The organism is Novosphingobium terrae (assembly GCF_017163935.1).
Lineage (GTDB): Bacteria > Pseudomonadota > Alphaproteobacteria > Sphingomonadales > Sphingomonadaceae > Novosphingobium > Novosphingobium terrae.
Genome location: NZ_JABVZR010000001.1, coordinates 1 through 113,771 on the forward strand (window position 1 = coordinate 1; position 113,771 = coordinate 113,771).

The 113,771-nt window shown below is 64.8% G+C and carries 104 protein-coding genes and 4 tRNA genes (1 of these 108 running past the window's edge); 48 read left to right on the forward strand and 60 right to left on the reverse strand.

Features of this window, described 5'->3' with window-relative positions; all coding sequences use genetic code 11:
- Positions 1–129: 129 nt before the first annotated feature.
- Positions 130–816, forward strand: a complete 687-nt coding sequence (gene ung / locus HGK27_RS00005; protein WP_206237733.1) for a uracil-DNA glycosylase — start codon at positions 130–132, stop codon at positions 814–816.
- A 43-nt stretch (positions 817–859) separates the two neighbouring features.
- Positions 860–1,966 (forward strand): acyltransferase family protein, encoded by a 1,107-nt coding sequence (locus HGK27_RS00010; RefSeq protein ID WP_206237736.1) that lies wholly within the window; start codon positions 860–862, stop codon positions 1,964–1,966.
- Between the two features lie 67 nt (positions 1,967–2,033).
- On the opposite strand, the gene HGK27_RS00015 is transcribed toward HGK27_RS00010, so the two are convergent.
- Positions 2,034–2,107: transfer RNA gene (locus HGK27_RS00015), tRNA-Gln, on the reverse strand.
- 80 nt (positions 2,108–2,187) lie between these two features.
- Positions 2,188–2,793 carry a thiamine phosphate synthase gene (locus HGK27_RS00020; RefSeq protein WP_206237738.1) on the reverse strand — a complete coding sequence of 202 codons (606 nt, stop codon included), beginning with the start codon at positions 2,791–2,793 and terminating at the stop codon, positions 2,188–2,190.
- Between HGK27_RS00020 and HGK27_RS00025 the strand changes: the two genes are divergently transcribed.
- Genes HGK27_RS00025 through HGK27_RS00040 form a run of 4 tightly spaced genes read left to right on the forward strand, consistent with a single transcriptional unit; the run spans position 2,792 to position 6,547 of the window.
- A complete protein-coding gene (locus tag HGK27_RS00025; protein ID WP_206237740.1) occupies positions 2,792–3,475 on the forward strand; it encodes a YggS family pyridoxal phosphate-dependent enzyme in 684 nt (227 codons plus the stop codon). The two genes, HGK27_RS00020 and HGK27_RS00025, sit on opposite strands and share 2 nt — an antisense overlap.
- Positions 3,472–4,638: an 8-amino-7-oxononanoate synthase gene (locus HGK27_RS00030; RefSeq protein WP_206237742.1), complete on the forward strand. Its 1,167-nt coding sequence runs from the start codon at positions 3,472–3,474 to the stop codon at positions 4,636–4,638. The genes HGK27_RS00025 and HGK27_RS00030 overlap by 4 nt, the downstream gene beginning before the upstream one ends.
- The gene (gene bioD, locus HGK27_RS00035; RefSeq protein ID WP_206237743.1) at positions 4,635–5,279 is read left to right on the forward strand and encodes a dethiobiotin synthase; all 645 of its coding nucleotides are present in this window, start codon (positions 4,635–4,637) and stop codon (positions 5,277–5,279) included. Before HGK27_RS00030 ends, bioD begins: the two co-directional genes overlap by 4 nt.
- Complete coding sequence (locus tag HGK27_RS00040) at positions 5,276–6,547, forward strand: adenosylmethionine--8-amino-7-oxononanoate transaminase (RefSeq protein WP_206237746.1); 1,272 nt, start codon at positions 5,276–5,278, stop codon at positions 6,545–6,547. Before bioD ends, HGK27_RS00040 begins: the two co-directional genes overlap by 4 nt.
- A 252-nt stretch (positions 6,548–6,799) precedes the next feature.
- On the opposite strand, the gene HGK27_RS00045 is transcribed toward HGK27_RS00040, so the two are convergent.
- On the reverse strand, positions 6,800–7,474 hold the full coding sequence (locus HGK27_RS00045; RefSeq protein ID WP_206237748.1) for a hypothetical protein: 675 nt from the start codon (positions 7,472–7,474) through the stop codon (positions 6,800–6,802).
- A gap of 176 nt (positions 7,475–7,650) precedes the next feature.
- Positions 7,651–9,120, reverse strand: coding sequence for a pyruvate kinase (gene pyk, locus HGK27_RS00050; RefSeq protein ID WP_241126707.1), 1,470 nt, complete (start codon positions 9,118–9,120; stop codon positions 7,651–7,653).
- Positions 9,121–9,231: 111 nt separating this feature from the next.
- Between pyk and HGK27_RS00055 the strand changes: the two genes are divergently transcribed.
- The 12 genes from HGK27_RS00055 (at position 9,232) to HGK27_RS00110 (ending at position 17,663) form a co-directional block, all read left to right on the forward strand.
- Positions 9,232–9,552, forward strand: coding sequence for a DUF1244 domain-containing protein (locus HGK27_RS00055; protein ID WP_206242591.1), 321 nt, complete (start codon positions 9,232–9,234; stop codon positions 9,550–9,552).
- A 120-nt stretch (positions 9,553–9,672) separates the two neighbouring features.
- Positions 9,673–9,912 carry a DUF2312 domain-containing protein gene (locus HGK27_RS00060; protein WP_206237752.1) on the forward strand — a complete coding sequence of 80 codons (240 nt, stop codon included), beginning with the start codon at positions 9,673–9,675 and terminating at the stop codon, positions 9,910–9,912.
- A gap of 233 nt (positions 9,913–10,145) precedes the next feature.
- Positions 10,146–10,910 carry a YebC/PmpR family DNA-binding transcriptional regulator gene (locus tag HGK27_RS00065; protein ID WP_206237755.1) on the forward strand — a complete coding sequence of 255 codons (765 nt, stop codon included), beginning with the start codon at positions 10,146–10,148 and terminating at the stop codon, positions 10,908–10,910.
- Between the two features lie 18 nt (positions 10,911–10,928).
- Positions 10,929–11,279 (forward strand): DUF3147 family protein, encoded by a 351-nt coding sequence (locus tag HGK27_RS00070; protein WP_206242593.1) that lies wholly within the window; start codon positions 10,929–10,931, stop codon positions 11,277–11,279.
- The gene (ruvC, locus tag HGK27_RS00075) at positions 11,276–11,752 is read left to right on the forward strand and encodes a crossover junction endodeoxyribonuclease RuvC (protein WP_206237757.1); all 477 of its coding nucleotides are present in this window, start codon (positions 11,276–11,278) and stop codon (positions 11,750–11,752) included. Before HGK27_RS00070 ends, ruvC begins: the two co-directional genes overlap by 4 nt.
- A 311-nt stretch (positions 11,753–12,063) precedes the next feature.
- Entirely contained in the window at positions 12,064–12,675 is a 612-nt protein-coding gene (gene ruvA, locus HGK27_RS00080) for a Holliday junction branch migration protein RuvA (RefSeq protein WP_206237759.1), read from the forward strand.
- Positions 12,675–12,917: a hypothetical protein gene (locus HGK27_RS00085; protein ID WP_206237761.1), complete on the forward strand. Its 243-nt coding sequence runs from the start codon at positions 12,675–12,677 to the stop codon at positions 12,915–12,917. The genes ruvA and HGK27_RS00085 overlap by 1 nt, the downstream gene beginning before the upstream one ends.
- 35 nt (positions 12,918–12,952) lie before the next feature.
- Entirely contained in the window at positions 12,953–13,489 is a 537-nt protein-coding gene (locus HGK27_RS00090) for a DsrE family protein (protein WP_206237763.1), read from the forward strand.
- A 10-nt stretch (positions 13,490–13,499) separates the two neighbouring features.
- Entirely contained in the window at positions 13,500–14,528 is a 1,029-nt protein-coding gene (gene ruvB / locus HGK27_RS00095; protein WP_206237765.1) for a Holliday junction branch migration DNA helicase RuvB, read from the forward strand.
- Positions 14,529–14,824: 296 nt separating this feature from the next.
- Positions 14,825–15,634, forward strand: coding sequence for a PEP-CTERM sorting domain-containing protein (locus HGK27_RS00100; protein WP_206237766.1), 810 nt, complete (start codon positions 14,825–14,827; stop codon positions 15,632–15,634).
- 124 nt (positions 15,635–15,758) lie between these two features.
- Positions 15,759–16,595, forward strand: coding sequence for a cupin domain-containing protein (locus HGK27_RS00105; protein WP_206237768.1), 837 nt, complete (start codon positions 15,759–15,761; stop codon positions 16,593–16,595).
- Between the two features lie 183 nt (positions 16,596–16,778).
- Complete coding sequence (locus HGK27_RS00110) at positions 16,779–17,663, forward strand: LOG family protein (RefSeq protein WP_206237770.1); 885 nt, start codon at positions 16,779–16,781, stop codon at positions 17,661–17,663.
- Between the two features lie 262 nt (positions 17,664–17,925).
- Here the strand turns inward: HGK27_RS00110 and thiD are convergent, their stop codons facing one another.
- The 3 genes from thiD to glmM form a co-directional block, all read right to left on the reverse strand.
- Positions 17,926–18,675 (reverse strand): bifunctional hydroxymethylpyrimidine kinase/phosphomethylpyrimidine kinase, encoded by a 750-nt coding sequence (gene thiD / locus HGK27_RS00115; protein WP_206237771.1) that lies wholly within the window; start codon positions 18,673–18,675, stop codon positions 17,926–17,928.
- Entirely contained in the window at positions 18,672–18,896 is a 225-nt protein-coding gene (locus HGK27_RS00120; RefSeq protein ID WP_206237773.1) for a DUF1272 domain-containing protein, read from the reverse strand. The genes thiD and HGK27_RS00120 overlap by 4 nt, the downstream gene beginning before the upstream one ends.
- Before the next feature lie 319 nt (positions 18,897–19,215).
- Positions 19,216–20,556 carry a phosphoglucosamine mutase gene (glmM, locus tag HGK27_RS00125; RefSeq protein ID WP_206237775.1) on the reverse strand — a complete coding sequence of 447 codons (1,341 nt, stop codon included), beginning with the start codon at positions 20,554–20,556 and terminating at the stop codon, positions 19,216–19,218.
- 100 nt (positions 20,557–20,656) lie between these two features.
- On the opposite strand from glmM, the gene HGK27_RS00130 reads away from it, so the two are divergent.
- Positions 20,657–21,952, forward strand: coding sequence for a dicarboxylate/amino acid:cation symporter (locus HGK27_RS00130; protein WP_241126709.1), 1,296 nt, complete (start codon positions 20,657–20,659; stop codon positions 21,950–21,952).
- Here the strand turns inward: HGK27_RS00130 and HGK27_RS00135 are convergent.
- Both HGK27_RS00135 and HGK27_RS30985 read right to left on the reverse strand, forming a co-directional pair.
- A complete protein-coding gene (locus HGK27_RS00135; protein WP_241126711.1) occupies positions 21,931–22,545 on the reverse strand; it encodes a sigma-70 family RNA polymerase sigma factor in 615 nt (204 codons plus the stop codon). The genes HGK27_RS00130 and HGK27_RS00135 overlap by 22 nt on opposite strands.
- A 40-nt stretch (positions 22,546–22,585) precedes the next feature.
- Positions 22,586–22,777 carry a NepR family anti-sigma factor gene (locus tag HGK27_RS30985; protein WP_241126713.1) on the reverse strand — a complete coding sequence of 64 codons (192 nt, stop codon included), beginning with the start codon at positions 22,775–22,777 and terminating at the stop codon, positions 22,586–22,588.
- Positions 22,778–23,083: 306 nt separating this feature from the next.
- On the opposite strand from HGK27_RS30985, the gene HGK27_RS00145 reads away from it, so the two are divergent.
- Positions 23,084–24,697: a CHASE domain-containing protein gene (locus tag HGK27_RS00145; protein ID WP_241126715.1), complete on the forward strand. Its 1,614-nt coding sequence runs from the start codon at positions 23,084–23,086 to the stop codon at positions 24,695–24,697.
- Positions 24,698–24,954: 257 nt separating this feature from the next.
- Here the strand turns inward: HGK27_RS00145 and HGK27_RS00150 are convergent, their stop codons facing one another.
- From HGK27_RS00150 to HGK27_RS00185, 8 genes are all read right to left on the reverse strand, one after another.
- A complete protein-coding gene (locus HGK27_RS00150; protein ID WP_206237779.1) occupies positions 24,955–25,758 on the reverse strand; it encodes a response regulator in 804 nt (267 codons plus the stop codon).
- Between the two features lie 355 nt (positions 25,759–26,113).
- Entirely contained in the window at positions 26,114–27,265 is a 1,152-nt protein-coding gene (locus HGK27_RS00155) for a GNAT family protein (protein ID WP_206237781.1), read from the reverse strand.
- 315 nt (positions 27,266–27,580) lie between these two features.
- Entirely contained in the window at positions 27,581–28,309 is a 729-nt protein-coding gene (locus HGK27_RS00160; protein ID WP_206242601.1) for a sterol desaturase family protein, read from the reverse strand.
- Between the two features lie 277 nt (positions 28,310–28,586).
- On the reverse strand, positions 28,587–29,687 hold the full coding sequence (gene lptG / locus HGK27_RS00165) for an LPS export ABC transporter permease LptG (RefSeq protein ID WP_206242603.1): 1,101 nt from the start codon (positions 29,685–29,687) through the stop codon (positions 28,587–28,589).
- Positions 29,687–30,946, reverse strand: a complete 1,260-nt coding sequence (lptF, locus tag HGK27_RS00170) for an LPS export ABC transporter permease LptF (RefSeq protein ID WP_206237783.1) — start codon at positions 30,944–30,946, stop codon at positions 29,687–29,689. The genes lptG and lptF overlap by 1 nt, the downstream gene beginning before the upstream one ends.
- A gap of 171 nt (positions 30,947–31,117) precedes the next feature.
- Positions 31,118–31,462: an ATP-dependent Clp protease adapter ClpS gene (clpS, locus tag HGK27_RS00175; RefSeq protein WP_206242605.1), complete on the reverse strand. Its 345-nt coding sequence runs from the start codon at positions 31,460–31,462 to the stop codon at positions 31,118–31,120.
- Between the two features lie 447 nt (positions 31,463–31,909).
- Positions 31,910–33,013 (reverse strand): phasin family protein, encoded by a 1,104-nt coding sequence (locus HGK27_RS00180; RefSeq protein ID WP_206237784.1) that lies wholly within the window; start codon positions 33,011–33,013, stop codon positions 31,910–31,912.
- A 328-nt stretch (positions 33,014–33,341) separates the two neighbouring features.
- The gene (locus HGK27_RS00185) at positions 33,342–35,174 is read right to left on the reverse strand and encodes a PHA/PHB synthase family protein (protein WP_241126719.1); all 1,833 of its coding nucleotides are present in this window, start codon (positions 35,172–35,174) and stop codon (positions 33,342–33,344) included.
- A 296-nt stretch (positions 35,175–35,470) separates the two neighbouring features.
- Here HGK27_RS00185 and HGK27_RS00190 point away from each other — a divergent pair, with 296 nt between their 5' ends.
- The gene (locus HGK27_RS00190) at positions 35,471–36,679 is read left to right on the forward strand and encodes an LL-diaminopimelate aminotransferase (RefSeq protein ID WP_206237786.1); all 1,209 of its coding nucleotides are present in this window, start codon (positions 35,471–35,473) and stop codon (positions 36,677–36,679) included.
- A gap of 59 nt (positions 36,680–36,738) precedes the next feature.
- Here the strand turns inward: HGK27_RS00190 and HGK27_RS00195 are convergent, their stop codons facing one another.
- Positions 36,739–37,188, reverse strand: a complete 450-nt coding sequence (locus HGK27_RS00195; protein WP_241126720.1) for a ketosteroid isomerase-related protein — start codon at positions 37,186–37,188, stop codon at positions 36,739–36,741.
- Between the two features lie 4 nt (positions 37,189–37,192).
- The gene (locus HGK27_RS00200) at positions 37,193–38,305 is read right to left on the reverse strand and encodes an S-(hydroxymethyl)glutathione dehydrogenase/class III alcohol dehydrogenase (RefSeq protein ID WP_206237788.1); all 1,113 of its coding nucleotides are present in this window, start codon (positions 38,303–38,305) and stop codon (positions 37,193–37,195) included.
- Positions 38,306–38,493: 188 nt separating this feature from the next.
- Between HGK27_RS00200 and HGK27_RS00205 the strand changes: the two genes are divergently transcribed.
- From HGK27_RS00205 to HGK27_RS00215, 3 genes are all read left to right on the forward strand, one after another.
- Positions 38,494–38,567, forward strand: a tRNA-Cys gene (locus tag HGK27_RS00205).
- Between the two features lie 92 nt (positions 38,568–38,659).
- Complete coding sequence (locus HGK27_RS00210; RefSeq protein ID WP_206237789.1) at positions 38,660–39,130, forward strand: Panacea domain-containing protein; 471 nt, start codon at positions 38,660–38,662, stop codon at positions 39,128–39,130.
- Entirely contained in the window at positions 39,114–39,539 is a 426-nt protein-coding gene (locus HGK27_RS00215) for a hypothetical protein (RefSeq protein ID WP_206237791.1), read from the forward strand. Before HGK27_RS00210 ends, HGK27_RS00215 begins: the two co-directional genes overlap by 17 nt.
- Before the next feature lie 4 nt (positions 39,540–39,543).
- Here HGK27_RS00215 and HGK27_RS00220 read toward each other — a convergent pair whose 3' ends face one another.
- Positions 39,544–40,452 carry a cytochrome-c peroxidase gene (locus HGK27_RS00220; RefSeq protein ID WP_241126721.1) on the reverse strand — a complete coding sequence of 303 codons (909 nt, stop codon included), beginning with the start codon at positions 40,450–40,452 and terminating at the stop codon, positions 39,544–39,546.
- 11 nt (positions 40,453–40,463) lie between these two features.
- Entirely contained in the window at positions 40,464–41,003 is a 540-nt protein-coding gene (locus HGK27_RS00225) for a hypothetical protein (protein WP_241126722.1), read from the reverse strand.
- Positions 41,004–41,236: 233 nt separating this feature from the next.
- On the opposite strand from HGK27_RS00225, the gene HGK27_RS00230 reads away from it, so the two are divergent.
- From HGK27_RS00230 to HGK27_RS00240, 3 genes are all read left to right on the forward strand, one after another.
- Positions 41,237–42,742 (forward strand): acetyl-CoA hydrolase/transferase family protein, encoded by a 1,506-nt coding sequence (locus tag HGK27_RS00230; protein ID WP_241126723.1) that lies wholly within the window; start codon positions 41,237–41,239, stop codon positions 42,740–42,742.
- Between the two features lie 278 nt (positions 42,743–43,020).
- On the forward strand, positions 43,021–43,767 hold the full coding sequence (locus HGK27_RS00235; protein WP_206237794.1) for a dienelactone hydrolase family protein: 747 nt from the start codon (positions 43,021–43,023) through the stop codon (positions 43,765–43,767).
- Between the two features lie 121 nt (positions 43,768–43,888).
- Positions 43,889–45,478 (forward strand): M28 family metallopeptidase, encoded by a 1,590-nt coding sequence (locus HGK27_RS00240; protein WP_206242615.1) that lies wholly within the window; start codon positions 43,889–43,891, stop codon positions 45,476–45,478.
- Between the two features lie 250 nt (positions 45,479–45,728).
- Here HGK27_RS00240 and HGK27_RS00245 read toward each other — a convergent pair whose 3' ends face one another.
- The 4 genes from HGK27_RS00245 to HGK27_RS00260 are packed head-to-tail and all read right to left on the reverse strand — an operon-like array spanning position 45,729 to position 50,700.
- Positions 45,729–48,068, reverse strand: coding sequence for a GH92 family glycosyl hydrolase (locus HGK27_RS00245; protein ID WP_206237796.1), 2,340 nt, complete (start codon positions 48,066–48,068; stop codon positions 45,729–45,731).
- Positions 48,069–48,118: 50 nt separating this feature from the next.
- The gene (locus HGK27_RS00250) at positions 48,119–49,450 is read right to left on the reverse strand and encodes a dicarboxylate/amino acid:cation symporter (protein ID WP_206237797.1); all 1,332 of its coding nucleotides are present in this window, start codon (positions 49,448–49,450) and stop codon (positions 48,119–48,121) included.
- Positions 49,451–49,493: 43 nt separating this feature from the next.
- On the reverse strand, positions 49,494–50,519 hold the full coding sequence (epsC, locus tag HGK27_RS00255) for a serine O-acetyltransferase EpsC (protein WP_206237799.1): 1,026 nt from the start codon (positions 50,517–50,519) through the stop codon (positions 49,494–49,496).
- Positions 50,520–50,544: 25 nt separating this feature from the next.
- Complete coding sequence (locus tag HGK27_RS00260; protein ID WP_206237801.1) at positions 50,545–50,700, reverse strand: hypothetical protein; 156 nt, start codon at positions 50,698–50,700, stop codon at positions 50,545–50,547.
- Positions 50,701–51,139: 439 nt separating this feature from the next.
- On the opposite strand from HGK27_RS00260, the gene HGK27_RS00265 reads away from it, so the two are divergent.
- Complete coding sequence (locus HGK27_RS00265) at positions 51,140–51,838, forward strand: glutamine amidotransferase (RefSeq protein WP_206237803.1); 699 nt, start codon at positions 51,140–51,142, stop codon at positions 51,836–51,838.
- A 22-nt stretch (positions 51,839–51,860) separates the two neighbouring features.
- On the opposite strand, the gene HGK27_RS00270 is transcribed toward HGK27_RS00265, so the two are convergent.
- From HGK27_RS00270 to HGK27_RS00280, 3 genes are all read right to left on the reverse strand, one after another.
- Positions 51,861–53,882 carry a M13 family metallopeptidase gene (locus tag HGK27_RS00270; RefSeq protein ID WP_241126725.1) on the reverse strand — a complete coding sequence of 674 codons (2,022 nt, stop codon included), beginning with the start codon at positions 53,880–53,882 and terminating at the stop codon, positions 51,861–51,863.
- 146 nt (positions 53,883–54,028) lie between these two features.
- Complete coding sequence (locus HGK27_RS00275) at positions 54,029–55,051, reverse strand: polysaccharide deacetylase family protein (protein ID WP_206237805.1); 1,023 nt, start codon at positions 55,049–55,051, stop codon at positions 54,029–54,031.
- Positions 55,052–55,187: 136 nt separating this feature from the next.
- Positions 55,188–55,697 (reverse strand): CHAP domain-containing protein, encoded by a 510-nt coding sequence (locus HGK27_RS00280; RefSeq protein WP_322099002.1) that lies wholly within the window; start codon positions 55,695–55,697, stop codon positions 55,188–55,190.
- 499 nt (positions 55,698–56,196) lie between these two features.
- Here HGK27_RS00280 and HGK27_RS00285 point away from each other — a divergent pair, with 499 nt between their 5' ends.
- The 3 genes from HGK27_RS00285 to HGK27_RS00295 all read left to right on the forward strand — a co-directional run bounded on the left by HGK27_RS00285 (position 56,197) and on the right by HGK27_RS00295 (position 61,327).
- A complete protein-coding gene (locus tag HGK27_RS00285) occupies positions 56,197–56,814 on the forward strand; it encodes a hypothetical protein (protein WP_206237806.1) in 618 nt (205 codons plus the stop codon).
- 127 nt (positions 56,815–56,941) lie between these two features.
- Entirely contained in the window at positions 56,942–58,948 is a 2,007-nt protein-coding gene (locus HGK27_RS00290) for an SPFH domain-containing protein (RefSeq protein WP_206237808.1), read from the forward strand.
- A gap of 222 nt (positions 58,949–59,170) precedes the next feature.
- Positions 59,171–61,327: a TonB-dependent receptor gene (locus tag HGK27_RS00295; RefSeq protein WP_322099003.1), complete on the forward strand. Its 2,157-nt coding sequence runs from the start codon at positions 59,171–59,173 to the stop codon at positions 61,325–61,327.
- Between the two features lie 8 nt (positions 61,328–61,335).
- On the opposite strand, the gene HGK27_RS00300 is transcribed toward HGK27_RS00295, so the two are convergent.
- Positions 61,336–62,502: a nucleotide sugar dehydrogenase gene (locus HGK27_RS00300; protein ID WP_206237809.1), complete on the reverse strand. Its 1,167-nt coding sequence runs from the start codon at positions 62,500–62,502 to the stop codon at positions 61,336–61,338.
- A 297-nt stretch (positions 62,503–62,799) separates the two neighbouring features.
- On the opposite strand from HGK27_RS00300, the gene HGK27_RS00305 reads away from it, so the two are divergent.
- The 5 genes from HGK27_RS00305 to HGK27_RS00325 all read left to right on the forward strand — a co-directional run bounded on the left by HGK27_RS00305 (position 62,800) and on the right by HGK27_RS00325 (position 67,485).
- A complete protein-coding gene (locus HGK27_RS00305; protein ID WP_206237811.1) occupies positions 62,800–63,000 on the forward strand; it encodes a hypothetical protein in 201 nt (66 codons plus the stop codon).
- 83 nt (positions 63,001–63,083) lie between these two features.
- Positions 63,084–64,211, forward strand: a complete 1,128-nt coding sequence (locus HGK27_RS00310; RefSeq protein WP_206237813.1) for a DUF459 domain-containing protein — start codon at positions 63,084–63,086, stop codon at positions 64,209–64,211.
- Positions 64,212–64,225: 14 nt separating this feature from the next.
- Positions 64,226–65,602 carry a GDSL-type esterase/lipase family protein gene (locus tag HGK27_RS00315; protein ID WP_206237815.1) on the forward strand — a complete coding sequence of 459 codons (1,377 nt, stop codon included), beginning with the start codon at positions 64,226–64,228 and terminating at the stop codon, positions 65,600–65,602.
- A 10-nt stretch (positions 65,603–65,612) separates the two neighbouring features.
- Entirely contained in the window at positions 65,613–67,016 is a 1,404-nt protein-coding gene (locus tag HGK27_RS00320; protein ID WP_206237817.1) for an MBOAT family O-acyltransferase, read from the forward strand.
- Positions 67,017–67,026: 10 nt separating this feature from the next.
- Positions 67,027–67,485, forward strand: a complete 459-nt coding sequence (locus tag HGK27_RS00325) for a hypothetical protein (protein WP_206237819.1) — start codon at positions 67,027–67,029, stop codon at positions 67,483–67,485.
- Position 67,486: 1 nt separating this feature from the next.
- On the opposite strand, the gene HGK27_RS00330 is transcribed toward HGK27_RS00325, so the two are convergent.
- On the reverse strand, positions 67,487–68,059 hold the full coding sequence (locus HGK27_RS00330) for a cell wall hydrolase (protein ID WP_206237821.1): 573 nt from the start codon (positions 68,057–68,059) through the stop codon (positions 67,487–67,489).
- A gap of 869 nt (positions 68,060–68,928) precedes the next feature.
- On the opposite strand from HGK27_RS00330, the gene HGK27_RS00335 reads away from it, so the two are divergent.
- Positions 68,929–69,960 carry an OmpA family protein gene (locus HGK27_RS00335; protein WP_206237822.1) on the forward strand — a complete coding sequence of 344 codons (1,032 nt, stop codon included), beginning with the start codon at positions 68,929–68,931 and terminating at the stop codon, positions 69,958–69,960.
- A gap of 72 nt (positions 69,961–70,032) precedes the next feature.
- On the opposite strand, the gene HGK27_RS00340 is transcribed toward HGK27_RS00335, so the two are convergent.
- The 20 genes from HGK27_RS00340 to HGK27_RS00435 form a co-directional block, all read right to left on the reverse strand.
- Positions 70,033–70,788 (reverse strand): energy transducer TonB, encoded by a 756-nt coding sequence (locus HGK27_RS00340; RefSeq protein WP_206237824.1) that lies wholly within the window; start codon positions 70,786–70,788, stop codon positions 70,033–70,035.
- Between the two features lie 36 nt (positions 70,789–70,824).
- On the reverse strand, positions 70,825–71,121 hold the full coding sequence (locus HGK27_RS00345; protein ID WP_068087455.1) for a hypothetical protein: 297 nt from the start codon (positions 71,119–71,121) through the stop codon (positions 70,825–70,827).
- Positions 71,122–71,431: 310 nt separating this feature from the next.
- Positions 71,432–71,518: transfer RNA gene (locus HGK27_RS00350), tRNA-Leu, on the reverse strand.
- A gap of 179 nt (positions 71,519–71,697) precedes the next feature.
- A tRNA-Leu gene (locus tag HGK27_RS00355) sits at positions 71,698–71,784 on the reverse strand.
- Between the two features lie 391 nt (positions 71,785–72,175).
- Positions 72,176–72,847, reverse strand: a complete 672-nt coding sequence (locus HGK27_RS00360) for a glutathione S-transferase family protein (RefSeq protein WP_206237826.1) — start codon at positions 72,845–72,847, stop codon at positions 72,176–72,178.
- Between the two features lie 112 nt (positions 72,848–72,959).
- Positions 72,960–73,949 carry a polysaccharide deacetylase family protein gene (locus tag HGK27_RS00365; protein ID WP_206237827.1) on the reverse strand — a complete coding sequence of 330 codons (990 nt, stop codon included), beginning with the start codon at positions 73,947–73,949 and terminating at the stop codon, positions 72,960–72,962.
- 125 nt (positions 73,950–74,074) lie between these two features.
- Complete coding sequence (gene ybaK / locus HGK27_RS00370) at positions 74,075–74,548, reverse strand: Cys-tRNA(Pro) deacylase (RefSeq protein ID WP_206237829.1); 474 nt, start codon at positions 74,546–74,548, stop codon at positions 74,075–74,077.
- 39 nt (positions 74,549–74,587) lie between these two features.
- Positions 74,588–75,922 carry a hypothetical protein gene (locus HGK27_RS00375; RefSeq protein ID WP_206237831.1) on the reverse strand — a complete coding sequence of 445 codons (1,335 nt, stop codon included), beginning with the start codon at positions 75,920–75,922 and terminating at the stop codon, positions 74,588–74,590.
- 8 nt (positions 75,923–75,930) lie between these two features.
- Positions 75,931–76,323, reverse strand: coding sequence for a GtrA family protein (locus tag HGK27_RS00380; RefSeq protein ID WP_206237833.1), 393 nt, complete (start codon positions 76,321–76,323; stop codon positions 75,931–75,933).
- Positions 76,320–77,276: a glycosyltransferase family 2 protein gene (locus HGK27_RS00385; protein WP_206237834.1), complete on the reverse strand. Its 957-nt coding sequence runs from the start codon at positions 77,274–77,276 to the stop codon at positions 76,320–76,322. Before HGK27_RS00385 ends, HGK27_RS00380 begins: the two co-directional genes overlap by 4 nt.
- Positions 77,273–78,385, reverse strand: a complete 1,113-nt coding sequence (locus tag HGK27_RS00390) for a GumC domain-containing protein (protein ID WP_206237836.1) — start codon at positions 78,383–78,385, stop codon at positions 77,273–77,275. The genes HGK27_RS00385 and HGK27_RS00390 overlap by 4 nt, the downstream gene beginning before the upstream one ends.
- 8 nt (positions 78,386–78,393) lie before the next feature.
- Positions 78,394–80,349 carry an SLBB domain-containing protein gene (locus tag HGK27_RS00395; RefSeq protein WP_206237837.1) on the reverse strand — a complete coding sequence of 652 codons (1,956 nt, stop codon included), beginning with the start codon at positions 80,347–80,349 and terminating at the stop codon, positions 78,394–78,396.
- Positions 80,350–80,411: 62 nt separating this feature from the next.
- On the reverse strand, positions 80,412–81,398 hold the full coding sequence (locus tag HGK27_RS00400) for an NAD-dependent epimerase/dehydratase family protein (RefSeq protein WP_206237840.1): 987 nt from the start codon (positions 81,396–81,398) through the stop codon (positions 80,412–80,414).
- On the reverse strand, positions 81,391–82,071 hold the full coding sequence (locus HGK27_RS00405; RefSeq protein WP_206237842.1) for an HAD family hydrolase: 681 nt from the start codon (positions 82,069–82,071) through the stop codon (positions 81,391–81,393). Before HGK27_RS00405 ends, HGK27_RS00400 begins: the two co-directional genes overlap by 8 nt.
- Positions 82,072–82,085: 14 nt before the next feature.
- Positions 82,086–83,966: a thiamine pyrophosphate-binding protein gene (locus tag HGK27_RS00410; RefSeq protein WP_206237844.1), complete on the reverse strand. Its 1,881-nt coding sequence runs from the start codon at positions 83,964–83,966 to the stop codon at positions 82,086–82,088.
- Between the two features lie 4 nt (positions 83,967–83,970).
- Positions 83,971–84,771 carry an aldolase/citrate lyase family protein gene (locus HGK27_RS00415; RefSeq protein ID WP_241126726.1) on the reverse strand — a complete coding sequence of 267 codons (801 nt, stop codon included), beginning with the start codon at positions 84,769–84,771 and terminating at the stop codon, positions 83,971–83,973.
- A 33-nt stretch (positions 84,772–84,804) separates the two neighbouring features.
- Complete coding sequence (gene rfbH / locus HGK27_RS00420; protein ID WP_241126728.1) at positions 84,805–86,166, reverse strand: lipopolysaccharide biosynthesis protein RfbH; 1,362 nt, start codon at positions 86,164–86,166, stop codon at positions 84,805–84,807.
- Complete coding sequence (rfbG, locus tag HGK27_RS00425; protein ID WP_241126730.1) at positions 86,166–87,323, reverse strand: CDP-glucose 4,6-dehydratase; 1,158 nt, start codon at positions 87,321–87,323, stop codon at positions 86,166–86,168. Before rfbG ends, rfbH begins: the two co-directional genes overlap by 1 nt.
- A gap of 5 nt (positions 87,324–87,328) precedes the next feature.
- Positions 87,329–88,099: a glucose-1-phosphate cytidylyltransferase gene (gene rfbF, locus HGK27_RS00430; RefSeq protein WP_206237846.1), complete on the reverse strand. Its 771-nt coding sequence runs from the start codon at positions 88,097–88,099 to the stop codon at positions 87,329–87,331.
- Between the two features lie 218 nt (positions 88,100–88,317).
- On the reverse strand, positions 88,318–89,934 hold the full coding sequence (locus HGK27_RS00435; RefSeq protein ID WP_206237848.1) for an ArnT family glycosyltransferase: 1,617 nt from the start codon (positions 89,932–89,934) through the stop codon (positions 88,318–88,320).
- A 386-nt stretch (positions 89,935–90,320) separates the two neighbouring features.
- Here HGK27_RS00435 and HGK27_RS00440 point away from each other — a divergent pair, with 386 nt between their 5' ends.
- The 5 genes from HGK27_RS00440 to HGK27_RS00460 all read left to right on the forward strand — a co-directional run bounded on the left by HGK27_RS00440 (position 90,321) and on the right by HGK27_RS00460 (position 94,011).
- Positions 90,321–90,776 (forward strand): c-type cytochrome, encoded by a 456-nt coding sequence (locus HGK27_RS00440; RefSeq protein ID WP_206237849.1) that lies wholly within the window; start codon positions 90,321–90,323, stop codon positions 90,774–90,776.
- A 42-nt stretch (positions 90,777–90,818) separates the two neighbouring features.
- Entirely contained in the window at positions 90,819–91,502 is a 684-nt protein-coding gene (locus HGK27_RS00445; RefSeq protein ID WP_206237851.1) for a cytochrome b/b6 domain-containing protein, read from the forward strand.
- A gap of 162 nt (positions 91,503–91,664) precedes the next feature.
- Entirely contained in the window at positions 91,665–92,372 is a 708-nt protein-coding gene (locus HGK27_RS00450) for an RBBP9/YdeN family alpha/beta hydrolase (protein WP_241126733.1), read from the forward strand.
- Positions 92,373–92,384: 12 nt separating this feature from the next.
- Positions 92,385–93,308, forward strand: a complete 924-nt coding sequence (cysK, locus tag HGK27_RS00455; protein ID WP_206237853.1) for a cysteine synthase A — start codon at positions 92,385–92,387, stop codon at positions 93,306–93,308.
- A gap of 106 nt (positions 93,309–93,414) precedes the next feature.
- Positions 93,415–94,011, forward strand: coding sequence for a PAS domain-containing protein (locus HGK27_RS00460; RefSeq protein WP_206237854.1), 597 nt, complete (start codon positions 93,415–93,417; stop codon positions 94,009–94,011).
- Here the strand turns inward: HGK27_RS00460 and HGK27_RS00465 are convergent.
- Positions 94,008–95,018, reverse strand: coding sequence for an acyltransferase family protein (locus HGK27_RS00465; RefSeq protein WP_206237856.1), 1,011 nt, complete (start codon positions 95,016–95,018; stop codon positions 94,008–94,010). The two genes, HGK27_RS00460 and HGK27_RS00465, sit on opposite strands and share 4 nt — an antisense overlap.
- Positions 95,015–96,175 carry a pyridoxal phosphate-dependent aminotransferase gene (locus HGK27_RS00470; protein ID WP_206237859.1) on the reverse strand — a complete coding sequence of 387 codons (1,161 nt, stop codon included), beginning with the start codon at positions 96,173–96,175 and terminating at the stop codon, positions 95,015–95,017. The genes HGK27_RS00465 and HGK27_RS00470 overlap by 4 nt, the downstream gene beginning before the upstream one ends.
- A gap of 155 nt (positions 96,176–96,330) precedes the next feature.
- Between HGK27_RS00470 and HGK27_RS00475 the strand changes: the two genes are divergently transcribed.
- Both HGK27_RS00475 and HGK27_RS00480 read left to right on the forward strand, forming a co-directional pair.
- On the forward strand, positions 96,331–97,302 hold the full coding sequence (locus tag HGK27_RS00475; protein ID WP_206237861.1) for a bile acid:sodium symporter family protein: 972 nt from the start codon (positions 96,331–96,333) through the stop codon (positions 97,300–97,302).
- A gap of 85 nt (positions 97,303–97,387) precedes the next feature.
- Positions 97,388–98,407, forward strand: coding sequence for a sugar kinase (locus HGK27_RS00480; RefSeq protein WP_206237863.1), 1,020 nt, complete (start codon positions 97,388–97,390; stop codon positions 98,405–98,407).
- A gap of 43 nt (positions 98,408–98,450) precedes the next feature.
- Here the strand turns inward: HGK27_RS00480 and HGK27_RS00485 are convergent, their stop codons facing one another.
- Both HGK27_RS00485 and HGK27_RS00490 read right to left on the reverse strand, forming a co-directional pair.
- On the reverse strand, positions 98,451–99,491 hold the full coding sequence (locus HGK27_RS00485; RefSeq protein ID WP_206237864.1) for an aldo/keto reductase: 1,041 nt from the start codon (positions 99,489–99,491) through the stop codon (positions 98,451–98,453).
- Between the two features lie 84 nt (positions 99,492–99,575).
- Complete coding sequence (locus HGK27_RS00490) at positions 99,576–100,535, reverse strand: phosphatase PAP2 family protein (protein ID WP_206237866.1); 960 nt, start codon at positions 100,533–100,535, stop codon at positions 99,576–99,578.
- A gap of 488 nt (positions 100,536–101,023) precedes the next feature.
- Here HGK27_RS00490 and HGK27_RS00495 point away from each other — a divergent pair, with 488 nt between their 5' ends.
- Positions 101,024–102,778 (forward strand): DEAD/DEAH box helicase, encoded by a 1,755-nt coding sequence (locus HGK27_RS00495; protein WP_206237868.1) that lies wholly within the window; start codon positions 101,024–101,026, stop codon positions 102,776–102,778.
- Positions 102,778–103,971, forward strand: a complete 1,194-nt coding sequence (locus HGK27_RS00500; RefSeq protein WP_206237870.1) for a BaiN/RdsA family NAD(P)/FAD-dependent oxidoreductase — start codon at positions 102,778–102,780, stop codon at positions 103,969–103,971. The genes HGK27_RS00495 and HGK27_RS00500 overlap by 1 nt, the downstream gene beginning before the upstream one ends.
- Positions 103,972–104,213: 242 nt before the next feature.
- Here HGK27_RS00500 and HGK27_RS00505 read toward each other — a convergent pair whose 3' ends face one another.
- Entirely contained in the window at positions 104,214–106,634 is a 2,421-nt protein-coding gene (locus HGK27_RS00505; protein ID WP_206237872.1) for a S8 family peptidase, read from the reverse strand.
- 265 nt (positions 106,635–106,899) lie between these two features.
- Here HGK27_RS00505 and dapD point away from each other — a divergent pair, with 265 nt between their 5' ends.
- Both dapD and HGK27_RS00515 read left to right on the forward strand, forming a co-directional pair.
- A complete protein-coding gene (dapD, locus tag HGK27_RS00510) occupies positions 106,900–107,745 on the forward strand; it encodes a 2,3,4,5-tetrahydropyridine-2,6-dicarboxylate N-succinyltransferase (RefSeq protein ID WP_206237874.1) in 846 nt (281 codons plus the stop codon).
- A gap of 5 nt (positions 107,746–107,750) precedes the next feature.
- On the forward strand, positions 107,751–108,557 hold the full coding sequence (locus HGK27_RS00515; protein ID WP_206237876.1) for a glutaminyl-peptide cyclotransferase: 807 nt from the start codon (positions 107,751–107,753) through the stop codon (positions 108,555–108,557).
- Between the two features lie 256 nt (positions 108,558–108,813).
- On the opposite strand, the gene HGK27_RS00520 is transcribed toward HGK27_RS00515, so the two are convergent.
- From HGK27_RS00520 to HGK27_RS00540, 5 genes are all read right to left on the reverse strand, one after another.
- Positions 108,814–110,118 carry a dipeptidase gene (locus HGK27_RS00520; protein ID WP_206237878.1) on the reverse strand — a complete coding sequence of 435 codons (1,305 nt, stop codon included), beginning with the start codon at positions 110,116–110,118 and terminating at the stop codon, positions 108,814–108,816.
- 92 nt (positions 110,119–110,210) lie between these two features.
- The gene (locus tag HGK27_RS00525) at positions 110,211–111,365 is read right to left on the reverse strand and encodes a glycosyltransferase (RefSeq protein ID WP_206237880.1); all 1,155 of its coding nucleotides are present in this window, start codon (positions 111,363–111,365) and stop codon (positions 110,211–110,213) included.
- Between the two features lie 105 nt (positions 111,366–111,470).
- The gene (locus tag HGK27_RS00530; RefSeq protein WP_206237882.1) at positions 111,471–112,055 is read right to left on the reverse strand and encodes a DUF2141 domain-containing protein; all 585 of its coding nucleotides are present in this window, start codon (positions 112,053–112,055) and stop codon (positions 111,471–111,473) included.
- The gene (locus tag HGK27_RS00535) at positions 112,052–113,005 is read right to left on the reverse strand and encodes a hypothetical protein (protein ID WP_241126735.1); all 954 of its coding nucleotides are present in this window, start codon (positions 113,003–113,005) and stop codon (positions 112,052–112,054) included. The genes HGK27_RS00530 and HGK27_RS00535 overlap by 4 nt, the downstream gene beginning before the upstream one ends.
- Before the next feature lie 178 nt (positions 113,006–113,183).
- A protein-coding gene (locus HGK27_RS00540) for a DUF2334 domain-containing protein (protein ID WP_206237884.1) crosses the window boundary here: on the reverse strand, positions 113,184–113,771 show its 3' portion. The gene runs 174 nt beyond the window's last position; only the last 588 of its 762 coding nucleotides appear in the window; its start codon lies beyond the right edge, outside the window — the gene reads right to left on this strand; its stop codon occupies positions 113,184–113,186.

Below are 113,771 nucleotides of genomic sequence, written 5' to 3' on the forward strand. Positions count from 1 at the left end.
ATTCGCCCCTCTGGAAGGGGCCTTTCCTTCATATGCCGATAAATCCCTCAATCCCCTGCCAAGGTGATTGATAAAGCTGTCATTATACGACATGCCATACCCATGGCACAGGTGACAGCGGAGGATAGAATGGCAGTCCATGAAGGAGTTCCTCCCTCCTGGCGCCCCATTCTGTCCGACGTGCTGGCCAGGCCGGAATCAAGGCGACTGGGCGGCTTTCTCAAAGCAGAGGAAGAGGCTGGAAAGCATATCTTCCCCCCTCGTGGTGAGCGCCTGACTGCTCTTGCCCTGACCCCTCCCGAACATGTGCGTGTCGTGATCCTGGGGCAAGACCCCTATCATGGCGCCGGTCAGGCTCATGGCCTGTCCTTCTCGGTTAAAGAAGGGGTGCGAATCCCACCTTCCTTGGTGAACATCTTCAAGGAACAGCAGAGGGATCTGGATTTGCCGATCCCCCGGAACGGCAATCTGACCCGTTGGGCGGAGCAGGGCGTTCTGCTGCTCAACAATGTGCTGACGGTGGAGGAAGGGCAGGCCGGCTCCCATCAGAATATGGGCTGGGAAGCCATTACAGACGCTGTGGTCGCCGCCGTGGCAGCGCAGCCTACCCCTTGCGTGTTCCTGCTCTGGGGCAGCCATGCGCAGAAGAAGGCGGCCCGGGTCGCTGATCTGCACAAGGAGCACCATCTGGTCCTCACAGCGCCTCATCCCAGCCCCCTGTCGGCGCATCGTGGCTTTCTGGGTTGCGGCCATTTCAGCAAGACCAATGCCTTCCTGGAACGCCACGGCAGCACGCCGATCGACTGGAAGCTCTAAAAAGGCAGCAGAAAGACAGCTCAGCATGCACGGACAGGCGCAGATGACGACGCGAGAGGGGGTAACCCATGCTCACAAGTCGGTCATCGTGCCGGTCCAGTGGCTCAGGGGCGTGGCCGCCTGCCTCGTGGTGGTTGTGCATCTGCTGGATCGCCTGATCAAGCGAGGCGCGTTCCCTCAGGTTCTGCCGGAGTGGATATGGTCCTTCGGCCAGATCGGCGTCGGCACCTTCTTCGCGATCAGCGGCTTCATCATGGTCTACACCACGGCGGATGAGTTCGCCCGTCCCGGCGCCGGGCAGCGTTTCCTGCTGCGCCGCTTTTTGCGCGTGGCGCCGATCTATTATCTCACCTCGCTGCTGATGATCGCCTTTTCCTATGCGACCTACCGCTTCAGCACCAATGCCACGGCGCCTGACATCATGCTTCCGGCAGTGGTGAAGTCGTTCCTGTTCATTCCCTATATCGATCAGCACGGCCTGACTCAGCCGGTCTATGGCTTGGGCTGGACGCTCGATTACGAGATGTTCTTTTACCTTCTCTTTGCGCTGGGGATCACCATGCGCCGGGGGATCGGGCTGACCAGCGCCATCCTTGCCCTGATCGCTCTGGTGCTGGTGGGCACTCAGATCGCGGCGCCGATGCCGATCACCGGGCAGCCTGTGCCGCTCTATTATTTCACCAGACCGGTGCTGCTCTATTTTATCGTCGGCATGGCCATCGGAGCGGTGCGCTTTGCTTTCGGAACGCTGCGGTTGCCGGTGACGGACGCGGTTCTATGTGCGGCAGCCTTGCTCCCGGTGGGTTTGGGCATCCGTTTCGGCGCTGCCGATGTCACCGCGATCGGTGTGGTGTTCGTGGCGCTGGCCTTGGCGCTGACGGCCTTGCTGGAGGGCCACGGCCACAAGCACAAGGGCTTTGCCCTGATCGCCCGAGCCTTCGGTGACGCCTCTTACAGCATGTATCTGACGCATAGCTTCCTGCTGGGGGCCATCGCTGTCGTCCTGACGCGGGTGGCAGGAGGGAGAGAGGCGCTGCTATGGTCGTTGATCGCTGTCAGTTGCCTGATGTGCGCTGGCACGGCGTGGCTGGCCTGGCGCTGGGTGGAGCGCCCGCTCACCCGTTTCCTGAACCGCATATTGCGTGCCTGACGCACGCAAACGACCAAGACATCAGCCTTTGGTGGCCAAGCTTTGTCAGCGATGTAGGGGAAGGAGATGGATGCCCTGCAAGGATTCGAACCTCGATTGACGGAATCAGAATCCGCAGTCTTACCATTAGACGACAGGGCAGTGTGTCTCGGTGGAGGCGGCCTCTAACCCCATGCTTTCCGGGCGTCAACAGGAAAAATGAAAAAGCTGTGCGACGGAATTCAAGTCGCACATGCGAGCTGAACGAGCCCATCGATGGCGGCCCAACGCGCCACAGCCAGACGCCGAGCATGACGCTCGGACATCCCCCCCAGCGCGATCACCGGCGCCGTGGCCCGCGCCGCCAGCATTCGCCAGCGCAGCACACCCAGAGCCGGAGCGCCGGGGTGGCTGCGTGTGGCAAAAGCGGGAGACAGCAGCAGCCCATCCGCGCGCGCCTGTCGCGCCAGCCCGATTTCGCCCAGATCATGCGCCGTCATCAGCCTCAGCCCGCGCCCTCCGGGGCGGATCAACCTTGCCGAACCATAGGCGCCATCCGCCCCCCAGCGTCGGGCCTGCGCCATCGATCCGGCCAGCACGGCCAGTCCGCCACGCGCCCGGATCATCCGCGCCAGGGCTGCAAAACGTGCGCGCCGCTGCGGCTCATCCAGATGGTAATGGCGAAAGATCAGCCCGCTGCCGCGAGGGAGCCGCGTGATGGCGCATTCCAGCATGGCATCGTTGCGGGCATCGCTCACCAGCCATAGCGAGGGCAAAGACCGGCGAGGCACGACGAAAGGCGCAAGGGGCTGGCATTGGCGCATCGCGGCGCTATAGCACGCGGCCATGACCGTGCCACAGACTCATCCCGCGCTGGACGACATCCGCGCCCGTATCGACGCCGCTGCCCATATCGCCCATCGCAAAGCCGCCGATGTGACGCTGATCGCCATTTCGAAGACTCATTCTGCCGAGGCGATTACTCCGCTGATCGCCGCTGGCCAGCGCGTCTTTGGCGAGAATCGCGTGCAGGAAGCCGCTGCCAAATGGCCCGCCCTGCGTGAGGCCACGCCCGATCTGGCGCTGCATCTGGTCGGCCAGTTGCAGTCGAACAAGGCCGAGGAAGCCGTGAGCCTGTTCGATGCCATCCATGCGCTGGACCGCATCAGCCTGGCCGATGCGCTGGCCAAGGCGATGGACAAGACCGGCCGCCGCATCCCCTGCTTCATTCAGGTCAACATCGGTGCCGAGGAGCAGAAGGGCGGCGTCGCCATCGCCGAACTGGGCGCTCTGCTGGAGCATGCAAACAAGCTCGATCTGCCGCTGGCGGGCCTGATGTGCGTGCCGCCCGCCGATATCGAGGCCGCGCCCTTCTTCGCCCTGCTGGCCAAGCTGGCGGATGACCATGGGCTGACAGGCACGCCTCAGGGCGGCCTCTCCATGGGCATGAGTGGCGATTTCGAAACCGCGATCCAGCTGGGCGCCAGCCATATCCGCGTCGGTTCGGCGCTGTTCGGGGCTCGGGGATGAGCGGCCCGGCGGGCGCCGCTCCAAAGAATGGGGGAGGGGGCGGCCTGCTGGGGGCTCAGGAACAGGATCTGGCGGCACTTGCCGCGCGTGACAGGCTGCGCAAGCTCAGCCCGCGTGCGGGGGTGGATTTCGCTTCCAACGATTACCTTGGATTGGCCGAGAGCGGCCTGCTGACGGACGCTGCTCGCGAAGCGCTCGATCGCGGCGTGCCGGTCGGCTCGGCGGGATCGCGGCTGCTGCGCGGCAACCATGCCGAACATGAGGCACTGGAAGAAGATGCCGCGCATTTCTTCGGCAGCGAATCCGCGCTTTTCCTGCCCACCGGCTACACCGCCAATTCCGCGCTGCTGGCCACCATGCCCCAGCGCGGCGACCATATCTTTGCCGACGAACTGATCCACGCCAGCTGCCACGAAGGCCTGCGTTTGACCCGGGCGGGCTTTACGCTGGTGGCCCATGGCGGTGCCGATGCCTTCGATGCCGCCATCACCGCATGGCGCGCGCAAGGCGGCACAGGCCGGGCATGGATCGTGGTCGAATCGCTTTACTCGATGGATGGTGATATCGCGCCTCTGCCCGCGCTGCTGGCCGTGGCCGAACGCCATGATGCGCTGATGGTGGTGGATGAGGCGCATGCCACCGGCATCCTCGGCCCCGGCGGTCGCGGGTTGGTGGCGGCGCTGCCCTCGCGCGAACGCATCATCACGCTGCACACGCTGGGCAAGGCACTGGGCTGTGAAGGCGCACTGCTGGCAGGCCCGCGCGTGATGCGCGACTTTCTGGTCAACCGGGCGCGCGGCTTTATCTTTTCCACCGCGCCCTCGCCGCTCAATGCCGCGATCGGGCGGGCCAGCCTGAAGCTTTGCGAGCAGGCCGAGGATCTGCGCGAGGATCTGCGCGCGCGGATTGCCCAAGCCGAAACCCTGCTGACCCCGCTGGGCGCTCGGAGCCATGGCACACCGATCATGCCGCTGATCCTTGGCACCGACAAACGGGCCATGGCTGTGGCCAACCACCTGCAAGAGGCCGGTTTCGATGTGCGCGGCATTCGCCCTCCCACCGTCCCCGAGGGTACCGCGCGCCTGCGTATCGTCATCACCCGCAACGCCGCGCCCGAGCAGATTGCCGCGCTGGCCGATGCGCTGAAGAAAGCTCTGGCATGAGTGCTTACATCGTGACCGGCACCGACACCGGCATCGGCAAGACCGTCTTCTCCGCTGCGCTCACCGGCGCCCTGCAGCGCAAATATGGCAAGGCCCGCTACTGGAAGCCCGTACAGGCCGGCATTGAGGAAGTGACCGACAGCGAGGCTCTGACCGAACTCGCCCCCGGCGCATTGATCCTTCCCGAAGCCTATCGCCTGATCACCCCGGCCTCGCCGCATCTGGCGGCGCGGATCGATAAGGTGAAGCTCGATCCTGCCAGGCTGACCCTGCCCGAAGGTGATGGCCCGCTGGTGGTGGAGGGCGCGGGCGGCGCTCTGGTGCCGCTGATCGCCCCACCCGAAGGCGATGGGCTGCTCTATGCCGATCTCTTCGCGCGCTGGGCGCTGCCGGTGGTGGTGGTGGCCCGCACCGGCCTTGGCACCATCAATCACACGCTGCTCACCATCGAGGCCCTGCGCGCCCGCAAGGTGGCCATCACCGGCATCGCCTTCGTGGGTGAGCCGCATGATGAAAACGAGGCGGTGATCCCGGCGCTGTCGGGCGTGCCCCGTCTGGGCCGCCTGCCGCTGCTGGCCGAGGTAACGGCGCAATCTCTGGCGCAGGCCTTCGATGAAGGCTTCAAGGACTGGACACTGTGACCAACTCCCCCATCTGGCACCCCTTCACCCAGCACGGGTTGAACGAGCCGATCCCGCTGGTCACCCATGCCGAAGGCGCCAGCCTGTTTACGGCGGATGGCAAGCGCGTGGTCGATGCCATCTCCAGCTGGTGGGTGACAACGCATGGCCACGCCCATCCCCGTATCGCCGCCGCTATTGGCGAACAGGCGCAGAAGCTGGATCAGCTGATCTTCGCCGGATGGACTCACCAGCCCGCGCAGACCGTGGCCGAAGGGCTGGTCGAGATGGTCGGCAAAGCCGTGGGTGAGGGCGCTTTGCCCTATGTGTTCTTCTCGGACTCCGGCTCCACCTGCGTGGAAGTGGCGCTGAAAATGGCGCTGGGCCACTGGTCGCATCGTGGAGAAAATCGCCACCGCATCCTTGTGATGCAGCACTCCTATCACGGCGACACCATCGGCGCGATGAGCGTGGGCGAGCGCGGCGTCTACAATGCCGCCTATGCCCCGCTGCTCTTCGACGTGGGCGTCATTCCCTACCCGCACCCCGGCGCCGAACAGGCGACCTATGATGCGCTGGAACGCGAATGCCGCGCGAACGCCGCCGCCTTCATCCTTGAGCCCCTGATCCTCGGCGCGGGCGGCATGCTGTTCTATCCGCCGCATGTCCTTGCCGAAATGGCCCGCATCTGCGCCGCGCATGGCGTGTTGCTGATCGCCGATGAAGTGATGACAGGCTGGGGTCGCACCGGCACTTTCCTCGCCTGTGAGCAGGCCGGTGTCGCGCCCGATATCCTCTGCCTCGCCAAGGGCCTGACCGGCGGTTCCATGCCGCTGGCCGTCACGCTGGCCAGCGAGGCGATCTACCAGTCGCACTACTCCACTGACCGCGCGAAAACCTTCTACCACTCCTCCAGCTACACCGCGAACCCCATCGCCTGCTCTGCCGCCTGTGCCAATCTGGCGATCTGGCGCGAGGAGCCGGTGCGGGAACGGATCGCTTTGCTGGCCGAGCGCCAAGCTGCGGGAGCGGCGATGCTGGCGCAGGTGGAGGGCATCGCCAACGCCCGCACCTGCGGCACGATTCTGGCGCTGGACTATGTGGTGGAGGGCGCGGGCTATCTGTCCTCGCTCCAGCCGCGCCTGCTGGCGTTTTTCCGTGAGGCCGGGCTGTTGATCCGCCCTCTGGGGAACACCGCCTATCTGATGCCGCCTTACTGCATTTCCGAAGAGGATCTGGGGCGGTGCCATCAGGCTTTGGCTGAGGCCGTCAAGTTGTTGAAGGCATAAGAGGAAAAAGCGAGGGGGTTACCCCCTCGCGCTCCCATAACGTCTTCCGACGCAAAGGCAGTGGCGCCGAATTGGAGCGCCCTGCCTCTCCACTTGCACGAGCTAAGGCGCCGCAGGCTCTAAATCTGCAAGCACTGAACAGGGATGCTGCCTGCGGCGCGGCAATCTGGGCGCAAGGCCGAACCCGACGCGCAACGCAGACATTAAAGGGAGCGCGAGGGTGTAACACCCTCGCATTCACCTTTTTCCTGCTTACTTCGGCGCCGCTTTAAACTTCTCCGGCACCACACTGCGCCCCAGCGATTCCGGGCTGAACATATCGCTATCCGGCAAGGCATGATCCAGCCCGGTCGAGGTCATGGTCAGTGTCACGGCGCCGGGCTGATCGACATTGGCGTAGGTCACGCCCAGAATCACACCATCGCCCGAGACGTCATAGGTGCGGATATCGCTGGCATCGGTCAGGCGCACGCGGTCGAAGACGCCGAGGTGCCCGTCGATCCGACCGAGATATTCCGACTGGCGCACCGGGCGGTTGGCGTTGATGCCGCAGGCGGCCTTGGCGATGGCGGGGCCGGAGACGATCTGCCCGGTTTCCAGCGAGAGATCGATTCCGCGCATGGCCTGGCAATCCGCGATCATGCGGTCACGCGGGGTTTCCACGCGGTGCCAGTTGCCGCGGTTGAATTCCGCCGACCATTCCTCGGAGGCCTCGCCGCGTTGGGGCGTCAGGCGGTTCCAGTAGTAGACGGCGTAGGTTGCCTGGGTGGTGTGAGTGCGGTTCACGATGGGGGCGACGAGCCCAACAGCGGCCTGCACCGGATTATCGGCCCGCACAATGGTCGGCAAAGCTGCCGCGAGCGGGGCTGCGCACAAGAAGGTTACGGCTGCAAGAGCGGCCCCCCGGGCGCGCGTGCTGATGATCATGTTTTATCCTCTCCCCCCGAAAGGCGGGTTAGGAGGAGGGTATCACGCGATTGTCATCATGCAAGAGGATTGCGGAGCAAGGCTGTTTGCCTTGGGTATTGTTGCGCGGCTGCACGGCTGCACGGCTGCACGGCTGCGCGGGCGAGAGCGCGGGGCCGCGCTCTCGCCCTGTCCGCTTAGCCCTCGTGCTTTTCCAGCTCGTTGCCGGCCAGAGTCACCACATGGAGCAGGTTGGTGGCGCCCGGCGTGCCGAAGGGAACGCCCGCCAGCGCGATCAGCTTGGCGCCGGCCTCGCCGAAGCCATGGCGCAGGGCCATGCGCTTGCCCTTGGCGATCATCTCCTCGAAGCTGCCGATGTCCTTGGTGTGGACGGCGTGAGCGCCCCACAGCAGGGCCGCCTTGCGTGCCGTCTTCAGGCTGGGGGTCAGCACCAGCATGGGGGCGGCGGGGCGTTCGCGGGCCACACGGCGCGCGGTCGATCCGCTGGCGGTGAAGACCACGATGCCCGCGATCGACACCGTTTCCGCGATCGAGGCGCTGGCCTTGGCCAGAGCGTCGGCGGTGGTGGGATCGGCCTCGATTTCGGCGATGTGGATGCGGCGGCGGTAGGTGACGTCTTTTTCCACCTGCGATGCGATGCGGTGCATGATCGTCACCGCTTCTTCCGGCCACTGGCCGCTGGCGGTTTCGGCCGAGAGCATCACCACGTCAGCACCGTCATAGACCGCGTTCGCCACGTCCGACACTTCGGCGCGGGTGGGGGCGGGGCTCTCGATCATCGATTCGAGCATCTGCGTGGCCACGATCACCGGCTTGCCGCTCCGGCGGGTGGTTTCCACGATCAGCTTCTGGATCGGGGGCACTTCCTCCGGGTTCAGCTCGACGCCCAGATCGCCGCGGGCGACCATCACGCCGTCCGACAGGTTGATGATCTCGTCCAAGCTCTCGACGGCGGCGGGCTTCTCGATCTTGGCGACCAGAGCGCCATGGCCACCCATCAGCTTGCGGGCTTCGGCCACGTCCTCGGCGCGCTGCACGAAGGAGAGGCCGATCCAGTCGACATTCTGCGCCACGGCAAAGGCCAGATCGCGGCGGTCCTTCTCGGTCAGGGCGGGGATCGGCACCACGGCGTCGGGCACGTTCACACCCTTGCGGTCCGAGATGACGCCGCCGACATCGGCAGAGCACAGGATCTCGTTCTCATCGGCGCGGATGACGCGCAGCTTGAGCTTGCCGTCATCGATCAGCAGGCGCTGGCCCTTGCGCAGGATGCCGAAAAGCTCGGGATGGGGCAGGCAAACGCGGTTTTCATCGCCGGGCTCCGGGTTGCGGTCCAGCGTGAAATGGCCCGAGTGACGGATCACGGCGCGGCCATCCTTGAAGGTGCCGACGCGCAGCTTGGGGCCCTGCAGATCGCAGAGGATCGAGATCGGGCGACCGAACTCCTTCTCGGCCTCACGCACATTGGCGATGGTCTGGGCGTGGGTGGGGTGATCGCCGTGGCTCATGTTGACGCGGAAAGCGTCGGCACCGGCGCGGATCAGCTTGCGGATCATGTCGATGTCGCGGCTGGCCGGGCCCAGAGTCGCGAGAATCTTGACCTTGCGGCCACGCGGATCGAGCTTGTGCGAGGGAGACGTAGACACGCTCAAATTTCCTTCCCGGCGGTTGATTGACTATTGCGCTGTTGTGATAGGCTTTGTGACGCCCGTCCATGACAAAGGCGCGGCGAAAACCCAAGGATCAATGCCATGAATATGAATGCGAATGAAAACACGGCCGATCCAGTGGATTCCCTGAGTGACGCCCAGGCCGCAGCCGCTTTTCGTCGGCTCGTGCGGCATTTGCGGCATCGCCATGATGCGCAGAACATTGATCTCATGGGATTGGCCGGTTTTTGCCGGAACTGTCTGGCCGACTGGATCGTGGAGGCAGGCGCCCCTCTGGATAAGGCGCAGGCTCGCGAGGCGATCCACGGCATGAGCGCGGCGGAATGGAAAGAGCGTTACCAGACCCCTGCCACGCCGGAGCAACTGGCCCGCATGGAGGAAAGCCTGAAGCTTAACGCCCGGGATTGAGGCGGGTTGAGGCGCGTGAGAGGCCGATCCTTGGGGATTGCGCCTGATGGCCTCTTTTCGTTCCGAGCGAGCGCGGCTATCGGACGGCGCAACTGATTCTACGATTCACGGAGACGAACCATGGCCGAAATGGCAGCCGACGACCGCCTGCGCCTGCTGATCGAGCGCATCGAGCGCCTCGAAGAGGAAAAGAAGGGCATTCAGGACGACATCAAGGACGTCTATCTGGAAGGCAAGGCCACGGGTTATGATCCCAAGGCGATGCGCCAGGTGGTCCGCATCCGCAAGATGAAGCCGGATGACCGCAAGGAACAGGAAGCGATCCTGGAAGTGTATCTGAACGCTCTGGGTATTTCGTAAGTTTGACATCCGGCTTTCAGCCGGATGTGCGGCACCGGCCCACTCCCCCGGCCCGGCCACCCAGAACATACCGTCGATGGGTGACCGGGCCGGAGAAGTGAACCGGTGCCGCTTTGCAATCTGCACGGCAGATTAGCCCACAGGAAGCCGAAAACCGGCTTCCGATTGCCCTTATGGCGCAGTTTCGCTAGGGGGCTTGCAACCACAGCCTCAAGCAAGACAAAGCGGACACCATGGCAGGCCATTCCAAATTCAAGAACATCATGCACCGCAAGGGCGCTCAGGATAAGAAGCGTTCGGCGCAGTTTTCGAAATTGTCGCGCGAAATCACCGTCGCGGCCAAGATGGGCATGCCCGATCCGGACATGAACCCGCGCCTGCGCGCCGCCGTCAACGCGGCCAAGGCGCAGTCCATGCCCAAGGACAACATCCAGCGCGCCATCGACAAGGCGAGCAAGGGCGACGGCGAGAACTACGAGGAAGTGCGCTATGAGGGTTACGGCCCCGGCGGCGTGGCGATCATCGTGGAAGCGCTGACCGACAACCGCAACCGTACCGCCACCAATGTGCGCACCGCTTTCGCCAAGAACGGCGGCAACCTTGGTGCCTCGGGCGCGGTGTCGCACGGTTTCGACCGCCTCGGCCTGATCGAGTACCCCGGCAAGGTCGGCGATGAGGACAAGGTCCTCGAAGCCGCCATCGAAGCCGGCGCCGAAGACGTCGAATCCGATATGGGCGACGGCGACGAGAACCCCGGCAGCCACCAGATCTGGGTCGCGGTCGATTCGCTGCACCCCGTCGCGCGCGAGCTGGAAAAGGTCCTTGGCGAAGCCGAGGGCGTGAAGCTGGCCTGGCGCCCGACGCTGAAGACCACTGTCGACGCCGACACCGCCACCACGCTGCTCAAGCTGATCGACGTGCTGGACGACGATGACGACGTGCAGACCGTCTGGGGCAATTACGAGATCCCCGACGAGGTGATGGAACAGCTGGGCTAAGGTCCGGTGATCTCACCCGTGGTGCAGATGATCGCCAAGGCCCTGCTGGCCGGGGCGATCATCGCCACCATCGCGGAAATCGGCAAGCGCGCTCCCACCATGGGCGCGCTTGTCGCGTCTTTGCCGCTGGTGTCCGTGCTGGGGATGATCTTCCTCTGGCACGCCCGCCCCGATGCAGAGGCCATGGCCGCCCATGCGCAGGCCACCTTCTGGTATGTGATTCCGTCCTTGCCGATGTTTCTGCTGATCCCGGCGCTGTTGCGGCAGGGCGTGGGCTTCTGGCCTGCTTTGGTCTTGGGATGCGTGCTGACCATCGGGCTTTATCTGGGCATGGTGCATTGGGGCACCCGCTGGGGACTTAAGCTGTGATTATCTTGGGAATTGACCCCGGCCTCACCGTCACCGGCTGGGGCGTGATCGCCAAATCGGGCAGCCGCATCAGCCATGTCGCCAATGGCCAAGTGCGCACCGACATTCAGGCCCCCATGGCCGAGCGTCTGCTGGAGCTGGACCGCGTGATCACCGATGTGATCGCCCAGTACCAGCCCGATTTCAGCGCGGTGGAAGAGATCTTCGTGAACGTGAACCCGCAGTCGACGCTGAAGCTGGGGCAGGCGCGCGGGGTGGCGCTGGTCTCTCTGGCGCGGGCGGGGCTGCAGATTTCGGAATATCCGTCGAAAGTGGTGAAGAAGGCGCTGGTCGGCACCGGAGGCGCGGCCAAGGGGCAGGTGCAGGCCATGCTCGGCGTGCTGCTGCCCGGGGTGAAGCTGAAGGGCGAGGACGCGGCGGATGCTCTGGCTGTGGCGATTACCCATGCGCATCATTTGGGTAGTCATCGGTAAGGGGTTTCAAGAAAGTAAGATGCGAGGGGGTTACCCCCTCGCGCTCCCATGACGTCTTCCGGCGATGGGGCAGTGGTGCCCGATCCTTGCGCCCTAACTCTCCACCTGCTGGCGCCGCAGGCAGGTCATCTCTTGAACGATAGGCCGCGCTGGCGATGTTAGAGCCTGCGGCGCGGCGACGTTGCTCCAAGGCCGAACCCGAAGCACAACGCAGACAGTAAAGGGAGCGCGAGGGTTATGACCCTCGCATTTCCACTTTCTCCCTCCTTAAAAATGTTCCCAAATCGTTCCACTTCCGCTAGCCATGCGCCATGATCGCAAAACTGACAGGCATCCTCGACGATTTCGGCCCTGACTGGGCGGTGATCGACGTCAATGGCGTGGGTTATATGGTGTTCTGCTCGGCGCGGACGCTGCAGGCTTTTGGCGTGCGGGGGGACAAGGTTACCGCGCATACCGAGATGCAGGTGAGCGAGACGGACATGCGCCTGATCGGCTTCACCAGCGCGGGCGAGCGGGCGTGGTTCCGCCTGCTGACGCATGTGCAGGGCGTGGGCAGCAAGGTGGCGCTGGCCATTTTGTCCGCGCTCACGGTCGAGGAATTGCAGAAGGCCTGCGCGCATGGCGATTCCGCGATGGTCGCGCGGGCCAATGGCGTGGGGCCCAAGCTGGCGGCGCGCATCGTCAATGAGCTGAAGGACAAGGCGGGGGGCATGGCCTTTGCCTCGCCGGGCGGCGTTGCGGTGTCTGGCGGCGCTGTGCCGGAGGGCAATGTCGGGGTCGATGCGGTTTCGGCCTTGCTGAATCTGGGTTTCAAGCCAGCTGTGGCGACTCAGGCGGTGGCGGGGGCCATTGAGGAGATGGGCGAGGATGCCGGGCTGAACGTGCTGATCCGCGTGGCGCTGAAGAAGGCGGCCGGGTGATGCGCATACTGGCCTATGGCCTGTATGGGGCGGCGGCAGCGCCGGTCCTGTGGGTATGGTTTTGGCGTGTTTTCTCGATTGGTGAGCCCGAATGTCATTTTGATCCGGCGGGATGCCCGCTGGCGACGACGTGGCAGATCATCGGGCAACTGGCGTTTGTGGCCTTGCCTTTGGTGATCGCGGGGCTTTTTGTGCCTTATCGTCGGCTGGTGCGTCGTGTGGCGCTTCGGCAGGTGCCGTGATCCTCGTTTTGCCTTCAACCGAAAGCTCACGCCTTATGCGCTTGACCCTTCCTGTTCTGGCTCTGTGTCTGGCCGCGACCCCGGCGATGGCGCAGGATCTGCCCAAGTTCCATACCGGCCCGGTCTTCGATTTCGGCAAGGTGGCTGATGTGGTCTCTGACATGCCGATCCCGCGCGATGCCCATTTCAAGGTCATTCTGGACACGGGCGATGCGGGCAAGCCGGGCGAGATCAACCCCACGATCAACACCGCCGCGCGCTTCATCAACATGCATGTCGCGGCGGGCGTGCCCGAGGCGAACATCAAGGTCGCGCTGATCCTGCATGGGCCTGCCGGGATCGATGTGACGAAGGACGCTTTTTACGGCGCCAAGCAAGGTGGTAAGCCCAACCCCAATGCCCGTGCCGTGGCGCAATTGCTGGCGCATGGCGTGGACATCTATCTCTGCGGGCAGAGCGGCACCGGCATGGGCATCGCCAAAAGCGATATGCTGCCCGGCGTGAAAATGGTGCTCTCCGCCCTGACCGCCCGCGCGCTGTTGCAGCAGCAGGGCTATACCGTAAATCCATGAGCATCGACCCGTGACTGACAACCCTCTCCTCTCCGCCCATCGTCAGATCGAGGATGCAGACGCCGCGCTGCGCCCCAAATCGCTGCTCGAATTCGTGGGGCAGGCGGCAGCCAAGGACAATCTGCGCGTCTTCATCGAATCCGCCAAATCGCGCGGCGAGGCGATGGACCACACGCTGTTCTTCGGCCCCCCCGGCCTGGGCAAGACCACGCTGGCGCAGATCATCGCGCGCGAGCTGGGCGTCAATTTCCGCGCCACCTCGGGGCCTGTCATTGCCAAATCGGGCGATCTGGCCGCGCTGCTCACCAATCTGGAGGAGGGCGATGTCCTCTTCATCGATGAAATCCATCGCCTCAATCCGGCGGTGGAAGAGGTGCTGTACCCCGCCATGGAGGACCGCGCGCTCGATCTGATGATCGGCGAGGGGCCTTCGGCGCGCTCGGTGCGGATCGATCTGCCGCCCTTCACGCTGATCGGCGCGACCACCCGCATGGGCCTGCTGCAAACGCCTTTGCGCGATCGCTTCGGTATCCCGGTGCGCCTGCAATTCTACACCGTGCCCGAGCTGGAGCGGGTGATCACCCGCGCCGCTGCCCTGATGAACATCGGCATCGAAAAGGAGGGCGCCATCGAAATCGCCCGCCGTTCACGCGGCACCCCGCGCGTGGCCGGGCGCCTGCTGCGCCGCGTGCGCGATTTCGCGCATGTCGCGGGCAGCCCCAGCATCACCCGGGCCATTGCCGACGACTCTCTGACCCGGCTGGAGGTCGACAGCCTCGGCCTCGATCTGCAGGACCGCCGCTATCTCCAGATGATTGCCGAGATCTACAAGGGCGGCCCGGTTGGCGTGGAAACCATGGCGGCTGGCCTTTCCGAACCGCGCGACACCATCGAGGAGGTGATCGAGCCCTACCTCATCCAGCTCGGCATGGTGGCGCGCACCGCGCGCGGGCGCTGCCTGAACGACCGGGCGTGGCAGCATCTGGGGATGACCCCGCCGTCCTCGCAGGCCGGACTCTTCGAATCGGACGAGGACTGAGGGCTGGCGGGGCCGTTCGGCAAACGGCTTACCCCGTAAACATCTCACCCCATCCTCTGTGCCGCAGCGGGACATCAGGCTTGCCCAAGCTCCCCCAAACTGCCAAATCCCGAAACGGGACAGTCCCATACGCTTGAATCAGGTTGTCTGCGTGCGATGGTTGGGGCTTGTAGAAAGCTAAGGCGAGCCCTCTGACGGGTTCCTCGGCAAGAAACCAAGCATCAAGGGTTTCGCGCTATGGGGCCCAGGGGTGGGCGCCGGGGCAATCGTGGCCCGGTAACAGTGGGAATTGGACTATGTCGGTTCGAGTGGGCATCGCAAAACTGGCTATGGTGATCGCCGGCGGCGCGCTGGTGAGCGGCGGCGCCGTTCACGTCGCCGAGAAGATGGCCGCCGGCAAGCCGCAGTATGTGAAGCACCCCAAGACGGTGGTTCACAAGCCTGTCCACCACGTGGTCCATACGCCTCCGCGCGCCAAGCCCTGCTGCACGCCCACGCCGCCTCAGGTGGCGATGGTGCCGGTGCCGCCTCCGGGCCTGCCGCCCGCCAATTTCGTGCCGGTCGCGCCCGATGTCGGCCCTGGCGGCGGCGGTGAGGACCGCGTGCGCGTCGTCAGCAATGGCGGTTCGTCGAGCGGCGGCTTCTTCGGTGGCTTCTTCGGCAGCAGCGGTGGCGGCGGCACGGTCGTCGTGACCAGCAGCGGCACCAATGGCGGTTCGACCACGACCACCACCACGACCACCAGCGGCGGTTCCGGCTCGGGTTCGACCTCGGGCAGCAGCTCGACCTCGGGATCGAGCAGCGGTTCCAGCTCGACCAGCGGTTCGACCAGCACGTCGTCGTCCACCTCGACATCCACGTCGACCTCGACCTCGACATCCACCTCGACCAGCACCAGCACGTCGACCTCCAGCTCCACCTCGGGCTCGACCAGCACGAGCACCAGCACGTCGACCTCGGGCTCGACCAGCGGCTGGCACGGCTGGCATCCGCATCATCCCGATGGCCCCACGCCGGTGCCCGCGCCGCCGATGCTGCTGCTGTTCGGCGGTGCTGTCGCCGCTGTGGCCGCGCGCCGCCGTTTCGGGAAGAAGAAGCAGGACTGAGCTTCTCGCAGGCTTGGCTCAAGGCGCGTGATCGGCAGGCCGGTCGCGCGCTTTTGCGTTAGGGGTTCCTTCGGTTCTGGCCGCTATCGCCTTGTTTTGACTGAAGGCCACAGGAACGGGTTTTATGCGCCATCTGCCGCCCCATGCTGTCGAGACATTTGCGGGCCTCTATCCCGAAGTGCCGCATATCATCGAGCATCAGCTTTGCGACCATCCGCTGATGGAGCTGGAGGCGCTGGCGCAGCTGGCCGAACGTCTGCCCGCCAAGAACATCGAACATGCCTATGCCGCCCAGCCCATCGGCGTGACCGGCAAGCCGCCGGTGCCGTCGATCAGCGCGGCTGATGCCATCCGCCAGATCGACACGGCGGGCTGCTGGGTCGCCCTGACCTTTATCGAGCAGGACCCGGCCTATCGCGCCCTGCTGCTGTCGGTGATCGACGAGCTGCGCGCCGCCATCGAGCCGCGCACCGGGGCGATCCATACGCCTCAGGCCTTTGTCTTCGTGTCCTCGCCCAATGCGGTGACGCCCTATCACTTTGATCCCGAACACAACATTCTGATGCAGATCCGCGGCACCAAGGTGATGACCCAGTTCCCGGCGGGCGATCCCTTCTACGCCGCCGCCGAGATTCACGAGGCCTATCACACCGGCGGCGGCCGTGAATTGAGCTGGCGTGACGAGATGCTGCCCGGCGGCAAGGATTTCGCGCTGGCGCCGGGGCAGGGGCTGATGGTGCCGGTGATGGCGCCGCATTTCGTGCGCAACGGGCCGGTGCCCTCGGTGTCGCTGTCGATCACCTGGCGTTCGGAATGGAGCTATGAGGAGGGCGCGGCGCGTGCCTTCAATGGCGTGCTGCGCGGCTGGGGTCTTTCGCCCGCGCTGCCGGGGCGCTGGCCCGCGCAGAATCGCGCCAAGGCCTATGCCTGGCGCGCGCTTCAGAAGCTGGGGCTGAAATAGCGGCTGGCTGGCCGTTCTCTCTTGAAATGCTTGCCGAATAGGGCAACTATGATCGTTTTTTGGCGGATGGAGCAACAGAATCGCTCCTGCGCCGTTTCCACCCTCCGCAGGGCTCCCGGCAGGCCGGTCATCGGCTTTTCATGCTTTGGGCCGATAAGAGTGTGAACGTTCGAAGGCAAGCAGATGACCGAAGAAGAAAAAGTAACCCACGACCGCTTCTACAAGGCCGAGCAGGAAGCCGGCTTCGTCGAATCGCATGGCCACCACACCGCCCAGACGCAGAGCCCCTCCTACAAGCTGGCCTTCCGCGACACCGATTTCCTGCTGCGCGAGGAACTGCGCCCCGTCCGCTTCCAGCTGGAACTGCTGAAGACCGAAATGCTTCTGGAAGAGGCCGGGATCGGCTCGACTCTGGTGTGTTACGGCTCGGCCCGCATCCCCACGCCGGAGCAGGCGCAGGCCCGTATCGAGGCCGCCAACACCCCGGAGGAAAAGGCCGCTGCCGAAAAACTGGCCGCCAACGCCCATTACTATGAGGAAGCCCGCAAGCTGGCGCGCATCGCCAGCCAGGCTGCCATCGTGGAAAAGGGCATGCGCCAATTCGTGATCTGCTCGGGCGGTGGCCCCTCGATCATGGAAGCGGCCAACCGTGGCGCCGCCGAAGTGGGGGCGGAAACGATCGGCCTGAACATCGTGTTGCCGCATGAGCAGGCGCCCAACCCCTATGTGACGCCGCGTCTGGCCTTCCAGTTCCACTATTTCGCGCTGCGCAAGATGCACTTCCTGCTCCGTGCCCGCGCTGTGGCGGTGTTCCCGGGTGGCTTCGGCACCTTCGATGAGTTCTTCGAACTGCTGACGCTGATCCAGACCGGCAAGATGAAGCCCATCCCCATCCTGCTGTTCGGCGGGGAGTTCTGGAACCGGGTGATCAATTTCGACGCGCTGGTGGAAGAGGGCGTTATCAACCGTAAGGATCTGCAGCTGTTCACGCCGGTGGAGACCGCTGAGGATGCCTGGCAGTATATCGCTGATTTCTATGGGGTGAATTATCAGCCTGTTGAGGATTGAGGGTTTTTCAGAAAGATAAGGTGCGAGGGGGTTACCCCCTCGCGCTCCCATGACGTCTTCCGGCGCACGGGCAGCGGTGCCGCATTGGAGCGCCCGAACTCTCCACCTGCACAACAAAAGGCGCCGCAGGCAGTGATGCCTCGGCGCCTTCTGTCTTTTGAAAGCCTGCGGCGCGGCAAACTTGGCGCAAGGCCGAACCCGTGGCGCCAACGCCGACATTAAAGGGAGCGCGAGGGCGATGGCCCTCGCATTTCCTTTTGTCTTAAAACCCCTTCACCGCCTCATGCCCCAAAGGCCCATGCCCCGCGCCAAACCCCGGCGCGGCCAGCAGGGCCTCTCGCACGAACCTGCGCCCCCGCTCCACGGCGGCAACCAGATCGAGCCCCTGACCTAACCCTGTGGCAATCGCGCTGGCCAGCGAGCAGCCCGTGCCATGGCTATGGCGCGTTTCGATGCGCTCTGAATGCCAGACCACCGGTTCAGCACCGGGCAGGTAAAGCCGGTCCTCCACCAGCACGCCCTCAGCGTCCCCGCCCTTGGCGAGGAAGGGGATGCCCGCCAGTGCCTCGGCCCCACCCAGAGCGGTCAGTTCGGGCACATTGGGCGTGGTCAGCGTGGCCAGCGCCATCAGGCGCCCGAAAGCCTCACGCGTGGCCGCATCCGCCAGCACGCCGCCGCTGGTGGCGACCATCACCGGGTCGAACACCACGGGCACGGCCAGCTTCTCCAGCCGGTCCGCCACGGCATGGGCGATGGCAGCGCTGCCCAGCATGCCGATCTTCACCGCATCCACGCCGATATCATCCACGCAGGCATCCACCTGCGCGCCGACTGTTTCGGCGGAAAGCGGCTCCACCGCGAAGACGCCGGTGGTGTTCTGCACGGTGATGCCGGTGATGGCGCTCATGCCATAGCCGCCCAGCATGATGATGGTCTTGAGGTCCGCCTGAAGACCCGCCCCGCCCGAGCAGTCCGATCCGGCAATCGTCAGGATGCGCGCGGGGCTGCTCATCCCTTGAAGTGCTTCACGGTGCTGGGCGGGTGCTTGGCGTGGTGTTTTTTCGCGCGGGTGGGCCGGTCCATCAGCTCGCCCTCGCAGTTGGGGCATTGCTCGTCGAGATCCTCGGCGCATTCGGCGCAGAAGGTGCATTCGAAAGAGCAGATGAAGGCACCCGGCGCCTCGGCGGGCAAGAGGGTGCCGCATGTCTCGCAATCTGGGCGCATTTCGAGCATGGTTTGGTGTCCTGAAAGAAGGAAGAGGAAATGCGAGGGTGTTACACCCTCGCGCTCCCATGAATGTCTGCGTTAGTGCCAAGGGTTCAGCCTCAGCGCAACGTCGCTGCGCCGCAGGCTTGAAGATCGCCAGCGCGGTCTATCGTCAAGGATGACTGCCTGCGGCGCTTCAGGTGGCGCAGGTGGAGAGTTTAGGCGCTCGAATTCGGCGCCACTGCCCGTGCGTCGGGAGACGTCATGGGAGCGCGAGGGCCCGAAGCATCTCTCTGGAGAGATGCGACCAACAAAGACTCCCCCCTCGCATCTTCTCCTTCACCCCTTAAGCTGCAGCTTCCCGAACGGCATCACAGATCGCATCCACCACCTGCTCGACCTCGGCAGCGTCATCGCCTTCGGCCATCACGCGGATCACTGGTTCGGTGCCGCTGGCGCGGATTACCAGACGGCCCTTGCCCGCCAGCTGCGATTCAGCCTCGGCGATGACCAGTTGCACCTTCTCGGCCTCCAGCGGCTTGCCGCCCGAAAAGCGGACGTTCTTCAGCAGCTGCGGCACGGGGTCGAAGAGGTGCAGCAACTCGCTGGCGCGCTTGCCCGATTTCACCAGAGCGGTCAGCACCTGCAGCGCGGCGATGGTGCCATCGCCGGTGGTGGCGTGATCGAGCATGATCATATGGCCGGACTGCTCGCCGCCGACATTGAAGCCGCCGCTGCGCATGCGTTCCAGCACATGGCGGTCGCCCACCTTGGTGCGTTCCAGCGTCAACCCTTGCCCGCCAAGGAAGCGCTCCAGCCCGAGGTTGGACATCACCGTGGCCACCACGCCGCCGCCGCGCAACTCGCCCTGAGCGGCCAGCTGGGTGCCGATCAGCGCCATAAGCTGGTCGCCATCGACGGTCTGGCCCTTTTCATCGACCACGATCAGACGGTCCGCGTCGCCATCCAGTGCGATGCCGATGTCCGCGCCGCTGGCCACCACGGTTTCCTTCACCAGATCGAGATGGGTCGAGCCGCATTTCAGATTGATGTTCTTGCCGTTGGGCTGAACGCCGATGGTGATCACCTCCGCGCCCAGTTCCCACACGGCAGACGGGGCCACCTGATAGGCCGCGCCATTGGCGCAATCGACCACGATCTTCAGACCATCCAGCCGTACATCCTGCGGCACAGAAGCTTTCACCGCGTGGATATAGCGGCCACGGGCGTCCTCGATACGGCGCGCGCGGCCGATCAGGTCGCTTTCGGCCAAGGGGAGGTTCTGGCCCAGCATCACCTCGATGGCTTCCTCATCCGCGTCGGAGAGCTTGAAGCCGTCGGGGCCGAACAGCTTGATGCCATTGTCCTCGAAGGGGTTGTGGCTGGCCGAGATCATCACGCCAACGTCAGCGCGCAATTCGCGGGTGAGCAGCGCGACGGCGGGGGTGGGCATCGGGCCCAGCAGCACGACATCCATGCCCACGCTGGTGAAGCCCGCGACCATGGCGTTTTCCAGCATATAGCCGGAGAGGCGCGTGTCCTTGCCGATCACCACGCGATGGCGGTGCTTGCCGCGCAGGAAGCGGGTGCCGGCGGCCTGGCCAACCTTCATCGCGATATCCGCCGTCATCACGCCTGCGTTGGTGCGCCCGCGAATGCCGTCGGTGCCGAAATAGTGCCGTGCCATGATGGTGTTCCCGTTTGGATCTGAGCGTGATTTGCGTATGGTTTGCCATGGCGTGGTGATCGATGAAAGCCGCGCGGGCAAGCCAAAAAGGGGCCTTATCGTGTCGAATGAACCGGAAGGCGCATCTGCAAGCGATGCGGCTCTGCCCGATATACAGGTCAATACGGGGCTGACGCTGGCGGCCTTGGGCGCCGGTCTGCTGGCCGGGCTGGCGGTCACGCGCTGGCCGGTGCTGGCGCCTTTGGCCAAGGGTCTCGCGCCGCTGGGCGGGCTGTGGCTCAAGGGGCTGGAGATGACGATCCTGCCGCTGGTCTCCGCTCTGCTGGTGGTGGGCATTGTGCAGATGATGGCGGCGGCCAGCGCCGGGCGGCAGGCGATAAGGGTGCTGAGCTGGATCTTCGGCATCTATTTTGCCAGCGCCTTTTTCGCCGCCGTCGCCATGCCGCTGCTGCTGGAGGCGTGGCCGGTGCCTGCCGCCGCGCAGGGCGTGTTGGCTGGAGCGGCGGGCAAGGATGCGCCGGTGCCGGGGCTGGGGGATTTTTTGCTCTCGCTGCTGCCCTCGAACATTTTCGCGGCGGCTGCGAATGACGCCATGCTGCCCTGCGTCGCCTTTTTCAGCCTGCTGGGCGTGGCGATCTCACGCCTTGCTCCGGCGCAGCGCGCGCATCTTACCGCGCTGTTCGAGGCGCTGGCGGGCGCGATGATGGTGATGATCGGCTGGGTGCTGAAGCTGGCGCCGATCGGCGTTTTTGCTCTCTCGCTCGATCTGGGAGCGCGCACCGGGGCCGAGGCGCTGGGCGTGCTGGCGCATTATGTCATCACCGTCAGCATGATGGGCTGGGCGGTGCTGGCGGCGGCGCCGGTGCTGGCGCTGCTGGGTGCGCGGCTGGCGCTGGGCGCCTATTGCCGGGCGCTGATGCCAGTGGGGGCGGTGGCGATCTCCACCCAGAGTTCACTGGCCAGCCTGCCCGCGATGTTGACCGCCTGCCGCAAGCTGGGCGTCAGCGCGGGAAGCGCTGAATTCGCCCTGCCGCTCTGCGTGGCGCTGTTCCGCGCGACCGGCCCGGCGATGAATCTGGCGGTGGCGATCTATGTCGCCAAGCTGACCGGGGTGACGCTGTCCCCCGCGATCCTGATCGCCGGGGCCATCGTGGCGGCGATCACCGAGATCAGCTCGCCATCCTTGCCCGGGGCGATCAGCTTCGTCTCGGCGGTGGGGCCGGTGGCGCTGGCGATGGGGGTGCCGATTGCCCCGCTGGCGCTGCTGGTGGCGGTGGACATGCTGCCCGATATCACCCGCACCGTGGGCAATGTGGCGATGGATGTCGTCGTGGCCGCGCTGGTGGATCGTGGAGGCGATCGCGGCAGGAGAGATCAGTCCTCGCCAGAGTCCTGATCGTCCCCCTTGGAGTCCATCCCCGGCCTGCGGCTGGCGATCAGGCCCAACTCGCTCAGGATCGCGCCGCTGGCGTCGATGGAGGATTTGTCGCCGTCGCCCACCGGCTGGCCGCTGTCGATCATCGCGGCTAAAGCGGCGCGGGCGCGGCCCACGCGGCTCTTGATGGTGCCCACCGCGCAGCCGCAGATCTCGGCGGCTTCCTCATAGGAAAAGCCGCCCGCGCCCACCAGCAGCAGCGCCTCGCGCCGCTCGGGCGCCAGCGAGAGCAGCGCGCGATGCAGATCGGCCAGATGCAGCGGCGCCTCCTGCCCGGCGGGGGCCACCAGAATGCGTTCGGCGGTGGTGTCGTCATAATCGCCGCGGAAGCGGTTGCGGCGCATTTCGGTGAGATAGATGTTGCGCAGGATGGTGAAGGTCCAGGCGCGCATCGATGTGCCCGGCGTAAAGCGGTCCCGCGCGGCCCAGGCGCGCATCAGCGCCTCCTGCACCAGATCGTCGGCCAGATCGCTGCGGCCGCACAGACCACGGGCGAAGGCGCGCAGATGGGGAATCGCCTCCGTCAGCTCGCGCTTGAAGGCACCGGACTCCATCGGCGTCGGGGGTATCGGTGGGGGGGAAGCCGATTGCCGATCAGCCATCACTGTCGTCCAGCTTGGACAGCAGGTCGGCGAAACTGTCGGGCAAAGGTTCGTCCACCACCTGCTCATACATGGCGCGCAGGGCGTGAGACAGGCCCTCGGCCATCTCGGGAGGTGTGGGCTGCTCAGGCTGCTGCTCAGGGGAGGGAGCGGACCCGCTGGGCGGAAGATCCTTGTCGGGCATAGGCTCCTGCTTTCAGCAACATCTGGCGCAAGGGGGGGAAGGGCGCCGGTTTCACGATCGGTTGCAGATTGTAAGCCTTACGGCAAGCACTTGTTCATCACACCCTTGTTCATGCCCCTGCCGACAGCTAACACATTGCAAAGCCGGGAACCAATCGGCCAACCACCGGTTGGCAGGGGGAAAGCGGCTGTCCCGTAAGCTTGCGGCCTGCCCGCATGTTGGGAGGCACCGGCGGGGTTGGGCGTGAATCTGAGTGTTTCCGAACGAGATCTGGAACAACGCTGGTATGAGCGGTTTCCAAGGCTCGTGCCCATAGGCACCTTTGCCCTCGCCATGGTGATGACGGCGCTGAGCGTCTGGGCCATCGAACGTGTCGAGGATCAGCGACGTGAAGGCCAGGCCCGCGCCGCCGCCAGCGTGGTGGCCACCGCGCTGGACCGGCGGGCTCATTCCTATGTGTCTTACCTGAGGGCGGGCTCGCTGATGCTGGGCACGCGCAAGGACCCGACGCGTGAGGATTTCGAATCCATCGCCGGGGGCCTGCTGGATGACGCCGATTATCACGGTGCGCTGGGCATCGGCTGGCTGCCGGTGCTGAAACCCGCGCAGATCCCGGCTTTCGAGAAGCGGATGAATACGGCCGGCCAGGAGGGCTATACGGTCCATCCCGCGCCAGACCCTGCAAGCAGGATGGTGGTGCCGGTCGGTTTCATCGCCGATATGAATGAGCGCAACCGGCCGACGCTGGGCTTCGACACCTATTCCGAGCCCAAGCGCCGCGCCGTGATCGATCAGGCCATCGCCCGGCGTCAGTTGACCGCCAGCGGGCCGGTCTCGCTGATCATGCAGACGCGCGCCGGGGAATGGCAGGGTTTTCTGCTGTTTATGCCGGTCTATGGCCCGGGCCAAACCGATCTGCCGCGCGGCTTTATCAGCGCGCCCTTCAACGCCGGGGCCTTTCTCAGCTCGATCGTGGTGCTGGAGAAGATCGAGGATCTGGAGGTGCGCCTCTATGATGGCGCCATGGAGTCGTCCCGGCTGATCGCGCGGACTGGCGCGCAAGGCGCCTCGATGCATCCGGTGGCGACTCAGGCGCTGACTCTGGGCGGCCGCCGCCTGCTGGTGGCGGTGGATGCGCCCGAGGGTGGCCTGACCCGTACCGCATGGGTGGCGCTGATGCTGGGCACCACCATCGCCCTGCTGCTGGCCGTGGTGGCCCGCATCGTCAGCCGCCGCGCCGAGCAGGACCGTGAGGCGCTGCTGTGGCTGCGTGAGCAGGCTTCGATCCGCGCCTCGCTGACGCGTGAGCTGAACCACCGCGTGAAGAACACTTTGGCCAATGTGCTGTCGCTGATCGCGCTGACCAAGCGGCGGGCCACCGGGCTGGACGAATTTGTGGAGGGTTTGCAGGGCCGTATCCGGGCGCTCTCCGCCACGCATGACCTGCTGACCAACAGCGAATGGGGCCCCACCGCCCTGCGCGATGTGGTGCTGGCCGAGGTTGCCCCCTACACACGCGGCGACGATGCGGCGGTGGCGCTGAGCGGGCCGGACGTCGATCTGGCGCCCAATGATGCGCTGTCTCTGGGGCTGGCGCTGCATGAGCTGGCGACCAATGCCTCGAAATATGGCTCGCTCAGCGTGGCGACGGGGCGCGTCGATGTCTCATGGGCGATGGTGGGCGAGGGCGTGGTGCAGGTTCACTGGCAGGAGAGCGACGGCCCGCCCGTGCCTGCCTTGCGCAGCCGTGGTTTTGGCACCGATCTGATCGAGAAGATCGTGGCGCATGAGCTGGGGCACGGCGTTCAGCTGGATTTTGCGGTGACCGGGGTGCGGTGCACGCTGATGGTGCCGGTGCGGGCGCCGGTGGCGTTCAGCATTCGGGCTCGGCAGCAGAATGGGCAGGGGAAGGGGAAGTAGGAAGGAAGATGCGAGGGGGTTACCCCCTCGCGCTCCCATTCCGTCTTCCGGCGATGGGGCAGCGGTTCCCGATCGGTGCGCCCAGCCTCTCCACCTGCGCGGCATCAGGCGCCGCAGGCAGGGAAGTGCCTGAACGATGGGCTGTGCGGGCGATTTGAAAGCCTGCGGCGCGGCAATCCGGGCGCAAGGCCGAACCAGATGCGCAACGTAGACATTCCCGGGAGCGCGAGGGTGTAACACCCTCGCATCTTCACTTCTTACCCTTCTGCAACCTTCAAAGGCTCCGGTTCCCGGAAGAACAGCGCCTGCGCCATGGCGGTCGTGACGCTGGCCTCGCGGAAGGGCTTGGTCACCAGCCATGTCGGTTCAAGGCGATCGCCCGTCAGCAGGCGCTCGGGATAGGCGGTGATGAAGATCACCGGCACGTCGATCACGGCATGGATATCATCCACGGCATCCACGCCCGAGCTGCCGTCGGCCAGCTGGATATCGGCCAGCACCAGACCGGGGCGGTTATGGGCGATGGCCTCCACCGCCTGCGTGCGCGTGGCGGCGGTGGCGCAGACGCGGTGGCCTTGTGCCTTGACGATATCTTCCAGCTGCATGGCGATCAGCGGCTCATCCTCGATGATGAGGACATCGGTGGTGGCATCGCGCGCGATATCGGTCAGGGCGGTGGCGACCAGCGCCTGGGCTTCCTGCACCGAGACCTCAAGGATATCGGCGGCCTGGGCGACGGTGAAATCCTCCACCGTGGTCAGCAGCAGCGCTTGCCGGCTGAGGGGGGTGATGCGCGAGAGGCGCAGCTGGGCCGCTTTCTCCGCCGTGCCTTCGGGCAGGCTGGAGAGTTCGCCCTGATGGACATTGTTCCAGACCTGACCGAGCGCACGATAGAGGGCAATACGGCCGCCCTGCAGGCTGGCGCGCAGTTCCGGCTGGGCCAGCGCCGTTTCGAGCAGCGTGACGACCAGCGTATCGCCCGCCGCCTGATTCCCGCAGAGTGCGCGCGCGTAGCGCCGCAGATAGGGGAGTTGGGGGGCGAGTTGGGTGCCGAGCGGCATAGAATTCCTCCGCGCATGTCGCCCGCAACGTGCTTCGCGCGGGGGCATGAAGTCTCAGCCACGACTTTAGCAGCGATGCCCGCAAAGGCAGCATGAATAATTCTTCAAAAGGCGGGAACCGTCGCGAAGGAGCGGCGTTTCATCCCTGTCACCGCCGAGACCCCCCTCCCGTCCACAGCGGCTGGTGATGCGATCCCGGAAAGGCCCCTGTCCCAGCTGGCAGGGGCCTTTTTGTTTAGATTACGGGTTTTTACGGTGATTTTTGGGGCTGATCAGGGCGCTGATATGGCCTTCCCCACCCTGCCGGTCATGCCGTGCAAGGTGGAAAAACAGGCCTGCGCCGCGCTGAAAAACCTTACAGCGCCTTTTCGTAAATCCGGTACTCTTTGTTAACCACGGAATGAATTTCGCGCGCGATCGAATTCATTCCCTGATTGTCATCGAGAATCCAGCCGATCTCACCGCGACTCGCACCGTAATTCGCCACCGAATTGGCGCGGATATACTCGATCATCATGAAAGCCAGCTGGCTGGCCAGACGGCTGGACTGCAGCTTCTTGCGGACCCCCATCAGCGGCACGCGCATGGTCTTCACGCGCGGGCGCCAGATCCACAGCAGCAGCTTGATCCAGCCCAGCGGCGAGGGCTTGGGCCCGATCTTGGCCAGCACCTCGTTCATGTCGGGCAGGGTCATCATGAAGGCGACGGGCTCGCCCTCATACTCGGCGATCTGCACCAGATCGGCCTTGATCAGCGGCTTCAGCTTCTTGCCGGTGTAGGCCACCTCGGAATCGGTGATCGGCACGAAGCCCCAATTGTCGCTCCACGCATCGTTCAGGATGTCGAGGATGATCGCCGCTTCCTTCGCGAAATCCTTCAGCACCACATTGCGCACATTGATCTTGGGGTTCTTCTCACCGCTGGCGACGATGCGCTGGATCAGCGGCGGAAATTCCTTGGTGATGTCCAGCTCATAGGTCTGGAGGTTCTTGGCCTTGATGTAGCCCGCCGCCTCGATCCACGGCTGGAACTTGGCGTTCTGGTGGCCCATCATCACCGTCGGCGGATGGTCATGACCCTTCACCAGCAGGCCCGGCTCTTCCCACACGGAAAGGTTCATCGGCGCCAGCACGCGGGTCATGCCCTGAGCGCGCAGCCAGTCCTCGGCCGCCGCGATCAGCTGATGCGCGATGTCCTGAGTCTCGGCCTCCAGGGCGCCCCAGTTGCCGGTGCCCGGGCCCATGCCCTGTTCGACCGGCTGGCCCAGCGCCTGCTCGTCGATCAGCGCGGCGATGCGGCCCACGATGACGCCATCGCGCTTGGCCAGCAGGAACTGGCATTTGGCATGCTCATGGAACGGGTTGCCGCCGGCGGTGATCTTCTCCAGCTCCTCGCCGCGCAGCTGGGGGACGAAGTTCGGATCGCCCGCATTCGCCTTGTAGACGTAATCGACCCACTGGCCGCGCTCGGCCTTGGTGGTGACCGGGCTGATGGTGATGGCGGCCATTGTGCTGATGCTCCCTAAGCGTTCGGCGCGGGGTTTAGACGGGTTGAGGGGGTTAAGGAAGGGGTAAGAAAGCAGGAAAAAGCGAGGGTGTTACACCCTCGCGCTCCCATGACGTCTTCCGGCGAAATGGCAGTGGCGTCCGATCCGAGCGCCCTAATTCTCCACCAGTGTAACCTATGGCGCCGCAGGCTCTAAAATTCGCAGCGCTGGACAAGGATTATGGCCTGCGGCGCGGCAAACTGGGCGCAAGGCTGAACCCTTGGCGCAACGCAGACATTAAGGGGAGCGCGAGGGCGATGGCCCTCGCATCTTCTCTTACTTCTTCTCTGCCATACCCCGCCGACGCGGATGCCCGCTGGCGATCCCGCCCGAGAGTTCCTTCACCCAAGGATACTTCACAGCCACCTCTTCCGTGTAGCCCAGATTGAACACGGTGGGGCTACGCTTGGGGCGGTCCTTCTTCACATAATAGGTGCCCAGAACCCGGTCCCAGGTGTAGTTGGTGATGCCGAAGTTGCCGTCCTCGTCGAAATAGTGGTGCTCATTGTGGCGCTGCTTCATGTGCTGCACCCACTTCCATTTTGGCTTGAAGGCCAGATGCTGGATGCAGTGCATGAACTCATAGTAGCAGGTGGTGATGATGCCGGTGGCAAAGGCGATCGCCGCGCCGCCCAGCCAGAAGTCCTTGCCGCCGATCAGCGCGCCGACCGGGGCCGTGGCGATGAAGATGGTAGGCAGGGTGGTGTGAAGCGCGCCGAACAGCACCTCCAGATGGTTGGGGTCCTGATGGTGATCATAGTGGATGCGCTTCCACGTCGAGGCCAGCATCTTGAACTTGTAGGGCCACTGGCCGTGCAGCACATATTGGTGCAGCAGATGCCAGACCAGCGGGTAGATCACCACGGCGGCCAGCACGGCGCCACCAGCGCGCAGCAGGGGCGCGGGATACAGCACGAAGACCACCAGCGAGGCCAGTGCGACCGCCAGATAGGCCACGATCGTATAATGCTGGAAATAGGCGCTCACCAGCTCGGGCAGCGTCATGCGGTCCAGATAGTGCGAGCGCTTCCAGAAGGGCAGCTTGGCCTCATCTGTGGTTTGGGTCTGGGACACTGTGATCTTCCTGTGCTTCTCGGGCCATATGTGGGCGTGGCGGCGGTGGTCGCAACCGGGCCGCCTCGGGAAGCAGTCCCTTGCATGCCGTTTTCTGGCCTGTCGTTGTTCCGGGTCAAACTGGCGCACGGCTGCGAATCGCAGCCGTGACGCCTGACTGTCAGCTGCCCCTAAAGCCGATCATTGCGGCGGATTTGGGGCAACAATATTACTCTTCGGTTTTGATGAGGACGGTCTCGCCCACGAAGAGGAACAGGAAGAAGGGTGCCCAGGCCGCGATCAGCGGGGGATAGCCGCCGAAATTGCCGATGGCGAGGGCGGCATTGTCCAGCACGAAATAGGCAAAGCCCATACCCATGCCGACGATCGCGCGGATCAGCAGCGCGCCCGAACGCGCCAGACCGAAGGCCGCCACGGCGCCCAGCAGCGGCATCAGCAGCGCGGCCAGAGGTCCGGAGAACTTGTGCCACCATTTGCCGGTGAGTTCGGCGGTGGGGCGCCCGCTGGCGCGCAGCGAGTTGATGGCGTGAGTCAGCTGGAAGATGTTCATGCCATCGGCGTCGACCTTGGCGATCTCCAGCTGGGCGGGGGTCACCCTGGGGGCGACGACCTGCGCCTGCGTGGGGCTTTGCGTGGCGGTGGCGACATCGAAGCTGGTGCCCGGCGCCAGCTTCCAGCCGGGGCGGGCATAGGTGGCCGAAGGACTGTCGATCTTGCCGGTGATGCGGCCATCGGCGTCGCGCAGATACCAGGTGACGTTGGTCATCTGGGGCACGCCATCGGCATCATTGGCCAGGCTCTCGACATAGAGGATGTTGTGCCCATCGGCGACATAGACATTGGAGCGTGTGGCACTGCCGGGCTGGATCACGCCGTAATCCACCGCTTCCCATGCCTTCAGCCGGCCTGTCACATGGGTGACGACCGTCTCGTTGAAGGTGAAGCTGACGCCTGAGACCACCATGGCGGTGGCCAGCATGGGCGCAAGGATCTGATGCGCGGAAAGCCCCGCCGCGCGCATGGCGATGATCTCGCTGTTCTGGTTCAGCGGGAAGAAGGTGAAGAGCGTGGCCAGCAGCACCGAATAGGGCAGGAAGCGCGCCACCAACTGAGGCGCGCGCAGCGTGACATAGGTCCACAGCTGGGCCTCGCCATTGCCCTTGTGGGCCAGGATGTGGCCGCTTTCGCCCAGCAGGTCGAGCAGCTGCAGCACCACCACCAGCATCACCAGCGTGCCGAGAATGCGCGTGATGAACAGGCGCGAGAGGTACAGCGCCAGCGTGCGCGAGGGAAACAGGTCGAGTTCGATCACGCAGCCTGTTCCTTCTTCTCGTCCTCATCGTCGGTGGCGTTGGGGGTTTCGGGAATGAAGCCCTTCATCTTCTTCTTGCCGATCAGGCGGGTCAGGCGCTTCACCGCATTCTGGAAGAAGCGCTCCAGCGCGCCGATCGGCTGGCCGCCGGGCACATAGGCCAGCGTCCAGTACATCCAGATGATGATGGCGGCAAAGACGCCGAAAGGCACCCACAGCCCCAGCCACGGGTCGATCTTGCCCAGGCTGGAGACCTGCTCGCCATATTCATTGACCTTGTGATAGGCCACCACCATCACGATGGAGATGAACACGCCCAGCGCCGACGACGACCGCTTGGGCGGCACCGCCAGCGAGACCGCCAGCAAAGGCAGCAGCAGAATCATCACCACCTCGGCGAGGCGATAGTTCAGGCTGGCGCGGACCACATTGCGGGTTTCCTCCGAAGTGTCCTTGGACCAGCCCAGCTTGAGCAGTTCGGGCAGGAAATACTCACGCTCCACCCCGCCGCGCATGCGGAATTTCTCCACGCTGGGCAGGTCGATGGGCAGATCGTGGCGGGTGAAGTTGAGCACGCGGGGCGGCTGGCCCACCGGATTCTGCACGATCTGGCCATCGGTCAGGCGCAGGATCACCGTGTCGGGATTGGAATGCAGCGCGAGGAAGCGGCCCTGTTTCGCGGTGATCGACAGGACCTGGCCCTTCTGCTCGGTGACGCGCATGAAGATGCCGTTGAGTTCGCGGCCCTCGTCATGGCTCTGCTCAATGCGCAGCGACATGCGGTCGCGCAGCGTGTTGAATTCGCCCACGCGGATCGAGGCGCCCAGCGCGCCGGTCGACAGTTCGAAGGTCAGCTGCTCATAGAGATAGCGCGAATAGGGCTGCACATAGCTGACGATGAACAGGTTGCAGATCGCCAGCACCAGCGCCATCAGATAGGGCACGCGCAGCAGGCGGGTGTAGCTGAGGCCCACGGCGCGCATCACATCCAGCTCGCTGCTGGTGGCGAGGCGCCGGAAAGCCATCAGCACGCCCAGCATCAAGCCCAGCGGGATCGCCAGGCTGGCATATTCGGGCACCATGTTCATCAGCAGGCTGAAGACGACCTGCACCGGCCCGCCCTGCGATCCGACGAAATCGAACAGCTTGAGCATCTTGTCGAGCATCAGCAGCGATGCGGCGACGACGAACACCGCCAGCATCGGCATCAGCACCAGCCGGAAGATATAGCGATCGAGGGCGGTGAAGAATTTCACAGAAGACCAGTCATAGGTGAGGGCCAGTCATAGAGCTGAGGCCCGGAGCCGGGCGGCTGGAAAGGCGGTGAAACCGGCCTGTGCAGTAAGAGCGCGCGCCGCCCGACGCAAGGGGCAGCGCGCCGGTCCGTGGTGCGGGCGGGGGTGGCCGAAGGTGCAAGCGAAGGCGTCTCAGGCCTTTTCAAGCGTGCATTGCAGGGGGTGCTGGTTCTCCCGCGCGAAATCCATCACCTGATTCACCTTGGTCTCGGCAATCTCGTAAGGGAAGATGCCGCAAACGCCGACGCCGCGCTGATGGACATGCAGCATCACCCGCGTCGCCTGTTCCAGATCCATGGCGAAGAAGCGCTTCAGCACCATCACCACGAATTCCATCGGCGTGTAATCGTCGTTCAGCAGCAGCACCTTGAACTGGCTGGGCTTCTTGGGCTTGGCCTTGGCGCGGGTGGCCAGGCCCACCTGGCCCGGGCCGCCGGTGTCGGTATCGCGCCCGGCGCCCCGCGTTTCAGCCTGAATCGACGGCTGGCGGAGGGCGGAAAGAGGCGCCGCGTCGCAGGACAACAGGCGCGCCGACAGGGGGCTGGGCTGGGTGGAGAAGGAGGGCATAAGGTTGAGAATACCGCAAACCGGGGGGGGAGGGCAAGGTGCTGGCTGGGTGCGCCCCTTGGCCGAGCGGAACTGCCCCGCTTGCGCGGCAGTCCGAAAGGCGCGGCCGATATAGGGCGTGAAGGCCATAAAAAAAGCGGAGCGCATGGAGTGCGCCCCGCTTTTCTCTATCTTTCGGCTGCCACGCTGATGGCTTTGCGCGGTGAAAAGCCCGTCAGCGGGTTTCAGCGCATGCCGGGTTTCCCCGGCCATCCCAAGCCTCAGTATCGTACCCGCCTGTGTCACCGCCCGGATGCGGTGCGTGAAAGTCGGCCAACCCTTCCTTCACGCACCGACATCAGGAGCCGGTGAGCCGGATCAGGCGGCGGCCTTCACCTTTTCGACAGCCACGCTGACGCGGCTGGAGAGCGGGGCGACGACATCGCCGGCCAGCTTCAGCACGGTTTCGCTCTGCTTCGAGGAGAACGACACGGCCTTGTCGAAGTGCTTCTTGAGCAGGTCCGAGTGGATCTGCAGGAAGTCGGTCGGGGTCTTGGCGGCGGCCAGGGACTTGGCTTCGGTGGTCAGCGTTTCGAAGGCTTCGCGGCTGTCGGCAACCAGGGCGGTGCCCAGTTCCTGCAGGCCGGCGGTCAGGATCTTGCCCGATTCGACGATGGCTTCGAGGTTGCCCTTGGCGAACTCATTGTAGTCACCGAAAGCGGAGGTGCTCTTTTCGTAAGCGGCCTTGGCCTTCTCCTGGAAGTCGGCGAAAGAGGTCTTGAAGACTTCGTTGAAGTCGAAATTGGGCAGAGAGGACATGAAGGACTCCTTGGGCTGAGAGACAGGTTGAGAGGCGGGTTTGGGTTGGGCGGGGGAAGGGGTTTTGGCCGCTGCGGGCGCCGGTGCGGGCTTGGCAGCAGCAGGCTGGGCCGGAGCGGCCTGAGGCGCTGCAGCCTTGGCCGGTTCCGATTTGGGCTGCGCGGGCTTTTCCGCGGCAGCTTTGGCCGGGGCCGGGGCGGGCTTGGCAGGCGTCGCGACTTTCGCGGTGGCCGCAGCCGGAGCCTTCACAGCGGGCTTGGTCGCTTCGCTGGCAACGGCGGGTTTGGTTTCCGCAGCCTTGGCCGGCGCCGCGGCAGGCTTGCTCGGCGCGGGGCTGCTGGCCACGGGCTTGTCCGCGACAGGGGCGGCCTTGGGCGCGGCTTCAGCGGCGGGCGCAGCCTTGGGGGCTTCCGCCTTCGCCGTGATCGCGGGCGGCGCAGCCGGAGGCGGCACCAGCAGAGCGTCAGACTTGGCTGCGCTGGGCGCTGCGGCAGGCGCTGCCGCAGCAGAAGGCGTCACGGCAGGCTTGGCAGCCTCAGCCTTCGGCGCTTCAATCTTTGACGTCACAGTCTTGGGGTCTGCCTGTTTGGCAGGAATGGCCTGCGGGGCAACGGGCTTGCGCGCGCCCTTGGCCCGAGGTGTAGAGCTTGCCTTGATAGCCATGGCGAACCTTCCCGGAAACAATCCACGAATGCAGCTATTGGATTTGCAGCTTTGACGACCTTGTAATCGGCGTCCTGTCTAATCGTTGATGGCGGAGCCGGAGTCAAGTGAATTTGTGCAGTGCAGCAAAGCCCGGGCGCGGCGCATCAGTCATGTCGCGACATAACATGAGCAGAACCCGAAAAACACAGGAAAGTTCCCGTGTATGAAGGATTTTCAACTGACATCGCTGTCCATTCGGTGGTTGTTGCCCAAAGGCACCAACCACCGGAAAACACCTATGTATTTTGCGGATGCGAAGACAGAAATGCTGCAGTCTTAAGACAGCTCAGCGCTCTCTTACATAGCGCCCCGGAGCATCCTCGATCACGCTGTCACCACGCCCGCCGGGCGCGCGCTTGCCCTTGGCGGGCACCGTGGCCGAATCATGCTGCGCCAGCCAGGCACGCCAATGCGGCCACCAGCTGCCCGCAGTCTCCTTGGCCCCGGCGATAAAGTCATCCAGCGTGTGGGCGGGGCCTTCATGGGTCCAGTACTGGTATTTCCTGGCTGCAGGCGGATTGACCACCCCCGCAATATGCCCCGAACCGGCCAGCACGAACTGCTTGTCGGCATGCGGCAGCAGGGCGTTCATCCGCCACACGCTTTCGGGCGGGGCGATATGGTCCTCGCGCCCGGCCTGAATGTAGCAGGGGGTGGTGATGTCCCCCAGATCGATCGGCGTGCCCAGAGCCTCCAGCGAATCGGGCTGCGCCAGCCGGTTGTCGCGATAGAGGTCGCAGAGATAGGCATGGTGCCATTTGGCGGGCAGATTGGTGGTGTCGCCGTTCCAGTAGAGCAGGTCGAAGGGGCGGTAATCGTTCCCCATCAGATAGTTGTTGACCACATAGCTCCAGATCAGATCATTGGGGCGCAGCAGGTTGAAGGTGGCCGCCAGATAGCGCCCGTCGATAAAGCCTTCCTTGCCCAGCGACGCGATGGTGGCGATCTGCTGATCATCGATGAAGTTCTTGAGGTCTCCCGCCTTCTCGAAATCGACCTGCGCCGTGAAGAAGGTGGCGCTGGCCACGCGGTCCGCCGCGCCGCGCCGCGCCAGAATCGCCAGCGTGGCCGCCAGCGTGGTGCCTGCCACGCAATAGCCGATGGTGTGGACGCTGGGCACCTTCAGCCTCTCGCGGATCACCTCGATCGCTTCGAGCTGGCAGGCGATATAATGGTCCCACGTCACCTCGGCCATCGAGGCGTCAGCCGATTTCCAGCTCACCATAAAGGTGGTGATCCCCTGATCCACCGCCCATTTGACGAAGCTCTTCTGCGGGCTGAGGTCCAGAATGTAGAAGCGGTTGATCCATGGCGGGAAGATCACCAGCGGGATCTGCCCCACCTGCTCGGTGCTGGGGCTGTACTGGATCAGCTGGAACATCGGGTGTTCAAACACCACCTTGCCCGGCGTGGCGGCGATGCTCTCACCCACGGTGAAAGCGTGATTGTCGGTATGCGTGAGCTGCCCGCGCCGCAGATCGTCGAGCAGATGGGAGAAGCCCTTGATCAGGCTCTCGCCCTTGGTCTCCAGCGCGCGCTGCATGACGATGGGGTTGGTCAGCGGGAAATGGTCGGGGCTCAGTGCATCGAGCAGGGCGCGGGTGGCGAAGCGCAGCTGCTCCTTCTTGATCGGATCGACGCCTTCCACCGCATCGGCCATGGCAGTGATCTCTTCGGCCACCATCAGATAGGCCTGATGGATCAGCGCGAAGAAGGGATTGTCGCGCCAGCGCGGATCGGCAAAGCGCTTGTCTTCCCGGGGCAGCTCCACCGGCTGGTCCTTGGTGCCAAGGCCATATTGGCTGACCATCTTGCCCCACAGGTTCAGACTGTCGGTCCACAGCTTCTGCTGCACGGCGGGGCGCGCCAGCGGCGAGAGGTTGAACCAGCCCTCCATCAGCCCCATCCAGCTGGCCGGATCGGACATGGTGGGGATGGCGGGCTTTTCGGCGGTCAGCTTGCGGGCCTGCTCGTTCTGGAAATCGAGCCACATGGTCTGCAGCTTGCCCATGATCTCGGCCCAGTGGGCAGCGTCCTGCGGGCTGGAGAAGGGCAGCGACAGGCCGGGCATCACCGAATCGAGCCATTGCTGCCCGGCCTGGGTGGGCAGCTTGACCATCGTGTCGATCATTTGGGAAAAGATATCGCCGGACGTCGTATCAGTCGGGGCTTTGGTCACCATTGGGGATGCTTCCTCACAGGATTGCCGCAGGACTTCCGGGCTGATGCTAGCGGCCTGAACGGGGGATGGAAGTGCTTCCTGCGTTTCGGCAATTTTTTTGCCTCGCTCTCTCGCCTTCGCAGCGAATCTGGCGCATGGGGTCAGTCATCGTTCCGCAATCTTGCGGAGCGCATTGGGGCGCCGGTGAGGCGCCGCCCCACAATCTTCATCCCAGCGCCTCCAGGAAAGGTCCGATGTCCGAAGAATTCTACCGCATGAAGCGACTGCCGCCCTATGTCATCGCCGAAGTCAACGGCATGCGGGCCGCAGCACGCGCAGCCGGTAAGGACATCATCGACCTCGGCATGGGCAACCCTGACCTGCCGCCGCCCGCCCATGTGATCGACAAGCTGTGCGAAGTGGCGCAGAAGCCCAGCGCGCATGGCTATTCGGCCTCCAAGGGCATTCCCGGCGTGCGCAAGGCTCAGGCCAATTATTATGGCCGCCGCTTCGGCGTGGAGCTGGACCCCGAGACCGAGGTCGTGATGACCATGGGTTCGAAGGAAGGTCTGGCCAGCATGGCCACGGCGATCACATCGCCGGGCGATGTGGTGCTGGCGCCCAATCCGTCCTACCCGATTCACACCTTCGGCTTCATCATCGCCGGGGCGACGATCCGCAGCGTGCCGACCACGCCGGATGAGCGCTATTGGGAATCGCTGGACCGCGCCATGGCCTTCACCGTGCCGCGCCCCTCGATCCTGATCGTGAACTATCCCTCCAACCCCACGGCGGAAACCGTCGATCTGGCCTTCTATGAGCGGCTGGTGGCCTGGGCCAAGGAGAACAAGGTCTGGATTCTGTCCGATCTGGCCTATTCCGAACTGTATTACGACGGCAAGCCGACGGTCAGCATCCTGCAGGTGCCGGGCGCCAAGGATGTGGCGGTGGAGTTCACCTCCATGTCCAAGACCTTCAGCATGGCCGGCTGGCGCGTGGGCTTTGCGGTGGGCAACCAGCGGCTGATCGCGGCGTTGACCCGCGTGAAGTCCTACCTCGATTACGGCGCCTTCACCCCGATTCAGGCGGCGGCCTGTGCCGCGCTGAACGGTCCGCAGGATATCGTGGAGGCCAATCGCGTGCTGTATCAAAAGCGCCGCGACGTGATGGTCGATGCCTTTGGCCGTGCGGGCTGGGATATTCCTTCGCCCAAGGCTTCCATGTTCGCATGGGCGCCGCTGCCGCCTGCCTTGGCGCATATGGGATCGCTGGAGTTCTCCAAGCAGTTGCTGACTCATGCCGATGTCGCCGTGGCGCCGGGCGTGGGTTACGGCGAGGATGGCGAGGGCTTCGTGCGTATCGCCATGGTGGAGAACGAGCAGCGGCTCCGTCAGGCCGCGCGCAACATCAAGCGCTATCTGCAGAGCATGGGCGTGAACACGCCCAGCACCAAAAGCGCCTGATCAAGGTCTGAAACGATAAAAGGGGGCGGGTGACCATCGGGTCGCCCGCCCTTTTCGTGTCAGATGCCCAGAACCTGCCGGTTCCATTCCGCCAGATTGTAATAGACGCTGATGCGGCTGATCAGCCCGTTGCGCATGGTGAAGAAGGCCCCCGCAGGCAGGATGTAACGCTGCCCCGTGGCAGGCGGCAGGCCTTCATCGGTCACCAGATATTTGCCGTGGACGGTGAACTCCGCCGCGGCCCGGCTGCCATCGTGATTGGTCATGATGGTCAGATCGGCCAGCTGCTCGGCATAGCAGCGGTCCATATGGGCCAGAAAGGCCTCGAAGGGGTGCTTGCCCAGCTGCCGCTCGCACTGGTTGATGTCATGCGCCACATCCTCTGTCAGGCAGGCCAGCATGGCGGACCGGTCTCTGGCGTTGAAGGCGGCGTAGTAACGCTCGATCAGGGCGATGGTCATGGCCTCGGACAAGAAGGCCTTGGGCGGGGCGCTGGGCAGGCTGTTCATGCCATTAGAAGACGACGACGGAGCGGATGCTTTTACCCTCATGCATCAGGGTGAAGGCATCGTTGATCTCTTCCAGCCCCATGACATGGGTGATCATGGGATCGATCTCGATCTTGCCCTGCATGTACATGTCGACGATCTTGGGCACATCGGTGCGGCCCTTCGCCCCGCCGAACGCGGTACCGCGCCAGTTGCGGCCTGTCACCAGCTGGAAGGGGCGCGTTTCGATGGTCTTGCCAGCCTCGGCCACGCCGATGATGATGCTGGTGCCCCAGCCGCGATGGCAGGCTTCCAGAGCGGTGCGCATGACTTCGGTGTTGCCGGTGGCGTCGAAGGTGTAATCGGCGCCGCCATCGGTCATCAGCACGATTTTCGCGACGATGTCCTCGCGGCTCATGCCCTTGGTGTTGAGGAAATCGGTCATGCCGAAGCGGCGGCCCCATTCCTCGCGGTCGGGGTTGATATCGACGCCGATGATCTTGTTGGCCCCTGCCAGACGCGCGCCCTGAATAACGTTCAGACCAATGCCGCCCAGACCAAAGATCACCACATTGTCGCCCACCTGCACCTTGGCGGTGTTCACCACCGCGCCCACGCCCGTGGTGACGCCGCAGCCGATGTAGCAGCTGGACTGGAACGGCGCATCCTCACGGATCTTGGCCACGGCGATCTCTGGCAGCACGGTGAAGTTGCTGAAGGTCGAGCAGCCCATATAGTGGAAGATCGGCTGGCCCTTGTAAGAAAAGCGCGTGGTGCCGTCGGGCATCAAGCCCTTGCCCTGCGTGGCGCGGATCGCGGTGCAGAGGTTGGTCTTGCCCGAGAGGCAGCTTTTGCACTGGCGGCATTCGGGCGTGTAGAGCGGGATCACATGGTCGCCGGGCTTCACATAGGTGACGCCCGGGCCAACCTCGCGCACAATCCCTGCGCCCTCATGGCCGAGGATCGAGGGGAAGATGCCCTCGGAATCGAAGCCGTCCAGCGTGTAGGCATCGGTGTGGCAGATGCCCGTCGCCATGATCTCGACCAGCACTTCGCCCGCCTTGGGGCCTTCCAGATCGACTTCCACGATCTCCAGCGGCTTCTTGGCTTCAAAGGCGACGGCGGCGCGGGTCTTCATGGGACATATCTCCGGCAGGGTATGGTTCGGCAGGGCAGGCCCTGAGCGTCGGGAATGATAGGGGCAGGGAGCAGACCTGTCACCCCGGCGGGGCACGACATGACTTTGCGAAAAAATGCGCAAGGATTCGGCTTGCATTGTAGAAAGCCCCTCGCTAGGAGCGCCGAACCACGCTTTCTACGCGATCTGGCCCGATGGCGGAGTGGTTACGCACCGGACTGCAAATCCGTTTACGCCGGTTCGATTCCGGCTCGGGCCTCCACCCCTTGTTGATCGCAATTGGCAAAAATATTGACTTTTTGCCCTATATTACCTATCTGGCGAGAGCGGTTGCCATCCGCCTGAGAGGAAGCGATGCCCGGTTACGATCCGCGTGCCATTGCCAATGAGTTCATCAAGCTCTCAGGCAATCGGCCCTTCAACCAGATGTGGTTGCAGAAGCTCGTCTATATGGCGAACGGGTGGAATCTGGCCATCAACCACAAACCCCTCACCGATGCCCGCATCGAGGCATGGGATGGCGGCCCGGTCTATCGCAAGATCTGGAACCACTTGCGCGATTACGGCTATGATGCCGATAGCAAGCTGCTCTGCCGCCCCAGCGATGGTCCCTTTGAGGCGCCGCTCTCGCAGGAAGAGCGCGATGTGATCGAGCATGTCTGGAAGCGCTATGGCGATTACAGCGGCAATGAACTGTCGCAGATGACCCACCAGAGCGGCACGCCCTGGAGCAACACCTATTTCGGGCGCGGGCGCAACGCCGTCCTCGATGAAGGCGAGATTCAACGTCACTTCGTAGATCTGGCCCTTGCCGGACGACAGTAACCTTCCTCAGGTCACCCTGCATGACATTGACACCGCCCCCATCGGGGAGGTGCCTTCGCGCGATCCCGTGCCGGTGTCCGAAAGCGATCTGCGCGATGCTCTGGCGCGGGTCAGCAATGAGAAGGAAGCGCTGCGGCAAGAGCTGGATGCGACGCGCAAGCATGTCCGCACCATCCAGATTCTCGATGAGCTGATCGAGCCCTATGCGCGCAAATCCTTCACCTTCATGTGCGTCTATTGCGGTGTGGTGGCGCTGATCCTGCTGCTGGACGGCTGTCAGGTCACCGGTTTCAAGCTGCCTGATGAGGTGCTGAAATATCTGGTGGGCAGCACTGCCACCACAGTCATCGGTCTGGTCGGCATGGTGCTGACGGGCATTTTCGTCGGCGCGCGGCGGCGCGAGGATTGATCCCTCAAAGCGGCTTTTCGCAGCCCGGTTTGGGCAGAGACAATGCGGGATTGGTCAGAAAACCCTGATCGGTCAGCGCGGTGAGAAAGGCCTCGATCGCCGCCTGATCAGGGGCGCCATAATGCAGCCCATGGCGTGCGATGGCAGCGGCCAGAGTCGGGCTGGCGCCATCGTGGAAATAGGGCGCCGTCACCATCACATTGCGCAGCGATGGGGTGCGGAAGGCGCCCTTGTCCTCCGCCTTGCCGGTCACCTCGAACACACCCAGATCGCGCGGCTGGGGTGCTTCCAGCGCGTGAAAGCGCAGATCGGTGAAGTCCGGCCCGGCATGGCATCCGGCACAATCGCGGCGGATGATCTTTTGCCCCGTGCGGGCCTGAACAGACAAGGCACCCCGGTCATAGGGGCTGCTGCGTGAGATCAGCATGGCCTCGAAACTGCCCAGCGCTTCGGCCATGCGGTCATAGGTCAAAGAGCCATCCGTGGCGGGAAAAGCCTGCGCAAACAGCATGCGATAGCAGGGATTGGCCGAGAGGCGTTTGATGATCTCGCCCTCCTGACCCTTCATGCCCATTTCCACCGGATGCGTGCCCAGCACCGGCACTGAAACTTGCCCTGCCAGCGTTGTCTGGCGCGGATCGGCCCATGTCAGCGGCGAGAACAGGCCCACATTGCCCAGCCCCGGTACATTGCGCCGCCCCGGCTCATCGGTGACGCCGGGATGCGTGCGGTTGCCATCGGCAAAGGCATGGAACTGCTCATGGCAGGTGGCACAGGCCATGGTGCCATCGCGTGAGAGGTCGGCATCATAGAACAGGCGGCGGCCCAACTCGACTCGCGCGGTGTTTTCGCTCTGCCGCAGCTGCCCGGCCAGCGCTGCCGTGCCCAATGTCAGCAGGGCCAGCGCCAGCAACCTCTTGCTTCTCACGGCAGGGCGACAGTCAGCACGCGGATCGTATCCTGCCCATTGGCCGAGACCTGCACCGTGTAATGCCCCGGCTTCAGCGCGAAATCGACCATCTTGCGGATGCCGCTGCAGTCCGGCCCATGCCCATGCGCTACCGAGCGCTGAGCCCCATCGGCCCCCACCACATCCAGCCACGCCCCCGAGGACAGCGCGATGCGGTAATTGCCCGCCTGAGTCACCTCCAGCGCCATCACCCCGCCATGGCTGACCGAGCCGCCCGGCTTTTCCGGCTGCAGCGGATAGGTCACCGCAGGTGTGGGCAGCAGCGCAATCTGTGCCGCCTGCCCGGCCTTCAGCAGCGCGGCATGCGTGCCATCGGCCCCGGCGGTCAGCGGAGTCGGGCTGGTCCAGGGTGCCAGCGCGCCGGTGGGCGCAACGGGCGCGGTGCAGGCCGGCGCGGCCGGCGGCATGGCAGGGGACGGGGTGCCATCCTGCGCGCAGACAGGTGCGGCCAGCATCAGGCAACCGGCGGCCAGCGGAATGAGGGGAAAGCGCATCGAACCTCCGAAGACAGGCTGGGCTGCCACCATGAACAGTTGTATAGGATCATAGGGCAGGCCGGTGCCGAAAGGCCATAGCGGCGGACAAGAAAGATGCGTTCGGGCACCCTTCGCCCGGGCCTATACCTTGGTCTGAGCGGACCAGACTTTAGGCCGTAGGCGGCTTGTCTTCGCAGGGTCCGGGGCGCAGGGCCTTGGTCATAAGATCATCGCTTGAGGAGTGCCGTTTCGTGACCCGTATCGCCAATCCCGCCCTGCGTGCCAAAGTGACCAGCGCGGCGCAAGCCGCCGCCATGATCCGCCCCGGCGACACGGTGGGCATGAGCGGCTTCACCGGCTCGGGCTATCCCAAGGCCGTGCCCATCGCCCTGGCCGAGCGCATCGAGGCCGCCCATGCCGCCGGAGACGATTTCCGCGTCCGCGTCTGGACCGGCGCCTCGACCGGGCCGGAGCTGGATGCGGCGCTGGCCAAGGTGGACGGCATCGAATTCCGCCTGCCCTACAACTCCGACCCCATCGCCCGCGAAAAGATCAACAGCGGCAAGATGGACTATTTCGACATGCACCTGTCACAGGTCGCGCCGATGGCGTGGCAGGGCTTCCTCGGCAAGCTGGATGTCGCGCTGGTCGAGGTGACGGGGATCACGCCGGACGGCTTGCTGATCCCCTCCTCCTCGGTGGGCAACAACAAGACCTGGCTGGACCGCGCCGACAAGGTCATCCTTGAGGTCAACAGCTGGCAGTCCCCCGCGCTGGAGGGCATCCACGACATCTATTACGGCACCCAGCTCCCCCCGCAGCGCGTGCCCATTCCCCTGCTGCGCGCCGACGACCGCATCGGCTCGAACTATTTCACGGTAGACCCCGCCAAGGTGGTCGCCGTGGTGGAAACCGACGCGCCCGACCGCAACCTGCCCTTCAGCGCGCCGGATGCCTCGGCCAATGCCATCGCCGCCCATCTGATGGAGTTCTTCGCCCATGAGGTGAAGGTGGGCCGCATGCCGGTGAACCTGCTGCCCCTGCAATCGGGCGTGGGCAACATCGCCAATGCGGTGCTCTCCGGTCTGGTCGACAGCCCTTTCACCAACATGACCAGCTTCACCGAGGTCATTCAGGACGGCATGATCGACCTGCTCGACACCGGCAAGCTGCGCATGGCCTCCGCCACGGCCTTCTCGCTCAGCCCCGAGGCGGCGGCGCGGGTGAACGCGGACATGGCCCGCTACCGCGACAAGATGATCCTGCGCCCGCAGGAAATCAGCAACCACCCCGAGCTGATCCGCCGCCTGGGCTGCATCGCCATGAACGGCCTGATCGAGGCGGACATCTACGGCAACGTCAACTCCACCCACGTCATGGGCAGCCGCATCCAGAACGGCATCGGCGGCAGCGGAGACTTTGCCCGCAACGCCTATGTCTCGATCTTCATGACGCCCAGCACGGCCAAGGGCGGCAAGATCAGCGCCATCGTGCCCCAAGCGAGCCACGTGGACCATATCACGCAGGACGTGCAGGTGATCGTCACCGAGCAGGGGCTGGCGGATCTGCGCGGGCTTTCGCCTCGCCAGAGGGCGGAGGTGATCATCGCCAACTGCGCTCACCCGACCTATCGCCCGATGCTGGAGGATTATTACGCGCGGGCTTTGAAGGGATCGTATGGGCTGCAGAGCCCGTCTCTGCCCGGTGAGGCCTTGAGCTGGCATCAGCGGTTTATTGAAACCGGTTCGATGCTTTAAGGTTTGGAAGAAAAGAGAAATGCGAGGGTGTTACACCCTCGCGCTCCCATTACTGTCTGCGTTGCGCCAAGGGTTCGGCGTTGCGCCCAGCTTGCCGCGCCGCAGGCAGGGGAACTTGATGCCTGCGGCGCTCAAGGTTGCGCAGGTGGAGAGGTCGGGCTCGCCCTTTCGGTGCCACTACCCTCTCGCCGGAAGACGTTATGGGAGCGCGAGGGGGTAACCCCCTCGCATCTTCCTTCTAACTTGCCGAAATCCGAACACCCCGCCACAACACCCAAATGATCCTCCTCAACGACGACCCGACCGATCTGCCCATGCCCGATGGTGTGATGCGCACCCATGTCTTCCGCCCGGCGGGAGAGGGCCGCTTCCCCGGCGTGGTGCTCTATTCCGAGATCTATCAGGTCACGGCCCCCATCCGCCGCCTGGCCGCCTTTATCGCGGGCCACGGCTATGTGGTGGCCGTGCCCGAGGTCTATCACGAGTATGAGGCCCCCGGCACGGTGCTGGCCTATGATCAGCCGGGCACGGATCGGGGCAATGATCTGAAGTTCACCAAGCCGGTGGCCGGCTACGATGCCGATGCGCGCGCCGTGCTGGATTTCCTGCAAAGCCACCCCGCCTGCACCGGTCGGCTGGCGACTGTGGGCGTTTGCCTTGGCGGGCATCTGGCCCTGCGCGCGGCGCTGGATCCGCGCGTGCAGGCCAGTGCCTGCTTCTATCCCACCGATGTCCATTCGGGCACGCTGGGGCAGGGCAAGAATGATGACACAATGGCCCGGCTGGTCGAGCTGAAGGCCGAGACGCTGTTCGTCTGGGGCCGACAGGACCCGCATGTGCCCTTTGCCGGGCGTGAGGCGATCCGCGCGCGGCTGGAAGAGGTCGGCGCGCGGTATGAGTGGCATGAGGTCAATGGCGCCCACGCCTTCCTGCGCGATGAGGGCTATCGCTACGATCCGGCGCTGTTTGTGCAGACCACGGGCTGGATGCTGGACCTGTTCGCGCGGGTGCTGAACCGCGCCTGATTGCGTGCTGGGGTATTTGAGCCATTGGCGTCCGAGGCGCCCCGTGCATGGTGCGCAGGACTGACACGAAAGGGATTCCATGCGGCGGCACCTGTTTTCCACCATCGCCTTTGCCAGCCTGATGGTGGCCAGCGGGGCAGGGGCTCAGACGTCCACGCCCGCCGCTGCCCCGGCTCCGGGAGAGGCGGCCAAGGTCACCGCGCTGTGGGCGGTGGTGAAGGAGCTGGCCGACGACAGCTATCAGGGCAGGGGTGCCGGAACGCCCGGCTATGATCGCGCGGCGGCGTGGCTGGTGAAGCAGTTGCAGGAAATGGGCCTGCAACCGGCGGGCACCAATGGTTTCTACCAACCCGTCGATCTGGTGGCCCAGCGCTTCGACGCCGCCGCCAGCCACGCCCAGCTGCTGAGCGGCACGGGCGCGGTTCCGCTCGCCATGCCGCTGTCCGTGCCGAACGATCTCTATTTTCGCGGCGCGCATGCCATGCCGGTCGATCTGACGGCACCGATGGTCTTCGCGGGTTATGGCCTCTCCATGCCGGACGTGGGGCATGACGATTTCGCCGGGATCGATGTGAAGGGCAAGATCGTGGTCGTGGTGCCGGGCGGGCCGGAGAATGTCTCGGGTTCGCGCAAGGCCAATGCCCGCAGCGAGCGCACCGCCATTCTGGCGAAACTGGGCGCCGTGGGCCTGATCCAGCTTGCCACGCCCAAGCAGACGGAAATTCCCTGGGCGCGCCAGATCGGCCTTTCCGCCCGTCCCTCGCTGATGCTGAAGGACGATGGGCTGCGCGATGTGGCGGCGCCCTTCCTCGCCGCCTCGCTGAACCCCGCCAAGGCCGAGGCGTTGCTGGCCGGCTCCGGCCACAGCTTCGCCGAGCTGGCCGCGCTGGCCGATAAGGCTGCGCCCTTGCCGCATTTCGATCTGGCGACGCGCCTCTCCACCCATATCGCCGCGACCCAGACGGTGCTGCACAGCGCCAACATCGTCGCCCGCCTGCCGGGCAGCGATCCGGTGCTGAGCAAGCAAAACGTGGTGATCTCCGCGCATCTGGACGGGCTGGGCGTGGGCGAGCCGGTGAAAGGCGATGCCATCTACAACGGAGCGCTGGACAATGGCGTCGGCGTGGCCAGTGCCCTGACCATCGCCCGCGACCTCAAGGCCGGAAAGCGCCCGCGCCGGTCGGTGCTGTTCCTCTTCCCCACGGCGGAGGAAGGCGGCCTCCTCGGCTCACGCTATTTCGCGATGCGCCCCAGCGTGCCCAAGGCCTCGCTGGTCGCTGACATCAACTTCGATATGCCCCTGCCGATCTTCCCTCTCTCCAGCGTGACGCCCATCGGCTACGAGGAAAGCTCCCTCGGTAAGGATGCGGCGGCGGTCTCGGCGAAGCTGGGCCTGCCCATCGTGCCCGATCCCTTCCCCGACCGGAACGTCTTCATCCGCAGCGACCAATACAGCTTTATCCGCGCAGGCGTGCCCTCGCTGTTTATGAAGCTGGGTTTCAAGCGCGATACACCCGAGGCCGAGGTGGAAAAGGCATGGCGGGCGGGGGTGTATCACTCGCCACGTGATGATGCGAACCAGCCGGTGATCCGTCCGGTGGCGGCTGCCTTTGCGGATTATGTGACGGCGGTGGTGCGGAAGGTGGCCGATGGGGCTGAGCGTCCTTCGTGGAACAAGGACAGTTATTTCGCCCATTTTTCAGGGAAGTAAGGAAGAGAATATGCGAGGGTCATAACCCTCGCACTCCCTTTAATGTCTACGTTGCGCATCGGGTTCAGCCGAAGAGCAACGTTGCAGCGCCGCAGGCTTTAAAGACCCGGCGCAGCCTTCGATATTGCCTGCCTGCGGCGCTCGGCCTTGCGCAGGTGGAGATTTTAGGCACTCGGATCGGGTGCCGCTGCTGTTTTGTCGGAAGACGTTATGGGAGCGCGAGGGTGTAACACCCTCGCATCTACCTTACTTACTGCTTGGCTGTAGAACTCGAAAAAGGCCGAGCCGCCGCTGAAGCACCCCAAGCCTTGTTCGGCTCGGCCTGCATGGTGAAGCGCAGCTCTCCGCCGGAACGCACCTCCGCGTCCGTGATATAGCTGCGCGTCAGCGGCTGGCCGTTCAGCGTCACCTTGCCGACATAGGGATGCGCGTCGGACAGGCTATCGGTCACCACGGTGAACTGCTTGCCATCGGGCAGGGTGATCGCGGCGCGGCTCACGAAGGGCCGTCCGATCACATACTGGTTCGAGCCCGGCGCGACAGGGTAGAAGCCCAGCCCCGTGAACACCAGCCATGCCGACATCTGGCCCAGATCGTCATTGCCAGCGAGGCCCTCCGGCGTGGGCTTGTACTGGCTGTCGACGATCTGCTTGAGGCGGGCCTGCGTGCGCCACGGTGCCCCGGCATAGGTATAGAGATAGGCGACGTGGTGGCTGGGCTCGTTGCCGTGGATATACTGGCCGATCAGCCCGGCGATGTCCTCGGCGTGGCTGTAGTCCACCTTGGAGTTGTCGAAATCGAACATGGCGTCGAGTTTGGTGATGGTTTTGGCGTCACCGCCAAGGATCTTGAACAGACCGGCCTGATCCTGCGGGGCGAACCAGCTGTATTGCCAGGCGTTGCCCTCGGTGTAGTCCGAGCCATAGTTGATGGCGGTGGGGTCGAAAGGCGTGCGGAAAGAGCCATCGGCCTTGCGGGCGCGCAGCCAGCCGGTTTTCACATCGAAGCTGTTGCGCCAGTTGTTCGCGCGCTTTTCGAAGGTCGCGGCGATGTCGGCGCGGCCCATCTTGCGGGCCATCTGGGCGATGGTCCAGTCGTCGAAGGCGTATTCGGCGGTTTTCGAGGCGGCTTCGGGCTCGCGGTCGATGGGGACGTAGCCCAGCTTCATATAGTCGCCCAGACCGCCATATTGCGCATGGGTGGCGCTGGCGACCATGGCATCGAGCGCGGCATTGGCGTCAAAGCCCTTGAGGCCTTTGAGGTAAGCATCGGCGATCACGGGGACGGCGTGATAGCCGATCATGCACCATGTCTCGCGGCCCGCGAACTGCCAGACGGGCAGGATGCCATCAGGCGAGTACTTCTGGCTTTCCACCAGCGAGTTGACCACATCGGCACTGGTCTGCTCGGGCTGGATCAGGGTGAGCAGGGGGTGCTCGGCGCGGAAGGTGTCCCACAGCGAGAAGGTCGAGCGGAAGGTGAAGCCCTTGGCCTGATGCACCTGATCGTCCGGCCCGCGATAACGACCATCCACATCGCTCCACACGCTGGGCGCCAGCAGGCTGTGATAGAGCGCGGTGTAGAGGTTGCGGCGCATGGTGTCCGGCGCCTCGATCTGCACGGCGCCCAGTGCCTTGGCCCAGGCCGTGTCGGTCCGGGCGCGAATGGCGTCGAAATTGCCCTGCTCGCTTTCGAGGTTGGCGATGGCGCCGGCTTCATCGACGCCGGACAGCGCCACCTTCACCTCCAAAGGTCCGCTGATCGTGCCGAAATCGAGGCTGGCCTCCAGCGCCTTGCCCAGCTTTTCCGAGAGGTCGGCACTGGTGCGGCCCGGGCCCTTGAAGCCGCGATAGGGCACATTGGCGTCGCGGTCGATCAGCTCATGGGCGACCAAAGGCGCGGAAAAGCGCATGGCGAAGAACAGCTTGCGGCCCGGGGCCCAGCCGCGCGTCTCGCGAAAGCCGGTCAGAGTGCCATCGGGGTGCAGATGCAGGCCGGACCACAGCACCTTGCCGGGGTAGTTGTAGAGCGAACTGCGCAGATCGATCACCAGCCGCGCATGGGCGCCGGGCTGGAAGGTGTAGCGATGCACGCCGACGCGGATGCCGGTGGTCATCTCGGCGCGGATGTTGCTGTCGGCCAGAGTCACGGCGTAATAGCCGGGGTGCGCCACCTCGGTGCTGTGCGAGAAGCGGCTGCGATAGCCCGAGCCCGGAACCTTGGGATCGCCCGGATCGAGTTTCGCCTCACCTGCTTGCGGCATCACCAGAATATCGCCCAGATCCGAATGGCCCGCGCCCGAGAAATGGGTGTGCGAGAAGCCCTGAATCGTCGGATCGTCGTAACGATAGCCCGCAGCATGGCCATAGCAGGCGCGGATTTCGCAGCTGGTGTCGGTGTCGGGCGAAAGCTGCACCATGCCGAAGGGGGCGCTGGCGCCGGGGAAGGTGTGGCCTTCGCCGCCGGTGCCGACCATCGGGTCAGCAGCCTCGCTGGGAGACATTGGCGGCGTGGGTTCCCCGGCGTGCAGCGCCAGAGGGGAACAGGACAGGGCGAGGGCCAGACCGGCGCGCAGGGGGAAGCGAAGCATCAGCGCAGCCTAGGCCACCCTGACATCGGTGTCCAAGGGCGTTTTGCCGATCAGGCGATCAGCGCATCTTCCACGTGATCGCCGTTGTAGCGGGCCTCATCCAGCAGGCCTTCGCGGCGGGCGACGATGGTGGGGATCAGGATCTGCCCCGTCACATTCACCGCCGTGCGACCCATATCGAGGATCGGGTCGATGGCGAGCAGCAGGCCCACGCCCTCCAGCGGCAGGCCCAGCGTGGAGAGGGTCAGCGTCAGCATCACCACCGCGCCGGTGACGCCGGCGGTGGCCGCCGAGCCCAGCACCGAAACGGCCACGATCAGGCCATACTGCAGGGGCGCCAGCGTGATGCCGTAGAACTGTGCGATAAAGATCGCGGCCACGGCAGGATAGACCGCCGCACAACCATCCATCTTGGTGGTCGAGGCAATCGGCACGGCGAAGGAGGCATAGGCGCGCGGCACGCCCAGTTCCTCGGCGGCCACTTCAGCCAACGGCAGGGCGGCGGCGGAGGAGCGCGAGACGAAAGCCAGCTGCATGGCGGGCCATGCCTTGGCGTAGAAGCGGCGCGGCGACAGCCCGTGTAGCGCCAGCAGCCCCGGGTAAACCACACCCACCACCAGCGCGAGGCCCAGATACAGCGCTCCGGCAAACAGGCCGAGGCGCGACAGCGTATCCCAGCCATATTGCACCACCGCATTGCCGATCAGCGCCGCCGTGCCGATGGGGGCGAGGCGGATCACCCAGCCCAGCAGCTTGCGCAGCACCACCAGCAGATCGCTGGTCCACCCCAGAAAGCGCTGCCCGGCTTCACCCGAATGCAGCGCCGCGCTGCCGACGGCGAGGGCAATCACCACCACCTGCAGAATGTTGAAATCGACAGTCGTGCTGGCGCTGGCGCCATCAACCTTGGTGCTGGCGGCCAGACCCAGCATGTTGACCGGGATCAGTCCCTTGATGAAATCCAGCCAGCTGCCGACGGTGTGCGGCTGGGCGGCCTCACTGGCGACGGCGCCGCTGTGCAGGCCGGGTTGCAGGGTCAGGCCAAGGATAATGCCGATGCTGACGGCAATCAGCGCGGTGATGGCGAACCACAGGAAGGTCTGCGCCGCCAGACGCGCCGCATTGTTCAACTCGCCCAGACGCGCCACGCTGGCGACGATGGCGGCAAACACCAGAGGTGCCACCGTGGCGCGCAGCAAGGTGATAAAGCTGGAGCCGACCAGACCCAGCGCCATGGCCAGCGGATGGCTCTTGTCGCCCGGATGAGCGCCCGTCGCCCGCGCCAGCAGGCCCAATGCCAGACCCACGGCGATGGCCGCGACGATCTGAAAGGCAAAACCGCGCCTTTTGGGCGCGGGGCGGGGGGCGGTGGTCTGGTTCACAGTGCGACTTTCAAGGTTCTTGCGACGTTTATAGCGTGTTGGTTCAGGCGAAGGGGTCGGTGGTTTCGATGTCCACGCTGGGCTTGACCTGCCGGACCTGACTGCCGGGGGGGATCGATTTCGTCAGCCAGACATTGCCGCCGATCACCGATCGCGCGCCAATGGTGACCCGGCCCAGAATGGTGGCCCCGGCATAGATGGTGACGTCATCCTCGATGATGGGATGGCGGGCGATGTCCTTCACCAGATGGCCGTCGGCATCCTGAGCGAAGCTGCGCGCGCCCAGCGTGACCGCCTGATAGAGCCGCACCCGGCGCCCGATGATCGCCGTCTGGCCGATCACCACGCCGGTGCCATGGTCGATGAAGAAGCTTTCACCGATGGTGGCGCCGGGGTGGATATCGATGCCGGTGCGCGAATGGGCGATCTCGGCGATGATGCGCGCCACCAGCGTGGCGCCCGCCAGATAGAGTTCATGCGCCAGACGGTGATGGATCACGGCGGTGACGAAGGGGTAGCACAGCAGCACCTCATCCACGCTGCGCGCGGCGGGGTCTCCGGCGAAGGCGGCCTCCAGATCGCTGTCGAGCAGGCGGCGGATATCGGGCAGGCGCTCGGCGACCTGCGCGATGATGCGGCGCGCGCGGTCGTGATGATCGGTGGAAGGCTTGCAGCCCTCGCGCACGTAAGCCAGCTCCATCGCCACCTGACGCGCCAGCAGCGGCAGCGCCGTGCGCAGCGAGGCGGCGACAAAGGCATCCTCATTGTCGACCGTCAGGTCGGAGGGGCCCAGCCGCATCGGGAAGAGCGCGGCGGAGAGCGTCTCGACCACATGGGCCAGCGCATGGCGCGAAGGGAAGCCATGTGCACCATAATCCAGACCGCCCGCGCGCCCCTCGCAGGGCAGGCGCCCGCGCCAGCCCTTGCGGGCATCGCGCAGGGCATGGGTGATGGCGGTCAGGTCGAAGCCGTCCTCTTGCGCCAAGCCATCAAGGCCAGTTTCCAAGGCATTCACCACGGGGGAGTCTTCCGTCGCAAGGGCGAAGGGCGAGGCGGGGTGCGGAGTCATGGTAGCCTATATGGGGGAGGTGCGATCACAATCCCAGCCTCTGCCAGAACTCCTCGGGCTCGATCTGGGTCCCGTGCCGCGCTGCGGCAGCGTGATCGCCGCGCCATGAGGGATGGGGCAGCGGCGGCACGGGAGCGGATCGACCCGCATGTCGGGCGAGAGCGAAGGGATGGTGAGCCATGATTCCGGTTCCTTTCAAACGGCATAGACAGATCGAGCCAAGTCGTCGCATTGGGCCCAGATCTGGCCGAAAAGGCCGGAATTCCTTGGGTTCATGCGCTTTAGCGGTTGATGACGCGGAGCAAGCTGACACGAGGATCAAAAGCCGCGGCCCGATCCGCAGGCCTTCGGTGGAGGAGGAGACCTGTGGATCGGACAGGGTTTCTCTACTGAATAAGTTGAGTTAAATCACGCAAGCCTTGCTGCCCACCCCCCAAGAAAATCTATGTGCGCTATGGCACCGTTGGCCGCCGCCAAACCGGGGCTTTGCGCGGGCCAACAAAGTCTAGCCCCTCTGTTGAGCTTTCCTCATTGAGCCGCCGCGCCAAAGCTGGCTATGATTTGGCGATGGCCCGTTCCGTCCCGATTCCGCGATACCGCCCTGTTTCAGGTCTCTCCGCATGAGCGGCGATGCGTTGATCATCCGCCATGTGCCGCATGAAGGCGTGGCCGGTTACCGCGCGCCGATCGAGCAGGCGGGTTACAAGGTCGATCGCATCGATGTGACCGATCCGGCCTTTTCCACGCTCGATCTGTGCGGGCCCGATCTGCTGATCATGATGGGCGGGCCGATGGGCGTCTATGAGCAGGCGCAATACCCGTGGATCACCTGCCAGTTGAAGCAATTGGCGCGGCGGCTGGCGGCGGATCGCCCCACGCTGGGCGTGTGCTTCGGGGCGCAGATGATCGCGGCGGCGCTGGGCGCCGATGTCTATGCCGGGCCGCGCAAGGAGGTAGGGTTCCATGCCGTGACGGTGCATGATCCGGCCAGCCCGCTGCGTCATCTGGCCGAGGTGCCGGTGCTGCATTGGCACGGCGATACCTTCACGCTGCCCGAGGGGGTGGAGCTTCTGGCCTCCAGCCATGTCTACAAGCATCAGGCCTTTCGCCGGGGCCCCAATCTGCTGGCGTTGCAGTTCCATGCCGAGATGGGGCTCGACCCGCGTTTCGACGCATGGATCGCGCAATGGCCCGAAAGCGTGGTGGAGGCCGGTGGCACGGAGGCCGATTTGCGCGCCGCCCATGCCCTGCATGGCCCGAATGCGGTGGCGGCGGGTCAGGCGATGATCCGCGAATGGCTGACGGGGCTGAAAGTCTGACTTCCAGCCCCGCCGTTTGTTTTTACCAGATCTTCGCGCGCTTCTCCGGCGCGATGTACATCTTGTCGCCCGGCTTCACGCCAAAGGCCTGATACCACGCTTCGACATTGGGCAGCGGACCCAGCACGCGGAAACGCGCCGGGCTGTGCGGATCGACCGCCACCTGATTGCGCAGCGCATCCTCACGCTGCAGCGCGCGCCAGTTCTGGGCATAGGCCAGGAAGAAGCGCTGATCGCCCGTCAGCCCGTCCAGCACCGGAGCAGGCTTGCCGCCCAGCGCCGCGTGATAGGCATCGAGCGCCACCTGAATCCCCGCGAAATCGGCGATGTTCTCACCCATCGTCTGCTCGGGCTTGAGGAAGGCGCCGGGAGCGGCTTCGAAGCGGCCATATTCCTCGCCGAAGACCTTGGCCTCGGCCTCGAAGCGCTTGCCGTCCTCGGCGGTCCACCAGTCGCGCACGGCGCCGGTGTCGTCGATCCGGCGGCCCTGATCGTCAAAGCCATGGCTGATCTCATGGCCGATGATCGCGCCGATGCTGCCGTAATTGACCGCATCGTCCGCCTTGGGATCGAAGAAGGGCGGCTGCAGGATGCCCGCCGGGAAGACGATCTTGTTCTCGCCCCCGCCATTGTAGGCGTTCACCGTCTGAGGCGTCATGCCCCATTTCTTGCGGTTCACCTTCTTGCCGAGGTCTTCCAGATCATAGGCCTCGTTGAAGGCGGCGGCGCGCTCGACATTGCCGTAGAGATCGCCCGCTTCCACCTTCAGGCCGCTGTAGTTGCGCCAGAAGTCCGGATAGCCGACCATCACGTCCATCTTGGACAGCTTGGTGATGGCCGCCTGTTTGGTGGGGGCGCTCATCCAGCTGTTGGTCTCGATGCGATGGGCCATGGCGGTCTTCAGATTGGCGACCAGCACCTCCATCTTCGCCTTGGCATCGGGGGTGAAGTGGCGCGCCACATAGACCTGCCCGACCAGCTCACCCAGCGAACCATTGACCAGATCGATGCCGCGCTTCCAGCGGGGGCGGTTCTCGCTCACCCCGGCCAGCGTCTTCACATAGGCGAAGCGGCTGTCGACCATCGCCTTGTTGAGATAGGGCGCGGCCTGATCGGCGATATGGAACGCTTCCCACAGCTTCAGCGTGGCCAGTGGCGTATCGGCATAGAGTTTGGCCAGCCCCTTGATCGCGGTGTTGGGGCCAACGATCATGCGCTGCTGCGGGCCGACCTTCACGCCCTCGAACCAGGCCTTCCAGTCCAGCCCCGGCGCATAGCTGGCCAGCTGAGCGGTGGAATAGGGGTTGTTGGTGCGGGTGAGGTCACGCTGTGCGGCCTGCTCCCAATGGATTCTGGCGATCTGGGTTTCGAAGGCAAGAATCGCGTCGGCGCCCGCGGCCGGATTGCTCTGGCCGATGGCGGTCAGCATGCGCTGGACATAGGCGTGATAGGCCTCACGCTGAGGCTTGAACTGGTCGCTCAGATAATAGTCGCGGTCCGGCAGGCCGAGGCCCGACTGGTCGATGTAGAGCACGTTGAGATCGGCATTGGCCGTATCCGGCCCCACCGAGGCGCCGATCAGCGAGGCGCCGAAGCGGCTCTGCGTCTCGCCCATGAAGCGGGCGAAGGCCACCTTGTCCGACAGGGCACGAACCTGCGCCAGATCGGCCTGCAGGGGTTTCAGGCCCAGGGTTTCCAGCCGTGCCTCATCCATGAAGCTGCTGTAGAGCGCGCCGATCTGGCTGTCCTTGGGGGCGGCGGTGATGATGTCGCGCACCTGCGCCTGCACCGCCTCGCTCAGATCGTAGAAGGTGCCGGTCGAGGGACGGTCGGCGGGGATGGTGGTGCGCTTCTTCCAGCTGCCGCTGGCATAGGCATCGAAATCGTCGCCCGGCTTGACCGAAAGGTCGCGCGCCGAAAGATCGACACCCCAGCCCGATGTGCTGGAGGCCGGAGCGGGCGCGGGCGGCGCCGATTGCGCCATCAGCGGCGCGGAAAGCGTGAACAGGGCGACGGAGGCGAGAAGCCTGAAAGTATGGGGCAAATCATGTCTCCAGCTGAAAGGGCGATGAGCGCCAGCGCTGCGATGCCGGAAGGAAATGTTCCGGCGATGAAACAAGATTGCGCAAGACAGAGCGGCCTGTCAATCGGACAGGCCGCGCAGATGTTCGGTCAGCACCTCGGCAATGATCAATGCCGATCGTGTTCGGTCTTTTCGTATTCCTCTTCGATCTGCTTGGGCGGGTCCTGCCAGGTCGACCATGGCATGGCCTTGTGCAGCTCGTAGGACCAGCGCTCCACCCAATCGATGCCGTCCTTGCCGGTGTAGGGATCGGGGGTGCGATAGGCCGGGTCCTTCAGCGCCTGAGTCAGGGTGACCGGCTTCAGGCGGCGGCGCTTGAGGATGTCGGCCAGTTCCTCGAAGCTGTCGGCGTTGAGGCGCGTGTCATGCATCAGCATCACAAAGGCGATCGGGCGCCCGAACACCGCCTGACCCGCGCGCTGATACCAGGCGATGGTCCGCTCGGTATAGGCGAGATATTCGCGGCGGACGCGCAGGCGCCGCGCCTCGTCATGGCGATAGATGGCATCGTCATAGACCTGCGCGAATTCCCAATCGTCGGCATCGATGGTGACGGGGGCGATGATGTAGCCATGGGCTGCCAGCCAGCTGTCGATCGCCTGCTTCACCGGGCCGGGCGATCCGGTTTCCAGATAGGGATGGCGGAAATAGCGCATGGTCTTGCCATGCTGGGCCAGCAGGGCCTTCGTCACCGGCTCGCCCTTGGCGATGTCTGCGGTGTAGCGTTCGGCGCCCAGATCATTGGGCGATTCATGGCTGTAGGTGTGGTTGCCCAGATCCATGCCCGCATCCAGCCAGCGCTTCAGATTGGCGATCTGCTGGTCACGCGTCGGGCGATCGAGCTTGCTTTCATTGACGAAGCCGATGGCCGGGAAATGATGCCGCTTCAGCCCGCGCAGCAGCATGGTGTTGATGTAGTCGAGATAGGGCTGATCGGCGGTGAGGCTGAGGCCCGGCAGATCGTCGAAGGTCAGCGCGACCTCGCCCATGGCGGCGGGCGGCGGAGAGGGCTCTGACTCGCGCGGATGCTCCGGTTCGCGGACGGGCTGAGCGGCATGGGCGATGCAGGCCGAGGATGCGAGAACGGCGGCCAGAACCAGTCGGCTGATTTTCGGGAACGAAATCATCATTGATCCGTAATTTGGGGAGAGCGACGACCATAGGCCGCCATCCGCCACCATCAAGCCATGACGGTGTTAAATTATGGATGAATGGAAAGCAGTCGGGAAAAAGCTGTGGGCTGATCGCAGATCAGCTGCCCGCCGTTCAGTCGCGCATGGCCAGACGGACGGCTTCGTCCTTGGGGGCGCTGTTGTAGATGAAGCCGAAAGCGGGCGTGGCGCGCAGGCCCAGAGCGTGGATCGGGGCGTACCATACGCGCACTTCGCTCCAGTCGCCATTGGCCGAAACGTCTTCGGCCAGAGCGGCATGCTCGATCATGCCGGGGCGCGACCAGTTGGCGTGGTCAAGCATCACATGGCGGGCGTCAACGATCTTGGTGACGGTGGCGACATGGCCCGAGCGCATCGAGTGAGTTGCGCGGAACGCAAGAACCGAACCTTCGCGGGGGGTCGTGCCGCGAGCGTAAAGGCCATTGGCCTGAGCCCACCAATCCTTGGCATCGCCGTGCAGTTCGATGCCCGAAATCTCACGAGCATAAGGAGCGCACTGCGTATGGGCCTGGGCGGGAAGGGCGGCGGTAAGACCGGCTGCGCCCGCGATAACCATGACAATGTTGCGCAAGTTCTTGATTGCACCGAAGAAGTTACGCGACACGCCGAAATCCCTTGTTAACCACCGACCCCGGCGATGCAGTCTTGTTAGCGGTTTGTGCGGTGCGGGACAGCCCCCGCGCCGGGCAGTCATCGTGTTTGAACAACGGTTCATCGGCTCGTCGAAAATGCGATGAGTTGAGCTGTGGTGCTTGTGTCGCAGTGTGGCTGTGTTGCGTTGCGGTAAAGTCACAGGGGGTGTTGTGAAGGGGAAAGAGAGGGACATGCGAGGGTGTTACACCCTCGCGCTCCCGGGTTTTGTCAGCGTCGTGCCCCGGGTTCGGCCTTGAGGAAGGTCGCCGCGTCGCAGGCTTTTCAGAAGCCAGAACTGCTCATCGATCATGGATGATCTGCCTGCGGCGCTCTGGGTCGCGCAGGTGGAGAGGTTGGGCATGATGGTCGGGTGCCATTGTTCCATCGCCGGAAGACGGCATGGGAGCGCGAGGGGGTAACCCCCTCGCATCCTTCTTCTTTCTTCGACCCTGCAGTGCTAAAACCACATCATGGTCTCGCAACGCCGAAAAATTCCGCTGTGGAAGCTGGTGGGCGGCGGGGCGGTGCATGCGGTGGTGCCCGCCTATCTGCTGGCCTTGGGCGTGGATGGCTGGCGCTTTGCCAGCCAGACGCATGGCGGATTGGATCTGTGGCTAACCCATGTGCCGGGCATGAGCGGCTGGTTTCTGGGGGCCTATGGCGCCTTGGGGCTGGGCGCGACGGCTTTGGCGGCGCTGGCGGACCGGTTCGCGGCTACACCTCCTCACATTGACGATCAGGCTGAATCTCAGGCTGCGCAGAACCTCCGTCAGGCTCTGGCGCGCGGGCGCGGTGCTTTCGGGCCGGAGGGGGATGCGGCGCTGGATCGCATCGGTGCCCTGCGTCCCGATCTTGGCGATTCGGCAACGCAGGCTCTGCTTCGCGATCTTTCCGCGATGGTCGAAGCCGGGCGCACCGCCGTGCAGACCGAGGATGCAGCATCCTTGCGCAGCATCAGCGCCGCCGCCCTGACCCGCATTGCCAGCGCCCTTGAGCAACAGCTGCGCGACCGGGCCACGCAGGCTCAGGACAAGGCGCTGGTCATGGCGACCTATGTCGAGGCGCGCTACGGTGAAGACAAGATATAAGATTACCTGAAATACGACCAAAGTAGAGACTCCGATTTTACTGGAATCGCTATTTGAACAGTCGTAAATGGAGATGGCCGCTCAACCTTGGCGGCTTTCAAAAAGACACCACAGGATGTCATCCCCCATGCAAAACGTCATCACGCTCGGCGGCACCGCCGGGCTAGGCTTGTTTGTGTTCGTGCTTTTTCTGGTTTCGCGCATGGTGCGCTATGTCGGCAACAACCGGGTTGCCGTGGTCGAAAAGCTGTGGAGCCGCGCCGGTTCGGTGAGCGCGGGCCTGATCGCCCTGGAGGGCGAGGCCGGTTACCAGCCCGATGTGCTGCGCGGCGGCTTCCACTTCTTCTTCCCCTTCCAGTACCGCATCCATTCGCAGTCGCTGGTCACCATCCCGCAGGGGCAGATCGGCTACATCTTCGCGCGTGACGGCGCGCCGCTGGGCCCCACCCAGACGCTGGCCAGCAATGCCGCCACCGCCGATTTCCTCGATGTGCGCGCTTTCCTGACGCATGGCGGGCAGAAGGGGCCGCAGCGCACCATCCTGCGTGAAGGCACCTATGCCATCAACACCGCGCAATTCGTGGTGCTGACGCGCGAGCAGATCCACGGCCTGATGCTGAACTACAGCGATGGCGAGCTGTTCAACCAGATGCAGAATCTGATCGCCGGGCGGAATGGCTTCGAGGCGGTGGTGATCCGCGATGCCTCGGACCAGATCGGCATCGTCACCGTGCATGACGGCCCGGCGCTGACCGCCGACCATATCATCGCGCCCGAGGTGGGCACCGATCAGAAGCAGTCGGCCAGCTTCCACAACTCCTTCCAGGACCCGGAGAAGTTCATCGCGGCGGGTGGCCGGCGCGGGCGTCAGCTGCAGGTGCTGGTCGAGGGCAGCTATTTCATCAACCGGCTCTTCGCCACGGTGGAGATGGTCAGCAAGACCATCATCGAGGTCGGCCATGTCGGCGTGGTGATCAGCTATACCGGCGCGGATACGGGCGACACCTCGGGCGAGGATTACCGCCATGGTGAGCTGGTGGCGCGCGGGTCGCGCGGCGTGTGGAGCGAGCCGCTGCTGCCCGGCAAATATGCCTTCAACACCTATGCGGGCAAGATCCTGATCGTGCCCACCACCAACTTCATCCTGAAGTGGCAGAGCGACATCACCGGCCAGCACAAGTTCGACGAGAATCTGTCGGAAGTCTCGCTGATCACCCGCGATGCCTTCGAGCCCAATCTGCCGCTCTCGGTGGTGGTGCATATCGATTACCGCAAGGCGCCGCTGGTGGTGCAGCGTTTCGGCGACATCAAGAAGCTGGTCGAGCAGACGCTGGACCCGATGGTTTCGGCCTATTTCAAGAACATCGCCCAGAAGAAGACGCTGATCGAGCTGCTTCAGGAACGCAGCGACATTCAGCTGCAGGCCAGCGAGGAGATGCGCGCCAAATTCCTCGGCTACAATCTGGAGCTGCAGGAGGTGCTGATCGGCACGCCGCGCGCCACCGGCGGCAATGACCAGATCGAGAAGGTGCTGCAGCAGCTGCGCGAACGTCAGGTCGCCGAGGAACGCGTGACCACCTATGAAAAGCAGCGCATCGCCGCCGAAAGCGAGAAGGCCTTGCGTGAGGCGCAGGCGAGGGCCGATCAGCAGACCTCGATCACCCAGTCCGAACTCTCGATCATCGTGCGCGAGAACGAGGGTAAGGCCAGCCTGAAGATGGCGACTCAGCAGGCCGAACAGACCCGCATGCAGGCCCGCGCCGAATCCGACCGCGTCCGCATGATCGGCGAGGGTGAGGCCGCCAAGATGATCGCCCTGGCTGCGGCCGATGCCGAGCGCATCACCAAGACCGGCCTTGCCACCGCCGAAACCATCGCCCGTCAGGCCGAGGCTTCGGGCGGCGCGCGCTATCAGCTCACCCGTCAGGTGGTCGAACGGCTGGCCGAGGCGCTGGAAAAGTCGGGTGTGGACATCGTGCCCCGCATCCAGATCCAGACCGGCGCGTCTGGCGGCGAGGGTGGTGCCCTTGGTGCGGGCGCCAATCCCATGGCGGCGCTGATCGGCATGCTGCTGTCTGAAAAGGCCGAGGCCATGCTGGAAAAGCGGGAGGAGGCGCAGGCTCCCACCGCCTGACCGCATCCGTCATCCAACGCATGGAGAGGGCGCTCTTGCGGGCGCCCTCTTTTTTATGGTGATTTTATATCCTATGGGGATGTCTCCGATGGCCACGGTTGCCCAGCGTTCAATCCTTCAAGGTTAGGAGGCCTTTGGGGTAGAGGAATGACGGATGGTGACTTTGTCTCATGACATGTAAAGCCCCGGGACTGTTCGGCCCCCGCCGCGAAGGATGATTGCTTGCGCCCCCTGTTGCTTTCCTGTGTTGCCATGATCGCCCTGCCCGGCGTGGCGCTGGCCCAGAGCCAGCCTGCCGCTTCGGCTCAGGACAAGCCCGCAAGCCAGCCGGATCATACGATCGTCGTCACCGCCCGCCGTCTGGATGAGGCGCGGGCCAGCATTCAGCCCGCTTTGGGCGCCGATTCCTATGCCGTCAGCCAGGACGCGATTCAGGCGCTGCCCGGGGGCGACAACCAGCAGTTCAACCAGATTCTGCTGCAGATCCCCGGCGTTTCGCAGGATGGCGGCGGCCAGTTCCATGTGCGTGACGACCACGCCAATCTGCAATATCGCGTCAACGGCACGATCCTGCCCGAGGGGCTGGCGGTCTTCGGCCAGACGCTGAGCCCCCGCCTGATCGACCATTTCGCGCTGCTGACCGGCGCGCTGCCCGCGCAATATGGGTTGCGCACGGCAGGCGTGATGGACATCACCACCAAGAGCGGCATGTTCAACAATGGCGGCGAGGTTTCGCTCTATGGCGGCAGCCATGGTTCGATCAACCCCAGCTTCGATTATGGCGGTTCCTCGGGGAACACCAATTACTTCGTCTCCGGCGATTACAAGCACAACAAGCTGGGGATCGAGAGCGTCGATGGCAGCTCCACCCCGCTGCATGACACCACCGATCAGGCGCAGGGTTTCGCCTACATCGACCATATCCTCGATCCGGACAATCGGATCAGCTTTCTGGGCGGCTTTGCCAATCAGCATTTCCAGATCCCCAATCCGCGCGGGCTTTCCGCCGCGCAGACCGGGCCCGGCTATGTGGTGAACGGCCAGAGCGATTACCTCTCGGACAATCTCAACGAGCAGCAGCTAGAGCGCACCGGCTTCGGCCAGTTGGCCTGGCTGCGCCACACCGGCGCGCTGACGCTTCAGACCTCTGTGGCGGCGCGCTATTCGGAGCTGATCTATCGCCCTGATGTCACCGGGGAGCTGCTGTTCAACGGCACGGCGCAGAATGCCTTCAAGAACGATCTGGCGCTTTCGGGCCAGATGGATGGCGTGTGGCGCGTCAGCCATGCCCATACGATTCGCTTCGGTTTCTATGTGCAGCATGATCACGCCATCAGCCGTACCGGCACCTGGGCCTTCCCGGTGGATGACAGCGGCGCGCAGACCGGCCAGCCCGTCGATATTCTCGATAACAGCGCCAGCAACGCCTGGACCACCAGCGCCTATCTGCAGGACGAATGGAAGCTGGGCGATAAGGTTACCCTCAACTACGGCGGGCGCTTTGATCGCTATGCCGCCTATCGCACCGAGAGCCAGTTCTCGCCGCGCGTGAACATGGTGTGGGAACCGGCCTCGCGCACGGCGATTCATCTGGGTTATGCGCGATATTTCTCGCCCCCGCCCTTCGAGCTGGTGGGCGGGGCGAATCTCTCCAAGGTGGCGGGCACCAGCGCGGCGGCGGGCACCACGCTCGACACCACGCCCTTTGCCGAGCGCCAGCATTATTTCGATGTCGGCTTCGAGCAGAAGATCAAGGGCGGTTTCGCTCTGGGGATCGACGCCTATTACCGCCTCTCGACCAATCTGATCGATGAGGGCCAGTTCGGCGCGCCGATCATCCAGACGCCTTTCAACTACGCCAAGGGCCGCATCCGTGGCGTGGAGTTCAACGCCAGCTACAACCATGGCCCGTGGTCGATCTATGGCAATCTTGCCATGGCCAAGGCGCAGGGCAAGAGCATCACCTCCAGCCAGTTCAACTTCAGCGCCGAGGAACTGGCCTATATCGCCAACCACTACATCTATCTCGATCACGATCAGACCTACACCGGCTCGGCGGGGGTGAATTACGCCTTCAAGCAGGGGGCGATGAAGGGGCTGAAGCTGGGATCGAGCCTGATCTATGGCTCGGGCCTGCGCACGGCGGGCGTGGCGGCCGATGGCAGCGAGATCCCCAATGGTGCGCATCTGCCCACCTATGCGCAGGTCAATCTGTCAGCCAGCTACAAGCTTGAGCGGCCCGGGGTGGAGCTGCGCTTCGACATCATCAATGTCGGCGATCACGCCTATCAGATCCGCGATGGCGCGGGTGTGGGTGTGGGCGCGCCGCAATGGGGCGCGCGCCGGGGTTTCTTCGTGGGGGTGACCAAGACGATCTGAAGCGGACTTTAATCCGATCCGAACAGATCGCGGGTGAAGACCTTCTCTTCCACATCCTTGATCGCAGTGGCCATGCGGTTGGCGATGATAACGTCGCTGGCCTGCTTGAAGGCGGGCAGGTCGCGCATCACCTCCGAGCCATAGAACGCGTCTTCCGCCATTTCCGGCTCATAGATCACCACCTTGATGCCCTTGGCCTTGATCCGCTTCATGATGCCCTGAATCGAGGACTGGCGGAAATTGTCCGATCCGGCCTTCATCGTCAGGCGGTAGACGCCCACCACCTCGGGCTTTTTCGCGATGATCAGATCGGCCAGGAAATCCTTGCGGGTGCGGTTGGCATCCACAATGGCGCGGATCAGATTCTGCGGCACGTCGGAGTAATTGGCCAGCAGCTGCTTGGTGTCCTTGGGCAGGCAATAGCCGCCGTAACCGAAGCTGGGGTTGTTGTAATGGCCGCCGATGCGCGGATCGAGCCCCACGCCATCGATGATCTGGCGCGTGTCCATGCCGCCGGCGATGGCGAAACTGTCCAGCTCGTTGAAGAAGGCCACGCGCATGGCCAGATAGGTGTTGGCGAAGAGCTTGATCGCCTCAGCCTCGCTGGGATCGGTGAAGAGCAGCTCGACATCCTTCTTCACCGCGCCTTCCAGCAGCAGATCGGCAAAGGTCTTCGCGCGCTGCGACCGCTCCCCCACGATGATGCGCGAGGGGTGGAGGTTGTCATGAAGTGCCTTGCCCTCGCGCAGGAATTCGGGGCTGAAGATCACATTCTGCGTGCCCAGACGCTGGCGCACATCCTCGATAAAGCCCACGGGGATCGTCGATTTGACAACGATGGTAGCATCCGGATTGGCCGCTGTGGTGGCCTGGATCACCGCCTCGACCGAGGAGGTGTCGAAATGGCTGGTGTCCACATCGTAATTGGTGGGCGTGGCCACCACCACGAAATCCGCGCCTTTCAGCGCTTCGCCCGCATCGAGCGTGGCCGTAAGGTTCAGCGGTTTGGTGGCCAGAAACTCTTCCAGCTCGGCATCGACGATCGGCGCCTTGCGGTCGTTCAGCATGGCGACCCGCTCGGCGGAAATATCGACAGCCGCCACCTCATGATGCTGCGCCAGCAGCACCGCATTGGACAGGCCGACATAACCGAGCCCGAAAACAGCAATTTTCATGGGGGGATTCTCACCAATCTTGGCAGTGGGAAGGCATGGGAACTCCTCGCGCGGTCGCTTCGCCCTGTCAACCGGTGCCCGGTCAGCGGAGTATAAAGCGCGTTGCTCCCCTCTGGCGATATGGACGCGGGCGGCGGCTTGTGCCTATGGCGGAGGGCAAGGCAGGAGGCCCGCCAAGGGCTGAGGTCAGAAGAAGAAGGCCCGCCTGTGGCGGGGTCAACAGCAGGAAGCCCGCCTGTGGCGGGAGCAACAGAAGAAAGCCCGCCTATGGCGGGCGGGTCATGACAGGAGGCCACATTGGACAAGACCATCACGCTCAAGCTCACCGAGGATGAAGCCGAGCTCATCTGCGATGCGCTGGAAGAGGATATGCAGGGCTACGTCGATTCCATGAAGGAAGCGCGCGGCAACAACAATCACGCCGATGTGAAGACCTTCGGTGAGGCGGCTGAGCGCATCCAGAGCCTGATGAACCGCATCCGCGCGTTGATCGACTGATTGCACCGGATGGCGCGGTCCGGCAGTCTTGCCGGGCCGCGCCGTGCCCTGCCGCGCTCAGGCAGATTGCGAGCAGGCAGATTGTGAGCAGTCTGGCGCCGGGCAGCATCGCTGCGGCGCAAGCGGGCAAAACTGTGCTTGCCTTTCAGGGCGCTGCGCGTGATGTCTCGCGCCCTCACGCCGGGTCGGGCCTTCAGGGCCTGTTCGGTGCCCCCCATTTTACCGCAAGAGTCAGGTTCAGAAGCATCATGAAGGGATTGGCCTATATCGATCGCGGCGCGGTGCTGTTTGTCGGCATGGCGGTCGGGGCGGTGCTGCTCTACTCCTTCGAGCATGATGGCAAGGTGCTGGAACCCCTCTTTGCGGACAACAGCGCCAGCCTTGCCCCGCCGGTTGTGGCCGCCGCCGTGCCGGCTTCGGCCCAGGCGCAGGGGCCGGTTCACGCTCAGGCTCAGGCTCAGCAGGCGCCCCCGGCCGCGATCCTGCCCAAGGGCGGCTGCACCGATGATTTCCCGCATTCATCCCGCGTGGCGGCGGCGCTGCGTGAGAACCGACCCATCACCATCGGCGTGCTGGGTGACAGCTTCGGCGATGGCATCTGGGCCGCCACCGCTCAGAACTTCCTGAAAAAGAAGGGCTTCAAGGTCTCCCAATGGTCGAAGGAGGGGATCGGCTTCACTCGCTATCGCAGCCTCGATCTGCTGGATGACGCCAAGAGCCGCTTCGCCGCTCAGCCGATCGACGTGGCCATCATCGATTTCGGCGCCAATGACACGCAGGGCGTGCGGGATGGCAACCATGGCTTCGTCTATATGACGCCGGGCTGGCAGAAGGTGATCGGGGGCCGGGTCGAGGCGCTGGTCACCTATCTGCAGGGTGAGGGCGTGGCCGTCGCCTGGATCGGCCTGCCGCGTATGCGCAAAGCTGACTATGACAGTCAGGTTCAGTCCATGAACAATTTCTACACTGGCCTGATGTGTCGCCTGCATGTGCCCTTCACCAACCCGGTGCCCGTCAGTGAGGACAAGGATCACCATTTCTCCAAGGAGTTGGTCGATCCCTTTACCAACAAGAGCTACAATGCGCGGGCCGAGGACGGAATTCATATGACCTTCCATGGCTATAGCGTCATTGCCCGGCCGGTGTGGCAACGCATCGAGGCTTTGGCTCCTCCCTCCACGGGGGCAAAGCAGCCGGGCGCAGCGAAATGAGGATGTTGCGCCGCATGCATGTCCTGTCGCGTGAGACAATGGGGCGCCTGACACTGGCCAGCGCGATTCCCGCGTCACGCGGCCTGCGCCACCTGCTGCTGACGCCCGCCGCCATGCTGCTGGGCACCTGCGTCTATGGGCAGACGATCTACAATCTGCCGTCGAACACCTATGCCTCGCCGGTGGTGCAGCCGCTGCCCACGACTCCGGCGGCCGAGACGATCCGGACCGTGCCGGGGCAGTTGCGCAATCCTGCCGCCATCGCCTCCTTTCTGGTCAAGCTGCCCTTTGCCACGGGGGCGGTGCCGCCGCTCTCCATCGTGCAGATCGGTGACAGCCATACGGCGGGCGATATGCTCACCAATGGCTGGCGCGTGCGCTGGCAGGCCGAATATGGCGCGGGCGGGCGCGGCGCGCAGGCGGTGGGGCGGCCCTATCCGGGCTATCTGAGCTGGGGCGTCACCGCCCGCCAGAGCCCGGACTGGACCCCCAACTCGATCTTCGGGCGCCAGCGCACCGAGGGCGGCGCGCTGCTCGGCCTTTCGGGCTTCACTCAGACGGCGCAGCATGCCGGGGCCTCGCTGTCGCTGAGCGCGGACAGCGTGGCCTATCAGTTCGATCATTTCAGCCTCTGCGGCCTGACCGGGCCGGACAAGGGCGTGGTCCATGTCGCCATGAGCGGCACCGAGCGGGACTGGTCCTTCGCTGCCGCCACGCCCGGCGCGACCTGCTTTGATCTCACCACGCCGCTGCCGGTGCCCTCGGTCTCGATCACCACGGTGGATGACCGGCCTGTCAGCCTGACCTCATGGGAGAGCCAGCATCAGGCGGGGGGGCTGACGCTCTCCAATCTGGGCGTTGTCGGATCGCGGCTGATCCATTTCACCCGCAATGACGACAAGGTGCTGGGGGTGGAGCTGCGCCATACCCATCCCGATCTGGTGGTGGTCGCTTTCGGCACCAATGAGGGCTTCGACCCCGGCCTCAAGCTGGATGAGGCGGAAACGACCATGCGTGAGCAGATCGCCCGCATCCGCCGCCTGCTGGGCCGCAATGTGCCGATCCTGCTGCTGGGGCCGCCCGATGCGGCCAGCAGCCGCTCCGATGTGGCGCTGCCCGGTTTGAGCCAGACGGTGGCCTGCGGCAATGGCTGGTCGGTGCCGGGCAATCTGGCGCGCATCCGCGCGATGCAGATCAGGCTGGCGCAGGAGATGAATCTGGCCTTCTGGGACTGGCAGGGGGCGATGGGCGGCAGCTGCACCACCATGAACTGGGTGGCGCAAGGCCTGCAGCGCGGCGACCATGTGCATTTTACCGCGGATGGTGGCAAAAGGCTGGGCGAGGCGCTGGCCGCCGATCTCGACCGCGCCCGGCTCGATCTGACGAAGTAAGCCTGCACCCATGCTGTTTCCCACACTGGTCTTCCATGGCTTCTTCCTGATCGTCTTTGCCCTCAACTGGCTGATGCGCCGGGCGGGGGACTGGCGGCAGATCATGCTGCTGGTGGCATCGTGGATCTTCTACGGCTGGTTCGATTCGCGCTTCGTGCTGCTGCTGCTGGGCAGCGCCTTCCTCAATTGGGGATCGGCGCGGCTGATTCTGGGCCATCCGGCCTGGGGGCGTTTCTGGCTGGGCGCGGGCGTCATCGCCAATCTGCTGATTCTGGGCTTCTTCAAATATTACGGCTTTTTCACCCATGAGGTGAATGCCGGTCTGGCCGCTCTTGGCTGGGAGAGCAGCCTGCCGGTGATCGATGTGATCCTGCCGGTGGGCGTGTCCTTCTTCACCTTTCAGGGCATCAGCTATGTCGTCGATGTGTGGAAGGGGCGCAGCGAGCCGGCACGCTTGCTCGAACTGACCTTTCTGATGAGCTTCTTCCCGCATCTGGTGGCCGGGCCCATCGTGCGCCCGGGCCATATCCTGCCGCAATTGCGCGAGACGCCGTGGCTGAGCCGGGGCGCGGCGGCGACCAGCCTGGTGCTGATCGGTTGGGGCCTGATCAAGAAGGCGGTGATCGCCAATGAGCTGGGCATCCAGCTGGTCGATCCGGTGTTCAACGATGCTTCGGCGCATTCGGCGCTCGATCTGGTGATCGCTTCCTATAGCTATGCGATCCAGATCTACTGCGATTTCTCGGCCTACAGCGATATGGCGATCGGCTTTGCCGGGCTGCTGGGCTTCCGCTTCCCGCGCAATTTCGACCAGCCCTATCGCGCCGCCTCGCTTCAGGATTTCTGGCGGCGCTGGCACATCAGCCTGTCGAGCTGGTTGCGCGATTACCTCTATATTGGCGTCTTCGGCGGATCGCGTCAGGTGTTGTGGCGCACCTGTCTGGCGCTGTTCGGCACGATGGTGCTGGGCGGGCTGTGGCATGGCGCCAGCGTGAATTTCGTGATCTGGGGCGCGCTGCATGGCGGCATGCTGGTGGCCGAGCGGCTGTGGAAGCTGGTGCGCCCTGAAAGCCTGCCTGCGCTGCCGGTATGGATCGGGGTGATCTTCACCTTCCATATCGTGACGCTGGGCTGGATCTTTTTCCGCATCCCCCAGTTCGAGGATGCGACGGCCTTTATCGGCCGCATCGCCAGCGGGCAGCAGGGCAGCTTCATCGCCTCGCCATGGACGGTGGGGATGATCGTGCTGGGTCTGGCCTGCCAGTTCGGGCCGCATGACGCGATCCAGCGGCTGGGCCGCCGCCTGAGCGTGCTGCCCTTCTGGGTGGTGGGTCTGGCGGGCACGCTGCTGCTGTTGGTGGTGGAAGGCCTGCGCGGCGCGGGCGTGGCGCCCTTTATCTATTTCCAGTTCTAGGGAACGAGCGATGAGCCAAGGATTGCCCTGGGGAGACTCCCCCATCGATCTGCCCGAGGAAGAGCCCGGCGAGGTGAAGTTCCTCTCGCCCGAAGCCGCCGAAGAGCTGGAAGGCGATTCGGATGCCGAATCCGATATGGGCCCGCATGAACGCACCGCTGCATGGCAGGCGCCAGGGGTGAAAGCAGGTCTGGGCTGGGTGTCGGGCGCGGTGGCTGTCAGCACGCTGGCCCTGCTGGGGCTCAATTCGCATGCTCTGGCCAATTGGGCCGATCAGCTGCCCGTGATGACGGTGACAGCGCCCGTGGTGAGCGCTGCTGACAGCTGGCACGATGCTGCGGGGCAACTGGGCCTCAACACCGTGGTCGATTCTGTGGAGGGGGCGGCCAAGGCCATGCGCAAGGCGACATGGCCGGGCCAGAAGCCGTCACAAGACGGTGAGGGCGGGGGCGCTGACGCCCCCACCTAGATCAGCGGTAAAAGACGTGGTCGTCGATCTGGGCGACCTGAACGCGGCCATGCATCGGGTGACCGACGGTGTGGAAGAACATCGCGCCGGGCACGACCTCTTCGCCTTCACCCTTCAGGGTCTGCGTGGCGATGACCACCGCCTTGCGCCAGGTCTCACCGGTGCGCGAAGGGTTGTAGCGGTTGACGTTGAAGAACTGGCCGGGCTTCATGACGGTCTCGCAGGCATCGGTGCCGGCGACCTTCATGCGCGCGCGAATGACCTGAGCGACGGCGACCTGACCGCGATGGACCTGATTGGCCGCTTCATGAACGATGACCTTGGCCACGCATTCGACCTGGCGCATGTTGGGGCCATTGTCGGGAACGACAGTGTCGATGGGGGCGGACACGTCAGCCTGAACCGGGGCGGGCTGATCGCTGTCTGACTGAATGCTGTTCGACTGGACTTGAGCGGAAGGTGCTTCCGTCTGCTGTCCTGCGGCATGGGCGGCTGAATTGGCCGGTTGCAGGCCCGTCACAAGGGCAACCACCGGCAGCGCAAACATGGCGCGGGATACAGATAAACGCTTCATTCCATCAAGTCACAGGGGCGCGAGCTCGCTCTGCAGGCGCGAAAACGCAACATGTGCGCCGCAGAGATCCCTCACGTCTTGCTTCACATCGGCGGATGTGGATCATCCTGCCATATGCTGGGCTGTGCCGGGCGTGTGGCGGCATTTTCCGCATGAGTCAATCGGGGTGAGGCAAAGCGGGGTTGCCCAAAGGTAAGCTCAAGCAAGCGCTGCGGAGGCTCTGTCCAGCGTGATATCGGGGCACTGACGCAGTGATGCTGGGGCCCGGCATGGGGCTGACACGCTGTTCAGCCTTCCGATACAGAGGCTTGAGCCTGACGGGCGCAGAGCCCGATGCATCTCCCGGTCTGCCACAGGAATGTCCCGCTCATCTTGAGGCGGAGCAGGTCTTGTCGCCTGTCACGACCATTCCGCCTCTGGATAAAGGCTTGCTGGATTTCGCGGCGATGTGTGCCGAAACATTCGAGCTGTGCTGTCTGTGATTGTTGAGGAAAGACCGCAGGTTGATCGGCTGCAAACGCCTTGGCGAGAGCGGATCGGCGCGGGGCGGCATCGATCTGCTGGCCCGGGATGCACAACAGCGGGACAGGCTGAGTGTCTTTGAATGCAAGGGTGGAAAAGGGGCCGCGCCACAAGGCTCATGGCGGCCATCGATGGCTTCCTGAGCAACGGATGGCGCGAATCGGCGAGCAACTTCACCCTTCATTCTATCGCGATGTGTTGTTGCCGAAAAAACACACTTCGTAAAATGCCGCAGCTGCTCATCTCGCCCATGCAACAATCCGTCTCGGCCATACTTTCCATGCTCGAAGTCGCTTCGGAGGCCACCAACTGCGAAGCGGCTCACTCTCTGCAAGGGAAAGTAACGGATGAAGAAACTCATTCTCGCTGCCGCATTAGCGACCGCAGCATCAGGAACCGTGGCATATGCCGACGAGCAGGGCCCCTATGTCACCGTTGAAGGCGGCGGCGTAAAGCAGGAGCGCGCTGACGTTCGCGACTCCAACAGCAACTTCCGCTCCGACCGGTTTCGCTACGGTTGGGAAGCCGGTGGCGCCGTTGGTTATGACTTCGGCAAGTTCCGCCTGGAAGCGGAAGGCTTCCATCACGAATCCTGGATGAAGTCGGAGCAGACGGCAACGGGCCTCTACACCCGTAATGCCAACACGCTTTCGGGCAACACCTACACCACCGCTTTCATGGGCAACGTGCTGTTCGGGCTGGGCCACTGGGGTGGCGTGAAGGCCTATGCCGGCGGCGGCGTGGGCTGGGCCTCGATCGTGCTGCATGAGAACAGCGCCGGTTCGGTCCCCGTGAACAACCGTGACAATGGCTATGCCTGGCAGGCCATCGCGGGCGTCACCATGCCGGTGACCCACAACATCGATCTGGGTGTGAAGTATCGCTACTTCCGTCCTGATGGCACCGATCTGTTCCGCAATGCCCAGCAGAACTTCGCGCAGACCTCGCTGCGCAGCCACTCGGTGCTGGCGACGCTGACCTACAACTTCGGCCATGCGGCACCGCCTCCGCCGCCCCCGGCTCCGGTGTGCAACAAGGGCCCCTACATCGTGTTCTTCGATTGGGATAAGTCGGACATCACGCCTCAGGCTGCCACCATTCTGGACAGCGCGATCCAGGCCTATGGCAACTGCGGTTCGGCGGCGATCTCGCTGGCCGGCTACACCGACCGCTCGGGCACGCCCAAGTACAACCTGGGTCTCTCGGCCCGTCGTAACGCCTCGGTGCGTGCTTACCTCACCTCGCATGGCGTGGCTGACGGCACCATCTCGAGCACCGCTTACGGCGAAGCCAACCCCCGCGTTCCGACCGCCGACGGCGTGCGCGAACTGCAGAACCGTCGCGTGGAAATCACCTACGGTCCGGGTTCGGGCAACTAAGCTCGATCAGGCAAACAAAGAAAGGGGCCGGAGAAATCCGGCCCCTTTTTGTGTTCGGGCGATGCAGAGGACTTAGGGTGCGTCCGTCAGGATGCCCAAGGTCCATTCCTGATCGTAGTCGACCTCGCCCGCCACGGCATGGCCCGCTGAATCGCGTGCGGGGCGAAAGCGGAAGCGCTTGAGCACCAGATCGCAGGTCGCGGCATCGAGATCGCGGTTATGGCTGGATTCGACAAGGCGGCAACCGCTCGGGCGGCCCTGCGCGGAGACCGAGATCGTCACCGATGTCGTGCCATGCGCCCCTGCCGTGCGCGCGGCTTCTGGATAGTCGGAGGATTTGATCCTGCCGCCGACCCATTCAGGATCGCGGCCTCCATCACCATCGCCGTTTCCATTCCCGCCCGAGCCGGTGCCATTGCCCTGACCACCCGCGCCGGTGCCGGGCCCGGGCACAGGTGCCGCGCCGCTCTGCATCTGCGTGCCGACAGCGGCGGGCTTGGTGGCAACGGGGATGGGCACGGGCTGCGGCAGAGGCAGCTTCACCGCCAGAACCGGCGCGGCTTTCGCGCGCAGATTGGGGGGCGATGCCCGACCGGCGGGCCGATGATGATGTGGGGGAGGCGGTGGCTTGACCGGCGGCAAAGGCGGCGGGGTCAGCGTGATGGCGGCGATGCTGTCATGCACGGCCTCACGCAGGCCCGAGGGCGGGGCAAGGCCAAACAACAGCAGCAAGGCCACCCCGACCTCAATCCCCGCCGAAAGGCCAACGGCCAGAGCGCGGGATTGTCCGCGCTCATGGCCGCGTTCGGGGATCGAGGGGAAGGGCATCGGTGGTGGCCCCGTGACGGAGCCGGCCTCTCAGGCTTAGCGGCAGCGGCGATGCGCAGTCATGGAGCGGTCGATCGCACGGCCACCGAAGGCACCGCCCACAGCGCCCGCCGCAATGCCGATCGGGCCGCCGATCAGCGCATGGCCGATCAGCGCGCCACCGGCGCCACCGGCGATCAGGCCTGCCGTGCCGCTCGAATGGCGGCAAACGCGGTGATGCACGCGTCCGTGATAGTGATGACGGGCAAAGGCCGGAGCGGCGTCGAACATGCTCAGGCTGAGCATGGCGACAAGCGCGGGGGCAAAGGCGAGTCGGGCAGTGAGCGGACGCATGGAGGTCTCCTTTTGTCTTGATGCGAGGTGATGCCAGATGAACGAATCAACCGCAGCTTTGTTCTCAACGCCTGAGGGTAAAATCCTTTGGCTGCGGTGGCTTCAGGCAGCGTTCCGGCGTGCCCCGTCTGTCCTCTCAAGGTGGCTGAATGTGTACGGCCAGCACCCTGCGCCACAGGAGGTGAACCGCGACATAACGGTCATCCCTGCCGGGGTTCAGCGCAAGCAAACGCGCCACGAACTTTGCGCGGGCTGCTGATTAAGATGTGGGGTGTTCCCCCTGAGGGGATGTTTCTCAATGCTGAGATGATGGTGCCCAGGAGAGGACTCGAACCTCCACGCCCTTGCGAGCGCTAGCACCTGAAGCTAGTGCGTCTACCAATTCCGCCACCTGGGCAACCTGTTTGGCGTGAGTGCGTTTCCGCGTCCGCGCCGGGTAGGAGGGCGCGTCTACGGGTGAACCGCGTGCGTGTCAACGCGAAAAATGCACGGCGCGCACGAACCCGCATCGCAATGAATTCGGGACATTTCAGGGATTTGTTTCCCCCGTGGGGGAATGTCTCAATGCTGAGATGATGGTGCCCAGGAGAGGACTCGAACCTCCACGCCCTTGCGAGCGCTAGCACCTGAAGCTAGTGCGTCTACCAATTCCGCCACCTGGGCAACCTGTTTGGCGTCTGTCACGTTTCCGTAACCCCGCCGGGTAGGAGGGCGCCTCTAAGGGTGATCCGCAGAGGTGTCAACGCGAAAAGATCAGGGTGGGGAAAGTTTTTGGAAAGTTTGAAGAGAAGAGAAAATGCGAGGGGGTTACCCCCTCGCGCTCCCGGAACGTCTTCCGGCGAAAGGGCAGTGGTTCCGAAGCCGAGTGCCTCCACTCTCCACCTGCGCAAGGCAAAGCGCCGCAGGCATGGCATCCTTTGAACGACGGGCTGTGCAGGCCATTTATGCCTGCGGCGCAGCGTGCCTCGCTCTTTGGCCAAACCCGAAGCGCAAGGCATACAGTAACGGGAGCGCGAGGGTGTAACACCCTCGCATCTATCCCTTCTTCAAACCTTCAGGCATTCACATCCGCATAATGCGAAGGCGGCTGGATCACCTCCATTCGCTCGGCCAACAGGGGCCTGAACGAAGGCCGCGATTTGAACACCGAATACCACGCCCGCGCCTGCTCATGGCCCGACCAGTCCAGCCCGCCCAGATAGTCCGCCACCGAAATCTGCGCGGCGGCGGCCAGATCGGCCAGACTCAGCGTCGGCCCGGCCAGCCACGGGCGGTTATCGACGAGATAGTCGATGTAATAGAGATGCTCATGTGCCAGCCGCATCGCCTCGCGCAGCATCCGTGAATCAGGCGACTGGCGATAGACCAGCCGCTTCATCATCCGCTCGTGAATCAGCGGCCCGGTGACATCGGCGAAGAAGTTCTCATCGAACAGCGCGACGAGGCGGCGAATCTCCGCGCGGGTGGCCGCCGTGCCGGAAATCATCGGCAGGCGGTCGACAGTCTCTTCCAGATATTCGCAGATGGCGCGGCTGTCGCACAGGGTGATGCCCTTTTCGGCATCATGCATGGTGGGCGTGCGCGCGGCGTGGTTCATCTGGGTGAAGCCCTCGCGCCGCTCCCACGGGTTCTCGCGCCAGAGTTCATAGGCGATACCCTTTTCGCTCATCAGCAGGCGGACCTTGCGGGAAAAGGGGCACAGGGGAAATTGGTAAAGCTGCCACATGGCCCTATTCCTTGCGCTCTGAGGCGCGTCGCGTCCACCCGGCGCTGCGCGCGCGGAGGGGCTTTGGGGTGGAAAACTGCGATTTCCCGATGCGGCCGGTTCGCGTGCTGCGTCAGTCGCTGTCGATTTTGCGATAGGTGGCGGCGATGTCCTCGGGCGGATCGCAATAGCCGGGGGCCAGCGGGCGCCCCAGTTGCAGCGACCAGCGACCGATCCAGTCCATGCCCTTGGCGCCCGCGTAGGTGTCGGGCGTTTTATAGGCGGGATCGCGCATGGCCTTGGCCAGCGGCACGGTGCGCAGACCGGCGCGGCGGTAGATCGCCAGCAGGTCGCTCAGGCTGTCGGCATTGAGCTTCGAGGCATGGAGCAGCGCCACCAGCGGAATGTCCCGCCCGAACACCGATTGCGCGCTGGCGCGATACCAGCTCACCATCTTGGCGGTGTAGGAGAGGTAGGACTGGCGGATATGGCTGGCCTCGGCGGCATCATGGTGGGTGAGGGCATCGTCATAGGTCTCGGAAAAGACCCAGTCCTGGCTGACCAGCGTGATCGGCGCGACGCGGTAGCGATGGTCGGCAAGAAACTGGTCGACCTTGCGTGAATCCGCCAGCGTGGTGCCGGTTTCCAGATAGGGATGGCGGAACCACAGGGGCGTCCTGGGTGAGCAGCGCGTCAGGCTGCAGAGCAGCGTCTGGCCCTTGAGGATGTCGGCGTCATAGGCGTCCACCGGGATGCGGTTGGGGGATTCATGGCTGTAGGTGTGATTGCCCAGGGTGAAACCGGCATGCACCCACAGCGAGAGGGCGTGGCGCATGCGGCGCTCATCCAGATCCTCCAGCTTGCCCGCGACGATAAAGCCGGTGGCGGGCACGCGGTGGCGTTTCAGCCCATTGACCAGCTCGCGGTTGAAATGGGCGATGTCATTGCTGTTGTCGCTCAGCATGATGCCGGGCAGATCGTCGAAGGTGAGGGCGATCTGGCCGGGCGTTTTGCCGGGATGGGAGGCGGCCGCGGCAGGCTGGGCCAGCGTGAGCGTCAAAGCGGGCAGGGCGGCAAGCAGGCAGCGGGAAAGCAGGGAAGGGGGCGCAGGGCAAAAAGGCATTTTGGGCAGAGAACCGCAGATCGAGAAGAGATGGATGAAACTTTATGCCGTGGCGCAGGCAGGGCCAGTGGTAATTCTCGCAACTGCAGCAAAAGCGGCTGGCTGTGGCGGTTGGGCCACCCTGTTCAGGCGGTGATGGCGGCGGGTGCCGCGCCAAGCAACTCCACGGCATCACGTGGGGCCAGCCTTACCTGCAAGCCGCGTTGCCCGCCGTTGACGTAGACATAGGGCAGCTCCAGCGCCTCGATCTCGATGGCGACGGGCACGCGGCGCGTCTGGCCAAAGGGGCTGATGCCGCCGACCTTATAGCCGGAAATCCTTTCGGCATCGGCGGGCTTCATCATCTGCGCCGCCTTGCCGCCCAGCGCGGCGGCCAGCTTTTTCATCGCCACCTCGCGGTCGGAGGGGACGATGGCGCAAGCGGGCTTGCCGTCCAGCAGCACCATCAGCGTCTTCAGCACGCAGCCGGGGTCTTCGCCCAGAGCGGCGGCGGCGGCCAGACCGATGGAATCGGCATCGGCGTCATAATCATAGCTGTGCGTGGTGAAGGCGATGCCGGCCTTGGTCAGGGCCAGCGTGGCGCGGGTGGATTTCGACATGGGCGCCTGTCTGGCATGGATGGCCCGGCTTGGAAAGGTTCAGGCCGGGGCGTGGAGAGGCGCTTCCTCAGCGCTTTCCCGTGGAGCCTGCCCATGCCAGTCACGCCACGCCGCTGCCACCGTTTGCAGTGCCAGCAGGGACGGGATCAGGATCGCAACAAGGGGGCGCAGGAACATGCCCAGGCCGATCCCGCGTTCCACCAGCACGGTATGGCCCACCAGAAAGCTTTCCTGCGACATGGACAGCACATTGCTGAAGATCAGATCGCCGGGCACGCTCAGAAGATAGGCCAGCGTGATGGCGAGGGGACGGGCCCGGCCCTCCCAGCGCTCCATCATGACGAAGAAGAGCATCAGGCAAGGGGAATAACCTCCCACCTCCGATGTGATCAGCGCGAAGGACAGGCCCAGCATGGTTGCGCGGTGGGATGGCACTACCTGCGGCCGCCACCATGCCGCCACGGCGCCCAGCAGGATCGTTGCCTGCCCAGCATGCTGCAGCATGGGCAGCAGCATGCCGCCCCAATCCATGATCCGCGATCCGAGCAGCACGATGACGGGAAAATCCGAACCGGTCAGCAATTTGATCATCGGCAGATAGGTGGCAGGATACCAGACATCCAGCACGCCGGTGGTGCTTTCGGCCACGGCAAAGGCACGGATGTTCTCGACAATTTCCGACGGTGTGCCGATGCCGAGCACCAGATAGCTGATGAGATAGGTCAGGATGGTGGTGATGGCCGCCATTTCCGTCCATCGCCAGCGACGGCGCAGCAATTGGGCGGCCAAAGCAGCGATGATATAGACCTTGAGGTTGATCGCCACGGCCAGGGCCAGCCAGCGCCCCTTGGCGCTGTGCAGAAGGGGGCCAAAGGCCAGAACGATGCCGCCAAAGGCCAGCAGGATCAGATTGCCCCGGTCCAGCCCGTAAAGCAGAGGCATGCCCAGCGAGATCGCCAGACTGCGCGGCAAGGCCGTGCGCCGATCGATCCGCATGAGGCTGAGCGCCACCAGCACCACATCGATGATGTAGAAGGCATGGATCGCCACCACGCCAGCCCAGTCGCAATAGCGCAATTGCGGGCCGCCAGCCTGGTCGACATAGCAATGGGGCACGCCCAGCACCCGCACGATCAGAAAGCTGATCGGCGGATAGATCGAGGCCCAGCTGTCGTAAATGCCCTTGTCGCGGGCCCACCAGGCGGTGTTGAACCAGTCCATCCAGGTGTCGGCGGATTCGTAGAAGAAGGGCTCGGGCAGATAGTTCTTCGTCGCGAAGAACCAGACGTCGCGCAGGGCCACCAGCACGACCAGCCCGGCGAGCAGCCATTCGGCGGTCAGCCCTTTGGTGGAGGTTGAAGCTGATGGTGACATGCTGTCGCTCATGCCGCGCCCTGATTTTCACGCGGGCGGAACACCAGCCGCCGCAGCACCAGATAGTTGAGCGCCACCACGCCCAGCGTCGTCACCGCACCCGCTGCATAGGGGTTGGGGATCACATGGGAAACCAGCTTGAGCCCCGCCAGATTGATCAGATAGTTCACCGCATAGGAGGCCACGAAACGCGCCTTGGCCGGCCCCGCATCGGTAAACACATGGCGCGAATAGGTGAGGTAATTGAACCCCGTGCCCAGCACATAGCCGATGGCCTGCGCCACATAGCGGTCCAGCCCCAGCCAGAGCAGCCCGGCATAGAGGCCATAGCCAAACGCGGTGTTGACCACGCCGGCCACCAGATAGCGGGCGATCTCCACCAGGCGTGCACGGGTGATCATGCCGCTTCTCGGTCCATGTTGACCGTCTCGCGCTCCAGCACCAGCGCGCCGCCGCGCGTGCGTTCGGAGATCTGGCGGATATGGTCGCCCATCAGCCCCATGAAGCCGAAGATCAGCGAGAACTGCGCCTGAAACACCGCGCCGATCAGCCAGGGCGCGATCGGGCGATCGGTGAGAAAGGCGGCAAGCCCGCCCAGCAGCAGCAGCACGGTCACCACCACGCCGACCACGCCCAGATAGAGCGGCAGCCGCAGCATGCGCTTGGATGAGGCCGTCAGCCCCGCCACCGCGAAATCGAGCAAAGTGAAGAAGTTGTTCTTCGACTTCCCCCTCAAGCGGGGCGGGCGAACATAGTTGATGGTCTCCAGCGGAAAGCCGGTTTCCACCAGCAAACCGCGGAAGAAGGGCTCGGGCTCGTTGAGCGCCTTGATCGCCTCGACCACGCGGCGGCTGTAAAGGCCGAAACCGGTGGCGTTGGGAATGGTCTGCACATCGCCGAAACTGCGCGCCAGCCAATAGGACAGGCCGCGGATGGCGGTGAGGATCAGGCCGGATTTCTCCGCCTCGCGCACGCCCAGCACGATGTCCACGCCCGCCTGCCAGCGCGCCACGAAATGCGGCAGCAGGTCGGGCGAATCCTGAAAGTCGGCGCACATGCCGATCACCGCCCGGCCGGTCGCGCGATAGATGCCATGGGTGGGCGAGCGCATCTGGCCGAAATTGCGCGTGTTGGCGATCAGGCGGATGCGCGGATCGGCGGTGCACATCGTCTTGATGATCGCCACCGTGCGGTCGGTGGAGGCATTGTCGATGAAGATGATGTCGAAGCTGATGCCCAGCGGCTCCAGCTGTTCGATCACCGCCTTGGCGATGGGCCCGGCGTTCATCTCCTCATTGTAACAGGGGATGACGACGGAGACGTCGGGAACCCCTGCTACGCTCAAGGCGGTCATGGCTGGTCCTTTCGTGCCGACAGGGGCGGATTCAGCCGATAGAATTCAACCGCCAGCCCGCCGCCGAGCACCAGCGCGAGCAAGGCCAGGGCCCAGAAATTATACTGGCGGTCCGGATCGAGATAGGGCTGCTCCAGAACACGGATGTTCACCGAGGAGACCAGATTTTCGGCCAGCGTGCCCTGAAGGTTGCGCTTGCTGCCATCATACATCAGCTGAGCCAGTTCCAGCTCGCGGCGCAGCGTCATGCCTTCGCGTGACTGGGCCACCACGCGCCCGACCGAATCATTGGTCTGCGCGGTCGCCGAGCGTGCCTGAGCCGCGCGTGCCTGCAGGGCGGCCAGTTCGGCCTGAGCCTTCTGCACCCTGAAATTGTTTTCGGTGGCGAAGCGGCGCAACCCTTCGATCTCGGCCTGTTTGGCGGTGATCATGTCGTCCAGCACGGGCGCCCGGCCCGTGACCTGCAAGGCATTGATCAGCGGATCGCCGCTGCCGATCTTCAGGCGGTAGGTATCATAGGCGGTCTGGGCCTTGCTCAGCCGCTCTCCGGCACGGGCCAGCACCTGTTCGAGCGCCTGCTGGCGCAAGGCATTCTGGGTGCGGCTGACGGTTGCCATCTGCTCGCGGATGGCATCGGCGTAGGCTTTGGTCAGATCGAGCGCGAGCGCCGGATCGTGTTGCTTGGTATCGATCTCGATGATGCCACCGCGCAGCGAGCGCGTGTCCACCTTGCGTTCCAGCCAGCGCAGGGTCGTGATATCGTCCTTGCCCAGCCGTGCAGGCAGGTTCAGCCGCTTGGAGACCAATTGCCGGACATAGACGCTGTGCGCCACCTGCAGGCTCGATTCGATCAGCGTCTGGGTGGACATGGTTCCGCCACCGCCCAGGAAGGAGAGCGCCCCCAGCCCCACGCCGGCCGAGGCCGGATTGACCCCCAGTGTGGCGGGATCGACCGGCGTCAGCGTCACTGCCGCGCGATAGGGCACCGGCCAGACCGACAGCACGGCGAGCGCCGCCGCCACGATGCCCACGGCCAGACGGCGGCGGGTGTTGTTGGCGACCAAGGGATGATAAGCAATCCCGCCGATCAGGCCATGCCCGCGCTTCATCGCTGCGCTCACGACAGGGCCGCCACGGCGACCAGCGCGCTCAGCCCCATCTGGAACACCGCCTGGGTGATGTCGCGGATCTTGGTCCATGTGGTGGAGGGCGAGGTACGCACCGGCACGAAGATCACGTCGCCCGGCTGCACTCTGGCCTTCATCGCGCCCTTCTTGCGGCTGATCACGTCGCCATTGGCGCGCACCACGAAGATGCCGCCCTTGTCGGCCAGGCGCTGGGGACCACCGGCACGGTCAATATAGTCCTTCACCGTCTGCGGCGGCTGGCCTTGCAGCGAGAAGGAGGCCGGGCGATAGACCGAGCCGAACACGCCCACCGTATCGATGCGTGCGGGCACCACGATGCGATCGTCATTCTCCAGCGCCATATCGCCGGGCAGGGTCTGGGCATCGACCGGCAGGTTCAGCACCAGGCGGCCATCGGGCTCGGTCTGGCGCAGGCGCTGGACCAGCTCATGAATGGCCAGCGTGGTTTCCGCCTTGCCGCCATTGGCGGCCAGTGCGGTAGCGACCATCGAGGTTTCCATCTGGTCGAGAGCGGCATCGTAGCTTTCACGCTGCTGATCGCGCACCGAAAGGCGAGTCAGCTTGGTGCCATAGGCATAGGCGCGGGGCGTCAGCCCGCCGGCCTGAGACAGCACCTGCGACAGCGGCGTACCGGGCGCCACGAAGTAATTGCCGGGATGGGCGACCTCGCCCTCCAGCCGGACCAGCACCGACTGGCGCTCCATCGGCTGGGCCAGCGAGCCCTTGTTGGCCAGCTGCAGAATATCGCCGCCCTGCACCGGGGTGGCGGCCAGCGCGTTGCGATCCAGCGCGCGGCTGCCCACCGTTTCCTTGTCGGCAAGGCGGTAGAGAATGCCGCGCGAGTCATCAGCCAGCTGCGAGGGGCCGCCGGCATCGGCCAGCACCTGCTCCAGCGTTTCGCCGGGACGGGCTTCATAGATGGCTTCTTCATTGACGCTGCCGATCACCGCCACCTGCGGGCCGACGGGCGGGATGAACAGTACATCCTCGTTCTGGAGGACGGTGTCGCCGGTGCGGTTGCCGTGGCGCAGCACGTCATAGAGGTCGAAGTCGCGCAGCTCCTGCCCGTTGCGATAGAGCTTCACGCTACGGAAGGAGCCGCCCGCATTGGGGCCGCCCGCCGCCAGTACCGCATTGAGCAGGGTGGAGAGGCTGGAAACCGTATAGGCCCCCGGCGCCTTGGCAAAGCCGGTCACATAGACGCGCACGCCATGCAGCCGCTTGATGCTGACGGATACGTCGAAACCGCGATATTGCGTGCCGATGGTGGCGGCAATCTTGGCCTTGAGGTCGCGGTAATGCACGCCGGTCAGCTGCACCGCGCCGACATGGGGCAGAAAGATCTTGCCGTCGTGATCAACCTCGAATTCGGCGCTGCCTTCCACCGATCCGGTCATGGCCACGCCGATCACATCGCCGATGTTGATCACATAATCGGGCGGGATGGCGGTGGTGGTGGGGCTGATGAAGTCATGCGTGGCGGGGATCAGCAGATGCGCGCCGAAGCGTGGCACGGGATGGCCCGCCACCTTGTGCAGATAGGCCTCGAACTCGCCCGGTTTTTCGGGGATCGGGCGCAAAGGCGGGGTCTGGTCGTTACGGGTGCCAGGCTTGCCAATGTCGCGAACATCACGCTGGTCCACGGTGGGCGTGACCGGGGTGGTCGATATGTTGGCCTGCACGAAGCCGGGGCCGACCGGTGCGGCCGCGGAGGAACCGCTGCCCGAAGAGCTGGACGAGCTCCCGTTCGAACCGCTCTGGCCGGTCATCGCGCCCATGGTGGTGTCACTGGATCCGCTGCTCATGCTTTGAGCCGAGGCACTGGTGGGCAAGGTGAAGGCCATGCCCAAGACCAGCGCCGAAGCCAGAGTTATCGTGGCATGCCGCTGCGACGGCCACTGGCGAGGGGTGTTTGCCTGGATCATCCCGATCATAGTCCTGCCAAAATCCGATTGCGTGAGAGAGGGGAGCTCAGAAACCGAGCATCTTATAGGGTGGAGGTGCGAAAATCCGCCAGCGCCTCGTGAACCTGCGTGGCCAGAGCGACTGGCGCAATGCCGTGTTGCGCCAGCAAGGCGGCATAATGCGCGCCATCGCCGTGATAGCGGTCTGGCCGGTCGCTGGTGATCGCTGCGCGGGTGACCTGCGTGCCGGGCACGGCATCGGCCACGGCCTGCGCCACATCTGCCAGTTCCAGCGGATCGCCGCCGGAATCGAAGCGTTCGACGCCGCCCTCGGCATCGAGCAGCAAGGCGAAGACCAGACTCATCAGCTCGCGGATGGCCACGTAAGAGCGGATCACCTGATGCGGCGCGCGCACCGCGATAGGCCGTCCGTCCAGCGCATCGCGCATAAAGCTGGCCAGCGCATAGGCCTCCGGCTTGTTCATATGCGGGCCGGAGACGGCGTAAACCCTGCCGATCACCGCGCGATGGCCGGTGTCCCGCGCCCATTGCGCGAAGACATCCTCATCATCGCGCTTCATTGCGCCATAGAGCCGCATGGCGGGGCTAGCCGCAGCGTCTTCCGCTTTGGCCGCCGCGCCCGAGGAGGCGAGGAACAGCGCCTGCGCGCCGATCGGCTTCAGCGCCTCCAGCACGGATTGGCTGATGGCGCGGTTGGCGGCGCGATAGGCGTCTTCATCCATCGCCTCGGCGCGATCCTTGGTGAGGAAGGCGAGGTGGAGGACCAGCGTGGGCGCCTCGGGCAGCCAGGCCATATCGGCCAGCGGGCGCTGCATCACCTGCGTGCCGTCACGCAGGCGCAGCACGCGGTTGCTTGAGCCGAACGCGACGACACGCCTGGCGAAAGCATCGCCCAGCGTGCCGGCCAGCAGTTCCAGCGTGGCCAGCCCCAGCCAGCCGCCCGCGCCGGTCACCACGATGCGGCGATGGTCGGCGATCAGGCGGTCGGCGATGGCCGGTGCCAGAAGGTGAGGGGCCGGAAGGTCAGGTGACCGCGCGGCGTCAGGCACGGCGGGCCCGGCGGCCGCGTGTCAGATCCAGCAGGGCACCTGCCATGCCGGTGAAATCATCGTGGCTGGTCGTCGGGTCCGGCTGGTAGGAGGGATCAGCATAGCCATAGGTGAGGAAGAGGAAGGGGATGCCCCGTGCCTCGGCCACCTGATGGTCCAGCTCGCTGTCGCCGATGAAGATGCAGTCGGCAGGGGCGGTGCCCAGCAGGCACAGCGTTTCATCGAGCAGATCGGGATGGGGCTTGGCGCGCAGCTTCGGCCCGCCGCCCACCACCACCGGGAACAGGGCGGCAAGGCCGGTGTCCGCCAGCACCTTGTCGCACAGATTCTGCGGCTTGTTCGAGCAGATCGCCAGACGGTGCCCGGCATCGGCCAGCAGCGTCAGATTCTCCACCACGCCCGCAAAGAGCGAGGCCGGATCGGTGGGCCTTTCGGCATAGCGCGCGCGGAACTCGGCCAGTTCAGCCGCCGGATCGCCGCAGGCCGGGCCCAGCAGGGCGCTGACCATGCGCTGGCCGCCATGGCTCATGAACGGGCGGGCGCCCAGCGGGTCGATGCGATGGTCGCTGCCGCGCTCCACCAGCATCTGCGAGAGGATATCGACGCAGATACCGCAGCTGTCCACCAGCGTGCCGTCCAGGTCGAAGATCAGATCGTGAAGACGCTTGGCCATGAATGTCTTTCCGTTCAGCGGAGCGTGGCGCAGGGCGCCATGGCCTCCGCCAGCTCCTCGTCAGAGAGGAAGGGGCTGAGATCTTCGAGCGGCGGCGAAATCATCCGTCCATCATCCAAACGCCGGGAGGAGAGTTTGGGTTCAAACTGCTGGCGCTTGTCGATCATCACCTCAAGCAGCTGGGGGCCGGAGCCCGCCAGCGTGGCGGCGATGGTGGCGGCCAGATCGCCGTCCCGCTCGGCCTTGGCGGCGGGCAGGCCGAAGCCTTGCGCCAGACGGGCGAAATCGGGGAAGGTGAGGCCGCTGTCGGGCCCGCAGCCCACGATGTTGTCGGGGAAGTGGTTCTGCTGCGACTGGCGGATCGAGTGATAGCCATCGTTGTTCAGCACGAAGATCTTGATCGGCAGATTGCCGCCGATGATGGTCTGCAGCTCCTGCAGGTTCATCATGATCGAACCATCGCCGGCCAGACAGATGACGCGCCCGCCCGGCCTGTCCGCACGCGAGCCGGCGTGATAGGCGCCGATGGCGGCAGGCAGGTCATAACCCATCGAGGCGCAGCCCGAATTGGTGTAGAGCCGCTGGCCCTGCTTGAGGTTGGCCGCCTGGAAGATGGTGACGCAGGCCGTGCCGTCGCCGGAAACGATGATGTCGTTCTCTTCGAGCTGATCGAACAGCGCTTCGGCGAAGATGTAGGGGTTGATCGGCCCTTCTGCCGAGCGATACTCCTCGCGCACGGCGGGATATTGCGCGGCGCGCTGGCGGCTGCGGGTGAGGAAGGCGGCGCGCGCCTCGACCTCATTGCCACCCGGCAGTGGCAGGGCCAGAGCGGCGGCCAGAAATTCGCGCAGATCGGCATGGATCGGGCGGTGCAGGCTCAGCGTGGGCTTGGCCAGCTCGGCGCTGTCGATATCGACCATAGCGATGCGGGCGTTGCGGGCGAAGCTCTGCCAGTTGTAGCTGATCTGGCGAATGTTGAGGCGGCAGCCCAGCACCAGCACATAATCCGCCGATTGCACCGCGAAATTGCCGCCACGATCGCCCACGCTGCCGGGGCGCCCGACATAGAGCGGGTGATCGTTGTGGATCACATCATGCGCGTTCCAGCCTGACACCACCGGCACGCCCAGCTTTTCGACCAGAGCGAGGAAGGCGGCATGGCTGTCACTGATGCGCACGCCGCAACCGGCCAGCACCACGGGACGCTGCGCGGCGCAGAGTTCGGTAAGCACAGCCTGCGCCTGCTCGATCAGCGCATCGCCGGTCAGCGCGCCCAGTTCGGCGGCGGTGTTGCGCGCTTCGCCTGCGGTGTCTTCATCCGTGGCGGGGTCGAAACCTTCCAGAGCCTCCGGATCGACCGGGGCGGCCTGCACATCGATCGGCACATCGATCCACACCGGGCCGGGGCGGCCACGGGTGGCAAGATACAGCGCCTTTTCGACGACCTTGCGCGCCTGCTTCGGGTCCTGCAGCACCACCGCATATTTGGTGATGGGCTGGATCATGGAGACGATGTCGATCTCCTGATCGCCCAGCTGGCGCAGCGGGATCTGCGCGAAATTGGGCGCGAAGGTCTCGCGCTTCACCTGACCCGAGACCACCACCATCGGGATGGAATCCACATAGGCGCCATAGACGCCGTTGAGCGCATTCACGCCCCCCGGGCCCGTGGTGACATTCACCGCCGCCGGGCGGCCTGAGAGGCGCGCATAGCTTTCGGCGGCGATGGATGCGGCCTGCTCATGGTGGGTGAACACCTTGCGCAGGCGGGTTTCGCGGCCCAGCGCATCGTTGAGATGCATGGCGCCGCCGCCCGTCAGCATGAAAACATCGGTGATGCCATGCTCGGCGAGCAGGCGGGCGATCAGGTCTGAGACGCGAATGGTAGAAGTCATGAGATCAGGCGTGCTCGGTCACCTTGGGGGCCTGGCGCGCTTCCATCATGGCGATGCGCTGCGCGTCTTCCTCGGCGATGCTGCGGTAGAAGTCGCGCTTGTTCTTGAGCCACAGCAGCTCGAACTCGATGGCCAGTTCCATGCCGGGTTCGGCACGGCCATCTTCCAGCACGGCACCGTCGAAGATCACCTTGCGGGTCTCGAAACGATCGAGGCGCACCTTGCGCACCTGCGCCAGCGTGGGGATCGAGGCCGGGCTGACGCCGCCGCCCACCACCAGTTCCAGATCGCGGGCCTTGGCCACTTCGGCCACGTCCAGCATATGCTTGAGCATCTCGGGCGAATTCACCGCATCGCGCGTCAGCCCCTGCGAGCCCGCGAAATCGACGCGACCGAAGACAAAGCCGGTCTTGCCCTTCTGCGCCACTTCGCCCAGCTCGGCGAGGTGATCGACCGTGGCGCGGGTTTCGACGTTGAAGAGGAAGCTGATGTCGCCGCGCTCATCCTCGGCAAAGATCTTGTCCTTGCCGGCGATGAACTTGGAGAGCGCATAGGGCGATTCCACCATCGGCGCGATGATGTAGTCCACGCCATACTGGCGGGCCTCGATCAGGTCGCGGATGGCCTCGCAGCCGCCGATCTTGAGCGCGATCTTGACCCCGGCGCGGCGGCCGATTTCCAGCAGGCGCAGGAATTCGTCGGTGCGGGTGCCCTCGGCCTCGAACTCGGCCTTGACCGAAAGGATGCCGTACTTGGCCTTGCCCTCTTCGAGGATCGCCAGCATGCGCTTTTCATATGTGTTCATGGGTTTAACTCCTGATTTTGCTGCTGACGATGCTTATCTTTGGCCCGCCAGAAAGGCGGTCAGGCTTTCAACGACATAGGCCAGATGATCTTCGCCCAAACCGGGATAGACGCCCAGCCAGAAAGTATTGGTGGTCACCAGATCGGCATTGTCCAGATCGCCTACCACACGGTAATTGCGGCCTTTCATATAGGGCTGGCGCAACAGATTGCCGCCAAACAGCAACCTGGTGCCGATCTTCTTCTCATTGAGATATTGCACAAGAATTTCACGATCAATACCGCAGCCGGGGCGCAGCGTGATCGGATAGCCGAACCAGCTTGGCACCGAATTGGGCGTGGCCTGCGGCAGGATCAGCACATCTTCCAGCGGCTTCAACAGCGCGGTCAGCGTGTCGAAATTGCGGGCGCGGGCGTCGATAAAGCCGTCCAGCCGATCGAGCTGGGCCAGACCCACGGCGGCCTGCATATCGGTGATCTTGAGGTTATAACCGGCATGGCCATAGGTGTATTTATGGTCATAGCCCATCGGCAGGCTGCCCAGCTTGCGCCCGAAGCGCTTGCCGCAGGTGTTGTCCACGCCCGGGGCGCACCAGCAGTCGCGGCCCCAGTCGCGCATGGATTCGATCACGCGCTTCAGGCGCGGCTTGTCGGTGAAGACCGCGCCGCCTTCGCCCATGGTGATGTGATGGGCAGGATAGAAGGAGAGCGTGCCGATGTCGCCGAAGGTGCCGACGGGCTTGCCGTCATAGGTGGCACCCAGCGCGTCGCAGCAATCCTCGATCACCCAGAGGTTGTACTTTTCGGCAACGCGCATCACCTCGCCCAGATCGAAGGGGTTGCCCAAAGTATGGGCGACCATGATCGCGCGGGTCTTGTCGGTGACCGCGGCCTCGATCATCTCGGGTTTGATGTTGTAGGTGGGGATGTCCACGTCCACGAACACGGGCACCAGCCCGTATTGCAGCGAGGGGTTGACCGTGGTCGGGAAGCCCGTGGCCACGGTGATCACCTCGTCGCCGGGCTTGAGCGCCTCGCTGCGGAAATAATGCGAGGTCAGCGTCGAAAGCGCCAGCAGATTGGCCGAGGAGCCCGAATTGGTGGTCAGCGCATGGGCGACACCGATTCTCTCGGCCAGACGCTTCTCGAAGGCTTCATTGAAGCGCCCGGTGGTCAGCCAGAAGTCGAGACTCGAATCGACAAGGTTGCGCATATCCGAGGCGCCATAGACCTTGCCAGACACTGGCACGGCACTTTGTCCCGGCACGAAGCTTTTTGCCGCGTGAAAGCGGTTGGCGTATTCTTCCGTCAATTCAAGGATGAGCGATCGAAACTGCGCTTCATCGAAATCGCGGGTCAATCCGACCGCATCCATGGGCCTGTCTACAACGGACATCAAATTCCCTTTTCCCCCCTGGTCCCGGACCAGCGCTGGCAATAATCGGTGAGTTGGGCAAGCGAGATTTCACGGGCATCTCCGCCGCGACCAACATGTCGATGCCAATCTACAATGCGCAATAATGCTGTCGGTAACGTGAACGCGGCGTGCCAACCAAGTACGGAGTGGGCCTTGGTACAATCAAGTTTAAGGATTCCAGCCTCATGCGGCGGCGGTGCGCCTTCGCTTGGCAGATCCCATCCGCGATCGGTGGCGGAGGCCTCCGGATCACGATCGTGCCACAGGGCGACCATGCGGTCGGCAATCCAGTCGACCGCGCGGGAATCCTCGGCAGCGGGGCCGAAGTTCCAGCCCTCGGCGGCCCAGCGGTGGCCCTCGAAAAGGCGCTGCGCGATCAGCAGATAGCCACCCAAAGCCTCAAGCACATGCTGCCACGGGCGGATCGCATGCGGATTGCGGATCAGCGGGCGCTGCCCTGCCAGCAGGGCGCGGATCAGATCGGGCAGCAGCCGGTCGAGCGCCCAGTCGCCCCCGCCGATCACATTGCCCGCCCGCACCGAGGCGAGCAGCGGCGCACCCTCGCCACTGAAATAGCTGGAACGGAAGGCCGCGATCACCAGTTCGGCCGCGCCCTTGCTGCTGGAATAGGGATCATAGCCGCCCATCGGATCGCTCTCGCGATAGGGCCAGACCCATTCGCGGTTTTCATAGGCCTTGTCAGAGGTGATGCAGACGATGGCGCGCAGCCCTTTCACCCCAAGCGCACCTGCGCGGCGGCAGGCATCGAGCACGTGAACCGTGCCCTGCACATTGGTGGCATAGGTTTCCACCGGTGTCTCATAGGAAAGTCGTACCAGCGGCTGGGCGGCCAGATGGAAGACCACCTCGGGATCGGCGGCTCGGAAAGCGGCATCGACAGCGGCCAGGTCGCGGATATCACCTTCAATATGGGTGATCAGCTCCTCGATCCGTGCCTGACGGAACAGGCTGATCTCTTCAGCGGGCAATGACAGGCCGGTGACCTTGGCGCCCATCGAGACCAGCCACAGCGCCAGCCAGCTGCCCTTGAAGCCGGTATGGCCGGTCAGCAGCACGCGGCGCCCCTGCCAGAAGTCTGGAGAGAGGGCGATATCGTTCATCGCGCTCGAACTCATGGCGCTCACCATACTTTCCACGGCGCGCCCTGCGCCCACAATTTTTCGAGATGCTGGCGGTCGCGCAGCGTATCCATCGGCTGCCAGAACCCCTTGTGATGCCAGGCGACCAACTCGCCCTGATGGGCAAGCGCTTCGAGAGGCTTTTGTTCCCAGATGGTTTCGGCATTGTCGATTAAATCGATCACCTCGGGATTCAGCACGAAGAAGCCGCCATTGATAAGGCCTCCGTCACCCGCGGGCTTTTCCTTGAAGCTGCGCACCAGATCGCCTTCGAACTCCAGCGCGCCGAAGCGGCCGGGAGGGGCCACGGCGGTGATCGTCGCCTGCTTGCCATGCGCCTTGTGGAAGGCCAGCTGGGCCGTCACATCGATATCGGAGACGCCATCGCCATAGGTGAAGCAGAAGGGTTCGTCTTCGTTCAGATACTGCCGCACGGCACGCAGGCGCCCGCCGGTCTGGGCGTTGAGGCCGGTATCGACCAGTGTGACGCGCCAGGGCTCGCTCTTGGCGGCATGGACCTCGATGCTGTTGGCACCCAGATCGATGGTCACATCGGCGGAATGCAGGAAGTAATTGGCAAAGAATTCCTTGATCACATAACCCTTGTAGCCAAGGCAGACGATGAAATCGCTGATGCCATGGGCGGCATAGATCTTCATGATATGCCACAGGATGGGCATGCCGCCGACATCGACCATGGGTTTGGGTCTGACCGATGTTTCCTCGCCCAGCCTTGTGCCCAGGCCACCGGCCAGAATGACAGCTTTGGTCAAGAAAGTCTCCTCTGGGAAAAGGCGCGCTGGAGTGTTTTCGAGCCGGATGATTGTACCCGGTGCTTTGTGAAAACGCGGTGAAACAGAAACCTTGAGCGATTGATCCGATGCCACCGGATTGACCGCTCTAAAGGGGCCGAAGTGATGAACGGGCGCTGTACCGTGAGGCACTGCGACCGCCCCGTTGCCGGGGGTTTGGCGTTATTGCCCATGGAGCGTCAAGGCCGTGGGCGGTCGAAATGGAGGATGCGGATCACCGGCCCGGCGCTCTGTCCCGGCACGGGGGCGATGGTGGCCACCACGGTGCCGCGCGCGATCAAGCCGCGATAGGCTTGATATTCGGCGGGAAAGCGGCTGCGCTCGGCGGCATAGCGGTCATACTGGCTGATGATGGCGTAATCGGGATGGCAGGTGGCCGCCGCTGCTGCCGGGGGCATGGTGCCGTAATCGACAACGGCCTGTCCGCCGCGATCGCTCTCGATTTTGGCGTGGTCGACATGGCCCATCAGAATGTCATGCGCGTTGATGCAGCCCGCGCTGCCCAGCGGGAACAGGATGGTCCAGCCATGCGAGAGCAGGTCGAAGCCGAAATGCTCGACCAGAATCTGCGAGCCTGCCGGAACATGTTCCAGCGCCCAGCGCGAGGCGATCTGCCGCGTGTCATGCAGCCGCCCTTGCGCCTGAGCGGCATCGGCCACCACCAGCGGCAGGGCGGCGGCCAGGGCCATCAGCGCCTGCGCAATGGGGCGCTGGCGCGGCAGAGCCTGAACCAGAGTGCGAATGCCCAGCGCCACGGCGATCGCCAGCAGCGGCATCAGCGGCAGCGCCCAGCGCTCCCAGATCAGGTGCTGGATGCAGGTCACCAGGGCAAAGCCCGCCATCAGCGGCAGCAGCATCAGCCGTGTCTCGCGCAGGCGCACCATCGCCGCCAGACCGATCAGCGCCAGAACCCCGGCCACCACGCCAAAGCCGCGCAGCAGCGGGCCTTGCAGATACCACCAGGCATTCTCCAGCGGGGTGCCGCCGGTGGCGCCCAGATGCTGCAACTGGGCCTCGCCATGCAGATCGTGCAGCACCGTATCATGGGCCAGCAGCAGATAGGGTGAGATCGCCACCAGAAAAACAAGGCTCAGCGCGCCGAACAGGCCCAGTCGCAGCAGGCCGGCGCTGGCCGCAAGCCGCCCCTGCCTCACCGCGATCCACAGCGATCCCGCCATGGCCAGCCCGGCCAGCCCGAAGGGCCATTTGCTGGCCACCGCCAGCGCCAGCCACAGCGCGCCCCAGCCCAGATCGCGGCGGCTGCGCGCAGGATCTGGCTCGCGCGCAACGCGCAAGGCGGCATCCAGCGCCAGCAGCATGAAGAAGCTGGCCATGATGTCGGAGCGCACCACCTGCGCCCAGACCACCGCCACCGGATTGACCGCCAGCACCAGCGCCGCGATCCATGCCGTGGGGCGATCGAACAGGCGGTTGGTCAGGCGATAGGTGCCCCAGACCGAGCCCATGCCGAACAGCGCCATCACCCAGCGCCCCGGCAGGATCACCCAGCCCGGGTTGAGATAGACCGCATCGGCAAAGGCCTTCACAGAAGGAAACCAGCCCATCAGCCGCCCCGTGCCCAGCACCGCGCCATTGACGAGGGCCAGCGCATACATGGTGGTGGTGGCCGGATGGCCGAACCAGCCCGGATTGAGCGTGTGGTGGCTGATCATGCGGATCGCCCCCAGTTCGAACATCAGCTCGTCGGGATCATTGAGGGCGGGGAGACCGAAACTGATTCCATAAAGCCGCAACCCCAAGGCCAGACCCAGAATGCAGAGGGTAATTCCATTCACTCGACCCACGCGATGCCTTTCGCTGACCTGCCGGTTGGGGGCATTCCGGCTTGCGGGGGCAGTATGCGCGGGGCGGCGTCTGTCAAGCGGGATCCTGAACGAAGGCTCCTCGATTGGCCGCAAGCCAGGCACGGGGCCAAGCGCGGGGCCAGGCACGGGGATGGCACGCATGCGCGGTGGGGGTGGGCATTTGTGCACTTGCGAAAAACTCATAAGGGAAAAGTGTAAGCGCGCTGTTACAGCCTGCCTGAAATTCCCCGATATCAGGCTGATATCTCGCTTATATTTCACGCGTCTTGCCCATATGTAACAGGGTCTGGGTGACTCTTTCTCTGGGTCTTCAACCTGCTATAGAAAGCATGGACGATATGCTCAGGGAGAATTCCATGCGTTCGATCAAATTGCTGGTGAGTGGTCTTATTTTGGCCGGGGCCGTTGCGGTGCATGCCGCCACCCCCGATGATGCGGTGAATGCCCGCAAGGCAAACTTCAAGCAGATCGGCGGCGCCGCCAAGGGCACGGGCGACACGCTCAAGACCGCCACGCCCGATCTGGCGCTGATCAAGAAGAACGCGGCGACCATCGCCAGCCTGGCCCCCAAGGTGCCAACCTGGTTCCCCGCCGGCACCGGCATTGGCAAGGTGAGCGTCAAGACCGGCGCCAAGGCCGAAATCTGGAGCGACAGCGCCGGTTTCAAGCTGGCCGCCGCCAATTTCGCCAAGGCTGCCGGTGAGTTCAAGGTGGCTGCCGATTCCGGCAATCTGGATGCCATCAAGGCCAAGATGGGCGCTCTGGGCGGCACCTGCAAAGCCTGCCACGACAAGTATCGCGAAAAAGACTGATTTCAAAAGCAGGCGCGTCAAGCGCCGAGTAGGGGCCGCTGCATGACCGGGACTCATACCACCATCCGCCTGTGGGACTTGCCTTTGCGCCTATTCCACTGGGGCGTCGTTATCCTGATCCCGCTCATGTGGTGGACCTACAAGCAGGGCAATATGGAGCGCCATGCCACCTTCGGTCTGGCGCTGCTGTTTCTGGTGATCTTCCGCGTGGTCTGGGGGCTGATCGGCAGCCATACTGCGCGTTTCAGCCATTTCGTGAAGGGGCCTTTCACGATCTTCGGCTATCTGACCGGCAAGCATGACGGCAAGGTGGTCGGGCATAATCCGCTGGGCGCGCTCAGTGTGATCGGCCTGCTGACGGTGCTGCTGCTGCAGATCGGGCTGGGCCTGTTTTCGCAGGATACCGACGGGCTGTTTTCCGGCCCGCTCAACCATTACATCCCTGCCGACAATCTGGATCTGGGCGATCAGGTGCATCATCTGCACAAGCTGGGCTTCAACCTGATCCTCGCGCTGGTCGGCGTGCATCTGGCCGCCATTCTGTTCTACACGCTGGTCAAGAAAGACCGGCTGGTGCCGCCGATGGTGACGGGCCGCAAGAGCTATGATGAGCCTGTCGCCCAGCCCGATATCGCCCCTTGGTGGCGCGTGATCCCCGCACTGCTGATCGCGGGCGCGGTAACATGGTGGGTGGCGCATGGTGCCAACTGGCCGCCTTTCGGCTGACCCGGAAGGCCTGCGAAGCCCGGTCTGCAAGCCGGGCTTCATACGCTCCAATAAACTCTACTGGAATAATTGACTTTTGAACTTGTGACCCTCCGGGCGGTTCCTATATCGCCAGACCTTGCGGCGGCTTTCGCCCCGCAGCTGGCCGGAAAGGAGCATCCCATGGCACAGGACCCAATGGTACGAGATGGGGCATCGCAGCCGCATGACTCAGGCCAGCCGCCGCTGGTGCTGACCGTGCCGGGGCTCCACAACTCCGGCCCCGGCCACTGGCAGAGCCTGTGGGAGCAGCATCGCCCCGATTGCCACCGCGTGGAGCTGGGCATGTGGGATCAGCCGCATCGCAACACCTGGGTCAACCAGCTCAATCTGGCGATCCGCGCCGCCCATTCTTCCAGCAAAGGGACCCGGCCCGTTGTGCTGGCCGCGCACAGCCTTGGCGTGATCGCCGTGGTATGGTGGGCGCAGCTGGAGCAGGAGGCCGCCAGTCTGGTGAAAGGCGCGCTGCTGGTCGCCCCGCCCGAGGTCGATTTCTTTCCGCGCGATCCGCGTGTCGGCACCTTCGCGCCCGTGCCCACCGGGCCGCTGCCGTTTCCCTCCATTCTGGCCGCCAGCCGCAACGATCCGTGGATCGGCCTGCATGCCGCGCGTCGTCTGGCCAAGGGCTGGGGATCGCGCTTCGAGGATCTGGGGCAGGCGGGGCATCTCAACGCTGAAACCGGGCTGGGCCTGTGGCCGCAGGGGCAGGGCTGGCTGGATGAGCTGATCGCCCGTCCCGAAGGCACAGCTCTTGATGGCAGCCCCCTTGACGTGGGGCCCGGGCAGGGCGATTTCGGCGCTGATCCATCCTTTCCCCGCCTGCGTCCCTGATCGGAGAGACTCATGACGAAAGTGCAATCCGTCCTCGAAACCATCGGCAACACGCCGCATATCCGTCTGGCACGCCTCTTCCCCGACCATGAAGTCTGGGTGAAGAGCGAGCGCACCAATCCGGGCGGCTCGATCAAGGACCGCATCGCGCTGGCGATGGTCGAGGCGGCGGAGGCCGACGGCACGCTCAAGCCCGGCGGCACCATCATCGAGCCGACCAGCGGCAACACCGGCATCGGTCTGGCGCTGGTGGCGGCGGTGAAGGGCTACAAGCTCATTCTCGTGATGCCCGAGAGCATGTCGATCGAGCGCCGCCGCGTGATGCTGGCCTATGGCGCCAGCTTCGACCTGACCCCGCGCGAAAAGGGTATGAAGGGCGCGCTGGAGCGGGCGCAGGAGCTGGCCTCGACCATTGAGGGTGCGTGGATTCCGCAGCAGTTCGAAAATCCTGCCAATGTCGATGTGCATGTGAAGACCACGGCGCAGGAAGTGCTGAACGATTTCGCCGATGCGCCTTTCGATGCGCTGATTTCGGGTGTCGGCACCGGTGGTCACCTCACCGGCACGGCGCAGGTGCTGAAGGGCGCATGGCCTGACCTGAAGGCCTTCGCGGTGGAGCCCACCCTTTCGCCTGTCATCAGCGGCGGCCAGCCGGGGCCTCACCCCATTCAGGGCATTGGCGCGGGCTTTATCCCGGGCAATCTGCACACCGAACTGCTCGACGGCGTGATTCAGGTCGAGGCCGAGGATGCCAAGGCCTGGGCCCGCAAGGCGGCCAGCGTGGAAGGCCTGCTGGTCGGCATTTCGAGCGGTGCCACGCTGGCTGCCATCGCCAAGAAGCTGCCCGAATTGCCCGCCGGCGCCAAGGTGCTGGGCTTCAACTACGACACCGGCGAGCGCTATCTCTCGGTGCCCGATTTCCTGCCCGAACCCTGATCGAGGACCATGGCGCGGCGCGGGTGGATGACTCTCGCGCCGCTCCATGATTTAACATCACATCGTTGGCAGGTTGTGCGCCCGCCATTCCGTGCTAACATAAATCATGCCTTTGACGGATCTGATCGACCATAGCGCCGTTGCGGCTATCATCTGCGATGCGCGCGATCCGGATTTGCCCATCATCTCCTGCAACAGCGCCTTTATCGCCCTGACCGGCTATGAGCGTGACGAGATCGTGGGGCGCAACTGCCGCTTTCTGCGCGGCCCGGACACTGATCCGGCGGTCTCGCAGCAGCTGCGCGAGGCGATCAGGGCCAACCAGCCGACCATGGTGGAGATCCTCAATTACCGCAAGGATGGCACGCCCTTCCGCAATGCGGTGATGGTGGCGCCGCTCTTCGATGAGGCGGGCCAGGTCGAGTATTTTCTGGGCAGTCAGGTCGATGTCACCGGGCGCGGCGTGGTGGCCGAGGTCAAGAAGAGCATGCGCGCCGCGGCGCGGGACATCATCGCCCGGCTGTCGCGCCGCCAGCACCAGATTCTGGTGGAGATGGCGGCAGGCAAGCTGAACAAGCAGATCGCCTGGGATCTGGATCTGTCGGAACGCACGATCAAGATGCACCGCTCGGCGATGTTCCGCGCTCTGGGGGTGAGGACCAGCGCCGACGCCATCCGGCTGGCGGTGGAGGCCGGGCTTTAAGAGCGTTTCAGCCGCAAGCCTCTGGCCAGCGGTGACAGGGCCAGCGCCTGCGCCAGCAGCAGAATGGCCAGCAGCACGGCGATGCGCGCCAGCGGTTGCGCCGCCTCGGGCAGCTGACGCGTCAGATGGGCGCCGATCACCAGCAGCGGGCCGTGAATGGCATAGAGCGGGTAAGACAGCGCCCCCAGCCAGCCGCAGCAGCGCGCCGCCATGGCGGGAAGCGCCACGCGAGCGCCCAGCCATAGCGCCATAGGCAGCAGCACAAACACCGCCAGCCCATCGCCCCAATCGCGCGCCAGCGGCAGAAAAGGCAGCAGCCCCAGCGTGAGGGGCAGCGGCAGGGCGGCCAGCAGCCACCAGCGCCCGATGGCCGGTGTTGCCTTCAGCCGCCGCCCCAGCCACACGCCCAGCGCATAGGCCCATGCCACGCGGGCGAAGCCACCCCACCAGTTGGCGGTGGTGTCGCCCATCGCCGCCTCGCCAAAATGGGCGATCTGCCACGCCATGATCGCAGCTGTGATCAGGGCGAAGCCCAGCACGGCCCGGTCGCTCAGGCGCACCAGCAGCCCCGCATGCAAGGCATTGGCCAGCAATTCGTAACCGATCGACCATTGCGGTCCGTCGAGTCGGTAGAGGCCGCCGACGCTTCGGGGCCAAGGGAGCAGCAGCAGGCTGGCCAGCAGGATCAGCGGCCACAGATGCTCTCCGCCGCGCAGCAGGGCAGCGGCCCCGCCGATCAGCACCCCCACGGCCAGCACCGGCCAGAGGCGGGCGAAACGCTGGATCAGAAAGCGTGTGGGCGAGAGGTCCTTGCGCAGGCGGGGCTCAAAGGCCGGGGTCAGCACCAGCCCGGAGAGCATGAAGAAGAAATCCACCGCCAGATAGGCGCGCGGCAGCGGCCAGACCGTGCCATGAAGCGGGCCTTCATGATGCAGCATCACCATGATCGCCGCCACGCCGCGCAAGCCGTCGAGCAGCGGCAGGCGGTGACCTTTGGGCGGCGTCATCCTTGCAAGGTGTTGGCCTGCTGGCGCGGGGCCTGCGCGGCGAACCATGGCACCAGCAGGCTAATCGCTTCTTCCACCAGCGCGGTGGAGACCGCGAAGGAAAAGCGCATGAAGCGGTGGCCATCCAGAGGATCGAAATCCACCCCCGGCGCGGTGCAGACGCCGGTCTCTTCCAGCAGGCGGGTGCAGAAGCTGATGCTATCGTCGGTCAGATGGCCGATGTCGGCCCAGATGTAGAAGGCGCCGTCGGGCGGGGCGATGCGCGCCAAGCCCATGGCGGGCAGGGCGGCCAGCATGAGTTCGCGGTTTTTCGCATAGGTGGCGATATGGCCTTCCAGCTCATCCTTCTCGTCGAAGGCGAGCAGGCCCGCATGCTGGCTCAGCACATGGGGGGTGAGGAACAGGTTGCTCATCCGCGCATAGGCGGCATCGACCAGATCGAGCGGGGCCACCAGCCAGCCCAGCCGCCAGCCGGGCATGCTGAAATATTTGGAGAAGCTGTTCACCACCAGAGCGTCCGGCGTATGCGCCAGCATGGTCTGCGTGGGGCCGGTGTAGGACAGGCCGTGGTAGATCTCATCCGAGATGATGCGGATGCCGCGTGCCTTGCAGACCTGCGCGATGGCTGCCAGTTCGGCGGGCGGGATGATCGTGCCGGTGGGGTTGGCGGGGCTGGCGATGATCACCGCATCGGGGGCGGGCTCCAGCGCTTCCAGAGCGGCGGCGCTGATCTGATAGCCTTCCTCTGCGCCGCAGGGCAGCTCGACGGCTTCCATATGCAGCGCGCGCACCGTGTTGCGATAGGCGACATAGCCGGGCCGGGCCATCGCCACCCGCGCGCCCGGCGCCAGAGCGCTCGACAGCGCCAGCACCAGAGCGGGAGAGGCGCCGCTGGTCAGGATGACCTGCTCCGGGCGGATGGAGACGCCCTGCGTCTCGGCATAGTGAAGGGCGATGCGTTCCTTCAGCGGGCGGCTTTCCCAATAGCCCAGTGCGTCATTGTCCAGCACGCGATGCGCGGCGGCGATGGCGGCGGCGGGCGCGCTGGTGGAGGGCTGGCCGAACTCCATATGGATGATGCGGCGCCCCTGCGCTGCCAGTTCATGGGCACGCAGGCTGATCTGCATGGCGCGGAAGGGTTCGATCAGAGCGGTCATGCGGGCGCCCTAGCACAGTGGCGGCGGGGCCCCAAGATGTGCGAAATTCGCGAGGTGTTCTAATTTTTGGGCGATTTGGCACATCAGATTGAGGGTTGACGCTGGGGGCCACCCTGTCCAACCGAAGTCACCTTCTGACGGGAACGCTTAGCCCTATGTTCGCACGTATCAAATCCGCGCTTGATCCCTATATTCTCGCCCTGTTGGGCACAGTGGCGCTGGCCAGCCTGCTGCCCGCGCGTGGCGCTGCTGCCGAGGGGTTCGAATGGGCGGCCAATGCGGGCATCGTGCTGCTGTTCTTCCTGCATGGCGCCAAATTGTCGCGCGAGGCGATTGTGGCGGGCGCGGGGCATTGGCGGCTGCATCTGGCGGTGATGGCGGTGACCTTTGCGCTCTTCCCGCTGCTGGGGCTGGCGATCAAGGCGATCCCCGGCCTGCCGGTGCTGATCGCCAGCGGGATGCTGTTCCTGACCCTGCTGCCCTCCACGGTGCAAAGCTCGATTGCCTTTACCTCCATCGCGCGGGGCAATGTGGCGGCGGCGATCTGCTCGGCGTCCTTCTCGAACATTCTGGGGCTGGTGATCACGCCTTTGCTGGCCGGGCTGCTGATGGGCGGGGCGGGAGCCCAGCTGTCGATCGGCTCGGTGGAGAAGATCATCGCGCAACTGCTGCTGCCCTTTATCGCGGGCCATCTGCTGCGCCCGGTGGTGGGCGGCTTTGTGGCGAAGCACAAGCAGCTGGTGGGCTATGTCGACCGTGGTTCGATCCTGCTGGTGGTCTATACCGCCTTTTCCGCCGCCGTGATCGGCGGGCTGTGGCACAAGCTGCCGCTGCCTCAGCTGGGCTTGATCCTGCTGCTCAATGTGGTGCTGCTGGCGATCGGGCTGGCTTCGACATGGAGTCTGGGCAAGCTGCTGGGCTTCAAGCGTGAGGATCAGATCGTGCTGCTGTTCTGCGGCAGCAAGAAGAGTCTGGCCAGCGGCGTGCCCATGGCGGGGGTGCTGTTTCCGCCTGCCGCCGTGGGTGTCGTGATCCTGCCGCTGATGCTGTTCCACCAGATCCAGCTGATGGCCTGCGCGGTGATCGCCAAGCAGCTGGCGGGGAGCAATCCCGGCGAGGAAGACTGATTGACTACCGGTGTCAGAGCGGGCTCGACGCGAAGGTGAGGGCAGGCTAGGGCTTGGTTTCGCATAAGATCGAGGGAGCGTTTGAATGGGTTCGGTGAAGGGTCATGTCGTGTGTTTCGGCGAGGTCATGCTGCGTTTCGCCACGCCTGCGGGCCGCACCATTGCTGATGCACAAAGCCTGGACCTGACCATCGGCGGGGCCGAGGCCAATGTTGCCGTGGGGCTGGCCGCGATGGGGCATGAGGCGCGCTTTGTCGGCATGGTGCCCGAAGGCCCACTGGGCGCCAAGGCGCGCGGCGCGATTGCCGCCGCCGGGGTCGATACGCGGGGTTTCATCAACGGGCCGGGCCGGATGGGGCTCTATTTCCTTGAGGTCGGCGGTTCGCTGCGCCCCTCGGCCATCACCTATGACCGGGCGGGCAGCGCCTTTGCCAGCGCGAACCCTGAGGATTTCGATTTCGCCGCAGCGCTGGACGGCGCGGGCCTGTTCCATATCTCCGGCATCACCGCCGCGCTGGGCCCCAAGGGCGTCGCGCTGGCGCGCGCGGGCATGGCGGCGGCGCGCGCGGCGGGCGTGCCGATCTCCTTCGACTGCAACTTCCGCGAGCGCCTCTGGAACGCCTGGGACAGCGATCCCAAGGGTATCCTCACCGATCTGATCGGCAACGCCACGATCCTCTTCGGCAACCACCGCGACATGACGCTGCTGCTCGGCCGCCCCTTCTCGGGCGATGGTGCCGAGCGTCGGCGCGAGGCGGTGGAAGCGGCCTTCGATGCTTTCCCGAATTTGCAGGTGATGGCCTCCACCGCGCGCCATCCCTTGACGCAGACGCATCACCGCCTCGCCGCGCGGGTCGATCTGCGTGAGGATCGCTTCCAGACTCAGGAGGTCGATATCACCGATATCGTCGACCGCGTGGGGTCGGGCGATGCCTTTGCCGCCGGCGTGCTGACCGGCTGGCTGGAAGGCGGCGATGCGCGCAAGATGGCTGAACTGGGTCTGGCGATGAATGCGCTGAAGCATTCGCTGCATGGCGATCTGTTCCGCCTGCCGCGTGCCGAGGTGGAAGGGTTCACCGGCGCTGGTGGGGATGTTCGCCGCTGATGCGAAAACCGGCGCCTCTTGAGGGAGGCGCCGGTCGCAAGCCTCAGGGGCAGGGGTCGGGCAGGATCTGATAGACCTCTGCGATGGCCTTCAGGGCCTCTTCAGGCAGCCTGGTCAGGCTGCCTTCGATGTTTTCCTTCAACTGCTCCACGCTGGTCGCGCCGATGATCGAGCTGGTCACGAAATTGCGCGAGTACACAAAGCCCAGCGCCAGCTGCACCGGCGTCAGCCCCAGCGCATGGGCGATGCCCACATAGCGCGCGGTCGCCTCCTTCTCCTGAGGCACGACATAGCGCAGGAACTGCTTGGCCACATCCAGTCGCGATCCGGCGGGCACCGTGCCCCCCAGATATTTGCCCGAGAGATAGCCCGCGGCCAGCGGCGAATAGGCCAGCAGGCCCACATCCTCGCGCAGCGCGAACTCCGACAGGCCGCCCTCGAAGGTGCGGTTCAGCAGCGAATAGGCGTTCTGGATCGAGGCCACACGCGGCAGGCCCGCATCGCGTGCCAGACGCAGCGCCTCACCCACGCCCCAGGGCGTTTCGTTCGACAGGCCCACGGCGCGGATCTTTCCTGCCTTCACCAGATCAGCCATCACGCTCAGCGTCTCTTCCAGCGAGACCACCTGCACATCATCGTTCAGCGCCTGCATCCCGCGCGCGCCGAACATCGGCACGCCGCGATCGGGCCAGTGCAGCTGATAGAGGTCGAGGTAATCGGTCTTCAGCCGCTTCAGGCTGCCGTCGATGGCCTCCTCGATGTTGCGGCGGTCCAGCCGGTTGCCGCCGCGCAATTCATACCAGCGCGCCGGACCGGATACCTTGCTGGCCAGCACGATCTTGTCGCGCTTGCCGTTCTGGGCCAGCCAGTTGCCGATCATCGCCTCGGTATGGCCGAAGGTTTCCAGCTTGACCGGGGTGACCGGATACATCTCTGCGGTGTCGAGGAAATTGATGCCGTGATCGAGCGCGAAGTCGATCTGGGCATTGGCTTCATCCTGCGTGTTCTGCGAACCCCAGGTCATGGTGCCAAGACAGACGGCGCTGACCTGCATCCCGGTCTGGCCGAGAGGACGGTATTCCATGCAAATGCCTCATTGATAGGGGGGAGGGGGAGCAATCTATACCGCTTGGTATAGCCAGCGGATCGGCCCCCCGCAAGCGGCCCCTTACGCCGTGGCGAGCAGGCCCGTGGGCATGCTGGAGGAACGCCTCACCCAGCGCTCCACCAGTGCGATGGCCAGCAGCGCCACGCCCGCACCCAGAATCATGTCGGACAGGTAATGCACGCCCTCAATGGGGGTGGCCATCAGCATGGCGATGTTCATCGGCACCAGCAGCCAGCGCAGCCGGGGCGATTTCCACGCCCAGGCCAGATAGAGCACCCCGCTCACCGTGTGAAAGCTGGGGGCGCAGACCAGACCCTGCAGCGCGCCCAGATCGATCTTGGGGATCAGATGCTCGCGCAGTTCGGGGATGATCACACCCTGCCAGCGCCCGCTGGTGGGCATATAGGGCACCGGGCCGTCAGTCAGATAATCCAGCGCGCCCTTGGCGGGCATCAGCGGGAAGACGGAGAGCGTCATCACCACCGCTGCCCAATAGGTCAGCAGGAACTGGCGCGCGCTGGCCTTCTCGCCCTTCCACGCCATGGAGAGGAACAGGATCGCCGGGGTGATGTAGATGTTCGAATAGGCCGCCTGTCCCAGATGCTGAAGCAGGGGAGACGCCGCCACCAGATGGTACAGCGCCAGCCAGTCGAAACCCAGCATCTGGTCGGCCCGCTCCAGCTCGGCATCGACGAAGCCATGCGACACACCCGCCAGCGCATAGCTGGCCAGCACGCCCAGCAGGCTGATGCACATGAAGGTCACGACATATTCGGCGAAATCGCGCAGCTTCTCGGCCGCGCCGCCCTTGGCGTCACGCAAGGCCCAGCGCAGCACGGCCAGCCCCACGAACCATGCGGAGAGAACCCAGAAGCGCGGCACCTCCGGATCGATCATCAGATCGATATGGATCAGAAGCGCGATGACCACCATGAAACTGGCCCCCAGGGCTCCCGCCAGCACGCGGCCGGGGATGAAAGGGGCAAGACGGTCGAATCGCTGTTTGAAAGGCTGGTCCATGGGCCTCGGGAATCGCTGGAGCTGCGTTTTTGCTCCATGTGACGTTTTCGTGAAAATGCAAGCGGGGGTGCGATGAAGGGAGCTAAAGGAGAGAAGATAGATGCGAGGGTGCTACACCCTGGCGCTCCCGTTTCGTCTCCCGGCGCGATGGCGATGGCGCCGGGTCGTGCCGCGCGGCCTCACCGCGCCGCAGGCAAGATTCTTCCGCTCCGCAGGAGGTTTAGGCGCACCGATCGGGCGGCGCTAAGGCTTCGTCGGGAGACGTAACGGGGGTGCAGGGGGCGATGGTCCCCTGCCTTTTAACCTTCATTCTGACCCAAACTATCGATTGCCCATGGCGGAACGGGACATTTTCCGCTAGGGCGCGCCCACTTTCGCTGTTGGTCCGCTGTTTCGGGGGCCGTTTTGGCGATGCCCTTTCCTTAGCGGCGTTCATGGCGCTCCTCGTCCCGAGGGGCGGCTACGCCCGTGCAGACCAGTAGAGATAGATGCCTTTTTCTTCACTTCCCAAAGCCATTGCCGACGCCCTTGCCGCCAAGGGTTATGAGGCCCCCACGCCGGTTCAGGCCGCCGTCATCACCGAGGAGGCCGTGGGCCGCGACCTGCTGGTGTCGGCGCAGACCGGTTCGGGCAAGACGGTGGCTTTCGGCCTGGCCATGGCCAACACGCTGCTGGGCGATGCGCCTACGCTGCCTTATGCCGGTGCCCCGCGCGCTCTGGTGATCGCCCCCACGCGCGAACTGGCCCTGCAGGTCAGCCGCGAGCTGGAGTGGCTCTATCAGAAGGCCGGCGCCCGCATCGCCACCTGCGTCGGCGGCATGGACCCCAGCCGTGAGCGCCGCACCCTGTCGCATGGCGCGCATATCGTGGTTGGCACCCCGGGCCGTCTGCGCGACCATCTGGAGCGCGGCGCGCTTGACCTGTCGGCGCTGCAGTTCGCGGTGCTCGACGAGGCTGACGAAATGCTCGACATGGGCTTCCGCGAGGATCTGGAGCAGATTCTCGACGGCACGCCCGAAGGCCGCCGCACCCTGCTGTTCTCGGCCACCATGCCCGCGCCGATCGCCGCGCTGGCCCGCCAGTATCAGCACAATGCGCTGCGCATCAGCACCATCGACACGCGCGAATCGCACAGCGACATCACCTACAACGCCGTGGCCGTCAGCCCGTCGGACATCGAGCATGCGGTGGTCAACCTGCTGCGCTTCCACGAGGCCGAGACGGCGATGCTGTTCTGCGCCACGCGTGACAACGTCCGCCACCTGCACGCCACGCTGGTCGAGCGCGGTTTCGCCGCCGTGGCCCTCTCGGGCGAGCATAGCCAGAATGAGCGCAACCACGCGCTGCAGGCTCTGCGCGATGGCCGTGCCCGCGTCTGCGTCGCCACCGACGTCGCCGCCCGCGGCATTGACGTCGCCACGCTGAGCCTCGTGATTCACGTCGAGCTGCCGCGCGACGCCGAAACCCTGCAGCACCGCTCGGGCCGTACCGGCCGCGCTGGTCGCAAGGGCACCGCTGTGTTGGTCGTGCCCTATCCGCGTCGCCGCCGCATGGAGATGCTGCTGCGCTCGGCCCGCATCGCGGTCGAGTGGGTGCCCGTCCCCACCGCCGAGGCGATCCGCGCCAACGATCATGACCGCCTGCTGGCCACCCTGCTCGAACCCGTCGAGGTCTCCGAGGAGGACAACACGCTGGCCGAGGCTCTGCTGGCCCAGCGCACCCCTCAGGAAATCGCCGCGGCTTTGGTTCGCGCGCACCGCGCCCGCCTGCCTCAGCCCGAGGAAATGATCGAATCCGGCCCCGCCGAGGCCAACCGTGGCCCGCGCCGCGAAGGCTTCGACGATGTGGTGTGGTTCCGCATGGACATCGGCCGCCGCCAGAACGCCGATCCGCGCTGGCTGCTGCCGCTGCTGTGCCGCCGTGGCCACATCACCCGCGGCGAGATCGGCGCGATTCGCATCGGCGCCAATGAAACGCACTTCCAGGTGCCTCGCGCCGTGGAAGCCCGCTTCCGTGACGCCCTCGCCAAGACCGCCCGCGAAGGCGCCGAGGACGAGAGCGGCATCCGCATCGAAACCGCCCCCGAGGCGCCGCGGGAAACCGCCCGCCGCAACGCGCGCCCGGGCAATGACGGCCCCCGCACCCCGCACCGCAAGGGCCCGCGCCCTCCCCACGGCGGCGGCAATCGTGAAGGTGGCCAGGGCGGCTGGCAGGGCAAGAAGGGCCCGCGCGAGCGCTATTGATGCAGCAGCCCGCCGTGCCGACCGATCTGCATGATGTCATCGTGCTGGGCGGCGGCGCGGCGGGGCTGATGTGCGCCCGCGTCGCGGGCCAGCGTGGCCGCCGCGTGCTGCTGGTGGACCATGCCGAAGCTCCCGGCGCCAAGATCCTGATCTCTGGCGGCGGGCGCTGCAATTTCACGAATCTGGCCACCGCGCCTGACCGCTATCTGTCGAGCAACCCGCATTTCGCCCGCTCGGCGCTGAGCCGCTACACCCCGCGCGACTTTCTCGAACTGGTCGAGGCTTATGGCATCGCCTGGCACGAAAAGACGCTGGGGCAGCTGTTCTGCGATGGCTCGGCCAAGCAGATCGTGGCGATGCTGCTGGAAGAATGCAGCATCGGTGGCGTCGAGATCGCCTGCGGGCGCGGCATCGGCGAGGTCCGCCACGCCGACGGCCTGTATCATGTGAGTTTCGGCACCCGCACTGCCAGCGCGCCATCTCTGGTGATCGCGACGGGTGGGCCCTCGATCCCCAAGATGGGCGCCACCGGCTTCGCCTATGATCTGGCCCGCCAGTTCGGCCTCAAGGTGGTGCAACCCCGCCCCGCGCTGGTGCCCCTGACGCTGAGCGGCGAGGAAGCCCTGTTCCGCGAACTATCCGGCGTGGCGACGCCCGTGATCGCCGAAGCCGGAAAGGCCAGCTTCCGCGAGGCGGCGCTCTTCACGCACAAAGGCCTCTCCGGCCCGGCGATTCTGCAGATTTCCTCCTACTGGAAGCACGGCGAGGCGATCTCCATCGACCTGCTGCCCGATGCCATCCCCGGCGCGCTGGTCGCCGCCAAGCAGGCCAACCCTCGCGCCGGTTTCGCGCGCACCCTGTCGCAGCATCTGCCGGAACGTCTGGCCGCAGCCCTTGCCGAGCGGCTGGCGCTGTCCGGAGAGCTGGGCACCATGACCGACAAGGCCCTGAACGCCGCGCAGGATCGCCTGCATGACTGGCGTTTCACCCCCAACGGCACCGAAGGCTATGCCAAGGCGGAAGTAACGGCGGGCGGGATCAGCACCGCCGACCTGTCCTCCAAGACCATGGAGGCCAAGAAGGTGCCCGGCCTGTATGCGATTGGTGAGGCCGTGGATGTGACCGGCTGGCTGGGCGGTTACAATTTCCAATGGGCCTGGGCCAGCGGATGGGCCGCCGGGCAGGTGGTTTAAGGGTTAGATAAAAAAGGAAGATGCGAGGGTGTTACACCCTCGCGCTCCCATGAATGTCTACCTTGCGCCATGGGTTCAGCCTCACGCTTAGCTTGCCGCGCCGCAGGCAGATAATGACAGGTTGCGCTGGCGTTTTTAAAGCCTGCGGCGCCGCGACCTTGCTCTTTGGCCGAACCCGATGCGTGACGCAGACATTAAAGGGAGCGCGAGGGTTATGACCCTCGCATCTTCACTTTCCTCCCTTAAAACCCTTTTCTCCAAGACCACGCCATCCCGCTGTCATCAGGCAGACCGGCATAATTCCCCGGCTCCTTGCGCCAGAACACGCTGATCGTCCCGTCGCCACGGAACATCGGCGCATGCCACGCCAGCTCGGCGGCGATTTCGCGGCCCGTCGGCGCCAGATTCAGCCGATGCGTGGACCATACCGCTTCCTGCGTCGCGTAATCATAGCTGTCCGGCAGATAGAGGTTCACCCCGCCGCGCGCCACGCGCAGGGGCTGGCTGACGCGCAAGGACAGACTGTCGCCCCATGCCAGCGCGTTGATCATCCCGGCATCGATCGACCAGCCGTAGGAGGTCAGACGCGATCCATCGGTCACCAGCGTGCCGCCCCGCGCGCGGGTGAAGGCCTCGCGCCATGCCGCGCCCAGATACCAGCCGCCTTCGGGGCGCCAGCCCATGGAGCTGTCGAGGAACAGCGTTTCCGCGCCGCGTGCGCCGAAGGTGTCGGCAAGGCGCGCCCCGAGCAGCGTGTGGTCCTCGGTCATCCAGCTGGCGCCGAAGCTGGTCTCGAAAGTGCCGAAGCGGCGGTCCATGGAGAGGCCGACGCGGGTGGCGCTGTCGCGCTTTTGCAGCGCATCGGAAAGGGCGCCCTGATGCCATGGCGTGGAGAGTTGGGCGCGGCCGTTTTCGGCAAAGACGGTCATGCCCCAGCGGCCCAGCTGGTGGCGCACGGCCATGGCGCTCTGGCCGCCGCGCAGGAAGCCGGTGTCTTCGAGCGGGTTGGTGGCGATCAGGAAGGCGGGGCGGCTCTGGCCCTGCAGCTGGGCGGTCAGTCCGTCGGAGCCCTGCGCGAAGGCCATGGCCAGCGTGGCGCCGGGGGTCAGGTGCGCCACGACGCGCGCGGCCAGCACGCGGGCGGCATTGCTGTCGCCGGGGGTGAGCTGCATCTGGCGGGCAAAGCTGGAGAGGTTGGCGGAGAGGTGATGCTGTCCGTCCACCGTGAAGGCCAGCGAGAGGGCGTCTGTGCCCAAAGTGGTGGCGGTGCGGTTGGTGTCCAGAGCGCCCATCAGGCGGGGCTGGATCATCGCCTGACGCATCGAGGCGGCAAGGTTCACCTGAAAGGCGCGGTTGTAGCTGTCCAGCACCACGGCCTGCAGGCTGGCGCCATGCGCCGCGTCGCCCATGGCGGGGGAGGTGGCGATGGTGGTGTCGCCCAGCGCGATTTTCTGGCTGGAGGCGCCCATGGTGGTGGTGCCCTGCGCCGTGAACGCGCTGGCGATGTTGAGCACGCCCGCGCCATAGGTGGTGTCACCCGCGCCGGTGCCCTCACGCGTGGCGGTGTTGAGCAGCAGGGTGACGGCCTGTTTGGCGCTGAGATTGGGGAAATATTGCATCAGCAGCGCAACGGCGCCCGCGATCTGGGGCGCGGAGAAGCTGGTGCCCGAATAGACGGTGACATAGGTGGCGCCATTGGTGGTCGTCGTCTTGATCTGGCCATTGGCATATTCGCAGCAGATGCCCTCACCCAGCGCGGTGAGGTAGTTGGCGGCCTCGGTCCCGGCCTTGTCAGAGAAGCTGGAGATCACATTGCTGCTGTTCACCGATCCGGCGATGATCACATTGCCGTTGCCCGCCGCGCGCACGCCCGAGGCAAAGGCATCGGGGTTGGCGGTGCCGTCATTGCCCGCCGCCACGATCACCACGATGCCCGCGCTGGCGGCGCGGCTGATGGCGGTGGTGACGGCGCTGCTGGGGGTGCCGCCGCCCAGCGACAGGTTGATCACCTTGGCCCCGGCATTGATCGCGGCATTGACGCCCGAGGCGATGTCGGTGTCGCTGAAGGTGCAGCCGCCGCTGCTGGCGCAGCTGCCCGCGGTATCCGCACGGAAGGCCGCGACGGTGGCGCCATAGGCCATGCCCATGATGCCCGAATTGTTGCGCGCGGCGGCGGCCACCAGCGCCACCATCGTGCCGTGATCGCTGTCGGCATTGATCAGGCCGCGCGATCCGGCGACATCGGCGGAGGCTGAGGAAATGCGCCCGGTGAACTCCGGATTGGTGGTGTCCAGCCCGGAATCGACGATGCCGATCGTCACGCCCGCGCCCGTGGCGCCCATCGACCATGCCGTGATCGCGCCATGCTGCGAGGGGCCGGTCGAGCGGTTGTATTCCGCCGTCATGAAGGTGGAGGTGGGCGTGGTGGTGGGTGTCGCGGTGGGCGTCGGGCTGGCGCTGGTGGTGGGGGTTGGTGTGGGAGTGCTGCTGGGGGCAGGGGTGCTGCTCACTCCGCTGCCGCCGTCGCTGCCGCAGGCCGCCAGCAGGGCCAGTGCCGAAAGCGCGACCCCGCACAATGCGATACGCTGAACCATGGAGCCCGGCAGGGCGGCGTCGGTGGGATCGCGATGGCCTTCGCAGGTGCCCTCATCGATGATCTGCATGTCTGTTCTGTCCCCGGCGTGGCGGGCGGTCCCCTCTGCCCGGCCAAACGCGGTTCTTATGCCATGGTATGGTCGCCAAGTGGTGAAGGCACGGCTTTTCGCGCTCAGGGGGAATACGGTGCCGGGAGGAAAGGTGGCGAAGGTGTCGCGCTGGTTGCGCTCGGCCCCAAGTGGCGATAGGCGGGTTCGTGAAAAGGCGGTGCTCCGGGGGGAGGGCCGCCACGCTGTTCAGCCCATGCTGTTTAAACTTGCAGGAAGACAATCCATGACCACTGATGTCGCCGCCCTTGCCGCCACCATCGAAGCCGCCTGGGAAGCGCGCGACACCGTCACCCTCGCCAGTGCCGATGTGCGCGTGGCCGTCAACGACGCCTTTGCCCTGCTGGAATCGGGCGAGGCCCGCGTTGCCGAGAAGATCGACGGCGAATGGGTCGTCAATCAGTGGCTGAAGAAGGCCGTGCTGCTTTCCTTCCGCCTGAGCGACAACACCGTCATCGAGAACGGCATGGGCGGCGCCCCCGCTTTCGACAAGGTGCCGCTGAAGACCGAAGGCTGGGGTGACAACCAGTTCCGCGCCGCCGGTTTCCGCGCCGTGCCGGGTGCCGTGGCCCGCGTGGGCTGCCATATCGCCAAGGGCGTGGTGCTGATGCCCAGCTTCGTGAACCTGGGCGCCTTCGTCGATTCGGGCACGATGGTCGACACTTGGGCCACCGTTGGTTCGTGTGCCCAGATCGGCAAGAACGTGCATATCTCGGGCGGCGCCGGCATTGGCGGCGTGCTTGAGCCGCTGCAGGCCGGCCCTGTCATCATCGAGGATGGCGCTTTCATCGGCGCCCGCAGCGAAGTGGCCGAGGGCGTGATCGTGGGTGAGGGCGCCGTCCTCTCCATGGGCGTGTACCTTGGCGCCAGCACCAAGATCATCGACCGTGCTACCGGTGAAGTGCACATCGGCCGCGTGCCGCCTTACGCGGTGGTCGTCCCCGGCTCGCTGCCCGGCAAGCCGCTGCCCGATGGCACCCCCGGGCCTTCGCTCTACTGCGCCGTGATCGTCAAGACGGTCGATGCGCAGACCCGCGCCAAGACCGGCATCAACGAGCTGCTGCGCGACTGATGCCGATGCGCGGGTCTGTGAAGCAGGCGCTGCTGGGGCTGGCTCTCGGGCTGGCTCCGCTTGCGGCATGTCATGCGGCACAGCCCGCGCCCTCTTCCGCTGCGGCGGAGCTGCCGGTGGTGAAGCCCGAGGTGGTGCGCAAGCTGCCGCACGACCCCCACGCCTGGACCGAAGGCCTGTTCTTCGATGCCACCGGCCAGATGTATGAAAGCACCGGCGAGCTGGGCCGATCGACCCTGCGCCGCGTGAATGTCGAAACCGGCGAGGTGCTGGCCCGCGCCGATGTGCCCATGCCTTTGTATGGCGAGGGCAGCGCTCCGGTTGGCGACAAGATCTATTCGCTCAGCTGGCGTGATGGCATCGGCCTGATCTGGAACAAGGCCACGCTGAAGCCCGAGGGCCAGTTCTCCTATATGGGCGAAGGCTGGGCGCTGACCAAGCTGGGCAACGACCTGATCATGAGCGATGGCAGCAGCAATCTGCGCGTGATCGATCCCAATGGCTTCCGCCTGCTGCGCATGATCCATGTGACCGCGAACGGCAAGCCGGTGGACCAGCTTAACGAGGTCGAGCTGGTGGATGGCGAAATCTGGGCCAACATCTGGCTGACGGATCGCATCGCGCGGATCGATCCGGCTTCGGGCCATGTGAAGGGCTGGATCGATGTGTCCGACCTGCACAAGGAAGCAGGCACCACCGGGCCGGATCAGATTCCCAACGGGATCGCTTACGATGGGGTGCATCACAAGCTCTACGTCACGGGCAAGGAATGGCCCACGATGTTTGAGATTCGCGTTCCCGGAGTGAAGTAGGAAGGGATGGATGCGAGGGTGTTACACCCTCGCGCTCCCATTATTGTCTGCGTTGCGCTTCGGGTTCGGCCTTGCGCCCAGCTTGCCGCGCCGCAGGCTTTGAAACGAGAAAAGGCGCCCGGGCATGCCTGCCTGCGGCGCCTTTTCTGTGCCCGTGGAAAGGTTGCGCACCGATAGGATGCCGCCGACCTTTTTGTCGGGAGACGTTATGGGAGCGCGAGGGGGTAACCCCCTCGCATCTTCCCTTCCAACCTCCTTAAAACGACGTCGGACTTTCAATCGGCTTGTCGTCCTTATGCGCCAGAGCATAGGCTTCCGAAGCCTTCAGAACCCGCAGCGTGTTCAGGCTGGCGACCTTCTTCAGATCCTCCTTGGTGTACCCACGCTTGGCCAGTTCCAGAAGCAGCGCAGGGTAAGCCGACACGTCCGGCATGCCCTGCAGCCCGACCGAGCCGCCATCGAAATCGCCGCCCACGCCCACGTGGTCGATGCCGATGCGCTTCACGATATGGTCGATATGATCGGCCACCTGCTGGATCGTGGCCACAGGCTTGGGATTGGCTTTCTCCCACGCGTCCAGCGCGGCCTTGGCGAGGTCGGGGCGGTCGGGGTGGAGGGCTTTCTGCTCGGCCTGCTGCCCGGCGCGGGCGGCGCCCCACTTGTACAGCGCGTCGGAGACGTAGTTGGGGTAGAAGTTGCACATCACGACGCCGCCGTTCAGCTTCACCTTGTCCAGCACCTCGTCAGAGACGTTGCGGGGGTGGCCGCTGACGGCCTGAGAGCCGGAGTGGCTGAAGATGATCGGGGCCCTGGCCACCTCCAGCGCGTCCATCATGGTCTTCTGGCTGACGTGGCTGAGGTCGACGAGGATGCCGATGCGCTGCATCTCGCGCACCACATCCTTGCCGAAGGGGGTGAGGCCGTCATGCTGGGGGGCGTCGGTGGCGCTGTCGGCCCAGGCGGTGTCCTTGAAGTGGGTCAGCGTCATGTAGCGGGCGCCAAGGGCGTAGAATTGGCGCAGCACGCCCAGCGAGCCGCCGATGGAATGGCCGCCCTCCATGCCGATCAGCGAGGCGACCTTGCCGGCCTTCCACGCCTTTTCGACGTCGGCGCTGCTGGTCGCCAGCATCAGATCGTTGGGGTACTGGGCGATCAGGCGCTTGACCACGTCGATCTGCTCCATGGTGGCCTGCACGGCCTGTGGCTCGGGCAGGTTGGCCGAGACATAGACCGACCAGAATTGCGCGCCGATATGGCCCTGCTTCATGCGGGTGAGGTCGGTCTGCATGCCGGTGGGGGTGCCCGCCGGGAAGAAGGCGGCCATGCGCTTGTCGGGCAGGGGCTCGTTCACGGTGTTGTTGAAGTCGAAGCCCGCCAGCACGTCCTTGCGGCGGTCGCGCAGCTGTTCGGGCACGTCATTGTGGCCGTCCCAGACGGGGGCTTCCTTCAGCGCGGCGGCGACGGTTTGCTCGGGGCTGAGCGCCGGGGCAGCGAAAGCGGGCGCGGCCAGCGTGACAGTGGCGCAGACGCAGAGCAGGCGGGCAAGGTGACGCGGCTTCATGGGGGGCATTCGTCCTGTGTTGTTTGGCTGTAACAAAGGACGAGATGCGGCCCCATGCAAGGGGGTGAATGGCGATTACCTATGAGTTCTCTTCAGGCAGCGGCGTGGCGGCGCTGAATCAGCCCTTCATAATCGGCGAAAAGCGCCTCGAAATGACCCTGCGTGGTGGTGGGCAGGGGGAAGGGCCCGCGCGGCGGATTGTGCAGCAGCTTGAGCGTGGCCTGCGCCGCCGCCAGCGCCGATCCGGCCCGATAGGTCAGCCCCGCGCCGCCGCGCGCATGATCGGCGGCGCCGCCACGGTCGGGCACGATCACGGGCACGCCGCTGGCGCGCGCCTCGGCGGCGGCCATGCAGAAGGTTTCCGCCTCGCAGCCGTGGATCAGCGCGTCGGCGCTGGCGAGCAGAGTGGCGAATTTCTGGCGATCCTTCTCCACACCCAGCAGGCGGATATGGGGGTTGCCCTGAATCTGCTTCTCGATGCGCTTGCGGTGCCCGCCTTGCCCCACGATCACCAGACCCAGCGGCATGGACTGGCTGGCGGCAGCGACGGCATCGACGATCATCGGCCAGCGCTTCTCGGCCGAAAGGCGGCCCACGCCGATCAGCAGGCGGGCGCTTTCGGGCAGGGCGCAGGCGGCCAGCAGCTTGCGGCGCAGGGCGCAATCGCGCTTGGCGGGGCTGAACAGATTGGCCTCGATCCCCATGGGGTGAAGCACGGTGTTGGCCACGCCGCCCTTGGCGAGGCGGTCACGCAATTCGCCGCTGGCGCAGACCACGCGGTCATACTGGCGGCCCAGATCGCGCAGATGGTTCCAGAAACGCTCGAAGCGGCGGTCGATGGTCTCGCGGCTGAGCAGCGGCTGGAACCAGCGATAGGCATAGGCCGAGAGCGGGTCGGCATGCATCACCAGCGCGCGCGGCGTGTCGCTCTGCCAGCGGCCCACCATGGAGGCGCTGCGCCAGGGGCTGGAGACCTCGACCAGATCGGGCTGGAGGCGGTCCAGCTCGGCATGCAGCGCGGCCTCGTCGCCGAAATACCAATATTTGCGGTCGAGCGGGAAGCGGGGGCTGGGCAGGGTGATGAGGCGGGCGTTCGGGCCTTTCTCGATCACCTGATAGTCGTCGCCGGGGGCCAGGATGGTGATGTCATGCCCCAGCGCGGGACCGATCTTCAGCTTCTGCTCGACATAGGTTTTCACGCCGCCGCCATGGGGCGTGTAAAAGGCACAGACGTCAACGATGCGCATGGCTGTCCCCCGAAAGCTCGCACCCGATCCTGACGCGCGCCATAGCCGTTTTACAGGGCGAGCGTCCAGCATCATGCGCGAGGGAAGAGGCGGCGCGCTGCATCATCAATGCGCCGCGATGGGGCCGACGCTCATCAGGCCGTTGCGATAGTTCATGATCACCGTGGTGCGGGTCAGGCCGTTTCCGGCGTCCACCCGCGTCGCCGCCGCCTTGGGCTTGGACCAGCCCAGCTTCGGGTTGGCGGTGAAGCCGATGCCATCGACCGAGAGGCCGAACTTGCGGTTGCCGTCGCGGTCATGCAGCACCATCACCGAATAGGCGCCGGGGCCGGGGATGCGCGCGCAGATCACCACCGGGCCGTTCTGGGGCACCACCTCTTCCACGCGGCGGAAGGTCTTGCCGTAATAGATCAGCGCATTGTCGTCGCGCAGGAAGTCCTCGTCGTTGGAGGGATAGACCTCCAGCTTGAGGTTGCCCTTGCGGTCCTTCAGCCCGTCGATGGTGATGAGCAGGGCGGGGCCCTGCTCGCCGGGGCGGCAGCGTGCCTCGGCCTTGCCCAGATCGGGGGTGGAGGGGATGGGCACCTTCTCGCCCGCCTGGGCGGGAGCGGCCAGAATGCAGGCCAGTGCCCAGGCCAGACCCGTGGCAGCCGTCACTTCAGGCAGCTTGCGGAGGGGGTTGGCACTCATGCATCGGCTCCTTCTCTGGATGCGAAAAGGTCGAGGGTAGCAAAGATCGTGCCCACGACAATATGTGAGACGGGCAGCAGCATGGCCATCATCGCCATCAGATTCTGCACCTGCGTATCCCGGCCCAGGATGAAAACGGCCAGACCCGCGAAAATCACATCCTTGTTCGGCACCAGCGGCAGGCGCGAGACCAGCATGCGCAAGGTGGCCAGCACCAGCCACAGATCGATGCCGACCTCGGGCAGCACCACATGCCACAGCAGCGCGGACAGGCCGATAAAGCCGATGGTGCGCGCGAAATGGATGGCGGTGATGATCGCCAGCTCACGCCGGGGCAGGGAGAAGAGCTTTTGGCGGAACAGCAGGATGATGAAGGAGGTGAACAGCACCACGCCCAGCGAGAGGAACGTCGTGCGCCCCTCCATCCCGAAGGCGCCCGAGGAGATCAGCCGCCACGCGCCCGCCAGCATCACCAGCGTGACGATGTTGCCGGTCAGCGCCGACAGGATCGTCACATCCTTGATCGCGCCGAAGGGCGCGGCCACCATGTTGAGGCGTCCGCGTGCCCAGGCGTAGAACTGCACTTCGCCCAGATAGCCAAGCAGCAGCTCATTGGAGACCAGCTTGCGCAGCAGCGCGCCGAGCCCGGAGAAGGGAATGCGCCACAAATGGCGGTAGATCACCCATTCCGAGGCCGGTCCGACCATGTAATAGGCGACGAAGACCATCCAGAACAAAGGTTTGCGCGGGATGAGTTCAAGAATCTCATGGAACTGCAGATGGCGCACTTCCAGCGCCACGGCAGCCAGCATGGCGATCGACACCATCGCCGAGAACAGTTCGCCCAGCTTGGCAGCCGTGCTCTTGCGAGGCTTGGGCAGCGCCAGCTGGAGATCGGGGATCGGTTCGCCGGGGGCAAACACCGTGGTGGCCATTGCGTCAGAATCCATGGAGCCAGCACCATTGTCGGGCCGGCTCGAAGCAGAATGGGATGGCATGCCCTGACCTTTGGAGGGAGGCAGGGCGCCGCTGTCCTGATCACTCATACCAGGGCCTCCGAAGGGTTGCTGGCAAGGTCAGGCATTGAAAAGGCAATAGAAGAGCGAATCATAACCATGGCTGAACCGCTCATTGTCCGCTCGGGGCGGCGTGTGCGCCCTTGAGCAGATCGCCGTAGCGGGCAATGCGCCGTCCTTGCGCGAAAGCGGCATAGGTGGCGTGGATGGAGGAAATCAGCGCGGGCACGGTGACATCGCCGGGATGCACCGCCACACGCGCCTTGGGCAGGAAGCCCAGCGCGTTGCGCGCCAGTGATGCGAAAAACCGCGAGGAACGCTGACGCCCCACGCTGCGGCTGGCCCATGTGATCACGGGGCCGCGTGCGAGGATTTCGCCGGTGTCGGGGCGCCAGACCTTCATATGGTCCTCGGCCAGCTTGAAGCCGCTTTGCGCCAGCGCTTCCTGAGCGCCTGCGCCATAAAGCCATGCGGGCGCGATAAAACCGGCGCTTTCGCGGCCGATGATGTCCTCGATCAGCTTGCGGCCATCACCCATGCGGCGGGCGGCTTCATCGCGCGACAGGCCGAGGAACTCGCCCTCGCTGGCGGTCATATGTTTGGCCTTGATGGCGGCCATGCCGGTGTGCTCGGCAAGATCTTTGTGGAACCAGCCGTGGACGAACATTTCCACGCCCGCATCAGCCCAGCCACGCAGCTT

What these genes read in the sequence shown, in the direction of transcription:
- HGK27_RS00030 (WP_206237742.1), top strand. Translation starts at nt 3,472, where the DNA reads ATGAGCGGCCCGGCGGGCGCCGCTCCAAAGAATGGGGGAGGGGGCGGC.
- HGK27_RS30985 (WP_241126713.1), bottom strand. Translation starts at nt 22,777, where the DNA reads ATGCCCGACAAGGATCTTCCGCCCAGCGGGTCCGCTCCCTCCCCTGAG.
- HGK27_RS00315 (WP_206237815.1), top strand. Translation starts at nt 64,226, where the DNA reads ATGCATGTCCTGTCGCGTGAGACAATGGGGCGCCTGACACTGGCCAGC.
- HGK27_RS00300 (WP_206237809.1), bottom strand. Translation starts at nt 62,502, where the DNA reads ATGAAAATTGCTGTTTTCGGGCTCGGTTATGTCGGCCTGTCCAATGCG.
- HGK27_RS00345 (WP_068087455.1), bottom strand. Translation starts at nt 71,121, where the DNA reads ATGCGTCCGCTCACTGCCCGACTCGCCTTTGCCCCCGCGCTTGTCGCC.
- HGK27_RS00065 (WP_206237755.1), top strand. Translation starts at nt 10,146, where the DNA reads ATGGCAGGCCATTCCAAATTCAAGAACATCATGCACCGCAAGGGCGCT.
- HGK27_RS00060 (WP_206237752.1), top strand. Translation starts at nt 9,673, where the DNA reads ATGGCCGAAATGGCAGCCGACGACCGCCTGCGCCTGCTGATCGAGCGC.
- HGK27_RS00135 (WP_241126711.1), bottom strand. Translation starts at nt 22,545, where the DNA reads ATGGAGTCCGGTGCCTTCAAGCGCGAGCTGACGGAGGCGATTCCCCAT.
- glmM (WP_206237775.1), bottom strand. Translation starts at nt 20,556, where the DNA reads ATGGCACGGCACTATTTCGGCACCGACGGCATTCGCGGGCGCACCAAC.
- rfbH (WP_241126728.1), bottom strand. Translation starts at nt 86,166, where the DNA reads ATGTCCGTTGTAGACAGGCCCATGGATGCGGTCGGATTGACCCGCGAT.
- HGK27_RS00385 (WP_206237834.1), bottom strand. Translation starts at nt 77,276, where the DNA reads ATGACCGCCTTGAGCGTAGCAGGGGTTCCCGACGTCTCCGTCGTCATC.
- HGK27_RS00210 (WP_206237789.1), top strand. Translation starts at nt 38,660, where the DNA reads ATGCCCGGTTACGATCCGCGTGCCATTGCCAATGAGTTCATCAAGCTC.
- HGK27_RS00450 (WP_241126733.1), top strand. Translation starts at nt 91,665, where the DNA reads ATGGCACAGGACCCAATGGTACGAGATGGGGCATCGCAGCCGCATGAC.
- HGK27_RS00470 (WP_206237859.1), bottom strand. Translation starts at nt 96,175, where the DNA reads ATGACCGCTCTGATCGAACCCTTCCGCGCCATGCAGATCAGCCTGCGT.
- HGK27_RS00535 (WP_241126735.1), bottom strand. Translation starts at nt 113,005, where the DNA reads ATGGATTCTGACGCAATGGCCACCACGGTGTTTGCCCCCGGCGAACCG.
- HGK27_RS00190 (WP_206237786.1), top strand. Translation starts at nt 35,471, where the DNA reads ATGTCCGAAGAATTCTACCGCATGAAGCGACTGCCGCCCTATGTCATC.
- thiD (WP_206237771.1), bottom strand. Translation starts at nt 18,675, where the DNA reads ATGAGCAGCCCCGCGCGCATCCTGACGATTGCCGGATCGGACTGCTCG.
- ung (WP_206237733.1), top strand. Translation starts at nt 130, where the DNA reads ATGGCAGTCCATGAAGGAGTTCCTCCCTCCTGGCGCCCCATTCTGTCC.
- HGK27_RS00055 (WP_206242591.1), top strand. Translation starts at nt 9,232, where the DNA reads ATGAATGCGAATGAAAACACGGCCGATCCAGTGGATTCCCTGAGTGAC.
- HGK27_RS00120 (WP_206237773.1), bottom strand. Translation starts at nt 18,896, where the DNA reads ATGCTCGAAATGCGCCCAGATTGCGAGACATGCGGCACCCTCTTGCCC.
- HGK27_RS00225 (WP_241126722.1), bottom strand. Translation starts at nt 41,003, where the DNA reads ATGCGCTTTCCCCTCATTCCGCTGGCCGCCGGTTGCCTGATGCTGGCC.
- HGK27_RS00285 (WP_206237806.1), top strand. Translation starts at nt 56,197, where the DNA reads ATGGTCTCGCAACGCCGAAAAATTCCGCTGTGGAAGCTGGTGGGCGGC.
- HGK27_RS00365 (WP_206237827.1), bottom strand. Translation starts at nt 73,949, where the DNA reads ATGCCTTTTTGCCCTGCGCCCCCTTCCCTGCTTTCCCGCTGCCTGCTT.
- HGK27_RS00530 (WP_206237882.1), bottom strand. Translation starts at nt 112,055, where the DNA reads ATGAGTGCCAACCCCCTCCGCAAGCTGCCTGAAGTGACGGCTGCCACG.
- HGK27_RS00335 (WP_206237822.1), top strand. Translation starts at nt 68,929, where the DNA reads ATGAAGAAACTCATTCTCGCTGCCGCATTAGCGACCGCAGCATCAGGA.
- HGK27_RS00105 (WP_206237768.1), top strand. Translation starts at nt 15,759, where the DNA reads ATGCGCCATCTGCCGCCCCATGCTGTCGAGACATTTGCGGGCCTCTAT.
- HGK27_RS00520 (WP_206237878.1), bottom strand. Translation starts at nt 110,118, where the DNA reads ATGAAGCCGCGTCACCTTGCCCGCCTGCTCTGCGTCTGCGCCACTGTC.
- HGK27_RS00485 (WP_206237864.1), bottom strand. Translation starts at nt 99,491, where the DNA reads ATGGAATACCGTCCTCTCGGCCAGACCGGGATGCAGGTCAGCGCCGTC.
- HGK27_RS00475 (WP_206237861.1), top strand. Translation starts at nt 96,331, where the DNA reads ATGTTCGCACGTATCAAATCCGCGCTTGATCCCTATATTCTCGCCCTG.
- HGK27_RS00440 (WP_206237849.1), top strand. Translation starts at nt 90,321, where the DNA reads ATGCGTTCGATCAAATTGCTGGTGAGTGGTCTTATTTTGGCCGGGGCC.
- HGK27_RS00380 (WP_206237833.1), bottom strand. Translation starts at nt 76,323, where the DNA reads ATGATCACCCGTGCACGCCTGGTGGAGATCGCCCGCTATCTGGTGGCC.
- epsC (WP_206237799.1), bottom strand. Translation starts at nt 50,519, where the DNA reads ATGACTCCGCACCCCGCCTCGCCCTTCGCCCTTGCGACGGAAGACTCC.
- HGK27_RS00515 (WP_206237876.1), top strand. Translation starts at nt 107,751, where the DNA reads ATGCGCGGGTCTGTGAAGCAGGCGCTGCTGGGGCTGGCTCTCGGGCTG.
- HGK27_RS00275 (WP_206237805.1), bottom strand. Translation starts at nt 55,051, where the DNA reads ATGATGATTTCGTTCCCGAAAATCAGCCGACTGGTTCTGGCCGCCGTT.
- dapD (WP_206237874.1), top strand. Translation starts at nt 106,900, where the DNA reads ATGACCACTGATGTCGCCGCCCTTGCCGCCACCATCGAAGCCGCCTGG.
- HGK27_RS00090 (WP_206237763.1), top strand. Translation starts at nt 12,953, where the DNA reads ATGCGCTTGACCCTTCCTGTTCTGGCTCTGTGTCTGGCCGCGACCCCG.
- HGK27_RS00155 (WP_206237781.1), bottom strand. Translation starts at nt 27,265, where the DNA reads ATGGCCGCCATCACCATCAGCCCGGTCACCACCAAGGCCGAGCGCGGC.
- HGK27_RS00395 (WP_206237837.1), bottom strand. Translation starts at nt 80,349, where the DNA reads ATGATCCAGGCAAACACCCCTCGCCAGTGGCCGTCGCAGCGGCATGCC.
- HGK27_RS00160 (WP_206242601.1), bottom strand. Translation starts at nt 28,309, where the DNA reads ATGACGCTGCCCGAGCTGGTGAGCGCCTATTTCCAGCATTATACGATC.
- HGK27_RS00110 (WP_206237770.1), top strand. Translation starts at nt 16,779, where the DNA reads ATGACCGAAGAAGAAAAAGTAACCCACGACCGCTTCTACAAGGCCGAG.
- HGK27_RS00100 (WP_206237766.1), top strand. Translation starts at nt 14,825, where the DNA reads ATGTCGGTTCGAGTGGGCATCGCAAAACTGGCTATGGTGATCGCCGGC.
- HGK27_RS00375 (WP_206237831.1), bottom strand. Translation starts at nt 75,922, where the DNA reads ATGTCACCATCAGCTTCAACCTCCACCAAAGGGCTGACCGCCGAATGG.
- HGK27_RS00500 (WP_206237870.1), top strand. Translation starts at nt 102,778, where the DNA reads ATGCAGCAGCCCGCCGTGCCGACCGATCTGCATGATGTCATCGTGCTG.
- cysK (WP_206237853.1), top strand. Translation starts at nt 92,385, where the DNA reads ATGACGAAAGTGCAATCCGTCCTCGAAACCATCGGCAACACGCCGCAT.
- HGK27_RS00480 (WP_206237863.1), top strand. Translation starts at nt 97,388, where the DNA reads ATGGGTTCGGTGAAGGGTCATGTCGTGTGTTTCGGCGAGGTCATGCTG.
- HGK27_RS00195 (WP_241126720.1), bottom strand. Translation starts at nt 37,188, where the DNA reads ATGAACAGCCTGCCCAGCGCCCCGCCCAAGGCCTTCTTGTCCGAGGCC.
- HGK27_RS00245 (WP_206237796.1), bottom strand. Translation starts at nt 48,068, where the DNA reads ATGCTTCGCTTCCCCCTGCGCGCCGGTCTGGCCCTCGCCCTGTCCTGT.
- HGK27_RS00410 (WP_206237844.1), bottom strand. Translation starts at nt 83,966, where the DNA reads ATGACTTCTACCATTCGCGTCTCAGACCTGATCGCCCGCCTGCTCGCC.
- HGK27_RS00010 (WP_206237736.1), top strand. Translation starts at nt 860, where the DNA reads ATGACGACGCGAGAGGGGGTAACCCATGCTCACAAGTCGGTCATCGTG.
- HGK27_RS00325 (WP_206237819.1), top strand. Translation starts at nt 67,027, where the DNA reads ATGAGCCAAGGATTGCCCTGGGGAGACTCCCCCATCGATCTGCCCGAG.
- HGK27_RS00290 (WP_206237808.1), top strand. Translation starts at nt 56,942, where the DNA reads ATGCAAAACGTCATCACGCTCGGCGGCACCGCCGGGCTAGGCTTGTTT.
- HGK27_RS00490 (WP_206237866.1), bottom strand. Translation starts at nt 100,535, where the DNA reads ATGGACCAGCCTTTCAAACAGCGATTCGACCGTCTTGCCCCTTTCATC.
- HGK27_RS00390 (WP_206237836.1), bottom strand. Translation starts at nt 78,385, where the DNA reads ATGAAGCGCGGGCATGGCCTGATCGGCGGGATTGCTTATCATCCCTTG.
- HGK27_RS00200 (WP_206237788.1), bottom strand. Translation starts at nt 38,305, where the DNA reads ATGAAGACCCGCGCCGCCGTCGCCTTTGAAGCCAAGAAGCCGCTGGAG.
- bioD (WP_206237743.1), top strand. Translation starts at nt 4,635, where the DNA reads ATGAGTGCTTACATCGTGACCGGCACCGACACCGGCATCGGCAAGACC.
- HGK27_RS00085 (WP_206237761.1), top strand. Translation starts at nt 12,675, where the DNA reads ATGCGCATACTGGCCTATGGCCTGTATGGGGCGGCGGCAGCGCCGGTC.
- HGK27_RS00240 (WP_206242615.1), top strand. Translation starts at nt 43,889, where the DNA reads ATGGTGGCCAGCGGGGCAGGGGCTCAGACGTCCACGCCCGCCGCTGCC.
- HGK27_RS00025 (WP_206237740.1), top strand. Translation starts at nt 2,792, where the DNA reads ATGACCGTGCCACAGACTCATCCCGCGCTGGACGACATCCGCGCCCGT.
- HGK27_RS00405 (WP_206237842.1), bottom strand. Translation starts at nt 82,071, where the DNA reads ATGGCCAAGCGTCTTCACGATCTGATCTTCGACCTGGACGGCACGCTG.
- HGK27_RS00260 (WP_206237801.1), bottom strand. Translation starts at nt 50,700, where the DNA reads ATGGCTCACCATCCCTTCGCTCTCGCCCGACATGCGGGTCGATCCGCT.
- HGK27_RS00415 (WP_241126726.1), bottom strand. Translation starts at nt 84,771, where the DNA reads ATGAACACATATGAAAAGCGCATGCTGGCGATCCTCGAAGAGGGCAAG.
- ybaK (WP_206237829.1), bottom strand. Translation starts at nt 74,548, where the DNA reads ATGTCGAAATCCACCCGCGCCACGCTGGCCCTGACCAAGGCCGGCATC.
- HGK27_RS00445 (WP_206237851.1), top strand. Translation starts at nt 90,819, where the DNA reads ATGACCGGGACTCATACCACCATCCGCCTGTGGGACTTGCCTTTGCGC.
- HGK27_RS00045 (WP_206237748.1), bottom strand. Translation starts at nt 7,474, where the DNA reads ATGATCATCAGCACGCGCGCCCGGGGGGCCGCTCTTGCAGCCGTAACC.
- HGK27_RS00185 (WP_241126719.1), bottom strand. Translation starts at nt 35,174, where the DNA reads ATGGTCAAGCTGCCCACCCAGGCCGGGCAGCAATGGCTCGATTCGGTG.
- HGK27_RS00525 (WP_206237880.1), bottom strand. Translation starts at nt 111,365, where the DNA reads ATGCGCATCGTTGACGTCTGTGCCTTTTACACGCCCCATGGCGGCGGC.
- HGK27_RS00360 (WP_206237826.1), bottom strand. Translation starts at nt 72,847, where the DNA reads ATGTGGCAGCTTTACCAATTTCCCCTGTGCCCCTTTTCCCGCAAGGTC.
- HGK27_RS00330 (WP_206237821.1), bottom strand. Translation starts at nt 68,059, where the DNA reads ATGAAGCGTTTATCTGTATCCCGCGCCATGTTTGCGCTGCCGGTGGTT.
- HGK27_RS00465 (WP_206237856.1), bottom strand. Translation starts at nt 95,018, where the DNA reads ATGACGCCGCCCAAAGGTCACCGCCTGCCGCTGCTCGACGGCTTGCGC.
- HGK27_RS00235 (WP_206237794.1), top strand. Translation starts at nt 43,021, where the DNA reads ATGATCCTCCTCAACGACGACCCGACCGATCTGCCCATGCCCGATGGT.
- HGK27_RS00020 (WP_206237738.1), bottom strand. Translation starts at nt 2,793, where the DNA reads ATGGCCGCGTGCTATAGCGCCGCGATGCGCCAATGCCAGCCCCTTGCG.
- rfbG (WP_241126730.1), bottom strand. Translation starts at nt 87,323, where the DNA reads ATGAGTTCGAGCGCGATGAACGATATCGCCCTCTCTCCAGACTTCTGG.
- HGK27_RS00340 (WP_206237824.1), bottom strand. Translation starts at nt 70,788, where the DNA reads ATGCCCTTCCCCTCGATCCCCGAACGCGGCCATGAGCGCGGACAATCC.
- HGK27_RS00180 (WP_206237784.1), bottom strand. Translation starts at nt 33,013, where the DNA reads ATGGCTATCAAGGCAAGCTCTACACCTCGGGCCAAGGGCGCGCGCAAG.
- HGK27_RS00505 (WP_206237872.1), bottom strand. Translation starts at nt 106,634, where the DNA reads ATGCAGATCATCGATGAGGGCACCTGCGAAGGCCATCGCGATCCCACC.
- HGK27_RS00150 (WP_206237779.1), bottom strand. Translation starts at nt 25,758, where the DNA reads ATGCCGCTCGGCACCCAACTCGCCCCCCAACTCCCCTATCTGCGGCGC.
- ruvA (WP_206237759.1), top strand. Translation starts at nt 12,064, where the DNA reads ATGATCGCAAAACTGACAGGCATCCTCGACGATTTCGGCCCTGACTGG.
- HGK27_RS00495 (WP_206237868.1), top strand. Translation starts at nt 101,024, where the DNA reads ATGCCTTTTTCTTCACTTCCCAAAGCCATTGCCGACGCCCTTGCCGCC.
- HGK27_RS00460 (WP_206237854.1), top strand. Translation starts at nt 93,415, where the DNA reads ATGCCTTTGACGGATCTGATCGACCATAGCGCCGTTGCGGCTATCATC.
- HGK27_RS00320 (WP_206237817.1), top strand. Translation starts at nt 65,613, where the DNA reads ATGCTGTTTCCCACACTGGTCTTCCATGGCTTCTTCCTGATCGTCTTT.
- HGK27_RS00265 (WP_206237803.1), top strand. Translation starts at nt 51,140, where the DNA reads ATGAGCGGCGATGCGTTGATCATCCGCCATGTGCCGCATGAAGGCGTG.